Consider the following 112,745-nt stretch of genomic DNA (forward strand, 5'->3'; position numbering starts at 1 on the left):
ACGTCCAGATCAAGGCGGTCAGCAAGTGGACGGCGACGCAGCGCGTCCACAACCTGACCGTCGACGAGATCCACACGTACTACGTGCTGACGGGCGGCGCGTCGGTACTCGTTCACAACACCAACCCGTGCCGTCCTGACCAGGCATCCCTCCTCTTCCCCGGCCCGAACGCCACAGAGTCGGTGAACCTCTCGACCTTCGGCACCATGTCCACGAGAGAGCGGGAGATCGTCCAGCGCGTCGGAGAGCTGTACGGCTGTCATTCCTGTGGCGCCCGCAGCCCACGGCCGTCAGGAGCCTGGACCCTCGACCATCAGGAGGTCACCGCGCTTGTCGCGCAAGGGAGTCCGCAGATCGGACTGCCGCATTGCGAGACATGCCAGAACCGCCAGGGAAACCTCACGATGAGGCTGCTCACCGGGCGCAATCCTTCCGGGTGGCGGCAGGCCCCGTCGGGGCTGATCCTCCCCAGGAGATTTGTCGAGAGTCCGTAAGTCGACGAAAGTGACCGGTGCCGGCTCCGCATACCTGTGGAGCCGGCACCGTCACTGGAAGGTGATCTGAACCGTCGATATTCTCCACCTGAACGATTGCATTGAAGGGTTGCATGAAGAATTTCGGCCTCAGCTGGATCACCCCACTGGGTGGCCCGCTCATCGCCCTGCCCGAGTCCGCGATCGAGACCTGGCACGGTGCACTGGGGCCGGACGGCGACGATGATCCGCCGGAAGAAGATACCGACTACTGGAAGGTCTGCCGGCTACATGGCAGTGCGGCCGTCTTCGAGCACGCCGGTCATGATGCGCTGGCACTGACCGACGAGTCCGTCCCGGCGACCTACCTTCCGGACCGTTCCTTGTTTGTGCGGCGATTGGCTCAGGCAAGTGATCAGGAGATCTTGTCGGGGGTCGACAAGATCACGGGAACAGCCAGGTGGGAATTGATCGCCCCACTGACGGTGGCAGAGCCATTGGTGCTCTTCGATTCGGTCTATGCCGGCACCGAGGCTCCCGAGAGAATACGCCTGGATCTCCCCCCAGGACGTTATGAGGTGCGTGCCGCACACCATGAACCCGATGGCGACAGCCCTCTATGGGTCAGCCTGGTCGAGCTCTCTCCCGCATAGCTTGTCACGGGATCGAGCCAAAGCCGGTCACAAGAACATCTTGGCATGGCTCGCAGTGAACCCCAGCCATCCGAGCGTGGGCGCTTCCCATGGTCGCTGCATCTGACGACCGTCGTTGGTGAGAACCACGTGGAACCCCTCGGCCGCGGCTCGCGGATACAGGGTCTCATCGCGCGTGCCCGACCAGCCAGGAAGATCCAGCAGGTGGACGATGTCGTGGTCCAGTACGAAGCTCGTCAGGACCTGGTGCAGCGGGCGGGGGACGTTCTCATCCAGCAGCAGCCTCACGCTGCTCCCTGGGGGGCTCGTAACTGTCGACGTAGTCGGCGAAGTCGGCGGCGTCCAACGCCGCGGTGGCCGAAACGCTCGGGTAGTACTCCGCGATCCGCTCAGCCGGAACACCATCCCGCAACAGCGCCGCAATCTCGTCGTACGGCACGCGGGTCCCTTCGATCACCGGCATCCCACCGCGGACCGCCGGGTCGACCGTGACGTGCTCCCGGGGACGTAGTAGGTCTGGAATGTGCCGTCCATCGCGGTAGAACGGCCGCAACACCTCGACCATGTCATGGATGACGAGGTTGGCCTTGCGATGCACCAGATCGGTGGCCTGCCCCTGCTCGACCAAGTAGATCGTCGAACCATCGGTCACCAACTGGTAAGCCGACAGATGCTCTCGCTCCTGCAGGTCGTCGCGAAGCGTGTCCAACGCCCGGCGAATCTTCTGCAAGGACGCGTCATTGCGCAACTTCACACACGTGCGCAACGCCACCAGATCCCGAAACGAATACAGCACCGGACGCACCGGCGAGACCTCCGGCACCAGCACCGCGCCCCGGCCAGAACTGGCCTTACGCCAGTGCGCGAGCTGACGAAGCGTGGCACCCGACAACGCCGCCGCCAGCTTCGGACTGTAGGACACCCACTTCACCTCCCTCGCTCGACCCGGCTCCCTTCATCATCGCAAACATCCCCACGATTCACTCACCATTACCCCATCTTGATCGGAGAGTCGCCATGCCCGTCGCCGGTCACGTCCACAGCGCTGCGGCTGCCGGAATCCACAATCCGGACGTCAGCTCGGCGCCCACTGCCCCAAGCTGACCACCCCCGGCCACGGCAGCTGGTGCCTCACCCTCGACATTCCCGCCGCTCTCGACGGTGCCCGCCGCCGCGTCCGTAAGGGCGGCTTCACCAGCCGCCGCGCCGCTGTCCGAGCACTCGCCCAGCTACAGACGTCCGGCTCCGATCCTCACGCCAGCCTGCTGACCATTGCGCAATGGCTGCGCATCTGGATCGCCTCCAGGGTCTCCCTCCAGCCCGCCACGTTGCGAAACTCCGCCGTCGCGGGCTGGCCCGGCGGCTGGTCGGGCAGTTGATCGAGTTCGCCGGGGCGGACGGTGGCTACCAGGCGGTGTACCTGCATACCTATCCGCACTCGCCGGGCGCGCTGGCCCTGTGGGACTCCCTGGCCACGCGAGTGTGTGACGAACGGCGGGAGGTGCCGGGCGGCGGCTCAGGCGTCGTGCATTTCGAGGCACCCCCGAGATGACTCTGAAAACCATTTTCATATAGACTCTCGCCGCCCCATGCATAACAACCCCCAGGAATCGGACAAATGCGCTTCCCCCACCGTCAGTTGCTCGCCGGCCTGTTGCTCGCCCCCCTCCTGTCCGGCTGTTTCGCCTCCGATGGAGGGACGTCATCCCAGGGCGCGTCAAGTGACGGGGCGCGGCTCCGCGCCGTCCTGGCCTTCCCGCCCAGGCAGAACTACTCCCCCTACGGTGAAGACGCGTTCAGCCTGTCCCGGCTCGGCGTCGCCGAGGGACTGACCCGGCTGGACGCCAACGGCACGGCGGTGCCGGCTCTCGCCGAAGCCTGGAGCGCCGAGCGAGATGGCCGCAGCTGGCTGTTCACCCTTCGCCAGGCCAGGTTCCAGGACGGCACCGACGTGACCCCGGCCGCCGTCGCCGCCGCGCTGACCCATGCCACCCAGGCCGATCCCGCGCCCGCCGCACTGTCCGGCGTCAAGCTCACGGCACAACCGGTGGGCGACCGCCAGGTGCGGGTCACCACCGCCGAGCCCGACCCGGTGCTGCCGCTGCGGCTGTCCAACCCCAGCCTGGCGGTGTTCGCGCCCAAGGCGTACGGCAAGCCCGCAACGGTCGATCCCGTGGGGACCGGCACCGGCCCGTTCGTCCTGTCCAAGATCGCTGGCATGTCCTCGGCCACGCTCGAGCGCTTCGACGACTACTGGGGTGGGCGTGCTCACGCCTCCGGCATCGACGCGAGCTTCGTCGCCGACGGTACGGCCCGCGCCAACGCCCTGCGCACCGGCGCGGCCGATCTCGCCGAAGCCATCCCCGTCGCCCAGATCGCCTCGCTCGACGAGGGCGCCCTCCGGCGAACCGCCACCGCTCGCCTGACCAGCCTGCAGCTCAACACCAAAGCGGGGCCGTTCGCCGATCCAGCAGTACGGGCCGCGGCGCGAGCGGCGATCGACCCCTCGGTCCTGGCCAAGGACGTGTTCGAAGGTTACGCCGATCCCGCGCAAGGGCTGTTCGGGCCCGCCCTGAACTGGGCGGCCGGCAAGCGCGTCCAGCCGTCCGGCCGCGCCAAGGCCGCCGCGGTCTCCGGCACCGCCATCACGGTGGCCACCTACAACAACCGCCCTGAGCTTCCGGAAACGGCCCAGGTTCTGCAACAGCAGTTGGAGAAGGCGGGCTTCAAGGTGAAGCTGGAGGTCAGGGAGGTCTCCCGGCTGGAAGGTGACGCGCTGGAGGGCAAGTTCGACGCGTTCGTCGGCGCTCGCAACATGATGCTCAACACCGGCGATCCCGTCTCGGTGCTGGCCAATGACTACACCTGCGACGGCGGCTACAACCTGGCTCTGCTGTGCGACAAGAAGGTCGACCAGGCCGTCGCGGCGGCACAGGCTGCTTCCGATCCCGCGACCAGGCAGAACGCGGTGATGGCGGCGGAGGCGGCGATCCTGTCCACGGACGCGGTCGTACCGCTGGTCCACCAGCAGGCCGTCGTCGGCGCCGGCACGTCCGTGCGAGGCGTGCAACTCGACCCGTATGAGCGGTTGCTCGTCGGGGCCGGGACCCGGCGCTGATCGGCCCTCGTGACGTGATGCGGTTTCTCCGGCACGGTGCCGGCACGCGGCCGCGGCCGGCGCGCACCGGCAGGCTTGGGCAGTGGGCGCCTCTGCTCCGAGGCCCGGGGCTTGACCTCCTGTGGCGCATCGCCCTGGTCGCCGGGCTGCTGTCCTTCATCGGGCTGCTGCCGTGGCTGTCGCGCACCGATCCGGCGCTCACCGTACTCAAAGCCCGCTCTGCCGACCGCGACCCCGACCCCGAGGTGCTGGCGGCCATCCGCGACGAGCTCGGGCTCGACGCGGGCCCGCTGCACCTGCTCGGCCGGTGGCTCGGCGGCCTGCTGCGCGGGGACGCGGGCCGCTCGTGGATCTCCGGGACCGAGGTGCTGCCCTCGGTCCTCGACGCCCTGCGTGCCTCGACGCTGCTGATGGCCGGGGCGGTGGCGGTGGCCGTTCTGGTGGCCGGTTCGGTGTGTGCGCGCACGCTGTGGCTCGGCGCCAAGCGCCGGCCCATCGCCCGGCCGGCGGCCGGCGGCGCGGCGGCTGTGGTCGCGGCGCTGCCCGAGTTCCTGATCGCGTCCGTGCTCGCCACCGTCGTCGGCGTCCAGCTCGGCTGGTTGCCCGCCCTCGGCTGGTACGGCCCGCAGTGGATGGTGCTGCCCGCCCTCGCCCTGGGCCTGCCCGCCGGGGCGGTGCTCGGCCGGCTGCTGGACGATCTGCTGCCGGCGGCGTTCGACGAGCCATGGGCCCTGGCCGCCGCCGCCCGCGGCATCCCCGGCCGCTCCATCGCCCGGCAGGCGCTGCGCCGCTGCGTTCCCGCCCTGCTGCCGAACCTGGGGTTGTTCGTGGTGGGCCTCACCGGCGGTTCGGTCGCCGTGGAGCGGATCTTCGACATCCCCGGCGTCGGCCAGCTCACCCTGGAAGCCGCCATCGCCCAGGATCTGCCCGCGCTCCAGACCGGCACCCTCATCCTCGTCCTGCTCGCCGCCTGCGCCGGAGCTCCGGCCCGGTTAAGCGCCCGCCTGCTGCTGGGCACGGCGCTGCGCGACGGTGCGCTCCATTCTCTCCACCTACCCCGCCCGCCCAAGCCCCGGGCTCTGCCGCTGCTGTACGGCGGGGCTCTGCTCGGCGTCATCGCCCTGGGCATGCTGCGTGATCCGCTGGCTGTCGACACCGCCCTGCGCCTCCAGGCTCCCTCCTGGGCGCATCCGTTCGGCACCGACGCGCTCGGCCGTGACCTGATCGCCCGCGTCGGGCACGGCGCGCTCGCCACGCTGGCCGTCGCCGTCGCCGTCAGCGGCGCCGCCCTGGCGGCCGGTGTGCTGCTGGGGCTGCTGCCCCGGCTGTGCGCCCCGCTGGTGGACACCGTCAACGCGGTGCCGCCCATCCTGGCCGGGCTCCTCGTCACCGCGATCGCGGGCAGCGGCCCGTGGACACCCGCGCTCGCCGTGGCCGCGGTCGCCTGGTCCCCGCTGGCCACGCACACCTCTGCCCTCCTGCGACAGGAACGCGCCACGGTGCACGTGACCGCCACCCGCGCACTCGGCGCCGGAGCGTGGTACATCCTCAGAAACGAGCTTCTGCCCGCCATCCTGCCGCCCGTCACCCGTCACGCTCTGGTGAGGCTCCCCGGAATCGCGCTCGCCCTGGCGGCACTCGGCTTCCTCGGACTGGGCGCCCAGCCCCCATCGCCCGAATGGGGGCTGCTGCTGGCCGAGAACCAGCCCTACGCCGAACGCGCGCCCTGGGCGGTGCTGGCTCCGGCCGCCGTCCTCGCCCTGCTCGGGGTGTTCGCGGTGACCGCGGCAGGAGGGATACGCCCGCCATGGCCGCGCCGCGCTCGCGTTTCCCGGGCACGGCCCGCCCCCACCGCCACGCAGCGCCCACATCCGGGCGCACCGCCTGGCACGGCGGCGACGATCAGCGAGGAATCCGCATGAACGGCCTGCTCCGGAAAGCGCCTACCGGACAGACGTGGCGGAGCCTGCCACCGCTCCTTCGCCTGCTCATCTGCAGCCAACTCGCCTTCAACATCGGCTTCTACGCCGTGCTGCCGTTCCTGTCCGAACACCTCGGCACGAAGATCGGTCTGGCGGGCTGGCTCGTCGGACTGGTGCTCGGCCTGCGGACGTTCAGCCAGCAGGGCCTGTTCGCGGCCGGCGGCGCGCTGGCCGACCGCTACGGGGTCAGGCCCATGGTGGTGACAGGCTGCACGCTGCGGATCGCCGGCTTCGTCTGGCTCGGGTACGCCGAACAGCTCTGGACCGTCATCGGCGCGGTGCTGCTCATCGGCTTCGCCGCCGCGCTGTTCTCCCCAGCCGTGGAATCCGAAGTCGCCCGTCAGGCCGTCATGTGGGAGGAGGCGGGTGGCGGCCCCCGGACCGGCCTGCTGGCCATGTTCTCCGTGGCAGGCCAGGCCGGTGCGTTCGTCGGCCCGTTGCTGGGCGCGGTGCTGCTCTCGATGGACTTCCGTACCGCCTGCCTCGCCGGTGCGGCGGTGTTCGTCCTGATCCTGGTCGGCCACCTGCGGCTGCTCCCCCAGCGCATCCCCGGCCGACCTCCGACCCGGGGGCGCGGGGGTGTGCGCGCCATGCTGCGCAATCGCCGTTTCCTTGCCGTCTGCGGCGCCTACGGCGCCTACCTGCTGGCCTACAACCAGCTCTACCTGGCTGTCCCGCGGGAGACCGTGCGGGCGGCGGGCTCCCAGGAGGCGCTGGCGTGGCTGTTCGCCCTGTCGTCCTTACTGGTCATCATCGCCCAACTCCCGGTCACCCGCTGGGTGGCGAACCGGCTGGACCTGCGCCGGTCCATGGCCGTGGGACTGGTGCTCATCTCCGCGGGGTTCGCCGTCGTGGCCGTCTGCCGGCCGGCCGCATGGACGGGAGTGATGGGACTCGCGCCCGTGGCCGGTTTCGTCGTCCTGCTCACCGTCGGCCAGATGTTCGTCACCCCTGCCGCCCGTGCCTGGGTGCCGGACCTGGCTGACGAAGGCAGGCTCGGCCTCTACACGGGGACGATGTTCTCCGTCTCCGGTTTGACGGTCCTGGCCGGCAGCGCCGCCACCGGCGTCCTGCTGGATGCGCATCTGCCGCCTGCCGTACCGTGGCTGGTGCTCGCGGCGATCCCCGCAGCGGCGATCGCGCTGCTCCCCCGCCGCGCCGACCAGGTCAGGTGAGCTGCCCAGGAGGGCATGCGGGAGGCGGGCAGATCGCGTGCGCCATCAAGAACGCCCGGGAGATGGCCCTTCTGCCCTATTCCTCCCGTGAGGCCAGGTGATCTCGACCTCGAACCCTTCAGCAGCCGCCATCCGGTGTCCCTCTCCGGGGGCCGTCAGCAGCGCCTCAGCGTGGCCAACTCAGGCTCCGAGTCATCGATGGAGGTGGAGCCCTCGTGCGGCGGCCAGCGCGGGAGCATCGTTGACGCCGTTGCCGACGACCAGCATGAGAAGACCGCGGCGTCGATCGGTGTCGGCCACCGGGCATCCTGCCGCGCCACCGCGCCCGGCTTTCCATGCGCGGCAGGAGCCCGGTGGCCGGGTCAACTCAATCGACGGCGATCAAACCCCGCTGGTAGGCGCGGACGAGGCGCCGGGGCACGAGCAGCTGCCGCCCGTTCACGGTGATCGGGACGAGGTCGGGCACGGTCGCCTTCCACTGGCTGCGGCGGTGCCGGGTGTTGCTACGGGAGGTCTTACGCTTGGGTACAGCCACGGCTACCAGCTCGCCTTCGTGATGCCGGGCAGCTCGCCGCGGTGGGCCATCTCCCGGAAGCGCACCCGGGACAGTCCGAACTTGGTGAGGTGCCCGCGAGGACGGCCGTCGACGGAGTCGCGGTTGCGGACGCGGGTGGCGCTGGCGTCGCGCGGCTGGCGGGCCAGTGCCCGGACCGCTTCCGCCTGCTCCTGCGGTGTGCCGGTGCGGATGATCTCCTTCAGCTCGGCCCGCCGCGCGGCGTAGCGCTGGACCACGGCCTTGCGCCGCTCGTTCGCGGCGATCTTGCTCTTCTTGGCCATCAGACCTTCTCTCCTCTCGCACGGATGTGGGCGACGGCCCTGTCGATGCCGATCCGGTCGATGATCTTGATCGCCCGGGCGCTGAGCGTGAGCCGGACGAAGCGGCCCTCGCTCGGCAGCCAGTAGCGGCGCTGCTGGATGTTGGGGTTCCAGCGACGCCGGGTGCGCCGGTGGGAGTGGGAGACGTTGTTGCCGAAGACCGGCTTGACCCCGGTGAGCTGGCAGCGCGCGGACATCATGCCCTCCCGTAACGCTGGTTGAAGCGCTCGACGCGACCTGCGGTGTCCAGGACGCGGCTGCGCCCGGTGTAGAAGGGGTGGCCGGCCGAGGAGACGTCGACGTCCACCACCGGGTAGGTGTTGCCGTCGGTCCACTCGATCGTCTTGTCGCTCGTGATCGTGGAGCGTGTGAGGAACGCGAAGTCCGCGCCGGGGTCGCGGAAGACGACCGGGCGGTAGCCGGGGTGGATGCCCTTCTTCATCGTTCCTCCCGGAACGGCACGTGCCGGCGGATGGTCGGGTCGTACTTGCGCAGGGTGAGCCTGTCGGGGGTGTTCCGGCGGTTCTTCCTGGTCACGTACGTGTAGCCGGTGCCGGCCGTCGATCTGAGCTTGATCACGGGGCTCACCTCATTTCTGGCCAAAGCTGCTCCTTCTCACTTGCCGTGGTGTGCCATGATAGCGAAAATGGTTTTCATTCCTGAAACTGGAGGCTCCGTGCCCACCCCGGTCGTCCTCGTCGCGGGCCTGCACGCCACGGCTCGCACCGCCACCGTCGAACAGCTGCTCGCCGAGCATCCCGGCTCGCTCGCCATCCACCACGACCTGAGGCAGGTCACCCACGGGCGCGTCCGCCGCAGCGTCCGGGACAGGACGGACGTGCTCGACACGGCCGAGGTGCGGCTCGCGCACGGCTGCGCCACCTGCACCGTGCGCGAGGACCTTCTCCCCCAGCTCGTCCGGCATGCCGCCGGCGCATCGCTGCTGATCATCGACCTCTGGGACTCGATCGAGCCCCGCCCGGTGGCCGAGGCGCTGGCCCGTACCGAACAGCTCCGCCTGACCTGCGTGCACACGGCGTTGGACGCCGAGCACGTGCCGCTGGACATCTGCCGGGGCGACCGACTGGCCGGGACCGGCCAGGCCGCGACGGCCGGCGATCAACGCCACCTGGCCGAGGTGCTGGCCCGCCAGATCGAGTACGCCACCAGCCTGTCCCTGCACGGCGGCGACGCCGAAGACACCGAACTGTCGGCCGCCGTGCTCGGCCACCTGGCACCGCACACGCCGATCGTCACCATCCCCGACATCACCGGGCCTATGCTGGACGTCCACGAACTCGCCCAACGCGTCGACCCGGCCACCGCCCAGCTTCCGGCCGACAGGCAGACCGGCGAGGTCACCACGGTCGTCTGGCACCGCCTGCGCCCGCTCCACCCCGGCCGCCTGTTCGACGCCATGGACGAGCTCGTCACCACCACGGTCCGCTCCCGCGGCCGGTTCTGGCTGGCCAACCGGCACGAACGCATGCTGGCCTGGGACGCCGTAGCCGGAGTGGCTTCCGTGGATGACGCCGGCCCCTGGCTGGCGGCGCTGCCCGAGGCCGCCTGGGATCTGACCTCCCCGATCCGCCGGGCCGCCGCCCTGGACTGGAACCCGATCATCGGCGACCGCGTCCAGCACCTGGTCTTCACCGGGCCCGGCATCGACCGCGACCGCATCTGCGGCCTGCTCGACTCCTGCTTCATCGGCCGGGACGACAGCCTGCCGGGCGCCGCGGCATGGGCCGGTTACGTCGATCCGTTCAGCCCAGTACTGAACCTGGAGGAGAACGCATGAAGCCTCATACCCGTGATTCGGACCAGTACGAGCGCTCCGCCGAGTTCGTGGACGTGATGCTCGCCCCGGTCTGGACGGCACTGGACCCAGTGCTGACCGAGGCGCTGCGTGGAGCTCCCGGACCAGCGCTGAATTCGAGCCGCGCCTCCGGCGACAGATCCCCATGGTGATCAGCCAAGGTGTCCGTCTTCATGGCTGCCGCACCCCCAGGCCGCGCAAAGCCTCCCGGAGGGACTCCTCCGTGGTGCCGCGCCAGGCCACGAAACCATCGGGTCTCACCAGAACGGCCTCATCCACGGCGTCGAGGGCGTGGAAGCGCGGGTCGATACCCAGTGACGTGGCCGCCGCCCGCCATCGGGGGTCGCCCGGCCCGGCGAACAGGGTCCAGCGCGAGCCGACCAGGTCCAGCGTGGAGGTCCGGCCGGGTCCGGCGGAGTCCATCCACCGGTGCGGGAACCGGCGGCCGGGACGGATGACGTCGTCCAAGACGTCTGCCTCGGGGCTGTCATGCGGGGAGTAGCTGTAGAACATCATGCCGCGCAGGTAGTCGACGGCGAGCTTGTCATACAGGTCGTTCGGGTCACCCTCCGGCGACTGATAACCCTGGTGCATGGCACGGGAGAGAGCCAGGGACGCCTCGGCGGCGGCACGGCGTTCGGCCTCATAGGTGTCCAGGAGCGCGGGGGTGAATCGCCCCTGCGCCACGGCGGCGATCTTCCAGGCGAGGTTGTGGCCGTCCTGGATCCCGGTGTTCATGCCGAGCCCACCCGCCGAGCTCTGCACGTGGGCGGCGTCTCCGGCCAGGAAGACCCGGCCCTTACGGAAGGAAGAGGCCAGAGCGATGGCGGCCTCCCAGGCGTTGACGGCGTGCAGCTCGACCGGGATCGTCGCATCACCGATCGCGGCCCGCAGCAGCGCAATCGTCTCGGCCTCGGTCAGCTCGGCCAGGTGATCGGGTTTGCCGGGATAATCCATGATGTGCGAGGACCACTGATCCCGCCCATTCTTCGACATCAACGTGGCGTACACCTGCTCGTTGCGCACGAAGCACATGTGCGTGCCCCACTCCCGCAGGGCCGGCCCGAGATCGGCGCGGAAGAACGCGGTGTTGAGCCGCCCGATGACCTCACGGCCGGGCATGGTGATCCCCAGATGTCCGCGCACATCGCTGTTCGCCCCGTCTGCGCCGACGACGTAGCGGGCCCTGACCTCCCACTCCTCGCCCGTGGCGACGTCGACCACCCGCGCGCATACCTGATCGGCGTCGGGCACGAGGCCGACCAGCCGGGTGCCGAACCGCACGGCACCGCCGCGGCGGCGCAGTTCCTCAAGTGCCAGGCCTTGGACCTGGTCGTGGGTCATGACCAGGCGGGGATTCACCGGGCTACAGGTCTCGAGCCTCTCGGAGTACCGCGGTGGCAGCCCTCCTCGGTGAAGGGTGACACCAAGCCCCCGGTCCTTGAAGACCGTCCGCATCGGCGCGCCGCCCTCCCAGCCGACCTGCTCCGTTGCCGGCCCGAGGCCGACCGACCGGAAGACTTCCAGCGTGCGCAGGCTCGTGCTCGCCCGCGGCACCGCCGAGATCGTCTCCCGCTTCTCGATGACCAGCGGCCGGACGCCCCAGTGGGCCAGGAACAGCCCCGTCGACAGCCCGACCGGACCGCCGCCCACCACCAGCACCGGCACATTCTCCGTACGCATCGCCCGCTCCTTCGTCGATGTCCGGGTAACCGGCACCCACCCTGCACGCTCAAGTCGGCTTGAGCGCAACCTGGAACCATGACAGACGAGCGCTATTCGATCAGCCAGGTCGCCCGCTGCTTCGACGTGCCGGTATCGACGCTGCGTTACTACGACGAGCTGGGCCTCCTCCCCGCCGCCGAACGCCGCGGGAACGTGCGCTACTACGGCCACGCCGAACTCCGTCGGCTCGCGCTCATCCAGTGCCTGCATCACCGCGGCCTGGTCAGCCTGGCCGACACCGCGACCTTGATCGCCGAAAGCCCGGCAACGAATCAGCCCTCAGGCCGCGAGGTCCTGACCACCTCCATCGAGGCGATCAGGCGGCGAATCGATGACCTGCAGGCCGCCCAGCAACTCCTGGAACACCTGCTGACCTGCCCGAGGACAGACCCGGTCCGCGAATGCGCCCCGCTGCGCACCGAACTCGGCCAGGCCGTCGACCACGCGCTCGCCGCGCTCGATGCCCCGCCGGGGCACCAGCGGCCAGGCCCGAGGCAAGGCGGCCACCGCCGGCCGCCGGCATCGATGCGGCGGAACCGGAACGTACACCACGACCTTGAGCCACCGCCTGAAAGCAGCATGCCAGAATTCAAGATCACGCCTTGACAGGCTCGGTGGCGACTCGATGGACCGCTGGAAAGCCGTGGTCCCTGGGTGCCTGGAACTCCGCGAAACGCCCGGCGTGGCGACCAGAGATCCCGCGCTCCCGGCCGGAAGGCGGTCTGTTGAGCGATATCAACCGTTACTCTGCTACCGCGTACCAGCATGAGCTCGCGCCGGGGCAGGGAGGGCGATGACGCAGCCGAGCACGACGGATCTGCCAGGCCAGGAGAGCCACGCCCCCACGAAGGATTCCGGTGGGGTCCGGCTGCCGTGGGCGTTCATCGCCTTGGTGGCCTTGCTGGTGGTGGGCCGGTTCGTGCTGGCGCCGTACCTGACGGCTCCCGCGTTGCAGACGTGGGCGACGGTGTTCGTGGCGGTGTGCGTGCAGGCGCTGCCGTTCCTGGTGTTCGGGGTGGCGCTGTCGGCGGCCATCACCGCGTTCGTGCCCGCGTCGTTCTGGACCAGGGCGCTGCCACGGCGTACCTATGCGGCGGTGCCCGTCGCCGGGGTGGCCGGGGCGGTGCTGCCCGGCTGCGAGTGCGCGTCCGTGCCGGTGGCCTCAGGGCTGATGGCCCGTGGCGTGGCTCCACCCGCGGCGCTGGCCTTTCTGCTGGCATCGCCGGCGATCAACCCCGTGGTGCTGGTGGCCACCGCGGTGGCCTTCCCGAACGACCCTTCAATGGTGGTCGCGCGGTTCACCGCCTCGCTGGCGGTCGCGGTGCTGGCCGGGTGGATCTGGGCGCGATTCGGGCGCGGCGAGTGGCTCCGGGCTCCTCGCCGCACGGCCGAGGCCGGGCAGAGCAAGGTGAACGCCTTCCTGGACGCCATGCGCCACGACCTGCTGCACGCCGGCGGATTCCTGGTGGTCGGCGCCCTGGCCGCGGCGACCCTGAATGTGGTGATCCCGAGAGCGTGGCTGACCACAGTGGCGGGGGTACCGGTCGTATCCGTTCTGGTGCTGGCCCTGCTGGCGGTGCTGCTGTCGATCTGCTCGGAGGCCGACGCGTTCGTGGCGGCCTCGCTCACGGCGTTCTCCCCGACGGCCAAGCTGGCGTTCCTGGTGGTCGGGCCCATGGTGGACCTGAAGCTCATCGCGCTCCAGGCGGGCACCTTCGGACGGGCCTTCACCTGGCGTTTCGTGCCGCTCACGCTGGCCCTGGCGATCGGCGTCAGCTTCGTCGCAGGCTGGGCGCTGCTGTGAACCGCCAGGCGCAGGGGGCTCTCCTGGTGATCCTCGGCGCGGTGCTGCTGACCATCTCCGCCTTCTCCACGACGTACGTCAACTACGTCAAGCCCGGCTTCCGGCCGCTGCTCGTGGGAGCCGGTGCGGTGCTGGTGGGTCTGGGCCTGCTTTCCGTCGTCCAGGGCTGGCTGGGCAGGCCCGGCACCCACGGCCACGCTCCGCGGGTGGCGTGGTTGCTGGCCGCGCCCGTGTTCGCCATCGTGATGATCGCGCCTCCCGCACTCGGCTCGTTCGCGGCCAGGCTCGCCGACGGTGCGCCCGCGCCGTCCCGTACCGCGAGCTACGGGAAGCTCGGCCGCGGCGGGGTCACGAAACTGACGCTGGGCGAGTTCATCGGGCGGGCCTACGCACCGTCAGGCTCCTCGCTCACGGGCAGGAAGGTCAGGCTGACCGGCTTCGCCGTACCGTCCAAGACCGGCTGGTACGTCACCAGGATGCGCATCAACTGCTGCGCCGCCGACGCGATGGCCCTGGAGGTCGCCGTGCACGGCGTGCCCTCCCCCAAGGAGAACACCTGGGTGCAGGTCACCGGCACGTGGATCCCGTGGAAAGGGGGCGCTCCCGACGACTACCAACCGCCGACTCTGACCGCCACCGAAGTCACCGCCATCGCGCAACCAGCGGAACCTTACGAATAGGTCCCCATGAAGAGCCAGAGCCTGCCACTCCTCCTGCTCGGCAGAGCACTGTTGAAGATCTCCACCTTCTCCAAGGACTTCACCAACTACGTCAAGCCGGGTTTCCGGCCTCCTCCACTGATCGCGGCGGGCGCGGTGCCGAACGGCGCGTGCCGGAGCACCTGATCCGCTGGTCACCTTCAGTGGTCGTCCCAATGCCCTTCGTGCGGGGCGTGGCGGTGCCCATCGTGAACGTAATCGACATGATCGCCGTGCGGGACCGCCACGTGTCCGCAGCCGGGCCCGTGCTGGTGTTCATGGCCGTCGTGCGTGACGTGCGCCTTCGGCTCGCACTCGTCCACGTGGTCTCCATGGGTACGGTGCAGGCAACCGTCGTGAACATAGTCGACATGATCGCCGTGCGGGACGGCCACGTGTCCGCAGCCGGTTCCATGCTCGTGGGTGTGCGCGACGTGCTGGCGGTGTTCGGCAGTCACTGACATGTCCAGACTCCCTACCGGTTCGTCACCGGAGACCTCTTCATAGGGGTCTTCTGCCACATTTCAGATTACGCCCAAAATCGGATATCGGGTGGGTTCATACTCGGCCACCCGCCGGCGCGCCGACCCTGTCATCTCATCAGCGCGGGATCCCCACGACTACACGGCCCCGCGATGACCGCCACCACGGTGACCGGCGTCATACAACCAGCAGAGCCGTACGAATGAGGTCGGCTCGACCGCGATCGTGCTCGGCGCAGTAGGGTGCTGCCGGTGAAAGGGGTATCGCAAAGCCTGCTTCTCGCCCTGCTCGGCGGAGCGCTGCTGAAGATCTCCGCCTTTTCCGCGGACTTCGCCAACTACGTCAAGCCGGGGTTCCGGCCGCTGCTGGTCGCGGCAGGCGCCGTACTGGTCATCCTGGCAGCGGCCACTCTGGCGCAGGACCGCTCCAGGAACATCCGCGCAGCGCGCCAGTCGGAGCTCGCGCGCACCCGCAGTGCCGAGGAAGCGCACCTGGCACAGTTGATCGGACGAGAACCCGCCTACCCCGCGCAAGACCACGACTCGTCCGGTCACGAACACAAGGAAAGGAACTGGGTGGCATGGCTCCTGATGGCGCCGGCAGCCGCGATCTTTCTGATCGCTCCACCCGCCCTCGGCTCCTACGCCGTCCGGCAGGCCGAGCAGGTCTCCCATCTTCCTCCGCCCGCCGTCGTCGACGCGTTCACCACTCCGCTGAAGAGCGGTGGCGTGAACGTGCTGAGCATGGGGGAATTCGCCGGCAGAGCCTGGGACGACCCCCGATCACTGGCGGGCAGGACAGTCCGGCTGACCGGGTTCGTCGTGCCGTCGGCTCGGGAGAACGAGTGGTACCTCGCACGCATGCGGATCAACTGCTGTGCCGCCGACGCCCTGACGATGAAGGTCGCGGTGAAAGGGGCGCCTGCCCCCAAGACGGACACCTGGGTGCGAGTCACCGGAACCTGGATCCCGCCGAAGGAACGACGCGAGGACACGTATGTGCTCCCGGAGATGGCTGCTTCCCGCGTAGATCCGATGACTTCGCCCGCCGAGCCATACGAGTAGGCGAACGGGACGCAATGATCGTCCACCTGGTGGCCCACGCCGGCGATCCCGGCATCTGGCGCCAGATCTTCAACTACGGCGAACTGCGCGCGCTGATCTCCAACTCACTCATCGCCGGGGCGGTGCTCGGCGCGGTGGGCAGGCTCTTCAGCGTCGCGGCGGCATCCTGCCGGCGCTGGGCAGCAGCATCCCGATCAGTCCCTATGTCACCACCATCTCCTTCACCCTCTATCTGACCTGTCGCGCCATCGGCGCCCTGCGCATGCGCGCAGGATGGGGCGACAGGTCGGCCGCATCGGCGATGGCCTGACGCACACCGGAGGGCTCGGTGAGGTCACAGCATGCCTTCCTCCACTTCGGCGGCGGCTCGGGTGATCGACGCGACGGTGGGCGCGGCGAACAGCTCCCGGAGCGTGATGGTCACGCCCAGGCGCCCGCGGAGGGCCTCGATGAGCCGGGTGGCCCGCAGGCTGTCGCCGCCGAGCGCGAAGAAGCTCTGGTGGCGTCCGACCTCGTCAAGATCGAGCAGGTCCGCCCAGATCGCGGCCACCGCCTCCTCCAGCTCTCCTCGCGGCGGCTCGACGGGCACGGCCGGTGCGGAAAGCTTGGCGACGGCCGCCCTGTCCACCTTGCCGTTGGCGCTCAAAGGCAGCCGTGGCAGGGCGGCGAGCAGGTCGGGGCGCATGTGCTCCGGCAGGCGGGTCGCGGCGTGCGCCCGGACCGCGTCGAGGTCGATCGACTCCGGCACCACGGCGGCCACCAGGCGGCCGTCCGACACGGCGGCCACCGCTTGGGCGACACCGGGAGCGTCCTGGAGCGCGGCTTCGATCTCGCCCAGCTCGATGCGGTGTCCACGGATCTTCACCTGCTGGTCGGCTCGGCCCAGGAACTCCAGCGTGCCGTCAGGCCAGTAGCGGCCCAGGTCGCCGGTACGGTACCAGCGCTCGCCGCCGGCCACGACGAACTGGGCCGCGGTGAGGTCGGGCGCGCTCCGGTAGCCGCGGGCCACGCCCTCGCCGCCGATCCACAGCTCTCCCGTCACCCAGTCGGGGCAGTCTCTGCCCAGGTCGTCCACCACCCGGAAGCGCTGGTTGCGCAGCGGCCTGCCGTACGGGATCGAGCGCCAGGCGGGATCCACCTCCTCGACCTCGATGAGGTTGGACCAGATCGCGGCCTCGGTCGCGCCGCCGAGGGCGACGAAGCGGCAGCCCGGGCTGGCTGCTGAGAGGCGGCCTGGCAGGTCGAGGCCCACCCAGTCGCCGGACAGCAGGGCGAGCCGGAGCGAACGCGGCCGGCCCACGGTCAGCAGCATGTCGAGCAGCGCGGGGACCGTGTTCCAGATCGTCACCTGGTGCTTCTCGACCAGTTCCAGCCAGGCGTGGGCGTCCCGCCGGATGTCTTCGGTGATGGTGACGACGCTGCCGCCGGCGGAGAGGGGCCCGAAGATGTCGTACACGGACAGGTCGAAGTCCAGGGCGGACACCGCGAGCACTCGGTCACCGGGCCCGATCGCGAAACGTTCGTTGAGGTCGGCGACCGTGTTGAGTGCCGAGCGGTGAGTGATCTCGACGCCCTTCGGCTCGCCGGTGGAGCCGGAGGTGAAGATCACGTAGGCGAGGCCAGGCGTGGCCACCGGGGTGGCGTCCACGACCTCTATCGACAGATCGGGCAGGATCCGCAGGCGTGCCTCTGCCAGCCGCAGGATCCGCTCCCGGCGAGCCGGCGGCTGGTCGATCCCCACGGGCACGTAGGCGCAGCCCGCCTCCAGCACCCCGAGCACGGCCACGATCTGGTCGGGGCCCTTGGGCAGGGTGACCGTGACCGCCTCACCCGGTTGCGCGCCGCGCGACTGAAGCTCGGCCGCCAGCCGCCGTGCGCGCTCCGCCAGCTCGCCGTACGTGAGTGCGCCGCCTTCGCACGACCGTACGGCGACCAGATCCGGCTCGGCGCCGGCCCGGCGGAAGAACTCCTCGTGCAGCATCCGGCCGGGCACCGGCCCTTCGGTGGCGTTCACCGCCACCCTGACCTCCCGCTGGCCGGAGGGCAGCAGGTCGGGCACCGGCCGGGACCAGTCGCCCGCCAGCCACTCCAGCAGCGACAGGTGCGCCTCGAACATCGCGTCCAGGACGCCGGACGGGAACAGCTCGTCCACGGCGTCCCAGCTCACCTGGATCCCGCCATCGACCTCGGTGACCTGGTAGTCCAGCCACACCTGCGGGGTCTGTGACACGCCGTACACCTGCTTGCCGAGGAGGGTGCCGCCCCCTTGCGCGGCGATCCCCAGTGCGCTGGTGAACACCACCGGCATGGTCACCGAAGGATCCCCGGAGATGCGGGCCAGCTCACGCAGCATCCACACGGTCGAGACGTCCCGGTGATCGATGGCCTGCCAGAGCCGCCCCTGCACCCGGCGTACCCGATCCAGCCAGGTCTCGCCCGGCTCGGGCTCGTAGGGGACCAGGAGCAGCGAGGTGAAGTCGCCGAGCACCCGGTCGATGTGCGGGTGCGCCTCCCCGCGGTCGAACAGGGTGAGATTGAGCGTCACGTCGGGGCCGGCGCTCCACCGGCCGAGCACCTCGGCGTAGGCGGCCAGCAGGACCGCGGACGGGGTCAGCCCATGGTTTCTGGCACGCTCGATCACGGTGTCGGGGATCGTGGCGGCGCGCCTGCTGAAGCGCGGCCTGGTCACCTCGACCGGGTCCTTGGCCAAGGGGAGCCTGGGCGCCGGCGGCAGTGCGGGCAACCGCGCGCGCCAGTGCGAAACCGAGGCCTCGGCGGGCGGATCGGTGGCCAGGACGTAGTCGCGGAAGGACGCCTCCACCGGCGGAAGCTCCGCGTCCGGGTCATCGTAGAGCTCGCCGAGCTCGGCGTAGAAGGTGAGGATGCTCAGGGCGTCCAGGACGAGGTTGTCCACGCCGATGCCCAGCCGGGTCCGCCCGCTGTCGCCCTCCCGCTCCACGCCGATCGCGAACAGCGGCCACTTGCCCGGGTCGAACACCGTGTGCGACATGGTTTCACGGAGTCCGGCCACCTCGGCGACGGCGAACCACGGCACCTCGGGCAGGATGCGCTGCTCGCCGTGCTCGTCGAAGACCGCCCGGAGCATCTCGTGGCGCTGGACGAGCTTGTTGACCACGGTCTCGAGCCGGGCCAGGTCGAGATCGTCGACCTCGTACTCGCGGTAGAAGTGGCAGCCGACTCCACCCAGGGTGAAGTCCTCGTTTCTGCCCAGCCAGTAGGCCCGTTGCACCTCTGTCATCGGGAAGGGCTCGTGCCGGTTCGCCGGGTCGGCGACCATGACCTTGGTCTCACGGCGCTGGGCGACACTCAGGGTGGCGGCGAAGTCCGACAGCGCGGGGTTGGCGAACAGGACGCTGAGCGACACCCCGGACAGGCCGTCCGCGCGCAGCCGGCTGATCAGCCGGGTGGCGAGCAGGGAGTCGCCGCCGAGGGCGAAGAAGTCGTGCTCTCTGCCGATCTCGGGCACCTGGAGGATCTCGGCCCAGGCCGCGGCCACGCGCTCTTCGATCTCGCCGACCGGAGGGGTGAATCGCGGGGCCTCGATGGCGTGCTCGGCGAGAGTACGGCGGAGCGTCGCCCGGTCGATCTTGCCGTTCGGGGTGAGCGGAAGCGCGGGCAGCACGGCGATGAAGTCGGGAAGCATAGGGCCTGGGAGCCTGTCCGCGAGGAGCTCCCGCAGGCCCGCGACATCGGGCCGGCCGGTGACCGCGGCGGCGAGGCGGTGGTTCTCCGTGACCACCGCGACCCCCTGCGCGACGTCCGGGTGGGCGGTCAGCGCGGCCTCGATCTCGCCCAGTTCGATCCGGTGCCCCCGGAGCTTCACCTGATGGTCGGCACGGCCGAGAAACTCCAGCGTGCCGTCCGGCCAGTACCGCGCCCGGTCACCGGTGCGATACCAGCGAACTCCCTCGAACTCCACAAACCGGTCGGCGGTGCGCTCCGGATCGCCGCGGTAGCCACGGGCCACCCCGGCGCCGCCGATCCACAGCTCACCCGCTACCCAGTCGGGGCAGTCCCGCCCCAGCCCGTCCGCCACCCGGCAGACGACGTTGCGCAGCGGCGTGCCGTACGGAATGGAGGTCCAGTGCTCGGGCACGCTGTCCACTTCCTGGACGGTGGAGTGGATCGCGGTCTCGGTGGTGCCGCCGAGCGCGACGAACCGGCATCCGGGTGCGGCGGCGGAGAGGCGGCCGGGCAGGTCCAGGCCCACCCAGTCGCCGCCGAGCAACACCAGCCGGAGGGGCAGCGTCTCACTGGGCTCCGCGACGGTGAGCAGCATGTCGAGGAGTGCCGGCACGCAGTTGAGCACCGTGCCCCGATGGGTCCTGAGCAGCTCGGCCCAGGCGGTGGCGTCGCGACGGCCGCTGTCGGAGGCGCAGATGACCGCACCGCCCGCGGACAGCGGGCCGAAGAGGTCGTAGACGGACAGGTCGAACTCCAGCGCCGACAGAGCCAAGGCCCGGTCGTGGGGTCCGATGCCGAAGCGGTCGTTGAGGTCGTCGATGGTGTTCATGGCGGCCGAGTGCGTGATCTCGACTCCCTTCGGCTCGCCCGTGGAGCCGGAGGTGTACAGGACGTACGCCAGCTCGGCGCCGGCCACCGGTTCGGCGAGGGGCTCCGCGGTGACGTCCACCGAGTCGAGCACGTGCCGGACGCCTGCCGCCTCGAGGATGCGCCGGCGGCGAGCCGGGGGCTGGTCCACGCCGACGGGCAGGTACGCCGCGCCGGACGCGAGCACGCCCAGCACCGCGACGACCTGAGCCGGCCCCTTCGGTATCGAGATCGCGACGAGGTCCCCCGCACCCTGAGCTTCCAGATGCCCGGCGACCTGGAGAGCCCGCGAGGCCAGCTCTCCATAGGTCATCACACCGTCGCGACCCCAAAGGAGGGCCGGAGCGTCGGGCGTGGCCGCGGCGCGAGCGAAGAAGCCGTCGTGCAGGCGACGGCGCACGAAGGGGGCCGAAGTCGCGTTCACCTGGTGCCGCACCTGCGTCTGTTCTTCGGGCAGCAGCGCCGGCACGGGCTCCGACCAGGTGCCGCCATCGGCCAGCAGGCGGTCGATCAGCTCCCCGTAGGCGGCGAACATCGCCTCGGGCACGCCCGGCGTGAACGCGTCCTCCCTGACGTCCCAGTTGACCAGCAGCCCACCGTTGAGCTCCGTCACCTGGGCGTCCAGCCACACCTGCGGGCCCTGGGAGATGATCCACGACGGTTCGCCGAAGCTGCCGGTGACCTCGGGGGCGAACAGCTCGCCCAGACCGAGCGCGCTGGTGTACACCACCGGAGCGAGCACCTGTTCGCCGTGCAGCCGCGACAGGTCCCGCAGGACCTCGACGCCTGAGTAGCCGCTGTGCGCGACGTCTGTGTGGAAGCGCTCCTGCAGCCGCCGCACCCGCTCGGCGAAGGATCCGGGCGAGCCTCCGTCCCATTCAAGGAGCACCGAGGAGGTGAAGTCGCCCACCAGCGATTCGACCTCAGGATGCAGCGGCTCCCTGTCGAACAGCGGCAGGTTGAGCAGGAACCGCGGCTCGGCGCTCCACGCGGTCAGGGTCTCGGCGAAGACGGCGGCCAGGGCCATCGCCGTGGTCAGTCCGTGCCCGCGCGCCGCCTGCTCCAACCGGCGCACTGCCGAGGGCGGCACCCATCGGTGACGCCTGACGACGGTCGCGGCCTCGCCGTGCCCCGACGCCGGGAGCTGCGGGGCGCCCGGCAGGTCGGGCAGGCGCCGCTGCCAGTGCTCGCGATCGCCCTCCTGCCGCACGGCGGAGCGTTGTGCGAGGTAGCGCGGAAAGCTGTAGGTCAGCGGCGCCGGCGCCGCGCCGTGGTAGAGCCGGGCGAGGTCGGACAGCAGCACCCGCAGGCTCAGCGCGTCGGCCGCGACCATGTCCAGGTTGACGTGCATGCGGGTGCCGCCGTCGGGCAGCAGGGAGAGCTGGACGTCGAACACCTCGCCCGCGCCGATGTCCATGGCCCGGTGTGACAGGCGCCGCCGCAGCTCGTCCAGGTCCGCCCCTTGATGCACGGTGAGCCCCGGCCAGGGGCTGCGGTCGAGGATGCGCTGGGTCCCGTCGTCGAGGATCCGCACGCGCAGCATCCCGTGCCGTTCGATCAGCGCGTGTACGGCACGCTCCAGCCTGGCCGGATCGACCCCCTGGCCGTCGAACTCGTTGTAGAAGTGCGCGGCCACGCCGCCCAGCCGCTGTCCGGGCTGGCGCCCCGCCCAGTAGGCGTGCTGCATGAGAGCGAGCGGGAACGGCTCCGCCTCGTCGATCCTGCTGTCCGCTGACGCGAAGGCCGGTGTGGGGGCCGCCGGCCGTTGGGCGAGCAGGTCGCGCCAGGCGGCCAGGGTCGGCTCACCGACCAGGTCGGCGAAGCGGATCCGCGCCCCGGACCTCCGCCACTCGCCGGCCAGCCGCATCATCGTGATCGAGTCCATGCCGAGCTCGATGAGATTGTCGTGCTCACCCAGCTCGGGCACGTCCAGCAGGTCCGCGAGCATGCCTCGCAGATCGTTCATCGAGATTCCTTCCACCAGCTCACGGGCATCGTTCGGGGGCCGCGGAAGAACGTCTCGGTCTTCCATTCGAGGACTCCGGCCAGACGCAGTCCGGGCAGCCGGGTCACCAGCGCGCGCAACGCCTCCTGCAGCTCGATCCGGCCCAGTGGCGCGCCGATGCAGTGGTGCAGGCCGTACCCGAAGGCCAGGTGGGCGTGGTCCGCGCGGTCCAGGTCGAGGGTGTCGGCGTCGGCGAACCTGAGTTCGTCGCGGTTGGCCGACCCGATCGACACCAGCACCGGCTCGCCCGCGCGCACCAGGGCGTCGCCCACCTGTACGTCCTCAAGGGCGTAGTGGGCGAACATCGCGCTGGAGGCGAGCGGGACGAACCTCAGCAGCTCCTCCACGGCGGCGTCCACGAGATCGGGCTGCGCGTGCAGCCGTGCCCAGTCCTCCGGCCGGTCCAGGAGCGTGTAGGTGAAGTTCGGGATCTGCGAGGCGGTCGCCTCGTAGCCGGCGACGAGGACGGCGATGCAGAGCAGCATCAGCTCGTGCTCCGACAGCCTGTCGTCCACGTCGCGGGCCTCGATGAGCGCGGTCATGAGGTCGTCCGCGGGCTGGGCGCGGCGCAGCTCGATCAGCCCGCCGATGTACGCGGTGAGCTCCCCCATGGCGGGGGGCGCCCCGCTGGTCGACAGCAGCGAGTCGTTCCACACCCGGAACTTCGCGTGGTCCTCTTCCGGCACGCCGAGCAGCTCGCAGATGACCGAGACCGGGATCGGCAGAGCGAAGTCCCGTACCAGGTCAGCGGGTGGCCCGGCGGCGATCATGGCGTCGATCAGCCGGGCGGCGAGCGAGCGGACGTGGGGGCGCAGCCGTTCCACGCGGCGAGCGGTGAACGCCTTGGCGGCCAGAGATCGCACGCGGGTGAGCTCCGGCGGGTCCATGGTGACGATTCCGCCGGGGACGCGCGACAGGGCCCTCGGCGCGTCCCGCCGCACGGCCACGGCCCGGCTGAAGCGCCGCTCGCTCAGCACCAGGCGCGCGTCCGCGTACCTGGTGACCAGCCACGCGGGCTCGCCGAACGGCAGCCGCACCCTGGTCAGGCCGTGGGCAGTCCTGGCCGCGGCGTACTGGGCTGCCAGCTCCAGGCCGTCGAAGTCGTTGAACGGATAGGCGATCACGGCCGCACCTCCCGTGCCAGGGCGGCCCGGTCGACCTTGCCGAGGCTGGTACGCGGGAACCGCTCCACGATCCGCACCCGGTCGGGCAGCTTGAACGCGGCCACCCCGCGAGCGGTCAGGTGGGCCACCAGATCCCTGCGGGTGGGCGGTTCGCCGCGGGCGATCACGCAGGCGCAGCTGCGCTCGCCCATCGCCTCGTCGGGGATGCCGACGATGACGACGTCGTCCACCGCGGGGTGGCTCAGGAGGAGGTTCTCCACCTCCTCGACGGGGATCTTGTCGCCGCCTCGGTTGATCACGTCCTTGACCCTGCCGTCCACCACCAGATCCCCGCTGTCCAGGCGGCGCACGAGGTCGCCGCTGCGGTAGAAGCCGTCCTCGGTGAACGCGACCGCGTTGTGCTCGGGGGCGAGGTAGTAGCCGCGTATCGTGTACGGGCCGCGTACCTGGAGTTCGCCCGCTTCGCCCGGTGGCACCGGCTTGCCGTCGGGGCCGACGATCCGCACCTCGTCGTCGTCGGACAGCGGGCGGCCCTGCGTGTCGATCACGATCTCTGCCGCGTCGCCGGGGCGGGTGAAGTTCAGCAGGCCTTCTGCCATGCCGTACACCTGCTGAAGGGCGCAGCCGAGCTCCGGCCCGACACGGCGCGCCGCCTCGGCCTTGAGCCTGGCGCCGCCCGCCTGGAGCAGCCGCAGGCTGCTCAGATCCGCCCCGCCCTCGGCGGCGGCCTCCAGCCAGACCAGCACCAGCGGCGGGACCAGGGCCGTCAGCGTGACCTGCTCGCGCGCGATCAGCGGGAAGGCGACGTCGGGGTCGGCGGTGGTGGTCAGGACCACGGCGCCCCCGGCCCAGAGCGTGCCGAGGATGCCGGGGCAGGCCAGCGCGAAGTTGTGGGCCATCGGAAGGGCCGCCAGGTAGCGGGTCGTGAAGTCGAGACCACAGAGCTCGGCGCTGGCTCGCAGGTTGTAGTGGTAGTCGTCGTGGGTCCTCGGGATCAGCTTGGGCAGGCCGGTGGTGCCGCCTGACAGCAGCAGCACGGCCACGTCACCGGGATCCGGCGCGGCCGGCCGGCTCTCCTGATCGTGTTCGAGGTCGGCGAAGGCGGTGAACTCGCCCGGGTCGCCGACGACGAACACGTGCTCGACCTCCGGCACCGCGCGGGCCAGCGCGCGTTGGTCTTCGTGCACGACGTAGGCCACCGGCGTCGCGAGCTTGGCCAGGTGCACGATCTCGCTCTCGCGGTGCGGCGGGAGCGCCATCACGGGCGCGGCACCGATCCTGAACAGCGCGAACGCCAGGGCGACGAACTCGGCCACGTTCGGCAGGTGCACGAGCACCCGATCGCCCCGCCGGATCCCGCGCGCGCCGAGCCCGGCGGCCACCCGGTCCGCCCAGGCGTCCAGCTCCTTGTACGTCCAGCGCCGGTCTCCGTCGATCAGTGCCGTGCGCTCCGGCCAGGTGCCCGCGCCGTCGGTCAGGATCGTGCCGAGGGGCCGGCCCTTCCAGTAGCCGCGGGCACGGTAGCGCCGCGCGAACTCATCGGGCCACTCGGTGAATCCGTCCATCGTGGTCTCCTTCATCTGGTGCGAGCGGCGAACAGCATGTGGCCGAGCCGGGCCAGCGGGTGGCCGTCCTCGGGCAAGGTGGCGACCCGGTCCAGCCCGGCGCGGTCGAGCACGTCGTGCCACTGGGGCAGGGACAGGAAGGTCGTGCCGGTGCCGGCGCGGTCGTCTTTGGCGTCGGGCATCAGGAACCCCTGCGAGATCAGGACCCAGGACTCCTCGACGGTCGGCTCGGTGAGCACCAGCCAGCCGCCGGGAACGAGCAACTCGGCGAGCCGCCGCACCGAGGCGTCGGTGTCGCGGGCGGCGTTGAGCACTCCGCCGCCGAGTACGACGTCGAACGTCTCGGGCGCGAATCCCTGCGCGTCCGGTTCGAGATCGATGTCGAAGCGGCCGAAACGGACCCAAGGGTAGGGGCGCAGGCGCTCGACGGCCTGATCCACGAAATAGGCAGAAATATCGGTGTAGAGGTAGTCGACGTCCGTTTCCGCCAGGGCAGGCAGGATGCGCTCGGTCGTGGCGCCCGTCCCCGCGCCCACCTCCAGCACCCGCAGCGGCCGCCCCTCCCGCCATCTCGCGGCGATGCCTCCGGCGAGGGCGGCGACCGCGCGATGCTGGTACCTGCCGACGAGGTTCTCGCGGTACTGGGCCTCCGCCAGGTCCATCCGGCCTTCCGGGAACAGCAGTCCGACGGCCTGGCATTCGCCGCTGAGCAACTCGGGCAGCCGTTCGAAGCTCCTCCTCGCGTACTCGATGGTCCCCGCCGCACCCATCGTCGCCAGCCACGCCCTCTCGACCTCGCGCCAGGCCTGTTCGAGCGCGGCGTCGGCGTACTCGCCGGCAGCCGGTACGGCTCGCAGCCCGCCCGCTTCACCCAGCAGCAGCCCTTCCTGCGTGAGCACGGCGAGCCAGCGTCGAAGCAGCCGTCGATACCTGGGGATGACCCGCGTGCCGGACATGACCTCGTCCGCGGTGTGGCAGTCGCCGGACGTGGCGAACAGGCCACGGCGGCGCAGGGCGTTCAGCATGGACAGCAGGGCCGTGCGGCCGAGGCGGTCGAGCACGTCGAGGGCCGCATCGAGGTCGATGCCGCGCAGCTCCCGGTCGGCGGCGGTAGCGGTGTCGCCGACCAGCCGGCGCATCTCGTCCTGAGCCTTGGGGAAAGCGGTCTGGACCAGCTCGACGGTGAAGGTGTCCTGGACGGCTTCGGCCTCGTCGTCGGTGATGGGTCCCGGGTCGCACACGATCCTGGTCAGGGCGGACAAGTCGGTCAGGGCCGCCGCGGGCTGCGCCGGGAGTGCGCGGGCCAGGGCGACGGGCAGCACGGCCACGTCGGCCGCCGTCCGTTCGAGGAAGGCCAGCGCCCGGGCCGGGGTCCACGGGCCCTGGTCGTACACGACGGTCGCACCGGCGCTCCAGCTCGCCAGCACCGCGTCGCCGCCGAACCCGCGCAGGGGCGCGAGGACGGCGACCCGGCTCGGCACATCGCCGAAGGCGGCGAGGAGGGCGGACACATCGAAAGCGGACACATCGCGGTCCGTCAGCGCGTCCACCATCGCGAGAACGGCGGACGCCCCGCCCTCGGCCCGCTCGGCCAGGCGCAGGACGTCGGTGCCGGTCAGCACCTGCCCGCTGTACTCGAGAGCGGGACGGCCGGCGAGGCGGCCCAGCGCACCTCGAATCATCTCCATGCCGGATCCCTTCATCTGGCCACCGCGAGGAACAACCGCTGGCCTGCGGCGGCAAGCGGAGATCGGGGCTCTGGCAGGCTCAGACGCGGCTCGAACCCCGCGGCGGCCAGCGCAGCGTGCCAGGCGGGCTCGTCCAGGAAGGCGGGACCGGACAGCAGAAACTGCATCGAGGTGAGGACCGCCGGGCTCTCCCGCGTGGACTCGGTGAACACCAGCCGCCCGCCCGGTTCGAGCAGGCCCCGGATCCGGCTCAGCGTCCGGCCCACGTGCGTGGCGTTGTGCAGGACGTTGCCCGCCAGCACCACGTCGGCCGACCCCGGCTTGACGGTGAAGTCCTCGTTGAGATCGAGCAGCCCGCAGGTCACCAGGTCCCCGAAGCGTTCCGTGGCGGCCACCGTGAAGAGCCGTGATATGTCGGTGAACAGGTACTCGAAGGCCGTGCCGCGAAGAGCGCGCAGGACGGCGGCGGTGCACAGTCCTGAGCCGCCACCGAGCTCGATCACCCGCAGCGGCGCCGCCGCGCCCGCCGCCTGGCGCACCAGTTCCCCGGCGGCCGCGTTGAGATATCCGGTGAAGGCGTTGTCCTGGTACGCGGCCAGCGCCGCCAGCACATCACCGTCGGCGAACAGCAGTTCCTGCACGGAAACCTCATCACGCAGCAGTTGCGGCAGCCGGGCCAGCGCCGCCCGGTGGAAGCGCGCCATCCTCGGCGGAAATCCCAGCACCGCGTACGCCTCCTCGAAGCCCGCGGCGTCGTACCCGGGACCCGCCTCTGGTGCCTCGGCAAGCGCGGTCAACCAGCGGCCGATCAGCCAGGCGTGGCGCGGCGCGACACCGAGCCGGGCGACGATCTCCTCGCTCTCCGCGCTGCCCCGGAACCCGAGGAGGGCAGCCATCGCGCGCAGGCTGACCTCCTCCAGCCGTCGCAGCGCCACCGGCAACGCCTCCGGATCGCGGTCGGCGAGTGCCTCGATGCCTGCCGCGTGCGCGCGGTCCGCCTCCGCCGTCACAGCGCCCCCTCCTCTGCGAGAGCGGGGCCGTCGAGCGTGACCGGTTCCGCGACACCGGTGGCCGACAGGCGCTCGATGGTGGTCGCGGGGTCGAGCGCGTCGGCGGCGTAGTGGACGCCGGGCGGCGTCTCACCCCGGATGACGGCCCACGCCGCCAGGGCCGTGATCGCGCCGGTGAGCTCGCCGTTGCCGTGCCCCCGCAACACCACGGTGCGGGTGACCGGCGCGCCGCCCCTCAGGCCGTCGAGCTGCAGCAGGAGGATCACGTACGGCTCCCGCCCGGCGAGATCCAGCAGGCTGGCCCGGCACAGTGCCGCCACGGCCGCCGCCCGGTCCAGGGAGTGCACGCGGTCGAAGGCCGCGCGGATGTGGCTCCCGGACAGCACCGTGTACCACTCGCCCCTGTACAGCCTGAGCGCGTCGGCCAGCCGTGCGTTCTCCGTGCTGAGCGACGGGAGCAGCGTGATCTCGCCGGGGAAGAACGGCAGCGTCACGTCGGTCTGCCGGGTCAACGCTCCGGGGCGGCGGCCCTCTCGCCAGGCGGCGAGCGGCTCGCCGAGCCCGTCGGCGGCACCCTGCAGGTAGTCGTCGGCGGCCGTCACCGTGAAGCGGTCCAGCACACCGAGATGGGCCACCAGGCCGTGCACCTCGTCGAAGTCCCGCTGGGCCGCCCACCGGGGGAGCAGTCCGGTGAGCCCTGGCTGCAGACCGGCCGAGAGCACCGCGCCGCTCCCCGCCCACTCCCCCGGGTCGAGCAGCCCGTGCAGGACGTCGTCGCCCGCGGCGTCCACGTAGCGGGCGCCCGCGCGCAGAGCGGCCCTGGCCACGCGGTCCCCGACCAGGTGGGCGGGCCCCGCGCAGTTGACCACCATCCGGCAGCCCGCGGCGAACCGGTCGAGCGAGGCGTCATCCCGGAAGTCGACCGCCATGACGCCGTGACCGGCCGCCGTCCGCCCGCCCAGGCGCAGCGGGCCCGCGCCCAGCGTGGTGAGCGTCCTGACCGCGTGCCTGCCGACGTCGCCGGAGGCCCCCAGAACAGCGATCATGACACCAGCCGCCAGCCCTGGGAGCGGCGCCGTTCGGCCCAGAACCGGGTGTAGCGGCCCCCTGCCGCCAGGAGCTCCTCGTGCGTGCCCCGCTCCGCGATCCGCCCGCCGTCGAGCACGAGGATCTCGTCGGCGGCCACCACGGTGGGCAACTGGTGCGCGATGACCAGCAGCGTCGCCCGGTCCATCAGGCTCCGCAGCGCGTTGCGCACATACCGCTCGTTCTCCGGGTCCAGAGCCGCGGTGGCCTCGTCGAGCAGCACGATCGGCGCGTCCTTGAGCAGCGCCCTGGCCACCGAGACGCGCTGCCGCTCGCCGCCCGACAGTGACGCGCCGCCTTCGCCGACCCTGGTCCGCCGGCCCTCGGGGAGCCGGGCCACGATCTCGTCCACTCCCGCCAGCCGCGCCGCCTCGCGTACCTCCGCGTCGGTGGCCGCGGGCCGCCCGACCCGGATATTGCCCTCCAGAGTGTCGTCGAACAGGTACACGTCCTGCATGACCACCGACAGCTGCGCCATGAGCTCTTCCGTGGTCAGCTCCCGCACGTCGACGCCGCCCACGGCCACCGAGCCCGCGTTCACGTCGAAGAAGCGCATGATGAGCCGGGTGATCGTGGTCTTGCCCGACCCCGACGCGCCGACGATCGCGGTCATCGTACGCGGCCGTACGCGGAAGGAGACGTCGTGGAGCACCGGCCGGCCGGGCGCGTAGCCGAAGCTCACGCCGGACAGCTCGATCTCGCCGCGCCGGGTGACCGGCCGCGATCGGGACGGCTCGGCCAGCGGTCGCTCGTCGAAGATGGCGGCGAGCCGGTGCAGGTCGTTCGCGGCCATGCGCAGCATTCCTGACTGCCCGGCCAGCTCCGCCAGCGGTCCGGCGAACCGGGCCGCCAGCGCCAGCAGCGCCACGAGCGTCACGGGCTCGACGGCCCCGTCCAGCGCGAGCAGCACGCCGAGCGCGATCAGCGCGGCGAAGGCCAGCTGTACGGCGAGGCCGCTGGCCAGCAGGCGTGGCGCGCTCTGCCAGAGCATCCTGCCCCAGGCCCGCTTCTGGGTTTCGACGGCCTCGTCCAGCGGCTGGTACCCCTGGCTCGCGCGGCCGAAGGCCCGCAGCACCTGCTGGTTGGCGGCGAACTCCACCACGCGGTCGCTGGCGACCGTTCCGGCGGCATCGGTCAGCTGCTCGCCGCGGCCCACCCATGTGGCCGCCCAGCGGTGGACCAGATAGAGCAGCGGGCCGCACAGCAGCGTGGCCAGGCCCAGCCGCCAGTCGAAGAAGACCATCGCGACCGCGACGGTGGCGGGCGTCAGGATCCCACTAACCACCGGCGTCAGCATGTGCGCGGTCACCTGGGTGACCATCATCGTGCCGCCCGTGGCGCTGCGTGAGAGCCGGCCCACCCTCTCTGAGGAGAACCAGCCCAGCGGCAAGGAGGCGACGTGGTCGCCGAGCCGGTGGTGCAGGCTGGTGAGCGTGATGATGGCGAGCGCGAACCCCTTCATGGTCTGCACGTAGTGCGCCACGCAGGTGGCCGCCACCACGGCCAGCGTCGCCGCGACCCAGGCCACGGCCGTGCCGGTGGTGCCGGCCAGCATCGCCTCCAGCGCCGGGACGAGGAAGGCCATCGCGACGCCCTGGAGCACGGAGTAGGCGGCCAGCCAGGCCAGGTACACCTGGACCGAGCGCCGGTGCTCCGGCCCGAGGATCGTCATCAGGTCCCGGATCATCGTGCGCCCTCCTCAGCGTTGGAGTAGGCGTGCCACATGCGGGCGTAACGGCCGCCCGCGGCGACCAGCTCGTCATGGGTGCCGCGCTCGGCCACCATGCCGCCGTCGAGCAGCACGATCTGGTCGGCCCCGGTGATGCTGGCCAGCCGGTGGGCGATCACCAGCACCGTGCGGCCTCGGGCGACCGCCGACAGCGCGTCCTGGATCTCCGACTCCGACTCCGGGTCGGCGTAGGCGGTGGCCTCGTCCAGCACCAGCACGGGCGTGCCGGCCAGCAGGGCGCGGGCGATCGAGACGCGCTGGGCCTCGCCGCCCGAGAAGACCGCGTCGTCGCCGACCACCGAGTCGTAGCCGCGGGGCAGCTGGAGGATCCGCTCGTGGATCCGGGCCGCGGTGGCCGCGGCGATCATCTCCTCGTCGGTCGCGTCGGGCCGGCCGAGCCGCAGGTTGTCGGCGACGGTGCCACGCAGCAGCCGCACGTCCTGAAGGACGAAGCCGACCTTGCGGTACAGCACGTCCGGCGCGATCCGTCGCACGTCCACCCCGCCGAGGCGGACCGCTCCGGAGGTGACGTCGTAGAAGCGGGGAACCAGCTTGGCGAGCGTCGACTTGCCCGCGCCCGAGGCGCCGACGAGCGCGGTGACCGTGCCGGGGCGGCACTCCAGGCTCACGCCGGTCAGGGCGTTCGCCGGCGAGCCGTCGTAGCTGAACGAGACCTGGTCGAACTCGACGTGATGCCCTTGGGGTTCCTCCGGGTTCTCGGCGATCGGCAGGGTCGGGGTGCGCAGCAGCGCCGCGATCCGCGCGGCGGCGGCACCGGCCTTGCGCTGCGCCGTCACCGCCTGGTTGAGGGTCAGCAGGGTGGACGGGATGATCATGGCGACCAGCACCTCGGCCAGCGCTTCCATCGGGGTCACCCAGCCCTGCGCGGTGAACCAGATCCCGCCGGTCAGACTCACCAGGGCGACGACCGGGGCCGCGAGGGCCATCGAGGTGAGGGCTTCCAGGCGCAGGATGGGCCGCACCCAGCCCGCGTACAGCTCGCCGTACTCGCCGACCGCCCGGCTGTAGCTCTGGTGCGCGCGGTTGGCCTGCCCGAAAGCCTTCACCACGGCGATGCCGTGGACGAACTCCACGATCGCCGCGCTGACCCGGGTGAAACCGGCGTCCAGCTGGATCATCTTGTCGCCGAAGCCGCGCATCATCTTCGCGTACGCGACCAGGTAGACCGGCAGCGTCACCAGGGCCAGCAGGGCCAACCGCCAGTCGAGCCAGAGCAGGTAGGCCACCCCGCCGAGCGGGAGGACGATCGCACCGGTCAGCTCGACGTCGTGGTGCGCGGTCAGGTGATGGATGTCCTCGATGTCGTCCTGGGCCGCCTTGCGGACCATGCCGGAGGTCGTCTCGGAGTACCACCCGAGCGGCACCTTGCCCAGGTGCTCGACGATGCGGCGGCGAAGCAGCGCCTGGAGCCGGGCGTCGGCCACATGGGTCAGACAGAGCGCCAGGCCGTTGCAGGCCCAGCCGACCACGAGAGCCGCGGCGACCACGACCGCCACCTCCGCCACCTCCCCGCCCTCGACGGGGCCGGGACTGAGCAGGATCCGGCCGAGCTCGGCGATGCCCGCGAACGGGACGAGCGTGCTCAGCGCGCCCACGGCGGCCACCAGCACGCCCGACCTGGTCCACCAGCGCACCGGGCTACGCAGCTCGCGCAAGGAGTCCGCCTGCCCGCGCTGCTCGCTCCTGCTCTCCGCGGCCTCCGGCGGGTGCTCCGGCGCCGTCGCGTCCGCGCTGTCGGCGGTCACCGTCATGGGCGCGTTCTCCTCTCGATCAGTGGTGCTGCCAGGTGTCCGGCCACCCCGTCGAGCTGTGGCGGCTCGATGACGCTGAAGTGGTTGCCGGGAACGTCGATCACGGTGAACTCGCCGAGGCAGACCTCCTGCCAGAACGGCGCCGCGAGATGGCCGACGCCCGCCGTGATGCCGAACGACTGCTGCTCGGCGGCGCGCAGGAAGGTGATGTCACCGGCATAGGGCTCCGGGTCGAACCGCGCGGCCCGCATGCTGTGGCGGCAGACCCGGAACAGCGCGGGAACCAGCTCGGGCCCGACCGGAACCCCGGCCTGGCCTGCCGCCGCGGCGGCGTAGGCGGCCAGCCGCTCCTCCTGGGAGCGTTCGCCCTGCCTGCGCGCGGCGGCGGCCACCGCCTCCAGCCCGGGGTCGCCGGTGAGCGCGGCCATCGCGCCGGCCGGGACCTTGCGGTCGTGGCGGGTCATCAGCAGGTCGATCGCCCGGTAGACGTCCGCGCTGTCGACGTCCTCGCCGAAGACGGTGGCGACCGGGTCCAGGTTGAGGTTGGGGACGAAGATCGACTCGAAGGCCAGCTCCTCGTCGGTTTCGATGAACATCGGGATGCTGTCCACCAGAGTCAGGTCCTCGACGGTGGCGCCGCGTTCCAGCAGCCGCCTGGCCACCTCGGTGGCGAGCAGGCCGCCCAGGCAGTAGCCGATGAGCTGGAACCGGGTGTGCCCTTCGCCGAGCAGCCGCTGGGTGTAGTCGTCGGCGACCCGGCTGATGAGCTCCTTCGGCTCGATCGCGCAGTACTCCTCCGCGTCGGCGACGGCCACCCCCACCACGGGTCCGAGGTTCTGCTCCGCCAGCGCCCTGCCGAGCGACTGGAAGTAGTCCATCGTCCCGAGGGCAGCATGGAAGAGCACGCGGAGCGGCCCGCGACCACCGCCGCCGAACGGCACCAGCAGCGAGTTACCGGAGCTCGCGCGCCGGGTGACCTGCTCACCGAACGGGGCGGAGTCTCGCGGGCCGCCCCGGAGCGCGGCGGCCAGAGCGGCCACGGTCGGCTCGTTGAGCAGCTGCCGCAGGAGCGTGTCGTAGGCGAAGCCCGCAGCCTCGGGGACCTCCTCCCGCAGCCGCCCCGCCATCCGCGCCATGATGAGGGAGTCGGCACCGTGGTCGTAGAAACTGTCGAGCCGTCCGATGCCCGCAAGCCCGAGCGCCGCGGCCCACAGCCCGCACAACCGGCCTTCCAGGTCGTCGGGTGGGGAGGCGTCGCCGCCCTCCTGATCGCCGGCCGTGGCGGCGGGCCGCCATCCGGACAGGACCCGCCGATCCACCTTGCCGTTGCCGGTGAGCGGAAGCTCGTCCACCACCTGCAGGTGCGCGGGCACCATGTGCGGCGGCAGCCGCTCGGCCAGGAAGGCCGCGAGGTCCGGTACGGTCACCGGCCGCCGGTCCGTCTTGACCCGGGCGGCGAGCACGCTCATGCCCTGCGCGTGCTGCGGATGCCCGGCCTCGGGCAGGCACAGCTCGACCTGCCCCCCGACCGCCTCGATCAGGTCCAGCCATCGCCGACGGGGCAGCAGCGGGCTGCCGCCGTCCGGCCGTTCGCGCATCATGAAGCCCTGGGTGAGCAGGATGTGCGGATGGTCCGCCGTCGGTTCGGTGAACACCAGCCGGCCGCCGGGGGCGAGCAGTTCGACGGCGGCGGCCATCGCGGCCGCGGGGTCCTCGGTGCTGTTCAGCACTCCGGCGCAGAGCACCACGTCGAACGAGTTCGGCGCCAGGCCCTGCGCCCGGAAATCCTGGTCGAGATCGAAGAGCCCGAACCGCACCCCGGGATGCCCGCCGAGCTCCTCGCGGGCCTCAGGCAGGAAGAACGGCGTGAGATCGGTGAAGGAGTAGTCGACGTCGAACCCGGCGAGCATCGGTAGCACGGCCGCGCTGGTCGCCCCGGTGCCGGCGCCCACCTCGAGCACTCTCAGCGGGCCCTCGTGCCCGGCCGCGACGCGGTTCAGCAGCGCGGCCGCGGCGTGGTTGAGGTAGCGGGCGATGGCGTTGTCGCGGTAGACCGCTCGGGCCTGGTCCGTCCTGCCTTCGGGGAACAGCAGCTCGAACGGGTTCTGCTCGCCGTCCAGCAAGGCGTCCAGCCGCTCGACATGGGCCAGGTGGTACCGCACGAACTCGGGGGTGCACAACCCGGTGGCCTGCTGCTCCACTCGCTGCCACGCCTGCCGTACCGTCGCCGCGTCCACCTCGGCGGTCCTGGTGTAGCGGCCTCCGTCGGACACCAGCCAGCCCGTGGCCTCCAGCAGCGCGAGCCAGCGGCGGACCAGCCAGCGGTGCCGCTCGTGCACCCGCGCGATCCGCAGCACCTCGTCGGCGGTGTGCGCGTCCTGCCGCGTGCCGAAGGCGCCGCGCTCCACCAGCGCGTTGAGCATGGCCAGGTGGGCGGCCTCGTGCAGGGCTCGCACGTGCTCGGTCACCTGTGCGGCGGTGATCCCGGACACCTGCGCGTCGGCGAAACGGCGCACGGCCCGCTCGCCCCACTCGCCCTCCTCTCCCCTTGGCACGACCGCGCGGCGGGCCGGCTCGGCGAATCCGAGCAGCGCGCGTTCGCCGTCCACCACGGCCGCGGCGGCGCCCACCGCCGGGTGAGCGAGGAGGGCGGCCTCGATCTCGCCCAGCTCGATGCGGTGGCCGCGGATCTTGACCTGGTCGTCCTCGCGGCCGAGGAACTCGATCTCGCCTCCGGGCAGGTAGCGGCCCAGGTCGCCGGTGCGGTACAGCCGCCGGCCGTCCTCGGGATGCGGGAAGAAGCGCGCGGCGGTCAGTTCCTCGTCACCGAGGTAGCCGGTGGCCAGACCCGCTCCGGTGATGTAGAGCTCGCCGGTGACCCACACCGGGCAGTCGCGCATCGAGCCGTCCAGCACGCGGAATCCCTGGTTGGCCAGCGGCCTGCCGTACGGGATGCTCACCCACTCCGGGTCGACCCGTTCGATCGGGTGGTAGATGGACCAGATCGCGGCCTCGGTCGCGCCGCCCAGGCTCACCAGCGACAGCCCGCGGGTGTGCGCGGCGACCTGCGCGGGCAGCGTGGTCGGGATCCAGTCGCCGGACAGCAGCGCCAGCCGGAGCGAAGGAATGGGGACCGGCTCGGTGTCCAGGTAGTTCGTGAGCATCTGCAGCTGGGCGGGCACCGAGTTCCAGACCGTCACCTCGTGCTCGGCGACCAGGCGGGCCCAGTGCGACGGGTCGCCCGGCCGGGCCGCGTCCGGCAGCACGAGCGTGGCGCCGATCGCGAGCGGGCCGAAGATGTCATAGACGGACAGGTCGAAGCCGAGCTGCGCGAGCCCGAGCACTCGGTCGCCGGCGGTGATGGCGAAGCGGTGGTTGACGTCCTCGACGGTGTTCAGCGCGGCGCGATGGGTGATCACCACACCCTTGGGGTCGCCGGTCGAGCCCGAGGTGTAGATCACGTACGCGGGCGCGTCGGGATCGCCGGGCCCGGCCTCGGGAAACGCATCCAGCGGGACCAGCCGGTCGACGTCGATCACCACGCGCCCGGGATCATGGGTGGCGTCCAGCCATGACTGGGTGAGCACCAGGCGTACCCCGTTGAGGAGCTTCTCCCTGCGCAGGGGCGGTTGTGTGGTGTCGACCGGCAGGTAGACACCCCCGGCGAGCAGCGTCCCGAGGACCGCCTGCACCTGCTCGGAACCCTTGTCCATGACGATCGCGACCCGCTCGCCCGCGGCGCAGCCCGCCGCCCGCAGGGCCTCCGCGACGGCGCCGGCCCGCCGTACGAGCTCCCCGTACGTCAGCGTCCCCGCGGGTCCGGTGACCGCCGTCGCGCCTGGGGTGCGAGCCGCCTGTGCGAAGACCTCGGCGTGCAGCAGCGAGTCGGGAAGAGGCGCGGCCGTGGCGTTGGTGCGCTCGCGCTCCTCCACCTGCCAGGCGGGCAGCGGGACCGGGTCGCTGCTCTGCCAGGCCTTGTCCCCGTCGGCCAGCCTGCCCAGAAGCGACTCCATCGCCGCGAACATGTCCTCGACCAGGCCGTCAGGGAAGATCCCCTGGCGGACGTCCCAGTTGACCTCCAGCCAGCCCGCGCCGTCCGTCACCTGGCAGTCGATGAACACCTGGGGCGTCTGCGTGATGCCGACGCCGGTGCGTCGGGGGCCGAGCCCGATCCCGCTGGTGAACACCACCGGCATGAGCGCGGCCTCGCGGCCCCTGCGGCGCGCGAGCTCCCTGACGACCTCGACCCCGGAGTACAGCCGGTGATCGAGGTCGTCGAACAGCTGTCCGGCCAGGCTCCGGGCTCGCTCGGCGAACGGAACGCCTGTGCCGTCCTCGACGGCCAGCAGGCTCACGGAGGTGAAGTCGCCCACCAGCCGGTCCACCTGCGGGTGCAGGGGCGTCCGGTTGAGCAGGGTGAGGTTGAGGCTGAAACGGGGACGGCGGGCCCATCTCCGCAGCACGGCGGCGTAGGCGGCGAGCACCGCCGTGGAGGGGGTGACCTCATGTCGTTGTGCCCGCTCGCGCAGGCTCTCCCACCGCGTCGCGTCGAGCCGGGTGTGGTGGCGGCGGAATCGGGCCCGGCCTTCCTGCCGGACGCGCATGGGGAGATCGGGGGCGGCGGGCAGGTCGTCGACGCGTGCCTGCCAGTACTCGCGGTCGCGGTGATACCTGGGGGTCTCCCGCAGCCGGCGCTCCGCCAGGAGGTAGTCGCGAAAGGTGAGCTCCAGCGGCGGGAGCGCGGCCGCCGGGTCGGCGAGCAGCGTGTCGAGCTCGTCCAGGAGCACGCCCGCGCTGGCCCAGTCGGCGATCAGCGAGTCCATCGAGATGTGCAGGACGTCGGCGGTCACGCGCAGCTCGAACAGCGGCCAGGTGGTCGTCTCGTGGACGCGGTGCCCGAGCTCCTCACGCACCGACTCCACGTCGGCGCCCTCCGGCACCCGATAGCGCGGCACCTCCGGCAGCACGCGCTGGTAGCCGTCCGGCGAGACGACCGCGCGCAGCATGTCGTGCCGCGCGATCAGCGTGTTCCACGCCTGCTCCAGCCGGGCCCGGTCGAGCCCGGGATAGGTGATCTCCAGGTAGCCGTGGCAGGCCACGCCGCCGTGGCCGAAGGAGTCCTGCCTGCCGAGCAGGTAGGCGGTCTGCACGTCGGTGAGCGGGAACGGCTCCGCGCCGGCCGCAGGGTCGTGGGTGATGGTGACGGCGCCGCCGGAGAGCAGCTCCACGATCTCGGCCTTGTGCTCGCGCAGGGCCGCCCGGCGCTCCTCGGTCAGCACTCCACGAGGTGCCCGGAAGCGGATATTTCCGGACTCCTCCCAGAGATCGACCCCCAAAGTCCTCAACTCGGCGACGATTTCTATGGCACGTTCAGGGGCAGTCATACCAGAAGCTCCTCGGCTGGGTTCGATGAGCCGAACAGGCGCGTGACGAGCCGTTCCGGCTCCGCGTCCGCGGGCAGCAGGTCTGAGGTCGGGCCCGTGGTCAGTACCCGGCCCTTGGCCAGGACCAGCAGGCTGTCCGACGCGGTCGCGGCGACCGCGGGGTCGTGGACGATCAGGACGACGGCGAGCCCGAGCCGCGCCCGCAGGTCGCCGAGCAGGTCGAGGACGCCCGCCTGCGTCTCGGCGTCGAGCGCGGAGGTGACCTCGTCGCAGATCAGCACCTCGGGCTCGGCGGCGAGCGCCCTGGCGAGGGCCACCCGCTGCCGCTGGCCGCCGGACAGCTCGCCGGGGAGCCGCGTGGCCAGGGACGGCTCCAGGCGCACCGCCTCGAGGAGGCGGCTCACCTCCGCGTCCTGGGCGGCCCGCGCGGTGATGCCCCGCAACAGCCGCAGGGGGCGTACCAGCGCGGTCCTGACGTCCTGGCGGGGATGCAGCGCTTCCGCCGGGTTCTGCGCGACCAGGCCGATCGCGGCGCGCTGCGCCCTGGTGCGGGCGCGGACGTCGCGAGCGAGCGGGACGCCGTGCAGCGCCACGGTGCCATCGCCCGGCCGGTGCAGCCCGGCGAGGCAGCGCGCGAGGGTACTCTTGCCCACCCCTGACACCCCGAGCACGGCCAGGCACTCCCCGCGGCGAACCGTCAGATCCACCTCGGACAGGACCGTCCGCGAGCCGTGCCCGGCGGTGACCGCCCGCGCCTCCAGCACCGCCGCGCGCCCGGTCCAGGAATCACCGTCAGGCTCGGCCGGACTCTCCACGGGCGGCCGCGCCCGAGCCGCCCCCGCGCCCTCTCGTACGGCCGGGTCCTGCCCGGCAGGACGGTCGTCCACGATCCTGCCGTCGTCGACCACCACGATGCGGTCCACCTGAGAACGTACGGAGCCCAGGTCGTGACTGATCCAGAGCAGGGCGACCCCCTCCTCGCGCAAGCGCCGGATCTCCGCCAGCATCTCCGCCTTGGCCAGCAGGTCCAGGGCCGTGGTCGGCTCGTCCAGCACCAGCAGGCGAGGGGATCGGGCCAGCGCGGCGGCCACCACGACACGTTGCTGCTGTCCACCGGACAGCTGGTGCGGGTACCGGCGCGCGAACTCCGGATCACCCGGCAGCGCGACCCGTTCCAGCAGCCGCCGGACGGTGGCGACCCGCTCCCGGCGAGGGACGCGCCGTCCGGTCGCCGTGAGCAGGGCCGAGGCCACCGTCGCGTACGGGTTCAGCGCCGCACCCGGGTCCTGACCCACGTAGCCGATCGTGCCGCCGCGAACGCCGGGCGGCGGGTGCGGGAACATCTCCCGCCCGTCCACCGACACCCGTCCGCCCGCGTGCCGGATCCCCGGGCGCAGATGCCCCAGCACGGCCAGTGCCATCGTCGTCTTGCCCGATCCCGACGGGCCGACGACCGCGACCGCCTCGCCCTCGCCGAGCGTAAGATCGACCGCGTCCACGACGGTGCGCTCGCCCGCGCACAGCCGCAGCCCAGCCAGTTCCACCAGCGGGCTCATGTCAACATCCCCCTGGATTTGCGGCTCATGGCATCCGCGGCGAGGTTGGCGGCGACCGCGATGGCCGCGATCCCGAGCACCGGCACCAGCAGCGCCCAGGGCTGCAGCGTGGCGCCGGGAAGCGCCTCCACGATCAGCAGGCCCCAGTCCGAACTGGATGCGCTCAGCCCGAGGAATCCTGCCGCGGCTACCAGATAGACCGCGGTGACGAAGCGGATGCCCAGATCGGCCAGGAGCGTCCCGGCCACCAGAGGAAGCACCTCACGGCCGAGCAGCCAGCCCCAGCCCTCGCCACGGGCGATGGCGGCCTCGAGATGGGCCCGCCCGACCACCTGCTCCGCTGCGGCCCGCGCGACCCGGGCCGACAGCGGCGCGCTGGACAGCACGACCGCCAGGACCAGTCCGGCCCGGTTCGGCAGGGCGGTGAGGACGAGCAGCAGCACCAGGATCGGCGGCACGGCGGCCAACGCGTCGAGGGGCCGCATGATCACGGCCTGTCGCCGGCGCCCGCCGAGCGCCGTGAACAGCCCGGCGAGCGCGCCCAGCCCTGCTCCGGCGAGTGCGGAGATCAGGCTGGTCAGCAGCAGCGGGCGACCGCCGTGCAACATCCGCGAGAGCACGTCCCTGCCGAGCTGGTCGGTCCCCAGCGGCCCGCCGGCTCCCGGCGGTGAGTACGGCGGGCCCACCGGCGCGGTCGCCGAGTGCGGCGCCACTTCGGGGCCCACGAGGATCACCAACAGCACCACGCCCGTGAGCGCCCAACCCACCGACCTCATGTCCCCACCGCCGTCCGCAGGCGCGGCGTCAGCAGCACCACACCCAGATCGGCCAGGGCCAGAGCGCCCAGCATCGCCGCGCCCAGTATCAGCACCAGCGCCTGCACCACCGGCAGGTCTCCCGACTGCACCGAGGCCACCAGCAGCTCCCCGATCCCCGGATAGCCGAAGACCTTCTCCACCAGCACGGCTCCGCCGGCGAAGGCGACCGCGGTGACCAGCCACACCTGCACGGCCACCGGCAGGACCGCCGGGATCACCGCCCGCCGCAACACCGTCGCGCCCGAGGCCCCGCTCAGCCGGAGGAACTCGACATGCGCTCCGGTCAGGGTCGCCGCAGCCGACGCCCTGATCAACCGGACCGCATAGCCAAGACCCACGAGCAGCAGGCTGAGCACGGGCAGCACCAGCACCTGAGGATGGGCCAGCGGGCTCGCGCCCACGGGGAGCAGCGACACCGCCGGTAGTACGCGCAAAGTGACCGCGAACACGAGCACCAGCGCGCCCGCCACCACGAACTCGGGCAGCGACACCAGCAAGAGAGCGCCCGCCGACACCGCCACGTCGGCCGCCTTCCCGCGGCGCCCAGCGGCCCACAACCCGAGGACCAGCGACAGCGGCGCGAGCAGCGCGGAGGCAAGGCCGGCCAGCAGCGCGGAGTTGCCGACCCGGTCCGACATCATCTCAGCCACCGGCCGTCCCGAGGCCGACACTCCGAGGTCCCCGCGGGCCAGCCCGGCGACCCACTCGGCGTAGCGGATGAGCACCGGCCGGTCGAGCCCCAGGTGGTGGCGGAGCTCGGCGATCCGCTCGGCGGAGGCGATGGGCCCGAGCCTGCCGCTGACCGGATCGCCGGGCAGCACGTCCACGCCGACGTAGACGAGGAACGACAGCAAGGCCAGCAGGCCGAGGCTGGTCAGAAGCCGACGCGCGAGGTTCACGCCAGCCCTGCCTTGCCCAGGTAGGGGTATTTCGGCTGGTCCCTGACCTCGATGCCGCCGACGTTGGTCCTGGCCAGGCTCAGTACGTCGGCCTGGCCCCATACGATCGTGTTGCCCTGCTCCGCCATGATGTCCTGCAGCTTGGTCCACGCCTGGGCCCGCTGCGCCTCGTCGGTGGCGCCGATGCCCATGCCGAGCGCGGCCTTGAACTCCTTGCCCGGCATGGCGAGCGCAGGGATCGCGCTGAGCCTGGCGTACATGACGGCCGGCGGCACCGGGCCCGAGGTGAACGCCACGCCGTTGGCCTCGGCCAGCGCCTTGGGCTCGTAGAACTCCGCCGGGCTGACGATCTGCGGGCGCATGTCGAGCCCGATCTCCTTCAGCTGCTCCGCCAGCACCTGGGTGGAGGCGTTGTAGCCGATCTCCCACTCGGCGGAGCGAATCGTGATCCGCGCCCCCTCCGCCCCTGCTTCGCGCAGCAGCCGCCGCGCCTGGTCCAGGTCGCGGGCGGGAGCAGCGCGGTCGCTGAAGTACTTCGCCCCGGCGCACAGCAGGTCGTTGCCCGGTGCGCCGTAGCCGAGCAGGACGGCCGCCACCAGTGCCTGCCGGTCGACGGCGAGCCGCACGGCCTTGCGTACCCTGGGGTCGTCGAACGGCTTGCGCGACGTGTTGAGCACGAACCCGAAGGCGGTACGCGCTGTCTCCCCGGCGGTTCTGACCTCCAGCCCCGCGGGCACGCCGGTCTTGGCCGTGGTGAACGGGATGTCCCCGGCGTAGTCGGCCTGCCCGGTGGCCACGGCGTTCACCTTGGCCTGCGGGTCGGCCAGACCGATCAGCACGAGCTCGTCCATCGGGGCGGCGCCGCTCCAGTGCCCGTCGAACCGGGCCAGCCGGGCCTCGCGCCCGGGCTCGAACGCGGTCACCCGGTAAGGGCCGGTGCCGATCGCCTTGCCCGCCGTGAACGCGGTGGCTCCGTTCTTCACCATCTTGCCGGGGAACGCCGCCAGGAACAGGGCCGGGTCGCCGACCGGCTGGAGCGTGGGGACCTCCAGGGTGCGCGCGTCCCGCACCCGGACGGCTTTGACGTCCAGGTATGCCGACAGCTGGCTGGGGAAGGCTCGGTCGGGCGAGCTCATGTACCGCAGGCTGTAGGCCACGTCGTCGGCGGTGAACGGGGAGCCGTCGTGCCAGCGCACGTCGGGGCGGAGCCGTACCACGAACGAGCGGGCGTCGGCGGCGGACTCGGCGGCGGTCGCCAGCGCGGGCACCACCTCTCCCGCGCGCAGGATGAACAGCGAGTCGTAGATGACGTCGTTGCGGATGTAGTCGATCGGGGCGCCGCCGCCGAACGGGTCCAGGCTCTCCGCGGCCCCGCCCCCGGTGAAGACCGCGCGCAGCGTTCCGCCCCGTCGGGGCGTCGCCGTGCCGGCGTCACGAACGGGAGCCGCAGTGGAGCCGGCAGTGCCGCAAGCGCCGAGCAGCAGCGACGCGCCGAGCGCCGTGCCCGCCGTCCTGAGCAGGTCGCGGCGATTGATCGGCATCAGATCCTCCGAGAGGCAGGTCGTAGGAGCGCGCCATGCAGGAGCGCGGGGTTCAGGTCGCCGGTCAGCCCGGACAGCTCGATCGCGGTGATCCGGGTGAGGTCGGCGGTCGTGGCGGTGAAGACGGGGTCGCCGCCGGCGATCAGGTCGAACGCCGGCCGGTCCGCCGGGCTGACATCCATGAGGACGCCGCTCAGCCCGATGGCGCCGTTGGGGTGGGCGACCTCTGCCGGGTGTTGCGGCGGGTCGTACGGCGTGACGAGGAACGGGAGCCGGTCGTTGCGCGGATAGGTGAACTGGAAGCGCGTCTGGGCGCCGTTGGGGCGGGTGCGCGTCCACTTGACCGCCCTGCCGGTCGCGATCCCGGCCTGCCGCAGGCGGTGCGAGGGCACGGCCAGGTCGTGCTCGTCGGTGACGACCGCCACGTCGCACAAGCCTTCGGGAGCCCGCGCCCAGCGAGCCATCCGGGTGCCCGAACCGCGGCCGAATGCCAGGTCGATCGGCCATCTGAGCAGCTCTGCCTTCGGCGGCGTGGTGAGGAGCTCGATGATCGGCCCCTTGGCGAACCAGATGTGCGCGTGCCGGGCCTTGGCCTCAGCGGAGGCGTAGTCGACGACGAAGCCGAGCTCGCGGAAGTCCTTGACCGCCTCGTGCAGGTCGCTCACCTTGAGCAGGACGTGACTGCAGTTCAAACCTCTCCTACCTTCGTGGTCAGCTCCTCGATCGGGATGGCTTGGGGTTCCGGCGGATCGATCAGCTCGGGCAGGCCGATCCGCGAGGTGAGGTCGCGCCAGGCCAGGGACACTCCGAGCGCCCACTGCCCGCTTCTCGCGCGGCGGGCGGGGTCGGCGATGTCGCGGCGGAGGCTGTGCAGGCTTCGCGCGACCGCGTCCGGCCAGAGGGTGGCGAACACGTCGCGGTGCGTGCCTGGCGGGTCGCCCAGCATGACGGTGCTGGGCATCGCCGAGCCCGTCATGATCAACCGGCCGGTCCGGTCACGCGGGGCGTGCAGGCGAGGGCTCCACAACACCGGGCCGTGAGTGTCGGCGAGCGCGAGCACGCCCGCCTCGCCGCCGGTGGTGATCCGGTGCAGCAGGTGGGAGTGGTTGTCCGGGTCGTCGGGATGCACCTGGTTCTGCACGCGCAGGGTGACCGGGAGCCCACCGATCTCGGCGTGCAAACTCTGGAACGGGCCGGAGCCCTTGGCGACGTCGCCGAACCGCCACGGCCGCAACGTGCCGGCCAGCCGACCCAGGATGTCGAGCAGCGGATAGGCGACCTGGCTGTTGCAGGCGGCGTCGGCGAACTCCAGCCGCAACGCCCGCGCGGCGGCCAGGAACTGCCGGACGGGCCGCAGCCTCGGATACAGCGTGTTCACGGCGTACGCCGCGCCGCCCGCCCGGGCCGCCCGCAGGCAGTCCGCGATCTCCTCGGCGTGCACGGGATGCTCCTGCAACACGTGGATGCCGCGGCGCAGGAAGTCCTGGGCCAGCATCGACCCCGGGCCGCCGAGCGCTCCCGAGCTCACGACCACGCAGGCGAGGTGCACGTCGCCGGGCACCTCGTCCACGGAGGTGAAGAGCGGGACATCGTGGCGCGCCGCGCACTCGCGCGAGAAGTCGCCGCCCCGCGCGAGGATCCCGGCCAGGGAGAAGGCCGGGTCGGACAGTACGGCGTCCAGGTAGATCCGGCCGAAGGCGGTCCCCGCCACCACCACGCGCAGCCGATCGTCGTGTCCATTGGTTCGCTCGCTCACGACGCCGCCACCCGGGCGCGTGAGACCAGGAAGCGGGAGACGCTCCGCAGCTTCTCGACGGTCTCCTCAAGCTCGCGGTCAGGATGCGACTGGGCGACGATCCCGGCGCCCGCCTGCAACCAGGTGCGGCCACCCCGGCGGAACACGCTGCGCAGCACCAGCGCCGCGTCGATCGTGCCGTCGGCGTCGACCGTGAGGACGGCGCCGCCGTAGAGGCCACGGTCACCCGATTCGGCGCGGCGGATCACCGCACAGGCCGCGTCCTTGGGGATGCCCGAGGCCGTCACGGCGGGGAACAGCTCCGCCAGCGCGTCCCATCCGGAGCGTCCATCGGTCAGCCGGCCGCCCACCTCGGAGGCCAGGTGCTGCACGCTGCCGCGCTCCTTCACGGACATGAACTCGGCCACCCGCACCGTGCTCGGCAGGCACACCCGCTCCAGCTCGGCCATGGCCAGCCGGACCGAGATGGCGTGCTCGTAGACCTCCTTGGCGTCGTGGTACAGCTCGTTTCGGCGCGCCAGGTCATCGGCCGGGTCGCCGCCCAGGGCCCGCGTCCCCGCCAGCGGCTGCGTGGTGACCGCGCCGTCCGCGTCGATGCGCGCGACCACCTCGGGGCTGAACCCCGCGGCCTCCCAGCCGCCCAGCCGCAGGAGAAAGGATCGCGCCGGATCGTTGCCCCGTCGCCCCGCCACGTACGTGGCGGGAAAGTCGATCTCCTCCGCCAGCGGGACCACCCGCGAAAGGATGACCTTGTCCAGCCCCCCGGCCGCGATGTCGGCGACGGCCGAGGCGACGGCGGCCCGGTAGGCGTCGCCACCGCGAATGTCCACCGAAACCCTGTCCTCGGCCACGGGGGCACGGCCGGCGGCGACGGCCCCGGTCAGGCGATCGTGAAGAGCGTCCAGCTCGGCCTCGTCGCCGGCGCGCAGCAGCGCTGTGCCGTGCTCGATGCGGATCTCGCGTCGTGGCACGGCGAGATAGGCGAGCGGTGTGCGCTCCTGGGACGGCTCCAGCCCGTGGAGCGCGTGGCTGAGCTCGAAGCTGGCCCATCCGTAGGCCCGCCAGCGAGCCCCCGCGAGACTCCGGAGCGCCTGACCCGCGGCCTGCAGCGGCGACCCGCGCAGCTCGCGCCGCTCGCCATCGACGGCCAGCCTCGCCCCTGACCCGTGAACGGTCACGGTGGCGAGCTCTCCCTCGGCCCAGCAGAGCCTGCCCTGGCCCTCGTACACCACGTACGGCTCCGGCGATCCGGCCGCCAGCGCCGCGACCGTGGCCAGCGCGTCGGCTTCGACGGGAACCCGGCGCTCGGCCCAGCTCACCATGCCGTTCCCTCCAGGATCGCGAGCACGGCATCCTCCTCTTTCAGCAGGTAGAAGTGGCCGCCGGGCAGCAGGCGCAAGGAGAACGCCGCGGTGGTGTGCGCCGCCCACTGGCGGGCCTGCTCCGCGTTCACCTCGGTGTCCCCGGTGCCGATCACTGCGGTCAGCGGGCAGCTCGGCTCCGGGCCCGGGCGGCGCCGGTAGGTCTCGGCGAGCCGGAAGTCGGCGCGGATCGCCGGCAGGTAGACCGATCGTGCCTCCGGCTGCCGGAGCAAGGTGCTGTCGGTGCCGCCGAGCCGTACGAGCTCGTCGACCATCTCCGCGTCGGGCCACCGGTGCACGTCTCCTCCCGGCGGGTCGGACGGCGCGCGGCGTCCCGACACCACCAGATGGGCCGGACGCACGCCATACGCGGCCTCAAGCGTCCTGGCCACCTCGTAGGCGACGATCGCGCCCAGGCTGTGCCCGAACAGCACGAGCGGTCGGTCGTCCAGCGGGGCCAGCGCGGCGGCTATCGCGTCGGAGAGCTCGCCCAGATCGGCCGTGCACGGCTCGGTGATGCGGTCCTCCCTGCCCGGGTACTGGACGGCGAGCACCTCGAGACCGGCGGGGGCATTCGCCGCCCACGAGAGGTAGAAACCGGCGGTTCCGCCGGCGTGCGGGAGGCAGACGACGCGCGCCCGGGACACCACCTTTCGGGTTCGGCACCGCAACCACAGATCAGTCACGCGACTCCTCAGGCTGGATCTTTCGGGTGGATCGCACCCAAGATAATGAAAACCGTTGTCGTTGTCGATATGTTGAAATAGAGGGAATCGAGATGTATGCGTGGCCATACTTAGGTTAGGCTTACCTAAGTGTCAATCCCCTATCTGCCACAGGCGTCCAGGAAGGACCGGATCTGTGCGTAAGGCCATGACTCCACTGCTGGTCGCCGTCGTCGTGCTGTTCTCGGCGCAGCAATTGCTGACCCCGGTTCTGGCGCCGCTGTCGCGCGAGCTCAGCTTGACCGAAACCCAGCTCGGGCTGGTCATCACCACCGCCGCCGCAGCCCTGACCATCGCCAGCCCACTGTGGGGCGGCGCCCTGCGGGTCATCGGATTACGCGCCGTCCTGCTCGCCGGGCTCGGACTGGCCACCATCGGACTGGCCGGGTTCGCCGCGGTCGCGGCGGTCGGGCTGGAAGGTGAGATGTCCCCGGCGACCACCTTCACGCTGATGCTCGTCACTCGGAGCCTGATCTTCGGCGCCGGCATCGCGGCCCTGCCCGTCGCCGCGCTCGCCGTCGCGGGCACCGCCACGACCAGCGAGGCCGACCGCACGCGTGCCACCGGTCTGGTGGGTGCCGCGCAGGGCGTCTCGTTGGTGCTGGGGCCGGCCGGGGGTGGCGCGCTCGCCGTCGCCTCGCTGCTGCTCCCGCTCTACCTGGCTCCGGTGCTCGCCGCCCTGCTCTTGCTCTGGGTGCTGGTGACCGTACGACCGGAGCCGGCAGAGCGGGCCGAGCGCCCGCGCGGCGGCTCGGTGCGGCTGTGGGACGCGCGCCTGTGGCCGTTGTTCGCCACCGGGTTCTTCCTCTACCTGTCGCTCGGCCTGGTTCAGGTGATCGTCGGATTCCTCGTCGCGGATCGGCTGCACCTGGACTCGCAGGCCACGGCGGGTGCCGTCGGCATCGCCCTGTTCACCGCCGGACTGGTGCTCGTCGGCGTGCAGGGTGTCGTGGTACCGGCCCTCGGCTGGCCCGCGCTACGACTCCTGCGCACCGGCACGCCCATAGCCGGGGCTGCCTTCGTGCTCCTCACCTTCGCCCAGAACCTCTTGCTGATCGCCGTGGCCTTCGCCGTGCTCGCGTTCGGGCTCGGGCTGGCTATCCCCGGCTTCACCGCCGCACCCACGCTGCTCGTCGGGCCCGAGCGGCAGGGCGCGATCTCCGGGCTGGTCAACGCCACGGTAGGGGCCACGTTCATCGTCGGCCCGCTTCTGGGCACCGCCCTCTACGAGATCAAGCCCGAGATCCCGATCCTCACCTCACTCGCCGCCTGCGTTGTCGCGCTGGCACTGGTGTGGCTGTCCCCCGCCGCCCGCCACGTCGAAGCACCCGCGACCGAGCCCCTGTAGCCAGGTGCGCCCGGTCTTGCGAACGCGGCCGTAACGGAGCGCCCCGGTTCCGGGCCGCTCCTGCCGCACCGGCGCTCCGAGCAGCTTGATCAACCCTTTGTCTGAAGGAAAGCGCATCTCGGCCCGGAATGCCCACCACACCTTCCGGTTTGGCGTTCTATTGATCGTCTTACGGATCGGACCTGACGAACGGGCCCAAGCCGGGTTCCTGAACGCCCGGCCACGTGCCGGAACCGTGGCGAAGAGCATCCGGCGAGCGACCACGGAAGCACCTCAACGTGGCCGGAGCCCCTCGAAAAGCGAGAAACCCCAGCTCAGCATGCCGAGCTAGGGTTTCTGTGCGGTGCGCCGCCAGGGACTCGAACCCCGGACCCGCTGATTAAGAGTCAGCTGCTCTGACCAACTGAGCTAGCGGCGCTTGCAGAGAGGAATATACAGGTGATCCGCATCCTGGTCGAATCGGTAACAGGCGGGCCTGCCGGACCATCGGGCTAGAATAAAGTTCGGCCCCGGGCTCCGGCAGACAGGATCACCGATGTTCGACTCTCCCGCCGATGTGACGGAACGGCTCGCCGCCGTGGACTACCTCTCCGACGACGCCATCGCCACCTCGGTGTTCCTTGCCGCGGCGCTGGGCAAGCCGCTGCTGGTCGAAGGCCCCGCGGGCGTGGGGAAGACGCAGCTGGCCAAGGCCGTGGCGATGGCGACCGGGGCCGAGCTGATCAGGCTGCAGTGTTACGAGGGGCTCGACGAGGCCAGGGCCCTGTACGAGTGGAACTACAAGAAACAGCTGCTCAGGATCCAGGCCACCAGCGCGGACGACGACATCTTCTCCGAGGAGTTCCTGCTGGAGCGGCCGCTGCTGAAGGCGATCAGGGCCGCCGGCCCCACCGTGCTGCTCATCGACGAGACCGACAAGGCCGACGTCGAGGTCGAGGGGCTGCTGCTGGAGCTGCTGTCCGACTTCCAGATCACGATCCCCGAGCTGGGCACGATCGCCGCCACGCGCCGCCCGTACGTGGTGCTGACCTCCAACGCCACCCGCGAGCTGTCGGAGGCGCTCAAGCGGCGCTGCCTCTACCTGCACCTCGAATACCCCACGCCCGAGCGGGAGCGGGACATCGTGCTCAGCCAGGTGCCGGGCATCCGGGCCGACCTGGCCGAGCGGCTGGCCAGGACGGTGGCCACGCTGCGGGCGCTGGAGCTGAAGAAGGCGCCGTCGGTGGCCGAGACCGTCGACTGGGCCAACACGCTGCTGGCGCTCGGGCGCGACGACCTCGACGAGGCCACCGTGGCGGGCACGCTGGGCGTGGTGCTCAAGCACGCCTCCGACCAGGCGCGGGCGGTCAAGGAGCTGGGGCTGCCGGATGTCGCTGATCGATAGGCATGTCGGGTTCGTGCGGGCGCTGCGCGAGGCCGGGATCCCGGTGTCGGTGGCCGAGGGGCTGGACGCCGCGCACGCGCTGCGGGTGATCGAGCTGAGCGAGCGGGAGTCGCTGCGGGCCGCCTACGCGGCGACGCTGGTCAAGAAGCCCGCCTACCGGCCGGGGTTCGACGTGCTGTTCGACCTGTGGTTCCCGACCTCGACGTCCGGCATGCGCGCCGAACGCGCCGAGCGGCCGATCGACCTGGAGACGGCCCCGGTCGACGAACTGCGCGACCACCTCGCCCGGCTCCTGACCGGCGGCACCGACCAGGAGCTGCGCGAGTTCGCCCAGGCCATGGTGGGGCGCTTCGGCCACCAGCCGGCCGCGACCCCCGGGCGGCAGAGCTGGTTCTCCTACAGCGTCATGCGCGCCCTCTCCCCCGAGACGCTGATGGCCCGCATCCTCCAGAACGTCCTCCAGGGCCAGGAGCGCGGCGGCCTGGCCGAGAAGAACGTCCGCAGGACGGTCTACGACAACACCCGGCGCTTCGAGGAGGCCGTGGCCACCGACGTGCGCCGCCGCATCGCCGAGGACTCGGGGATCGAGCGCATCGCCCGCTCCGCCGTACGCCCTCCGCTCGACCAGATCGACTTCCTCCGCATCACCAAGGCGGATCTGGCCAGGCTGCGCCGCGAGGTCTACCCGCTGGCCAGGCGTCTGGCCACGCGCCTGACGATCAAGCAGCGCAAGGGCCGGCGCGGCCGCCTCGACTTCCGCAGGACCGTGCGGGCCTCGCTGCAGAGCGGTGGCGTGCCGCTGACCACGCACTTCAGGCCGCCGCGGCCGCACAAGCCCGAGCTGGTCATCCTGTGCGACACCAGCGACTCGGTCTCGTCGTTCGCCCACTTCACACTGCTGCTCACGTACGCGCTGAGGGAGCAGTTCACCAAGGTGCGGGCGTTCGGGTTCGTGGACACGGTGGACGAGATCACCAGGTTCTTCGTGCCGGGTGCCGACGTGGTCGAAGCCGTGACCAGGCTGACGAGCGAGGCCGACATGGTGCGCTTCGGGCGTACCAACTACGGGCACTCGCTGGAGCGCTTCGCCGAGCGCTACGGGGACGCCGTCGGGTCCAAGACCTCGCTGCTGATCCTGGGCGACGCCCGCTCCAACTACCAGCCGCCCGCCCTCGACGTGCTCAGATCGCTCGTGGGCCGGTCGCGGCACGCGTACTGGCTCAACCCCGAGCCCACGGCGCAGTGGGACACGGGAGACTCGATCGCGAGCGAGTACGGCACGGTCGTCCCCATGCACGAGTGCCGCAACGTCGCCCAGCTCACCGCCTTCATCGAGACGCTGGCCTGAAGCCTCAGGCGCGGTGCAGCTCCCTGGCCGCGGTGCGGGTCAGCAGCTCGATCTGCTCGGCGTTGAGGACGACCTGCTCGGCCGACTTGATCAGCTTGGCCACCAGCTGCGGCTTGAGCAGCGTCAGCCCTTCGGCGACCACGACGCCGCCCTTGGGCAGCAGCCCGCAGTGGACGGCGAGCAACGGCGTGATCGTCACCGGGATGCGCGTCTCGCGGCTCAGCAGCTCGGCGAATGCCTCGGAGGCCTCCACCAGCGGCTTGGCCGTCTTGGTGCCGTACTTCTCGCCGAAGAACAGCCGGCCGGCGTAGCAGGCGATCTCGGTGTCGGGGCTCCAGGACTCGTTGTCGATGAGCCACACGCCGCCCGGGCCGATCACCAGGTGGTCGATCGACGCCTGGCCGCGGATGGCGCGGCCGTCGAGCACGCTGTAGCCGCGGCGGCCGAGGGACCTGCGCAGCAGCTTCCCGGTGATCGTCTCGCCCTTCCGCGCGCCGCGCCAGACGGCCGTCGCGTGGAAGGAACGCCAGTCGAGCAGCCAGTCACCCGCCGCCACGATCCCGGCCAGGAGCAGGCCGACCAGCGGAGCGGCGCCGCCCAGGTCGAGCCTGAGGGCCAGCGCGACCCCGATCACGAACCCCACGGCGGCCTTGACGTACCGGGACTTGCGCCGGTTGGCGGCGTCCTCACGCCAGAACTTCTCGTACCACCACTGCGGAGAAGACCCTGTGTACTTCTCGTCCGGCTGCACGTAGATAGAGCCACCAGGCACGGCAATCTCCCCCAAACTAGATGTGATTTGCAGGATCTGCCACGCCGAAGATCCCTCGCCAGTCAAGGGATACCCGCTCCCCAACCAAGGCGAGCCTAAGGTGACGCAATTAGTACCCGCAAGACCAGCAAATGACCTCGACCGACCAGTCGGTATGCTAAAGCAGGTGACAAAGGGGGACATGTGAAAGAGGAACCGGTCAGACAGCGACTGCTCGCCGAGGCGACCCGCCTGTTCGCCGAGCGCGGCTTCGAAGGCACCTCCGTCCAGGAGATCGTCGTGGCGGCCGGCGTCACCAAAGGCGCCATGTATCACTACTTCGACTCCAAGGACGACCTGCTGCACGAGATCTACGCCCGGGTCCTGCGCATGCAGATGGAGCGGCTGACGCGGATCGCCGCCGGCCCCGGCGACGTGCGGCGGCGCCTCTACCGGGCCGCGGCCGACGTCGTGGAGACCACGGCCGCGAACCTCGACGACTCCAAGATCTTCTTCAGGTCGATGCATCTGCTCGCCCCGGAGACGCAGAAGAGCGTGCGTGCCGAGCGCCGCCGCTACCACGAGCGCTTCCGCGACCTCGTGGCCGAGGGCCAGCGCGAGGGCGTCTTCAGCGACCGGGTCCCGGCGGAGCTGGTCGTCGACTACTTCTTCGGCTCGGTGCACCACCTGGGCTCGTGGTTCCACGTGGAGGGGCCGCTGACCGGCGCCCAGGTGGGCAGACACTTCGCCGACCTGCTGCTCACCTCACTCGGGGCCGGGCACGTCGACGAGTGAGGCCAGCGCCGCGCGGTGGTCGCCGGGCGTGCCCAGCGCGATCTCCGAGGCCTTGGCGCGCTTGAGATAGAGATGTACGGGGTGCTCCCACGTCATCCCGATCCCTCCGTGGAGCTGCAGGGCCTCTTCGGCCGCGTGCACGGCCACGTCCGCGTTCCACGACTGGGCCACGGCCACGGCGACCCCCGAGCCGTCGGTCGCGGCGCTCCTGGCGGCGGCCCTGGCCCGTACGACGTCCAGCCACAGATCGGCCAGCCGGTGCTTGATCGACTGGAAGGAGCCGATCGGCCGGGCGAACTGGTGGCGCTCCCTGACGTAGGCGAGCGTCGTGTCGAGGCACCATTCGGCCACCCCCAGCTGCTCGGACGCCAGCAGCCCCGCCCCGAACCGCAGCACCTCGGCCAGGTCGCACTCCCCCACGTCCCCGGCCTCGACCCCGTCGAACGTGACGGTCGCGACGGGCCTGGTCCGGTCGAGCGACGGCACGACCTCGACGACCGCGCCCTCTTCCACGGCGTGCAGCCTGCCGCCGACGGGCACCAGCAGCACGTCGGCCACGTCGGCCCCGGCCACCCCGGCGACCGTCCCGGTCAGCCGCCCGTCCTCGATCCGCACAGCCGCGCCCGGCCGGTACGGGGAGGCCGCGAACGGTACGACGAGGGCGGCGGTCTTCCTGCCCTCTGCCAGCTCCGCCAGCAGGGCGCCACCGTTCCCTGGGCCGGTCGGCAGCAGCGCGCGGGTGGCCAGCACCGAGCTGGTGAAGAACGGCACCGGCGCCACTCCCCTGCCCAGCTCCTCCAGGACGACGGCCGCCGCGCTGGCCGACGCCCCGGCTCCGCCGTACTGCTCGGGGATGAGCAGCCCCGCCACCCCGATCTCGCCCGCCAGCGTCTTCCACAGGTCCAGGTCGTAGGGCTCGGACTCGATCCGCTTGAGCACGGCGGCGGGCGGGCAGCGGTCGGCGAGCAGCCCGCGCACCGCGGCCCGCAGCTCCTCCTCGACCTCCGAGTACAGCAAGGTGGTCGTCATCGCGGCAGGTCCTTCCAGGGCACGTCCTTGTCGACGCGGGGCTCTGAGGGCAGGCCGAGCACCCGTTCGGAGATGATGTTGCGCAGGATCTCGGACGTGCCGCCCTCGATCGAGTTGCCCTTGGCCCGCAGGTAGCGGTAGCCGGGGCCGCGGCCGTAGAAGTCGACGTCCTCGGAGCGGCGGAAGGTCCAGTCGTCGTAGCCCAGGTCGCGCCCGAACTCCACCTCGAAGCCCGACAACGCCTGGTTGAGCTTGGCGAACGACAGCTTCATGCCGGACCCCTCCGGCCCCGGCTGGCCGGCGGCGAGCTGCTCGCGCAGGCGCACCCCGGACAGGCGGGTGACCTCCGACTCCACCCAGAGCGACAGCAGCCGCTGGTGCAGCTCGTGGCTGCGCAGCTCGGGGTGGGCGCGCCAGGAGTCGACCACGACGCCGACCATGCCGCCGCCTTGCCGTACGGGGGCGCCGCCGATGGCGACGCGCTCGTTCATCAGCGTGGTCTGCGCGACCCGCCAGCCGTCGCCGACCTCGCCGAGCCGCAGGTCGTCGGGGAGCCGCACGCCGGTCAGGAACACCTCGTTGAACTCGGCCTCACCGGTGATCTGCCGCAGCGGCCGCACCTCGACGCCCGGCGCGTGCATGTCGCAGATGAAGTACGTCATGCCGCGGTGCTTCGGCACGTCCGGGTCGGTACGGGTGACGAGGATGGCCCACCTGGAGTGATGGGCGCCGGACGTCCAGACCTTCTGGCCATCGATGACCCATTCGTCCCCGTCCTTGACGGCGCGGGTCGCGAGTGTGGCCAGGTCGGATCCGGCACCGGGCTCGCTGAAGAGCTGGCACCAGATCTCCTCGCCGGTCCACAGCGGCCGGAGGAAGCGGCGTTTCTGCTCCTCCGTCCCGAACGCCAGGATCGTCGGCGCCGCCATCCCCAGACCGATGCCCTGGACACCGGCGTTGAGCTGCGGCGTACCGGCCAGCTCCCGCTCCACGACCAGCTGCAGCTCCCGCGACACGCCCAGCCCGCCGAGCCCTTCGGGGAACCACACCCAGGCCAGCCCCGCGTCGAACCGCGCCCGCAGGAACTCCAGCCGGTCCCCCTCCGGGTCGTGCTCCGAGAGGAACGCCGCGACCCGCTCCTTGATCTCCGCCTCGTTCACATGTACCTCTTCAGCTCGCGATAGGCCAGGGACCGCTTGTGCACCTCGTCGGGGCCGTCCGCGAGGCGCAGCGACCGGGCGCCCGCCCAGAGCCCCGCCAGCGGGAAGTCCTGCGAGACGCCGCCCGCGCCGTGCACCTGGACGGCCTTGTCCAGGATCCACTCCACGGCGATCGGGGTGGAGATCTTGATGGCCTGGATCTCGGTGTGCGCGCCCTGGTTGCCCACCGTGTCCATGAGCCAGGCGGTCTTGAGCACGAGCAGGCGCAACTGCTCGATCCTGATCCGGGACTCGGCGATCCAGTCCTGGACCACGCCCTGCTGGGCGACGGGCTTGCCGAACGTCGTCCTGGCCAGCGCCCGCCTGCACATGAGCTCGACGGCGCGCTCGGCCATGCCGATCAGGCGCATGCAGTGGTGGATGCGGCCGGGGCCGAGCCGGGCCTGGGCGATGGCGAAGCCGCCGCCCTCCTCGCCGATCAGGTTCTCGACGGGCACGCGTACGTCCTCGAACACGACCTCGGCGTGGCCGCCGTGGTCGGCGTCGGTGTAGCCGAAGACGTGCATGCCGCGCTTGATGTGCAGCCCGGGGGTGTCGCGGGGCACCAGGATCATGCTCTGCTGGCGGTGCTTGGGAGCGTCCGGGTTCGTCTTGCCCATGACGATGAAGATCTTGCAGTTGGGGTTCATCGCGCCGGAGATGAACCACTTGCGGCCGTTGATGACGTACTCGCCGCCGTCGCGTGTGATGGAGGTGGCGATGTTCGTGGCGTCCGAGGAGGCCACGTCGGGCTCGGTCATCGCGAACGCGGAGCGGATCTCCCCGTCGAGCAGCGGCTGCAGCCACTCCTTGCGCTGCCACTCGCTGCCGAACATGGCCAGGACCTCCATGTTCCCCGTGTCGGGGGCGGCGCAGTTGGTGGCCGTCGGGGCGAGGGTGGGACTCCGGCCCATGATCTCCGCCAGCGGCGCGTACTGGAGGTTCGTCAGCCCGGCGCCGTGCTCGCCCGGGAGGAACAGATTCCACAGGCCGCGCTTCCTGGCCTCGTCCTTCAGGTCCTCCATGAGCGGCGGCGGGCTCCAGCCGCTGGTGGCGGCCTGCTCCTCGAAGGCGGGCTCGGCGGGATAGACGCATTCCTCCATGAAGTGGAGCAGTCGTTCGCGCAGGTCCTCGGTGACACTGTCAAAGGCGAAGTCCATGCCAGCGAGCGTACCGACCGGCCGGTATGCGTGTCGACAGGTGGTTCCCCACAAAGAGGTGCAGGTGGCCATAATCAGGACTTCACGGGCACCCCTAGAGTTACCTGCCATGACCGCGAAGCTGCCCGCCCCCGTGGTGCTCGAGAACGGCGTCGTCCGGCTCGAACCGCTCACCCTCGACCACGTTCCCGACCTGTTCGCCGCCTCCGGCGGTGACGAGGAGGTCTGGCGCTGGCTGCCCGCGCCCGCGCCGCGTTCCGAGGAGGAGCTGGGGAAGGTCGCCCTCGGCCTGATGTCCGACGACCACCACGTCCCCTTCGCCGTGGTGCTCAAGGAGAGCGGCCGGGCCGTGGGCTGGACCACGTACGGCGACGTGCCGGGCTTCGACGAGAGCATCGAGATCGGCTGGACGTGGTACGGCCGGTCGGTGTGGCGCACGGCCGTGAACACCGCCTGCAAGCTCCTGCTCATCGACCACGCCTTCGAGTTCGGCTACAACCGCGTCCTGCTCAAGACCGACCACCTCAACCTCCGGTCGCAGAACGCCATCAAGCGCATCGGCGGGGTGCACGAGGGCACGCTGCGACGGCACCGCAAGCGGGCCGACGGCACCTGGCGCGACACGGTCTATTTCGGCATCCTCGAAGAGGAGTGGCCGCAGCACCGGGCCCGCTTGGACCGTTAAGGGGTGTATGACTGATCGGCTGGGGAGCTACTGGCTCGGCGCCCGGCTCGACGGCGGCGGACACGTCATCGTCCGCGAGGCCTACGACGAGTCGGGCATGCGCCATGCGCTGGGAGTGCCCTGCCTGCCGGACGCCGAGGCCCGCGCCAGGCTCGCCACCGCCGCCTCGGCCGCCGGGCGCGTGCGGTCATTGTCGGTCGCCAGGCTTACGGAGGCACGCCTGGACGGCTCGCCGCCCTACCTGGTCAGCGAGTACGTCCCCGGCCCGACGCTGCGGCAGGTCGTGGACCGGCACGGCCCGTACACGGGCGACGCCCTCTACCGCCTGGCCACGGCCGTCGCCACGGCGCTGGCGGCGGCCCACGAGGCGGGCGCGATCCACGGCTCCCTCACCCCCGGCAAGGTCATCCTGGGCGCCGAGGGCCCCCGCCTGGTCGGCCTCGGCTGGAGCCCCTGCCACCCACCACCCCCAGCCCTCCGGGACCCCACCCCGGACACACACCTCCACGAACCCGCCCCGAACACCCGCACACCGAACGCAGCCCCTCACACTCCCACCCCGGACACCACCCCCACGCCGGACAGGGACCCTCGGGACCCCACCCCGCACGCCCACATAGCGGCCCCAGACCTCCACGAACCAACCCCGAACGCCATTGGACGGCCAAGTGCGGCGGAACCTTGGGGACCGGCCCGGGATGTGCACGCCTGGGGACGACTGCTGATCTTCGCCGCCTACGGATCGGACGAGCGATTAGGCCACGGCGAGCGGCTGGACCGCCCGTTACGCGGGCTGGTGGCCGCCGCCCTGCAGCGAGATCCCGAACGCCGCCCGAGCGCCCGCCAGCTCCTGCTCTCCCTCCTCGACGCCCCGCAGTCCCAGCAGGGCCGCCTGCTACCCCCCGAGCCCGTCTCCGACCCGCCGCTGGGCGCCCGCGCCGAAGCCGTGTACGCGCAGCTCAGCCCGGCCGAACAGGACCTGGTGCCGGACGTCTTCCTCCGCCTGGTGGGCCTGGACTCCGACGGCTCCGACACCATCGTCACCACCTCCAGGGCCGACCTGGTCGCCGGCCGTGCCTCCGACGAGGTGACCTCGATCGACGGAGTGCTGGAGGCGTACGGAAAAGAGGGCCTCCTCACCCACCACGCACCACCAGAACCACGCGAAGAGGAGCCGCGGACGCCGCCTGATGGCCCCCCGACCCGGGACGACTCGCTGGCGATCACGTACATGGCACTCCTACGAGCTTGGCCACGGCTGCACGAGTGGCTGGACAGCGAGCGCGACGGACTCGCCGTACACAGGGAGCTGGCACGGGCGACACGGCGATGGGAGGCGGGCGGGCGGCGGGAAGCCGCGCTGTTCCGAGGGGAACCGCTGGACAGAGCGCTGGCATGGGCGGCCAGCGGCCGAAGGCGGGTGACGCTGAGCGCGGGAGAGCAGGCTTTCCTCGACTCTGGGCTTGCAAGGGTACGCAAGAGATCACGCAGACGCTGGACGGTCATGGCGGGGCTGCTGTCGGTGGTGGTGCTGCTCTCCCTGTGGCAGCGGGGCGCGGCCGACGGACGTCTGGACCAGGCGATGGCGAAGGTGGCGGCATCAAGGGCGGAGGCGCTGCGGCCGACGGACCCGGTGACGGCACGCAAGCTGAGCCTCGCCGCGTGGCACCTGGCCCCGATCCCCGAGGCGCGGCGGGCGTTGACGTCGGCGGACTCGGCGGTGGACGTGTTCGCCGACCCGTACGCGGGCCCACGCTCCCTCCACGCCATCAGCGACGACGGCTCCCGCCTCGCCGCGCTCAACGAGGGAACCCTGCGGGTGTACGACATCCCCTCCCGCCGCCGGCTCGCCCAAACGGCCGGCCCGGCCCAGAGCGTACGCGCCATGGCCTGGTCCCCCGACGGCCACACGCTGGCCCTCGTGGGCGTCGACCGCTCCTACCTCTGGGACACCACCTCCGGCGACGGCATCGGACCTCCCTTCGGCCGCGGTCTCGGCGCACCCGGAGAACAATCGGCATGGTTCAGCCCGGGCGGCGGCCTGCTGTTCGCGGCGGCCAGGCTGTCGGGCGAGCGCTGGGCGTGGGACTTGAGGGCCCGACGGGCCACGTTCGTGGGCGAGTACGCGGTAGTGGGCCCCGGGGATCGGGTGGCACTGGTCTTCGCCGGCAAACGCTCAGAAATCCGCCACCGCACCACCAAGCCACCCCACGAGCCATCCCGCCCACCGACCCCAGACCCGCCGCCCACGCCAGCCCCCGAACGACCGGGCATGCCAAACCCCCAGCCGCCACACCCACTGAGCCCGGAACCAACACAGACGCCAAACCCGGAACGACCGCGCACACCAGCCCTCCAGCCGCCACGCCCACCGGGCCCGGAACCAACACAGACGCCAAACCCCGAACCGTCGCACGCACGGGACGGGGATCAGGCCATGCGCGCACTGCATCCGGAGCAGGCCCAGGCCCTCACCCCATCCCAGGAGTCCGCATCCTCAGCGCTGCGGCGACCGCCACCGATACCGCGGCAAACGCCCTCACCCGCACCGTGGCTGGACCGGATGCCGTGGGAGTACACAACGTTCGCCCCCGACGGCGAGCGAGTGGCGATCGCCGAGGAGCGCGGCATCCAGATCTACGACCTCGACGGAGTACCCACACGGTCCACCCGGCTGCGCCCCTCGCCGGGCCACCTGCGCTTCAGCCCGGACGGACAGTTGCTCGTCAGCACGGACAGCGACCGGGTACGGGTCTGGCGGGTCCATGACGGCAACGGCACGCTGGTGGCCGACCGGGCAGTGCCCCCAACCGGCGTCGACCGGGCGGTCCAGGCCGCGTTCACCGGCGACGGACGAAGCCTGCGAGTCCTGGCAGGACGCGGAACCGTGCTGACCATCGAACTGGAACACGGGCCCGCACCTCGGGATCACGCAGCGTACATCTGCTCCCACTACGGCGCCCTCTCCCCGCAGGAGTGGTCCCAGCACCTGCCCGAACTACCGCACCGCAACACCTGCTGACCACACCTGCTGACCACCCAGGCCACCCACCGCCACCCATCGAGAGCCCAACCACCACTGCCCATCGCAACCCAGTCACCGCCGGCCACCGACATCCCAGCCGCCGCCGGCCACCGAAATCCCAGCCACCGACAACCGTCGAGATTCCACCCACCGCCCACGCCTCGCCCCCGGGAGACGGCAGAGCAGCTGGAGAGTCGTCAGCGAAGCATGCCGGCAAGGAGGTCGCGCATGGCCTCGATGAGCTCGTCCAAGCTGGGTGTGGCACCCGCGCCCGCGATGGCGTCGAACATCAGGCCCTCTCCGAACGCCACCAACTGGCGCGCATGCCGCACCGGGTCCCGTGAGCCCAGAGCGGTCAACAGGGCGACAGCCGGGTCACGGAAGCCGCGGCCGGCCTCGTCGTAGATCTTGCGCAGCTCCGGCCGCCGAGTCGCCTCCAGTGCCAGCTCATACCGGGCCAACGTGCGCCGCCGATCCGTCAGCTGGGTGTGCAGCGCCTCCGCCATGACACCCGGCAGGTCCGACAGTTCGAACGAGTCGCTCTTGTACGCCAGGGCCAAAGCCCGCATCTCCAGCTCCGTCAGCCTGGACAGCGTCAACTCCAGCAGGGCAGCGCGGGTGCGAGCCAGGTTGGACGTGGAGCCGGGCGGCAGCCCGGCGGCCTCGTCGACGGCCCGGTGGGTGAGGCCGCGCATGCCCCGTTCGGCCAGCAAGGTGATCGCCGTGTCCGCGACGATCTCTGAGCGCTTCACGGAACCCGATACTACAGCGGTAGTACCCGACCAACTACAGGCGTAGTATGGTGAAACTACAGGCGTAGTGTCGACGATGGAGCATGAGATGCCGGTAGCTGTGGTGATCGGTGGCGGTATCGGTGGGTTGACCAGCGGGATCGCGTTACGCCGCCGAGGATGGGACGTGACCGTACTGGAGCGGGCCGCGAAGATCGACCCCGTCGGCTCGGGGCTGGCCATCGCGGCCAACGCCCTCAAGGCTCTCGACACGCTCGACCTCGGCGATCCCATCCGCAAGCTCTCCAGGCTGCAGGGACAAGCAGGAATACGGAGATGGGACGGGCGCTGGCTCGTGCACACCACGACGGAAGCCGCGGACGCCCGTTACGGGGATTCGGCGGTGGTCATGCTGCGGGCGACGTTGATGGACGTGCTCGTGGATGCGCTGGGGGCCGACCGGTTGCGGCTGGGCACCACGGTCACCGGGGTGGATGCCGAAGGCGGCGTGGTGCGTACGGATGACGGCGATCTCGCGGCCGACCTGATCGTGGCCGCCGACGGCATCCGTTCGAAGACCCGGCAGGCGCTCTTCCCCGAGCACCCCGGTCCGACGTACTCAGGGGTGACGGCCTGGCGCGGCCTCATCCCGCGGGGAGCTCTCACGATCTCGGGCTCGGAGAGCTGGGGCAGGGGGCGTGTGTTCGGCATCACCCCGATGGCCGACGACCTCGTGTACGTGTACGCGACCGACGTACTGCCTGCGGGGACCGTGCTCGGGGACGAGCTGGAGGAACTGCGGCGGAGGTTCGGGGACTGGCACGAGCCGATTCCCACCCTGCTGCGGGCGGCCGATCCCGCGAAGATCATCCGTAACGACATCCACCACCTCCGCACGCCGCTGCCCGCGTACCACAGGGGGAAGGTGGCACTGGTGGGCGACGCCGCGCACGCGATGACCCCGAACCTCGGCCAGGGGGCCTGCCAAGCAATCGAAGACGCAGTCACCCTCGCCCACGTCGCCGGCAACAGCGCCAGCAGCATCAGCAGTGGCAGTGGCAGTCGCAGTCACGGTGGCAGCGTTAACGGCACTGGCAGCGGCACCGACACAGGCACCGATGGCAGCAACGGCGGCCGCGACGGCAACGGCACCGACGGCGGCATCGGCGGGGGCAACAGTACCCGCAGCAGCAGCGGGATCGACCTTGCCGCCTACACCGCCGCCCGCCTGGAGCGCACGACGGACGTAGTACGTCGGTCGATGTCCATCTGCAAGGTGACCCAGCTCCGCAATCCGACGGCCGTATGGGTGCGGGACCTCGGGATGTCACTGGCGGCCAAGCTGAGCCCGGACCTGATGCTGCGGTCCATGGACGATCTCCTGGGCTGGCAACCGCCGACGGCATCTGGGGACGGAGAACACGGCCCAACCCCTCACGCGTAACGCTCGACTTGAGGAATGGCACCTCGCTGCGACGCAGGGCCAAGCGCACAGCCATTGGCAAGGGGTGCGGATCAGCTCGCCTCAAGGGTCGCCGTCCCAGGGCCGTTATCTCCGGCGAATTTCAGGCCCTGATATAGGGAGTTACAACGGGTAACGCGTGATGTCCACGGTGAGGAGATCCGCGAGGAAGGCCGCTTGCCGCGGATTGTCCCAGTCGCCGACCTCGCCCCCGTTGACGGCCGTCCACACTCCCCACTCCAGCAGCATGTACGTGAGAGCGGTCGGCCACAGTTCCCGCTCTCGCACCGTCAACTGCACATGCCCAAGGTAGGCATCGCGGAAGGCGGCCCATTCCAACTCGTCGAACAGCCTCGCCGGACGACCTGGCAGGTCGTTGTGGAACAGCAGCACGGCCAGGGCCAGGTCGAGCAGCCTCGGCGCCCGTTCCCCGTTGTCGGGGTCGACCAGTACGGGTCCGGCCTGGCTGTACACGAGGTTGACGGCCTTGAAGTCCATGGTCACATCGGCCACTGGCAGGTCGGCGTCGCAGATGGCCGGGAGCGTGGTCGCCATGAACGACCGCAGCAGCGGCTCGAACCGACCGAGCACCTCTCCTCGCAGGTCCGGCCTGTAGGCGTTGAGTACCTTGTCAAGGCTCGTCACGTCGTCCGCGACCGACTCCTCGTCGTGATCAGGCCACTCGAAGCAGGGCAGACCGGTTGAGCCTTCGGCGTCACCGGCTACATGCAGGCGCCCCAGCAGGTCGCCGGCGGCGCGTATGTCCACGGGAGAGCCGTCGTAGGTGCGCCCATCGATCCACGGATAGGCGACCCAGTCGTACCCGCCGATCTGACGTGGCCCGGCCAGCGGCGTCACCACTGGCACCCCCACGCCCTCAAGGTGTCGTACCCATCTGCCCATGGCCTCGGGCGAGTGGGTGCGTTTGACGGCGACGGCCGCTCCGCCGATCACACCGCGGAATACAGGTGCGTAGAGATATATCGACTCCTGCGGCTCGATCCCGAACTGTCGGAACACCTCGGAGTAGTCGTTCGCCACAAGCTTCGACCTTAGCGTGGACATAAGCATTTATCCGACGAATTTTGGAGCACCACACTGGTCCGCGCAGGTCGCCGTGGCTGGAAGGCGGGGACGAACTGCCTGGCCCAGCGATCACCGTGACTGAGGGCGAGGCAACCTGGCCAACCCGGAGGCCGCCATAGCTGGAAGGCGGGAGCGAACTGCTTGGTGCGGAGATCGCCGTGACTGAGGGCGGGGCGACCTGGCCAACCCGGAGATCGCTGTAGCTGGAGGGCAGGAGCGAGTTGGGCGGCCTGGGGGGTGTTGTGGCCTTGGAGGTCAGTTGGCCTTGGAGGTTGCGGAGACGGGCCGCGGGGTCGGGTTCGGCTGCGTCGGGGTGGGGCGGGAGTGGTCGGGGGCGAGGCGGCCCAGGGTGATCGTGCCGCCGATGGTGAGTGCGCTGGCCAGGATTGCGGGGATCGCGGTGGAGGGGCTGGTCGGCAGGGGTTCGCCGAGGAGGATCACGCCGGCGAGGACCGAGGTGATGGGGTCGATGACCTGTACGCCGGCGTACGCGATGCCGAAGTAGCCGACCGCGTACGAGCGCTGCAACAGCACCACCGCGCAGACCAGCAGCACCGGTACGGCGAGCGTGAACCAGTGCACCAGCCGGCCCCAGTCCCCCTGCATGCCGCCCCCGACGACCCGGACGAACGTCGACACGCTCGCCGTCACCACGCCCGCGCCCACGGACAGCAGCAACGCCCTGCTCGGCCCGTGCACGCGCGTCGCGATCAGCTGTGTCACCAGGACGATCAGGCCGACCACGGCCAGGAACACGAGTGCGGCGCCGTCACCCAGTCTGGGTGTCACGTTGTGCGACGGCACCAGGAGCATGAGCCAGAGCAGGCCCACGGCCACCGCGATCGAGCCGAAGATCTCCGCTCGGTACGGCTTGCGCCCGTACATGAACGCGGCCAGCGGCACGGCGAACACCAGCGTGGCGACGCTGATCGGCTGGACGGCCACTAACGGGGCGAAGCTCAGCGCCACGGCGTGCAGGCAGGCGCCTGTGAAGCCGATGACGCCGCCGATCCACCAGCGAGGACGCTTGACCAGTTTGAGCGAGGCGCCCTCGGCTACTGCCTCGTACTGTTGCAGGGCCGCGCCGAGCGCATATCCAAGCGCTCCTGCCAGGGCAATTATCAGGCCGAGCCAGGTCATCGGCGCCTGCGCAGGGGCATGGATCCTTCCAAGAGCATTGCTCTAGCTTATGAGGGAACCCAAGCTGGCGAATCATACTTTTGGTGGATCGTTCGGGCAGAGATTGTCCTGGCCTGGACATGTATGTAACGCGTTGTTGCACGTTTGTGGCCTCTGCCGACCGGGCCCGGAACCGGCCGGGGATGGCCAGGACCGGTCGGGAAGGTCAGGGATGGTCAAGGTGGTCAGGAATCGTTGACGTGGTCAGGAACGGCCGGGTCACGAGGGGGCGCGGTCACGAGCGGTCGGGGCAGACGCAGAACAGGTGGCCGGCTGGGTCCTGGAGGACGAGCCAGCCGATGCCGTCCTCCGTGACCCCCGGCTGGAACTCCGGCTTCGTTGCTCCCAGCGCGATGTACTCCTCCGCCGCCTTCTCCACGTCCGCCACCCGGAAGTCCAGGTGGAACTGCTTGTCCGGGCTCGGCCAGGTCACCGGCTTGCGGTCGGGGATCCGGCCGAAGTAGATGCTGGTCGTGCCGTTCCCCACGGCCGCGTACTCGTCCTCCGCGTACTGGATCTCCCAGCCGGTGATCTCGTGGTAGAACTCGGCAAGCTTCTTGGGCTCCGCGCAGTCGAGGGTGACCGCCAGGAGCTTCGCCTTCATCGTCATGAATCCAGCGTTCCAGCCGTACCTGTCATCTTCTGTCAGGTACGGCGAGCGGAATCTGACTAGCCGCGCCGGGTGGCGGCCGTGACGCGCTTGAGGATGCGGTCCCACTCCGTGCCGAACGGGTTGTCCTGCACCAGGTACGTCCAGGTGGCCGTCGGCCGCTTCAGGTCCGGCTCGGGTGCCTCGAAGGACTCCAGCGAGCGCCGTTCCACCTCCGTCAGCAGCGACTTGTACTCCGCCACCGCCTCCCGGTGGAACTCGTCGACGGGGCTCATCCGGCCCAGTGCCCGCAGGTGGATGCCCTCGCGGAGGTCCGTCAGGAACGCCAGGTGCTCGGTCCAGCAGCGGTCGATGGCGTGCAGGACGATCTGGCGGGCGGTCTCGTCCCTGGTGTCCTCGGGCAGGGCCTCCCAGCGTTCGGGGTCGGCGGTGGACAGGGCCTTGGAGGCGGAGTCGCCGTGCAGGACCTTGTCGCGCCACTCCAGGATGAGCTCGCGCTGGTGCTCCAGAAGGCGGGTGTAACGCCACGTGTTGCGGTGGATCTCCAGGTTGACGCCCTCGGCGACGCGCTGGGCGTGGCCGACGAGGTACGCGCCGCGCCGGTGGCGGACGATGCCGTCCGCGTCGGCGGCGGGCGGTCGCTCGTCCGAGACGAACTGCGTGATCAGGTCGTCCTGCGTGCTGACGAAGAAGACCGAGCCGCCCGGGTCGCCCTGGCGGCCGGCGCGCCCGCGGAGCTGGTCGTCGAGGCGGCTGCTGGCATGGCGGCCGGAGCCGATCACGTACAGGCCGCCCAGCTCGGCGACGCCGTCCCCGAGGCGGATGTCGGTGCCGCGCCCGGCCATCTGGGTGGAGACGGTGATGGCGTCGCGCTCCCCCGCCCTGGCGATGATCGCGGCCTCTTCCGCGTCGTTCTTGGCGTTGAGCACGACCGGCTCCATGTCGCGGCGCTGGAGGAGCTTGGCGAGGTTCTCCGACTCGGCGACGTCGAGCGTGCCGATGAGGATCGGCCGGCCGGTGGCGTGGATCTCCTGGATCTCCTCCACCAGGGCGGCGTCCTTGTCGGGGACGGTCGGGTAGATGCGGTCGGGTTCGTCCTCGCGCACGCAGGGGCGGTTGGGCGGGATGACCGCGACCTTGAGGCCATAGAACTCGCCGAGCTGCTCGCTGACCGCCACTGCCGTGCCCGTCATGCCGCAGATCTCCGGGTAGCGGCGGATCAGACCCTGAACGGTGATCGAGTCGAGGATCTCGCCCTTCTCGCTCGGCGGCAGCGCCTCCTTGGCCTCGACGGCCGCCTGCAGGCCGTCCGGCCAGCGCTGGAGCAGCGCCACCCGACCGCGCGAGGGGTTGATCAGCTGGACCTTGCCGTCGCGCACGATGTAGTCGACGTCGCGGGCGAGCAGCGAGTGGGCGTGCAGGGCCAGGTTGAGCTCGATGAGCGTGCCGGGCTCGTGCTCGTCGTAGAGCTCGACGCCGAGGAGGTTCTCGACGCTGTCGGCGCCCTTGGGGGTGAGGTAGACGTTGCGGGCCTGCTCGTCGATCTCGTAGTGGTAGCCGCGTACGAGCTGCCGGACCAGCGCCGCCATCTCCGGCACCGCGTTGCCGGGGTCGGTGGACCCGGCCATCACGAGCGGCACGCGGGCCTCGTCGACCAGCACGGAGTCGGCCTCGTCGATCAGGGCGACCTCGGGCGCGGGCACGATGATCTCGCCGGCGTCCGTGCGGAGCCGGTCGCGCAGCACGTCGAACCCGATCTCGCTGACGGGCCCGTACGTGACGTCCTTCGCGTACGCCTCGCGCCGCTCCTCCGGCGTGGAGTTCTGGCCGATCCAGCCCACGGTGACGCCGAGCGCCTCGTAGAACGGCCCCATCCACTCTGCGTCACGCCTGGCCAGATAGTCGTTGACCGAGATCACGTGAACATGCTTGCCCTGCAACGCGTAACCCGCCGCCGCCATGGCGCCGGACAACGTCTTGCCCTCGCCGGTGGCCATCTCGGCGACCTTCCCGTCGAGGAGGGCAAGCGTGCCGAGCAACTGCACGTCGTACGGCCGCAGGCCCAGCGTCCTGTCGGCGGCCTCGCGCGCGACGGCACAGAACTCGGCCAGATCGTCCATCTTCGGCTCGGGCAGCTCGTCGAGCTTGCCCAGCCGCTCGGCGCGGTCTTCCGCTGCCTTGACAATCTTCTGATAGGGCGTCAGGGGCACCCCACCCGGACGGTCCAGGAGGTTCCTGAGAATTCCCTTTATTGAGGCCACAGTTCCTCCAACGCACGCTTCGCCGACACCGTTCCCTCTTGCAAGGGAGGGGAGCGGAGCGACGTTACGGCCAGCGCCGCCGTACCGGACATTAGCTCATCCGGGGCGCTCTGCCGCCACATCGCTCCTGCCCGAGTCACCCGGATTCAGCCCGTACGGCGAGGACTGTGACGGCGGCCATCAGCAACGCGCACCCCGACCAGGCAAGAGGTGTGAGCTGCTCCCCGAACAGCGCCACACCGAGCAGCGCCGCACCCACCGCCTCGCCGAGCGAGATGATCGACACCGTGGTGGCGCGCAGCGCGGTCAGGGCGCGGAAGAACAGGCCGTACGCGAGCGCGGTCGGCACCGCGCCCAGATAGAGCAGCAGCGCCACGGATGGCAGGCTCACGTTCGGCACCACGCCTTCCACCAGCGCGAACGGCGCCAGGCACACCGCCCCGACCACGAACCCGCCGATCGCCACGCCCTGCGGGTCGTCGTCCCCGTTCCTCCGGGACAGGATCGTGACCCCGGCGTACCCGGCGGCCGAGACCAGGGCGAGGCCGATGCCTGCGGTGGAGGACGTCTGGGACCGCAGTGCGGTCTCGCCGGTGAGGAGGACGAGCCCGGCCAGGGCGGTGACGAGGGCGGCGAGCGCGACGCGGCCCAGTGGCTCGCGGAGGAGGAAACGGCTGCCCAGGGCGGTGAAGACGGGGGTGGCGCCCATGGTCACCACGGTCGCGATCGCCACGCCGGAGTGGGCGATCGCGGCGAAGTACGCGGTCTGGTAGACGGCCATTCCGGCGCCGATGAGCAGGACCCGCCCGTTGAGCACGGCGGGCCTGCGGGTGAGGACGAGGAGGAAGGCGGCGCCGAGAAGGTAGCGCCACAGGGAGACGCCGACGGGGCCGAGGCCGCCGGACTCGAAGAGCAGCGAACCGGCGGCGCCGCCCGTGCCCCAGGCGGTCGCGGCCACGGACACGTAGAAGGTGCCCCGCCGGGCGGAGACATGGGTCATGACAGGAGTGCTCCGGATGGAGTGGTTGGAATGGGCCCGGTGTGCGGGCAGCAACCACCCCCGGATCGGTCAGACCCGGAATCTCAGGGAATGCCGCCCGCTAGAGGGCGGGAGGCGGGGAGCAGATCAAACGTCGATGCACCCGACCACCTTAGCGCGCACGCGACCCACCGCACTTTCGGCCACTGTCCTTTTGAGGGGGACCGCCGCACTTCGGCCGATGTCCCTTGAGGGGACGGCCGTAAAGGGAACGGCCGTCCCAGGCGGGCGGAGACTGGATCGGGCAGGGGGCGGCAGGCCAGGCGGGGGCGGGACAGGAGGGTGGGAGCGGAGGTGGGGGCTAGGGTTTGCGGGCTACGCCGCCCAGCAGGAGTTGCTCCCAGGTGGCCAGCGGGCCGGGGACGCGCTCGTCCGGGTGCCATTCAGGGAAGTGCACCACCCCAGGCTCCACCAGCACGAGCCCGTCGAAGTACGCGGCGATCACGTCCCGGTCGCGGAAGTACCCGGTGCCCATGGTGACGTGGAGCATGGCCTCCAGGGCCTGGGCCTGGGGGTTGGCCGAGGACATCATGTTGGAGGCGGCGAGGTAGCTGCCGCTCGGCAGCGCCGACATGTACCGCCGGACCAGCTCGTGCGGGTCGTCCTGGTCCGGCAGCAGGTGCAGCACGCCGATGATCAGGATCGCCGTGGGCTGGGCCGGGTCGATCAGGCGGCGCAGCGACGGGTGGCCGAGCACGCCGTCCACGTCGCGGACGTCGGCGGTGATGGCGTCGGCGTACGGGTTGCCGTTCAGGATGGCGCGGGCGTGCGGCTCGACCATGGGGTCGTTGTCGACGTACACCACCCTGGCCCTGGGGTCGGCGAAGTGGGCCACCTCGTGCGTGTTCTCCACCGTGGGCAGCCCGGAGCCCAGGTCGATGATCTGCCTGATCCCGGCCTCGCGGATCAGGAAGTCCACGACCCTGCCGATGAAGGCGCGGTTGCACCAGACGAGGTCCACCACCTCGGGCACGGTGTCCCTCAGCTTGCGGGCCACCGAACGGTCGGCGGCGAAGTTCTCCATGCCGCCGAGCAACGCGTCGTGTACGCGGGCCACGCTGGGCTGTGACGGGTCGACTCCGGGAGGAGCCCACTCGTACTCTCCGCTGTGACCCAAACCCGCCGCCCCCTTTGCCCGCTTTGACCTGGATCGTAGTCGCACTTGGCGGCTTAACGGGAAGAACGCGTCAGATTACCGGACGCCCCGCGACGAACACTCCCAGTGACGGGGCCACCGGCCGGCCGGACAGCAGGCGCTTGAACCTGGGCGCCAGCGGCCGCTCCACGAACCTGTGCACCAGGTACGCGGCCCCGCACATGACCACGACGATCGCGACCAGCAGCACGTACTTGTTCACCGCGTCCCCCAGCCGGTTGAAGGCGATGAACCCGATGTGCGCGTGCAGCAGGTAGAGCGGGTACGTGAGCGCGCCGGCCGTCACCAGCCACGGCCTGGCAAGCACGCGGGTGGCGCGCAACGCCACGAGCGTCATGACCAGGAAGACGAGCACGACCACGGCGATGATCACCGTGTGTGAGTAGGACACCGCGTACCGCGAGCCGACGGCGTCGGCGTACCCGATGGCCCGGTAGACCGCGTTGCCCAGGCAGATCGGCACCAGCAGCGCGATCTGGAGGTTCAGCCCGAACTTGTAGAGCATGAACAGGGCCATCCCGGCGATGAAGTAGTGGGAGAACTCCGACTGCACGACCAGGTCGGCGAACCCGGGCAGCAGCCCCGTCTCCACCGCGAACGTCAGCCCCAGCCAGCCCCACAGCCCCGCCATGACCCTGCCGCGCGTCATCCCGATCCAGGTGAACGCCAGGATGAGGAAGTAGAACCGCATCTCGGCCCAGAGCGTCCAGTAGACGACGTCCACGTTCGCGATGTCCGGCACCGCCTGGAACATCGTCAGGTTCGCCAGCACCTGCGGCAGCGTCACCTGGAACAGCCCCTGCCCCAGCGTCACGGTGACCAGGGCGGTGACCGCGATGCCCACCCAGTACGCGGGGTAGAGCCGCACGGCCCGCGACACCAGGAACGAGCGCGGGCTCCTGCCCCACGCGCTCATCAGCACCACGAACCCGCTGATCAGGAAGAAGAGGTCCACGCCCAGGTAGCCGTACTTGGACCAGGAGCTCTCGGCGGCGAAGGCCACCGGGCTCGTGCCGCCGGCCCAGCCGGAGAACGTGTAGTGGAAGAGCACGACGCAGAGCGCCGCCAGCAGCCGGAGGCCGTCGATCTCGTAAAGCCGGTCTGAGCTGGTTCGCATGGGTCCCGCCCCCTCCTGTCATGGAGAGGGTGCGCCCGGCCGCTTGCCGCCCGCCTGCAGGCAAGCGCTTTGCAAGACGTTCAACCGGCCGTGCCCGGGTAGCTGAAGGCGCCGCGACAGGAGGGCCGCACCCTCGCCGGGGTGCGGCCCTCCGCCGGTCTTACGGCCACTTCGGGTCGCCCTTCGGCTCGATCGGGCCCTGCAGCACGTCCAGCCGCTCCAGGAGCGTGATGAACGTCATCGCGTACGGCGAGTCCTGGAGCACGGCGGCCACCCGCGGCCAGTCGACCTGCTCGCGCAGCGCGCGCACCTGGGCCAGCAGCGCCCCGTAGTCGCAGGCGTGCTCCGACAGCGGCAGCAGCCACGAGATGACCAGGTCGGTGGCCTCCAGCACGGGCACGATCACCGCGGACGCCTTCAGCGGCTCGGCCCGGTCCAGCAGCGCGTCGGTGATCGGCTGGTCGGACACCCGGTAGATCAGGTCCACCAGCCGCCCCTCGTCGTACGCCTTGACCAGCCAGTCCTCCGGCGGCTTGGCCGTCTGGAAGCCGAGCCCGCGCAGGGCCTCCAGCGCGGTCGGCACGTCGTGCTCCGCGAGCATGAAGTCCACGTCGTGCAACGACGGAGCGGCGCCTCTCGCGTACGCTGCGCACCCGCCGGCCAGCGCGAACTTGACCCCGGCGTCCTTCAGCCCCGAACTGGCACGCTTGAGCGTGTCCAGGATGGCGTCGGTGACAGCGTGGCCGTGGCTCGTCATGTTTTCGGGCTACCCAAACAAACGTCAACTAGGCGTTGAATATCGGGGTCACTTGCCCATCGACAATGGAAAAAACATGTTATGCGAACCCCCCTGAGGGCAGAGGGATGCCCATGGCTACTTTGCTCTGGATCATCGCGGTAATACTCGTCATCTCCGGGATCTACGTGATCCTGGCCAGGCGCGACCTCCTCTGGGGAATCGTGCTCATCGTCCTCGGCTTCCTCGTCGGGCCTGGCGGAGTAAGCATCTTCAACGTGTAGGTCCGGCGCTCCCGAGGGCATGAGGAGCGTGTGAACAAATATCCGCCGTTGAGCCGCTTGCCTCCTGGCCGCGAAGGTCCTCTAGCCAGGACTCCGCCGGCCAGGACGCCGTCGGCCAGGACGCCGCTAGAACCCGGTGTCGCAGTCAAGGCAGTAGACGGCATAGGCCCGGCCCAGCACCGGCAGCGCCACGTTACGAACCCGGATGCCGCCCGGCGTCATGCCCTTCTCGCTGCCCTTGTGCGCGTGGCCGTGCAGGATCAGGTCGGCGCCCGCCGTGTCGACCGCCTCCGCCAGCAGGTAGCTGCCCAGGAACGGGTAGATCTCGTGCGGCTCGCCCTCCAGGGTCTCCTTGATCGGGGAGTAGTGCGACAGCACGACGCGCTTCTCGGCCACGATCTCCTTCAGCGCGACCTTCCAGGACTCGGCGATGTAGCGGGTGTGGGCGACGAAGTTCTTGATCTCGCGCTCGCCGAACTCGCTGGCGCACTTGCCCGCGAACCCGCCGCCGAAGCCCTTCCCGCCCACCACGCCGAGCTTCCGGTCGCCGCACTGGATGACGGCCCCGTCGTCGTCCAGCACGACGACGCCGGCGTCGCGTAGCTCGCCGGCGATCTCGTACTGCAGGTCGGAGTGGTAGTCGTGGTTGCCGAGCACCGCGACGACGGGGATCGGCAGGCCGCGCAGCTCGTCGGCCACGACCCGCCCCTCCTCCAGCGTGCCGTGCCTGGTCAGGTCCCCGGCCACCAGGAGCACGTCCGCGCGTTCCTCTATGCCCCCCAGTTTCTTGCGGTACTGGCCTCTGTCGTCCTGCCCCAGGTGGATGTCTCCGACGGCCGCGATACGCAGGTCAGTCAAGACGCTCATCCTCCCCCGGCTCGTTCGCCTCCACGACCTTGATCTCGTTGTGCAGGTGGAGCTCGGGCGCGGCCTCGTGCGCCACCTGGCCGAGCCGCTCACGCTGTCCGGTCCCGCTGACCTCGCCGCGCAGGAACAGCTGGTCACCTCGGATGTCGACGCGGATTCCGAGCTCGTGCGTGCGTCCGTCCTCGGCCAGCGCCTGCTGGACGCGGGCCGCGACGTACTGCGGAGCTTCCATCACTCGCCTCCTTCTTCTGTCGCCGCATGCCCCGGGATGAACACCTCAAACGGCATAAATAACGTCAATAACCTCTAGGCCGTACCAGGCTTTATCCGGACGTTAGGGGACAAAAAGAACGGGCAGGTGTGCCACATGTCTGATTACAGGGACATGCCGGACGACGGAAAGTGGCACGAGGAGCGGGACGTCAAGGGCCACCCCATGGTGCCCGCGACGCCGCGCGACGTGGCGCACATCAGGGTGGGGTCGTTCTTGCTGGTGTTCCTGTTCGCGTTCGCGGTGCTCGGGATCATCGTCGGGGCGCCCGTCATGACGGGCCTCGCGGTCCTGCTGGCCGTGGCGACGGTGGTGGACATCGCGCTGGCCGTTCGGCGCCAGAAGAGGCGACAGGACGGAGAGGCAGGCTGATTGCGACATGGCACCACTCCGAGGGCGTGTGGTGGTGGTGACGGGTGCTAGCGGCGGACCTCCGGCGCAACCCTCACGCGATGATCGTGATCCCGCCGGGCCCGCGGCCTGCTCGTGGGCATGCCGGAGCTGAGCCGACCGGATGAGCCGGCCGGATGAGCCGGGCCGTCCCCCCGACTTAAGCGGCCCTGAAGGGGTAGGCGCCGGGGAACCGTTTCCCGAGGAGGTCATGATGCCTGAGCGCGATCTTCAGTACCTGGCCGAGCTGGCCGCGCAACTACGGGTCGACTCCGTGCGGGCGGCGGCGGAGGCCGGGTCCGGCCATCCGACCTCGTCGATGTCGGCGGCCGATCTGATGGCCGTGCTCTTCGCGTGCCACCTGCGCTACGACTTCGAGAACCCGGACGACCCCGCCAACGACCACTTGATCTTCTCCAAGGGGCACGCGTCCCCTCTGCTCTATGCGCTCTTCAAGGCGGCGGGGGTCGTCGACGACAAGGAGCTCCTGACGTTCCGCCGGCGGGGCAGCCGTTTGGAGGGGCATCCGACGCCGCGGCTGCCCTGGGTGGACGTGGCCACCGGGTCCCTCGGGCAGGGTCTGCCGGTCGGGGTCGGGGTGGCCATGGCCGGGCGGCTGGAGCGGCTGCCGTACCGGGTGTGGGTGCTCTGCGGGGACAGCGAGCTGGCCGAGGGGTCCATCTGGGAGGCGGCCGAGCACGCGGGCTGCGAGGGGCTGGCCAACCTGACCGCCATCGTGGACGTGAACCGCCTCGGCCAGCGCGGGCCCACCCGGCACGGATGGGACACGGGGGCCTACGCGCGCAGGTTCGGGGCGTTCGGCTGGCACACGATCGAGATCGACGGGCACGATCCCGGGCAGATCGACTACGCGCTCGCCGACGCCCGCAACACGCGCAGGCGGCCGACCGTGATCCTGGCCAAGACGCGCAAGGGCGAGGGGGCCATGGAGGTCGAGAACCGCGAGGGGACCCACGGCAAGCCGCTCAAGGACCCGGGCAAGGCCGTCGAGGAGCTGGGCGGGCAGCGGGACCTGCGCGTCGAGGTGCACAAGCCCGAGGCCGCGGCGGCGCCGCACCGGTTCGAGAGCAGGCCGATGAGCCTGCCGGCGTACAGGGTGGGCGACAGGGTGGCCACGCGGACGGCGTTCGGGGAGGCGCTGGTGGCGCTCGGCGCGGCGCGCGGGAACGTCGTGACGCTGGACGGCGAGGTGGCGGACTCGACCAGGACGGAGGCGTTCGGGAAGGAGTTCCCCGAGCGCTTCTTCGAGATGTACATCGCCGAGCAGCAGCTCGTGGCCGCCGCCGTCGGCCTGCAGGTGCGCGGGTGGAAGCCGTACGCGGCCACGTTCGCGGCGTTCCTGACCAGGGCGTACGACTTCATCAGGATGGCCGGGGTGAGCGGGGCGTCGATCCGGCTCGTGGGGTCGCACGCGGGCGTGTCGATCGGCGAGGACGGGCCCTCCCAGATGGGCCTGGAGGACCTGGCGATACTGCGGGCGGTCTACGGCAGCACCGTGCTCTACCCGTGCGACGCCAACCAGGCCGCGGTGCTGACCGCCGAGATGGCGGACGTCGAAGGCGTCTCCTACCTGCGTACCACGCGCGGGGAGACCCCGGTCGTCTACCCGCCGGGCGAGCGGTTCCCCGTGGGCGGGTCGCGGGTGCTGCGGCAATCGCCCGACGACCGGGCCACGATCGTGGCCGCGGGCGTGACCGTGCACGAGGCGCTCGCGGCGGCGGACGAACTGCGGGACGCCGGGATCCCGGTGGGGGTGATCGACCTGTACTCGGTCAAGCCCGTCGACGCGGCCGCGCTGGTCGAGGCGGCCACCACCACGGGCAACCTCATCACGGTGGAGGACCACCGGCTGGAGGGCGGGCTCGGCGACGCGGTGACGGACGCGGTCAGCGAGCTGGGGCCGCGGGTGGTGAAGCTGGCCGTGACGGGCCTGCCCGGGTCCGCGACGCCCGAGGAGCAACTGGCCGACGCCGGCATCGACCGCCACGCCATCGCCGAAGCGGTCAAGCGGCTCCTGTGACGAATACGCCGACATGAGTGCATAAGTGAGGGCCGACGGGCGAGATGCCCCCGGCCCTCTTGGCGCCGCCCCCTCTGAGCGGGACGCCTCCCGTCAGCGGGCCTTCGTCGTCAGCCTCCTGTTGGCCCTCCTGATCGCGTTCACCAGTTCCTGCTTGGTCATCTTGGACCGGCCGCGCACGTCGAGCTTGGCGGCCATCTTCTGCAGGTACTCCTTGGTGGCGTTGAGGTTGACGCCCTCGGCCGTCTTGGCCGTGCGGGTCATCGCGGCCTTCGCGGTCCGGGTCACGGCTTTGGTGGTCCGGGTCGTCACCCCGGCCTTGCCACCGGTCCGGGTCGCGGCCTTGGTGGTCCGGGTCGTCACCCCGGCCTTGCCACCGGTCCGGGTCGTGGCCTTGGTGGTCCGGGTCGTCCCGGCCCGGCCAGCGGTCCGGTTCATCGTCGCCTTGTCGGTGGGGCCCTTTTTCGGCTCCCAGTGGTCGCCGACCTTCTCGAAGGACCGCTTCATCGCGGCGAACGCGGTCATGTGGGCGCGCCGGCCCTCGCCGTACTCCCGCACGGCGTTGTCGTGCGCCCTGAGCCACGTGTTCTGTGCCTTCTTCGGCGAACGTTTGATGGTCGACGGCAGCTCTTCAACAGCTGGCATGTCGATTCACCTCCTACAGCGGTGGTTCGTCGTAGCGGCGGCGCTCCTCGTAGACGATGGTCCTGCGGGCTTCAGGCTCCTCGTGGACCTCGTGACGGTGAACCGGCTCGTCGGTCGGACCGACCGCCCTACGGGTGACGTTGATCCTGTAGATGCCGAACAGGAGTCCGACGAGGCCGCCGAGCATGAGGATGACCCCCACCACGTTGATGTCGATACCGGCGAGGTCGAACTCGACGGCCCAGGTGAGGATCGCGCCGAGCATGATGAGGATGATGCTTCCGGCGATGGTCATCAGATTTACCTCCTTGACACGAAGGAACCTCTATCCACATGTCGAAAAACAAACCAGTCGTGCTGATCGGGCTGATGGGCTCGGGCAAGACGAGCGCCGGTCGGTTGATCGCGGAGGCGCTCGGGCTGCCGTTCAGCGACAGTGACGCGTTCCTCAAGCAGCGGTACGGCGGCACCGCCGCGCAGCTCGCCGAGCGCGACGGCGCCGACGCCCTGCACCGGTACGAGGCCGACCACGTGCTGCACCAGCTGGCCGGCGAGCCGGTGGTGGTCGCGGCGGCGGCCAGCACGGTCGAGTTCCCCGAGGTGCGCGAGGCGCTGGGCAGAGCGTTCGTGGTGTGGGTGGACGCCTCCGACGAGGTGCTGGCCCGGCGGGTGAAGTCGAGCAGCCATCGCCCCGACTTCGGCCCCGCCGCCATGCGGGCCCGCCGCGAGCCGTTCTTCCGCGAGGTCGCGGACCTGAGGTGCGACGTCGGCGACCTGACGCCCGAGCAGGTGCGGGACGCGACGTTGCGGGAAATGGGTTTGCCCGAGGACGATCGGCACTGATAGCCAGGGGGGATGTTCGCCGAGAAGCCCACCCTGACGGGTGACCGCGTGACCCTGTGCCCGGTCGGCCCCGAGCACGTCGACGGCCTCTTCGAGCTGGTCTCCGATCCCGAGGTGGGCCGCCTGACCGGCTCGCACGGCGAGATCGACCTCGAAGCCGCCCGCCAGTGGTACGCCACCAGGAAGGACCACGCCGACCGGCTCGACCTGGCCATCATGGCGTCCGGCGAATACGTCGGCGAGATCGTGCTCAACGAGCTCGACCCGCACAACCTCGCCTGCAACCTCCGCATAGCGCTCATCGGCGAGCGCGCCTTCGGCAAGGGGTACGGCTCCGAGGCCATCGAGCTGGTCCTCGACCACGCCTTCGCCACGACGCCGCTGCACCGGATCCGGCTGGGCGTCTACGCCTTCAACGAGCGGGCGCGGCACGTGTACAAGAAGGTCGGCTTCGTCGAGGAGGGCGTGGAACGCGACGCCCTGCTGTGGGACGGCGAATGGCACGACGCGGTGCTCATGTCGGTGCTTCGTCACGAATGGCCGACAAGATCCGGAAGCCTGGCATAATGATCATGACGCATGGGTCCCCCGAGGCGCGCGGGGGACCTGTGGCGTCTTTGGGACAACCATTGGGCGGTGCCGTGCATCTAAGCATCAGTGACGATGCGCTTGGTGCCCGGTGACCCCGAGAGGCTTGGCGGCTTCTGGCCGGCGGCCAGACTCGGCGCGGGCGGGCGCGGCGTGGTTTACGACGCGTACGACGACGAGGGCCGCCGCTTCGCGGTGACGGTGCCGCGTGGCGAGGTCGGGCGCCGGTTCGAGCGGGTCACCTGCCCCCATCTGGCGGAGGTGGTCGCCGTCGGCGACGACGAGGGCGTGCCGTACGTGGTGAGCGAATACGTGGACGGACCTGACCTGCGACGTGCGGTCGAGCTGCACGGCCCCTACACGGGCGACGAGCTGGTCGCGCTGGCCGGGGCGCTGGCGAGCGCGCTGAGCGCGCTGCACGAGGCGGGGCTGACGCACCGGGGGCTCAATCCGGAGAGCGTGCTGCTGGCCGCCGACGGCCCCAAGGTGATCGAGCTGGGCGTGCCCGCCGGCGGCACGTACACGTACATGGCTCCCGAGGTCCTGACCGGGCGTGATTCGGGAGCGGCGGCCGACGTGTTCGCGTGGGGCGCGGTGGTGCTGTTCGCCGCCACCGGGGACGATCCGTTCAGCGGGCAGAGCCTGGGCGGGGTCATGCACCGGCTGCTGACCGTCGACCCCGACCTCGGCGCGCTGCCGGAGCCGCTGCGCGAGCTGGTCGGGCGCGCCCTGGCCAAGAACCCCGCCGACCGGCCCGCCGCGCGGGAGCTGCGCGTCGAGAGCCCGGCCGAGGTGCGGCCGCCCGCGGGGCATGCGGGGCCGCGGTCGCTGGGCGAGGTGGCCGAGGAGGCGTACCTGGCGCTCACGCCGCGGCAGCAGGCCGAGGTGCCGGGGCTGCTGCTGCGCCTGCTCGACGGCGACAGCCCGCACGACGAGGGCGACGTGCTCGGCCCGCTCATGGAGGCGGGTCTCCTGGTCCGGCGCAGCGTACGCGTGCCGCCGACCGAGACGCCGGTGGGCAAGCTCGTGGCGGTCAGCGACCAGCGGGTGGCCCCGGCCAGCGCGGCCCTCTACCGGGCCTGGCCCCGGCTGCGCGCCTGGGTCGAGGACGAGCGGGAGAGCATGCAGGCGCACCGGGAGATCCGCGACGCCGCCAGGCACTGGTCCGAGCACCGGCGCGGCAGGAGCCACCTCTTCCGCGGCCCGGCGCTCGACACGGCGCTCGCCTGGGCCGCGACCAAGCGCCGCCATCTGCGCCTCAACCAGCTCGAACGCGACTTCGTCAACGACAGCGTGGCCCTGTCCAAGCAGCGCAGGAGGCTGTTCACCCCCGCGCTGGCGGCGATGGCCGCCGTGCTGGCCATCGCCGTGACGCTCTCCGTGGTGTCCGTGCACGGGCAGAACCAGCTGCGCGGGCAGCTCGTCGAGGCCAACGCGCGGGCCGTGGCCGCCAGGGCGGAGGCGCTGCGGTCGGCGGACCCGCGTACCGCGATGCGGCTGAGCGTGGCCGCCTGGAAGCTGTCGCCGGTGTTCGAGGCGCGGGCGGCGCTGCAGGCCTCGCTGGTGCAGCCGGAGCTGGGGGTGTTCACCGACCCCGCCGCCGACCTGCGGGCGCGCTACCTGCTGCGCGGCGACGAGCTGGTCAAATGGGGCACCGGTACGGTCTCCGTCTGGGACCTGGGCCGCGGCCGGCGGCTCGGCTCGTACGCGCTGCCGGCGGGGAGCGTGCTGAGCGACGACGGGAAGTACGCGGAGGGGGCCGACGGCCGGCCGTTCGAGGTGGCCACGGGGCGCGCGCCCTTAGAGCCGGTCACCTACGCGATCGGCCAGGGCAACAGGACCAGGGTCTACCGGGGCGGGCGGCTGCTGTTCGACGTCGCCGACCGCCAGGTGGCGCTCTCCGCCGACGGGACCAAGGGCGCCTTCTCCAGCCTGAGCGGGCGGGTCGAGCTGTGGGAGCTGGCCGGGCGGACCAGGACCGGCGTGGTCACGGTCCGGCCGCCCACCGGCGCGGACGCGGCGGCGCCCGCCCTGGCGTTCAGCCCCGACGGGGCCACGCTGGCCATCGCCGGGCGCGACGGGGTCACGCTCGTGGCGGCCAGGACCCCGAGCCCCGTCACCCCGAAGCAGGCGGCCACGCCGAACCCCACGGCGTCCGGATCGCCCGAGATGTTCCGGGCGAACGACGGCATGACCCGCGAATCGGTGCGTGGCGTCGAGGTGGTCGGAGCCGACAGCCTGGGGCACACCTCGGCCGACCCGCCCGCTTTCAGCCCCGACGGGCGCCTGCTCGCCCTGCCGGGCGACGGCGAGGTCCGGGTCTGGAACGTCGCCGAACGCCGCCTCGCGGGCGCCTACCCGCTCAGGAACCCCGAGCGCGGCCTGGTCTTCTCCGCCGACGGCCACTTGCTGCGCTACCTGAGCGGCACCGGCTCCGTCGTCTCGCTCGACGTCGCGGGGCTGCCCGTGCCGTCCGATGCCCCTTCCGCCGCCTTCTCCGGCAACGGGCGGGTCGCCGCCAAGGAGGTCGGCGACTCCATCGAGCTCACCGACACCGTGGAGCGCAAGCGGCTCGGCCGCATCGCCGCCGCCGGCGACCTGGCCTTCGACGCCGACGGCCGGCTGCTCGCCGTCGCGGGCGACCCGGTCACCGTGTGGGAGGTGACGACCAGCAGGCGGGTCGCCGCCATCGACGCGGGCGGCGACGTGCTCGCCGTGGCGCTCTCCCCGGCCGGCGACACGCTGGCCACCGCGCGCGGCAGGACCCTGGAGACCTGGGACGTGCGCAAGGGGAAGCGCATCAAGGCGTACGAGGGCGCGGGCGACCTGGCGATGGCCTTCAGCCCCGACGGCTCGACGCTGGCCGCCGGCGCCAAGCTCGTCGACCTGCGCACCGGCGCGATCACCCCGCTCGACCTCGACCGGTCCGCCGATCCCGGCGAGGACCCGCCCGCGCCGACCGCGCTCGCCTTCTCCCCCGACGGCCGCACGCTGGCGTTCGGGCTGGAGGGCGGGCACGTGCTCCTCTGGGACGTACGCAAGCGGAAGCCGCGGGGCACCATCCAGACGGGGACGGCCCCGGTGGACGAGCTGCGCTTCTCCCCCGGCGGCGACCTGCTGGCCATCGACGCCGCCCGCACCTCGCTCTGGGACGCCGGCACGATGCGGGAGGTCGGCCAGGCCGGCTCGTGGGCCGCCGGACCGGCCTTCACCCAGGACGGCAAGCGGCTGCGCGGCGTCGGGCTCGACGGCACCGTACGCGAGAGCCCGGTCGATCCCACGCTGGCGGCGCAAGAGGTGTGCACCAGGGCGGGCGGGTCGCTGAGCAGGGCGGAGTGGAGCCGGTTGATCCCGGAAAGCGGATACCAGAAGGTCTGCTGACGCTCAGTCGCTCGGGTAGGTCCTGACCACCTTGCCCTGGAGGTTGGCGACCAGGTAGCCCGAGCGGTAGTCGTCGGACGCGTAGACGAGCAGCACCTGGCGCGGGTTGGCGAACGCGTAGTCGGGGTCCACGATCAGGTACCGCGTCGTCGGCTTGGGGACGCCGAGGCCCTTGTTCGCCTTCCTCAACAGGGCGGGGAGGGCCTCCCAGTTGTACTTCTGCAGGTCCACGACGGGGGTGCTCACCTTGCCGCCGGCGCTCGAGCGGGTGATCTCGCCGTCGCGGTAGTAGTACGTGTCGTAGAGCTCCTTGTCCTTCCTGAGGGGTGCCTCGATCGAGGCGTACGTGGGGTACACGGTCATCCTGACGACCTTGGTGCCGCCGAGCTCGGACTTGATCTTGGCGATCAGCGCCCGCATTCCCGAAGCGGTGTGCAGGTTGCCCGGCGTGGCGGGCGTACTGGCTCTCGGGGACTCGGAATCCTCGGGATCGGCGACCTCCCGCGAGGTGGACGGCGTCGTCGGGTCGTCCCTCGTGGTGCGCTTGGCCTGGGAGGGGACCAGCTGCCACACCAGCACGCCCGCCACCGTGACCGCGACGACCGACGCCACGACGCCCACGATGCGGCCGCCGCCGCTACGACGGCGGCGCGAGTTCACGGTGGTCGCCTTGGGGATCGGCGCCGGGCCCCACGGGGGCTGCTGCGGCGCGTGCCCGTACCCGGGCGGCATGGTGTGCCCGGACGCCGGCGGGCCTGTGTGACCGGCCACAGGGGGCCCCGTGTGACCGGCCATGGGCGGCACCGTGTGGGCGCCGTGCGGCCCGGACGGCGCCGTGCCCATCGCGGGGCCCATCGCGGGGCCCATCGCGGGGCCCATCGCGGGGCCCATCGCGGGGCCCATCGCGGGGCCCATCGCGGGGCCCATCGCGGGGCCCATCGCCGGGCCAGGACCCATGACAGGACCCATCGGGGCGGGGCCCGGCATGACCGGGCCGGGCGCGGCGGGCATCGGGGGCGGCGCCGCGCCGGGGTCGGCCGCCGCGGCGAGCATGCGGTCGAGGCTTTCGGCGTCGGGGCGGGCCGCCGGGTCGCGTCTGAGCAGCGCGCTCAGCACGGGGCCGAGCGCGCCGGCGCGCTCCGGCGGCGGCACCTCCTGGTTGAGCACGGCGGCCAGGGTCGCCAGCGTGGTGCTCCTGCGCAGCGGGTGCCGCCCCTCCACCGCCACGTACAGCATCATGCCGAGCGACCAGAAGTCGGAGGCCGGGTCGCCCTCGACGCCGTTGATGCGCTCGGGCGCCATGTACTCGGGCGAGCCGATGAACGACCCGGTGGCCGTCAGGCTCGTGGACTCGCGTACCGCCGCGATGCCGAAGTCGGTGAGCACCGAGCGGCCGTCCTCGCGTAACAGGACGTTGGCGGGCTTGACGTCGCGGTGCTGGATGCCGACGGCGTGCGCGGCCCGCAGCGCGGACAGGACCTCCCGGCCCAGGCGCGCCACCTCGTGCGGCGGCATCGGCCCGCGCTGGATGCGGTCCTGGAGCGAGCCGCCCGTGACCAGCTCCATGACGATCCAGGGGTAGCCCTGCTCGCCGGGGTCGACGATGTGGTGGATGGTGGCCACGTGCGGGTGGTTCAGCCGGGCCAGGGCGCGGGCCTCGCGCAGCACCCTGGCACGCAGCTCGTAAGCGCCCGCCGGGTCCTGCTCCTGCTCATCCAGGGAGGGCTCGCGCGTGCGTACCTCCTTGAGCGCGACCTCGCGGTGCAGGGCCACGTCCCAGGCTCGCCACACCAGGCCCATGCCCCCGCCACCGAGCCGCTCCGTGAGCTCGAAGCGGCCGTCGATCACGCGTCTGTGCATGCAGAGCAGCGTAGGGCCGACCCGGTGCCCGCGCCATCGGACCCCGGCAGTACGGGCATTATGCGCTTATCGCCAGCGACTCCGCTTCGACGCCGTACCGGAACGGCAGGCCCTGGGCGTACCTGGTCAGCTCGTCGAGCGCCTGGTGGGCGAGGCGGGAAAGCTCGCCGCCGAGCGACCCGGCGATGTGCGGGGTGAGCAGGACGTTCGGGAGGTCGAAGAGGGGCGAGTCGGCGGGCAGCGGGTCGGGCTCGGTCACGTCGATCACCGCGTACAGCCGCCCGCCGGCCAGTTCGGCGACGAGCGCGTCCTGGTCGACGAGCGCGCCCCTGGCGGTGTTGATCAGCGTGGCGCCGTCGCGCATGCGGGCCAGGCGGGCCGCGTCGATGAGGTGCCGGGTCTCCGGGAGCGAAGGCGCGTGCAGGCTGACCACGTCGCACCGCTCGATCAGCTCGTCCAGCCCGACGTGCGGCACGCCCAGGTCCTCCGTCAGGTACGGGTCCGCGACGAGCACGTCGAGCTCGAACGGCCGCAGCAGCTCGATCACCCGGCGGCCGATCCTGGAGGCCCCGACGATGCCGACCGTGCGCCGGTAGTTGCCGAACCCGGGGAAGCGGCCTTCCGCGTCGATCCGCGTCCGCTGCTCGCGGTAGAGCCCGGCGATGTCGAGCACGCGCTTGTTGGCGAACAGGATCGAGGCCAGCGTGAACTCGGCCACCGGCTCGGCGTTGGCCGCCGCCGCGGACGACACGAGGAGGCCGCGCTCCCAGCACGCCTCGGTGACGTGGTGCTTCACGGTGCCGGCGGCGTGCACGATCGCGCGCAACCTGGGCGCCCTGGCCAGCACGTCCGCGGTGACGGGCGGGCACCACCAGCTCGTGTAGAGCACCTCGGCGCCGGCCAGCGCCTCGGCCACGGCCGGGTCGGCGAAGTCCTCGGCCACCAGGCCGGGATCGACGTCGGCGATGCCGGCCAGCCGGTCGCGCACCTCGCCGGTGACGAGCCGGGCCGCCACCGGTCGCCCCATGGCCAGCAGCGTCTTCGGCCGTGATTCGCTCATATCGCTCCCCCCGCAATCAATACGATCGAATCGATCATAACGAAGGGGGTCCGGACGACTCGCGGGGCCTGAGCTCGGGCAGCAGCGCCAGATGGCGGCCGACCGGGGCGGCGCCCGCGCCGAGCCGGGCGACCAGCAGGTCCACCGCGCAGCGCCCGACCTCCTCCTTCGGCGGCGCCACGGCGGTGAGCGAGGGCGAGCAGAACGCGGCCACCTCGTCGTCGTAGGCGACCAGCGACACCTCGCCCGGGATGTCCACGCCGGCCGCGCCCAGGTACCTGACCAGCGTGAGCGCGTCCTCGTCGTTGTGCACGAGCAGGCCCGTCACGCCCCGCTCGCGCACCAGGCGCAGCACGCCCGCCACGAGCTCGTCCGTGCGGTCCCGGTCGATGACGATCTCCGCGGGGGCGTCCAGGCCCAGCGCCGAGGCGCCCGCCAGCAGGCCCGCCCTGATCCCGGGCGTGGTCGGGCTGGGGCAGGCGACGAGCGCGACCCCGCGGTGGCCCAGCCCGGCCAGGTGGCGCACGGCGAGGTAGGCGCCGTGGGCGTGGTCGGAGGCGACCGCGTCGAGCGTGGCGGCCGGGCCCGCCGGCTCGGCCCGGCGCTCCACCAGCACGGCCGGGACGCGCAGCCCGGCCAGCCACTCCGCGTGGGAGTCGTCGGGCTGCCTGCTCGGGGTGAGCAGCAGGCCGTCGATGCCGTCCTTGACGAGCTGGCGCACCTGGGCGCGGTCCTCGGCGTCCTCGTAGCGGGAGATGCCGAGCACGAGCCGCGCCCCGGCCCTGGCCGCCTGCTCCTGGGCGCCCTTGATCACGGCCGGGTAGTAGTAGTGCGCGGTCGGTACGAGCATGCCGATGGTCAGCCCGGCGGCTCGCGGGGCGGGAGCCTCGGCGGGCAGCGTGACGCCGCCGTGCACCCTGGTGAGCAGGCCCTGGGCGGCCAGGTGCTCGACGTCCCTGCGCAGCGTGACGGCGGAGACCCCCAGCGCCTCGGCCAGGTCGGCCACCCGGGCCGAGCCGCGGTCGCGGACCTGGCGGAGGATGAGCCTGTGACGCTGCTCGACGGACATGATTCCGATCCTATGCCTTTCGAAATGATCGTTTTGATTTCGTTCGATCAGCGTGCCATTGCGGCCGGTAACAGACCGCAATAACCCCTACCTTTGGACCATGGATCCGCTCATCAGCCGCAGAGCGCTCAACCGGGCCACGCTCGACCGGCAGCACCTGCTGCGCCGCACCGGCAGCACCGTGATCGAGGTCGTCGAGCGCCTCGGCGGGCTTCAGGCGCAGACCCCGCACACCTGGTACACCGGCCTGTGGAACCGCGTCGAGGACTTCGAACCCGCCGACGCCGCCGATCTGCTGCTCTCGCGCGAGCTCGTCCGCATCGCGCTGCAGCGCGGGACGATCCACCTCGTCACCGCCCGCGACTGCCTGGCCATCCGGCCGCTGCTGCAGCCCGCCATCGGGCGCATGACCAGGTCGACGTTCGGCAAAAGGCTGGAGGGAGTCGATCTGGACGAGCTGACGGCGGCCGGGCGGGAGCTGCTGGAGGAGCGGCCCATGACGTTCGCCGAGCTGGGAGCGAAACTGGCCGAGCGGTGGCCGTCGAACGATCCGCACGCGCTCGGCCAGGGCGTGCGGTGGCTGGTGCCGCTCGTGCAGGTGCCGCCCCGGGGCCTGTGGGGCAGGAGCGGGCCCGTCGCGCACACGAGCGCCGAGTCCTGGCTGGGCTTCGAGGCGCCGCCGATGACCCCGGCCGAGCTGGTGCTGCGCTACCTCGCGGCCTTCGGGCCCGCGTCGGTGATGGACGTGCAGACGTGGTCGGGGCTGACCCGGCTGGGCGAGGTGGTGGAGTCGCTCGACCTGGTCCGCTTCAGGGACGAGTCCGGCCTGATCATGTACGACCTCCCCGACGCCGCGCGGCCCGGCGAGGACACCCCGGCGCCGGTACGGCTGATGTACGACTTCGACAACCTGTTCCTGTCGCACGCCGACCGCTCCCGCGTCATCGACGACACGGGACGGGCCGCCATCCAGGGCTTCGTGGGCACGAACGTGGTGCCACGCGTCATCCTGGTGGACGGCTTCACCGCCGGGGACTGGACGGTCGCCCGCGCCAAGGGCACCTCCACGCTCACCGTCCACCAGTGGACGCAGATCGCGGTGCTGGACGAGGTCGAGGCGGAGGCGCGGAGGCTGCTGGAGTTCCTGGCCCCGGGCGACGAACACGAAATCTCGATCTCCGACAAGCCGTCCAAGCCCGGACACTAGGCTGCAGCCATGCACAAACCGGTGATCGACCTTGTGACTTTCGGCGAGACCATGGCGTTGTTCGCCGCCCGCCGTACCGGGCCGCTGCGCTTCGCCCGCGATTTCGACCTGGGCCTGGGCGGCGCCGAGTCCAACGTCGCCATCGGCGTGGCCCGGCTGGGGCACGGCGTGACCTGGGTCGGCAGGGTCGGCGCCGACGAGTTCGGCGACCTCATCCGCGCCACGCTCGCGGGCGAGGGCGTGGACGTGCGGGCCATCCCCGATCCCGGCGCGCCGACCGGGTTGATGATCAAGGGCAGGCGCACCGCCGACCTCATCGACGTGCGTTACTACCGCAAGGGCAGCGCCGGTTCACGATTGAGCGCCGCCGACCTCGACGCCGGGCTCATCAGGTCGGCCAGGGTGCTGCACGTCTCCGCGATCACGCCCGCGCTCTCGGAGTCCGCGCGCGAGGCCGTACGGCACGCCATCGCCGAGGCCCGGGCCGCCGGGGTGCTCGTCTCCCTGGACGTCAACTTCCGCAAGGCGCTCTGGACGCCCGAGGAGGCCGGGGCGTGGCTGCGCGAGACGGTCGGGAACGTGGACGTGCTGTTCGCGACCGAGGCCGAGGGCCGGCTGATCGCCGACGTGGAAGGCCCCGAAGAGCTGGCCAAGGCGCTGGCGGCGCTCGGTCCGCGGCACGTGCTGGTCAAGTTCGGCGCGAGGGGCGCGATGGAGCTGTCGGAGGGCGTCGTGTGGCGGGCGGAGCCGTACCGGGTGACGGAAGTGGACTCCGTGGGAGCCGGGGACGCCTTCGCGGCCGGGTGGCTGGCGGACTGGCTGGCCGGGGCGGAGCCCGCGGAGCGGCTCAGCACGGCCTGCGCGGCGGGGGCGTTCGCGGTGACCTCGCAAGGCGACTGGGAGAGCCTGCCGCGCCGGGCGGACCTGAGCCTGCTGCGGCGGCCCGCCGACGGCGTGGACAGATGACCGGCGACAGGCCCGAACAGGCACCCTGACCTTTACCTTTGGGCTCATACGAGAGACCCTCGAAGGTAGGGAGGTGGTCCTCCATGGAGTACAAACAGTGGAACATACAGATCTGGATCAGTGAGGACGACGAGGACGCCGTGACCACGGCCACGGCGGTGCTGTTCACCGCGGACGGCAAGCGGCACGAGAGCGTGGCGCACGCCCGACGCAACCCCGGCGACCGGCCGGTCCCGGGGATCGGGGACGAGCTGGCCGCCGGGCGGGCCCTGTCGGTGCTGGCCTCGAAGTTGATCGAGGACGGCGCTGACGACGTGGCCCAGCTGGCCGGAACGGCATAGCTCAGAGCAGTCCGGCGGCAGCCAGGAGCTTGCCGATCCGGCCGACCTCGTCGTCGTTGAGCGGAATCTGCGGGAGCGCGGTGATCGGGCAGTCGATGACGCCGCGTAGGTGGAGTGCGGCCTTGAAGGCCCCGAGGCCTGACGAGCTGCCACCCATGCGTGAACCGCCTACACGGACTATCTCGAACAGCCTGACCAGGCGCTCCTGCTCCGCTCTGGCCGCCTGCCAGTCGCCCCGGGACGCGCACCGGTAGAGCTCGACGTATCCCTGCGGGTCCACGTTGCCCAGGCCGGGCACCACGCCGTCCGCGCCCATCCACAGCGCCGAGTCCACGGTCACCTCGGACCCGGTGAGCACGCTGAAGGGCGCCTCGCGGCCCAGGATGACCTGCCGCAGACCGCCGTCGTCACCGCTGGAGTCCTTCACTCCGGCCAGCGCTCCCTCGGCGGCCAGCCCGAGCAGCAGTTCGGCGCTCAGTTTCGTGTGCACGGAAACCGGCAGGTCATACGCGTAGACCGGCAGACCGCCCCGCGCGGCGATGGTCCGGAAATGGGTGCGGATCTCGTCCGGATGGGTACGCGTGTAGAACGGCGCGGTCGCCACCAGCCCCGACGCCCCGGCCCCGGCCGCGACCCGCACGTGTTCGAGCACGCGCGGCGTCGTCATGTCGATCACCCCGGCCAGCACCGGCACCTGCCCGCCCACGTGGCCGACCACGGTGTCCAGCACCACCCGCCGCTGCGCGTCCGTCAGGTACGCCACCTCCGACGACGACCCCAGCACGAACAGCGCGTCCACACCCCCTTCCAGCAGGTGGTCGACCAGCCGGACCAGCGAGGCGGCGTCCACCTCATAGTCAGGGGTCAAAGGGGTGCAAACCGGGGGGATGACACCGGTCAAAGTCATACACGCTCCTGGATCAGCTCTACGTCGGTCGCTCCCGCCGCCACCGGGTGGTGGCAGTGGAAGAGGTGGTCGCCTTCGGTCTGCGCCGCGGGCCAGTCCTCGGCACAGAGGTGATCTGCCCGCCAGCAGCGGGTGCGGAACGGGCAGCCGCTCGGCGGCTTGGTGGCGGAGGGCACCACGCCCACGAGCGGGATCGGGTTGATGGGCGAGATCAGACCCGGGGTCGCGGAGAACAGGGCCCGCGTGTACGGGTGGCGGGCGCCCATCGGCACGGCCTTCGCGGGCGCCTGCTCGACGATCCTGCCGAGGTACATGGTGACCACGCGGTCACTCATCCTGCGTACCGTCTGGATGTCGTGCGAGACGAACACCAGCGCGAGCCCGAGCCGCTCCTTCAGGTCGAGCAACAGGTTGAGGATCTGGGCACGGACCGACACGTCGAGCGCGCTGGTGGGCTCGTCGGCCACGACCAGCTCGGGTTCGAGCGCGAGCGCCCTGGCCACGGCCACGCGCTGGCGCTGCCCGCCGGACAGCTGGCTGGGCAGCGCGTCGGCGGCGCTGGCGGGCAGGCCCACCAGGTCGAGCAGCTCGCGTACGCGGGCGTCGCGCTCGGCGGGGGTGCCGCGGCGGTGCACGTTGAGCGGGTCGCGCAGCACCTGCCTGACGGGCAGGCGGCGGTTGAGCGCCGTGGACGGGTCCTGGAAGATCATCCCGACGCTCGAACCGATCAGCGCGCGCCGCTCGGCCTCCTTCAGCGCCCACAGGTCCTTGCCGCGGAAGCTCACGGTGCCCTGGGTGGGCCGTTGCAGGCCGACCAGCACCCTGGCCAGCGTGGACTTGCCGCAGCCCGACTCGCCCACGACCCCGACCGTCTCGCCGGGGCTCACCCCGAGGTCGGCCGCGGTCAGCGCGTGGACGCGGTCCCGCGAGAACAGGCCGCCCGAGCGGGCCTTGTGCACGACGTGCACGTTCTTCAGCTCAAGCACGCTGCTCACTCCCTACGAGCGCCGGATGATGGCAGGCCACCGCGTGCGTGGTGTCCCCCGTCAGCACCGGAGCCTCGGTACGGCACACGTCCGTGGCCATGGGGCACCGGTCGGCGAACCGGCAGCCGGGCGGGAAGTCGGCCGGGGCGGGCACCACGCCGGGGATCTGCGTGAGCCGTTCGGCGCCCGACTCCAGCGACAGCACCGAGCCCAGCAGGCCGCGGGCGTAGTGGTGGGCGGGCGCTCCGACCAGGGTCGCCGTGGCGCCGGTCTCGACGATCTGGCCGCCGTACATGACGACCACGCGGTCGGTGACGTCGGCGACCAGCGCGAGGTCGTGCGAGACGAGGATCAGCGCGAACCCCAGCTCCTCGCGCAGCTTCAGCAGCAGCTCGATGACCTGCGCCTGGACGGTGACGTCGAGCGCGGTGGTGGGCTCGTCGGCGACGATCAGCTTCGGGTCGCGCGACAGCGCCATCGCGATCAGCACCCGCTGCCGCTGCCCGCCCGACAGCTCGTGGGGATAGGCGGACAGGGTGCGGCGGGCGTCGAGGCCGACCAGTTCGAGCAGCTCGGCGGGGGTGCGCCGGCCGCCCCTGCGGGTGAGCTGCTTGAGCTGGGCCTTGATCGTCATGGCCGGGTTCAGGGACGAGAGGGCGTCCTGGTAGATCATCGCCATCTCGTGGCCGAGCAGGCGGCGGCGGGCGCGGCGCGACTCCGAGAGCAGCTCGCGCTGGTCGAAGCGGACGTGCCCGCTGACGCGGGCCTCGCGTGGTTGCAGGCCCATGATGGTCAGCGCGGTCAGCGACTTGCCGCAGCCCGACTCGCCGACCAGGCCGAGCACCTCGCCCGGGTGCACCTCGAAGCCGATGCCGTCCACGATGTCCACACCGTCCGCGAACCCGATCCGCAGCCGTTCCACCGTGAGGATCGGCGGCCCCTGCGGGAGCGGGCGGGCGCGCTCGGCCAGCCTGCGGGCGGCCTCGGCCAGCCCCGGCAGCTCGACGACCTCGCCGGACCCGGGCCTGGCCCGCTCGAACGCGTCGTCCTTCTTCGGGACGATTTTGCGGGCGGCGGGCGCGGCCCAGGCGTCGGAGATGCCTTCCGAGAGGATGTTGAGCGCGAGCACGGTCAGCAGGATCAGCAGGCCGGGGAAGACCGTGGCCCACCAGCCGCCGAGCAGCACCAGGTTCTTGCCGTCGGCGATGACGCTGCCCCAGGAGGGGTTCGGCGGGCGGACGCCGGCGCCGATGAACGACAGCGACGCCTCGAACACGATCGCGTCGGCCACCATGACCGTGCAGAAGACGAGCACCGGCGCCGCGCAGTTGATCGCGACGTGCTTGACGACGATGTACGGCGTGCGCGCCCCGATGATCCGCTCGGCCGCCACGTAGTCCTCGCCGTACTGGGCGATCACGTTGGCCCGCACGACCCTGGCCACGGACGGCATGTACAGGAAGGCCATGGCCATGACCAGCACCGGGATGCTGCCGCCGAACACCGCCACCAGCACGGCCGCCAGCGCGATGCCGGGGAAGGCCATGATGATGTCGAGCAGGCGCATGATGGTCTCGTCCACGGCCCTGCGCGAGGTGGCCGCGGTCGCGCCGACGATCGCCCCGGCCACCAGGGCGAGCCCGGTCGCGCCGAGGCCGATGATCAGCGACCAGCGGGCCCCGTACAGGAGTCTGGACAGGATGTCGCGGTTGGCGCTGTCGAGGCCCATCCAGTGCGCGGCCGACGGGCCGCCACCCGTGGCCTCCTGGACGTACGGCGAGTGCGGCGCGAGCCACGGCGCCAGCAGCGCGCCCAGCACGACCACGGCGACGATGCCGACCGCGACCCACGACAGGGGCTTGAGGCGGCGCAGGCCGGCGCCCGGCCGGGAGAGCCGCTCCGTCAGTCCACGTCTCATGCGGCGCTCCTGAGGCGGGGGTTGACCAGCAGGTAGAGGATGTCCACGACCAGGTTGACGACCATGAAGCCGACCGCGATGGTCAGCACCACGCCCTGGACGACGGCCGGGTCGCCGTTGAGCACGGCGCTGATCATGAGCTGGCCCATGCCGGGCAGGCCGTAGATGGTCTCGATGACCACGGTGCCGCCGATCAGGTAGCCGATGCGCAGGCCGAGCACGGTCAGCGGGGTGATCAGGGCGTTGCGCAGCACGTTCCTGCCGACGACCACGATCGGCGGCAGGCCGCTGCCGACCGCGGTACGCACGTAGTCGCGGTCCAGCTCCTCCACCATCGAGGTGCGGATGATGCGGGTGAGCTGGGCGGCGATCGGCAGCGACAGCGACAGGGCGGGCAGCGTCATCGACTGCAGCCACCCGGCCGTGGAGTCGGCCGGGTTGATGTAGCCGCCTGTCGGGAACAGGCCCTGGCCGACGGCCAGGTACTGGATCATCAGCAGTGCCAGCCAGAACGACGGCGCCGCCACCCCGATCAGCGACACCACGCGGATCATCTGGTCGGGCCAGCGGTCGCGGAACAGCGCCGCGGTGACGCCGAACACCAGCGACAGCACCACCGCGACGGCCAGGCCCAGGAAGGTGAGCTGCAGCGTCAGCGGCAGCGCGGTCGTGATGGAGTCCACCACCGGCTGCTTGGTGAGCACGCTGGTGCCCATGTCGCCCTGGGCCAGGTCCGCGACGAACCGGACATAGCGCAGGGGCAGCGGGTCCAGCAGGCCGTTCTCGAGCTGGAACTGGTGGATCTGCTCGGGGGTCGGGTTCGCGCCCTGGAAGTACGCGTACTCCGGCTTGCTGTTGGAGAAGCGCATCACGACGAAGACGAACGCGACCACGCCGAGCAGCAGCGGGATCAGCATGAGGAGCCGCCGCAGCAGCATCCTGGCGACGAGCGTCATGTCCTCTTGGCCTGCAGCAGGTTGATGCCCGGGTAGGGCTGGGCACGGATGCCGGACAGCTTCTTCGGGTCCCAGGCGGTCATCAGCTCGTTGTGCACGACCGGATAGAGGATCGCCTGCTCGGCCACGAAGTCCAGATATTTGTGGATCAGCTCGGTCCGCTTGGCCTTGTCGGTCTCCTTGCTGGCCTCGTCCATCATCGCGAACAGCTTCTTGGCGTCCGCGCTGCCGTCCCAGTGGCTGTACTTCATCCACAGGCCGCCGGGCACGTAGTTGTAGTGCAGGATGAGGTCGGCGTCCATGCCGAACTGGTTGGGGTTCGAGGCGGCGGCGACCGCCTGGTAGTCCTGGAACTGGTCCATCTTGGCGAACAGCGCGGCCGTGTCCTGCGGCTCCAGCGTCGTCTTGATCCCGATGGCCTCCCAGGAGGCGGCGATCGTGGGCAGGCAGTCCGCGATCCAGCTCACGTTCACGGCCATGAGGTTGATCGTGAGGTCCTTCACGCCAGCCTCGGCCAGCAGCGCCTTGGCCTTGTCCGGGTCGTAGTCGTAGACGACCGAGGCCCGCTTGTAGTCGGGGTTGCCCTCGTTGAGGAAGGAGCTGGAGGCCGTGCCGTGGCCCTTGAGCGCCACGTCGATCATCTTCTGCTTGTCGATCGCGTAGTGCAGGGCCTGGCGGACGCGTACGTCGTCGAACGGTTTGGCGCCCGTGTTGAACATCAGGAACATGTGGTTCATGCCCTTGCCGCCCTCGACCGTCAGGCCCTGCTGCTTGAGCTGGTCGACGTTGGCGTACGGGATGTTGTCGGCGATCTGCGCCTCGGCCGAGCCGCCGGAGATCTTGGCCACGCGGGCGGCGGCGTCCACGATCGTCAGCCAGTTCATCTTCTTGGCCGTGGCCGGGCGCGGGCCGTTGTAGCCGTCGAACGCCTCGAAGGTGGTGTTGGACTTGGGGTTGTGGGCGGTCTGCTTGTAAGGCCCCGAGCCCATCGTCATGCCGCTCTTGGCCTTGTCCCACGCGCCCGCCTGGCTGAACACGTGCTTGGGCAGGATCTTGGCGATGGTCAGCCTGGGTGCCGCGTCGGGGAAGGGGAACTTGAAGACCAGCTCGACGTTCTTGTCGTCGACCTTCTTCACCTCCTGGAGCCAGGACTTGAAGAAGTTGCCGGCCAGGACGTTTTCCGGGCCCAGGATCCGCTCGAAGGTGAACACCACGTCGTCGGCGGTGACCGGCCGGCCGTCGTGCCACTTGGCGCCGTCCCTGAGCGTGAACTTCCAGGAGGTCGCGTTCAGGTCGGCGGGCAGGGCGGTGGCCAGGGCCGGGTACGGCTCGCGCGTGATCGGGTCGGTGTCGAGCAGCCCCTCGTAGATGTGGTTGATCCCCGCCATCGCGAACGCCGACGCCGTCTGCGTCGGGTCCCAGCTCTGGTCGTTTCCGTATCCGATGACTGCGGTGATCAGGTCCTTGTTGGATCCGGCGCCGACCGATCCGGTCGAGGCCGGGCCGCCGGAACATGCGGAAAGTGTCGCCGCGACGAACGCCGCCGCACCCGTCGCCCCGCTGTAACGCAGGAAGTCGCGGCGGCTGAACTCAGAGCTCACGGATGCCTCCTGAGGGGTAGAACGTGGGACATCCCATGTCCTATCTTTACCGTAACGTGGACGCTAGATGCTGCCCCACCTTGAGGTCAACAGAAGATTTCCGGAATGTTACCTACGACGAAAGGGATTTTCATGACGGCTGTTCCACGTCCGGCGCGGCCCAGCCGTGCCGTCGAGGCCCAGGAGGGCGTCAAGGACCTGATCGTCCGGCGTGGGCTGGTGGCCGGAGATCCCCTGCCGACCGAGTCGGAGCTCATGGAGGAGCTGCGGGTCAGCCGCAACTCCGTCAGGGAGGCGCTCAAGGCCCTGCAGGCGGTCGGCATCGTGGACATCCGCCACGGCTTCGGCATGTTCGTGGGCCGGATGTCGCTGGCGGGGCTGGTGGACGAGCTCACCTTCCACAGCCGCATCACCCTCCAGAACGGCAAGAACCACCTGGCCAACCTGGTCGAGATCCGCGAGATCCTGGAGAGCGGCCTCGTGGAGCGCCTCATCGAGCTGGGGCCCGAGGTCGACCTGACGCCGGTCGCCGACGTCATCGCCAGGATGGAGGCCGAGGCGCCGGCCGGGCCGGTCTCCCCCGAGACCGACCGCCTCTTCCACGACCTCCTCTACCGCCCGCTCGGCAACCCGCTGGTGAGCCAGCTCCTGGGGGCGTTCTGGGACGTCTACTACCAGCTGCGCGACGAATTGGGCGCGCCCGACGAGCCGCCGGGCGACGTGGTCAGGCGCCATCGCGACATCTACACGGCCGTGCTGGCCGGCGACCGGGCCGCGGCCGTGGCCGCCGTACACGCCCATTTCGAGGGCGTACGCAACCGGGTGGCCAGGATCGGCCGCTAGTACGCGCTGAGCCGCTCCACGCGGGGATGCCAGCGCGTGCGCCACTCCCCGTACCATCGGGCGAACCAGGGGTGGGCCCCGGCCAGCGGCATGATGTACGCGACGGTCTCCAGGTAGTAGCGCCGCTGGAACCGCCACGGCATCCGCTGCAGCTCCTGCACGTTGCTCACCCGGTCGGCCAGCTTCACGAACACCGCGCGCAGCGGCGCCCGCACGAGCGAGCCCAGGTAGTCGGCCTTCGCGACCCCGCGGGGCCTGGTCGCCCACCGCACGAGCTCGGCCACGTCAGGGCCGAACCTGCGCGCGACCTCCGCCTCGGTGCACGGCGTGTCCTCCAGCACGTCGTGCAGCACGATCGCCACGAGCACGTCCCTGTCGGTCAGCTCGGCGCCGACCACGGCCACCTCCAGCGCCTCGAGCAGATGCTCCAGGTACGGGCGCCCGGTGGGCCGCTGCTGCACCCCGTGCTGCGTGCGGGCGAACGCCACCGCGTCGCGCAGGGACTCCGTGGTCCCAGGCGGAAGCGCCTCGCTCAGGGGGCCCTCCGCCTGCGCCCAGGACGACCAGCTCGTGAAGATCTCCATCCCGCTCCTCTCGACCCCGCGTGTCCTAGGCTGAGAATATGGCCGAGATCGCCGTCGCCGACGGCTCGTGGACGTTCAACGGCGAGTTTCTGCGCATCGTCCCCGGAAGCGACAAGGGCGTGCACGAGCTGCGCAGGACGCTGGGTGAGGTCGTGGTGCCGCTGGAGGCGATCGCGAGCATGGCGTTCGAGCCGTCGCGCAAGGGCGGCCACGTGCGAATGCGGCTGCGGAGGGGGGCCGACCCGCTCTCCGACGCGGTGGCGGGGCTGCTCGGGCCGCCCGCCGACCCGTACCGGCTGGCCGTCCCCAAGAGCCGCGCGGGCGCGGCCGAATACTTCGCCGACGAGGTCCGCGACACCCTGCTCGTCTACCAGATGCCCACCGTTGCCTGCGAGGACTACCTCCTGGCCGGGCCCGCCGTGCCCGTCTCGGCCACGGCGGGCGACGGCACCGCGCTCTTCGACGGGGAGCGGGTGCGGCTGGAGTGGACCGGGTTCGCGAGCGCGGAGAAGGACAAGGCGGGGCCGCAGGAGTTCCCGCTGTCGGACGTGACCGGGGTGGAGTGGAAGCCGCAGTCCGGCATGGGGTACGGCACGCTGCGCTTCCGCGTGAAGGACGAGGGGCCCGCGCAGCCGCCGCAGAAGGACCTCCACTGCGTGTCGTGGGGCATCCAGCGCTTCGGCGGCACGACGGCCCTGGTCGCCGCGGCCGTGCTGGCCCGGCTGCCGCGCGAGGCCGAGCTGCCGCGCGAGGCCGAGCTGCCGCGCGAGGCCGAGCTGCCGCCTCCTCCGCCGCCGCCCGTCTCCGACGACGTGCACGACGCGGTCCTGCGCCGCCTGAGGGAGCTCGGGGAGCTGCATCAGTCCGGGGTGCTGACCGACGAGGAGTTCGCGGCGGCCAAGCAGGCCATGATCCGCCGCCTCCAGGAGCCGTGACCCCCGCCCGGTCAGAGCCGGGGGTGGTGGAAAATGTGGCGAGATGCCCGTGATCGGAGGATGAGCGTGACCCACGACGAAGAGGGACTCCTGCGCCGTGCCATCGAGCTGGCCGCGGAGGCCCGGGCCGGCGGCAACCCGCCGTTCGGCTCGCTGCTGGCCGGCCCGGACGGGTCGATCCTGGTCGAGGAGCGCAACAGCACGCTCACCGACCGCGACATCACCGCGCACCCGGAGCTGAAGCTGGCCCGGTGGGCCGCCCGCGAGCTCGACCCCGCCGCAGCGGCCACGACCACGATGTACACCAGCTGCCAGCCCTGCGGTATGTGCGCGGGCGCGATCGCCCGTTCGGGCCTGGGGCGGGTCGTCTACGCGCTGTCCGGCGAGCAGCTCGACGGCCTCAAGCCCCCGGGCAGCGCCTTCGTTGACGCCCCCGCCGAGGGTCCGGCCCTGTACGACGAGGCACGCGTACCCGTCGAGGGCTACTACGTCTGACCCCGTCCCGCGCCCGGTCTCCAGGGGGAGCCGGGCGCCCCGCCGGTGCGCGCTGTCAGAGGCCACGCAGGCGGGCCACCCCGTCGCGGCGGGCCTGGTCGGCCACCGCCGCGGCGACCGCGGGCACCACCCGCGGGTCGAACGGCTCCGGGATGATCCGCTCCACCGACAGCTCCTCCTCGATCACGGTGGACAGGGCGTGCGCCGCGGCCAGCTTCATGTTCTCGGTGATCTCCACGGCCCGCGCCGACAGGGCGCCCTTGAACACGCCGGGGAAGGCGAGCACGTTGTTGATCTGGTTGGGGAAGTCGCTGCGCCCGGTGGCCACGACGGCGGCGTGCTCCCGCGCGATCTCCGGGTGGATCTCCGGCTCGGGGTTGGACAGGGCGAACACGATCGCGTCCGGCGCCATCGACGCGACGGCCCGCTCGCTGACCGTGGCGCCCGACAGGCCGACGAAGACGTCCGCCCCCGCCATGGCCTCCTCGGTCGTGCCGGTGTGACCCGACCGGTTCGTGCAGGTGGCGATCAGCGCCTTGTACGTGTTGAGGTCCTTGCGGCCCTGGTGGATCACGCCCCTGCTGTCGGACACGACGACCTCGGCGATGCCGGCCCTGACCAGGGTGCCGGCGACCGCGAGCCCGGAGGCGCCCGCGCCGGCCACGACGGCCCGCAGGTCCCACAGCCGCCGGCCGGTCAGCCTCGCCGCGTTGCGCAGCGCGGCCAGCACCACGATCGCCGTGCCGTGCTGGTCGTCGTGGAAGACCGGGATGTCCAGCCTCTTCTTGAGCCGGCGCTCCACCTCGAAGCAGCGCGGGGCGCTGATGTCCTCGAGATTGATGCCGCCGAAGGACGGAGCCAGGCGCACGATCGTGTCCACCAGGTCGTCGACGTCCGTGCAGTCCAAGCAGATGGGCACCGAGTCCACGCCCCCGAACTGCTTGAACAGCAGCGACTTGCCCTCCATGACCGGCATGGCCGCGGCCGGGCCGATGTCGCCGAGCCCGAGCACGGCGGTGCCGTCGGTCACCACGGCGACCACGTTGGACCGCCAGGTGTAGTCGTCGGCCAACTCCGGCCGCTCGGCAATGGCCGTGCACACGCGGGCCACCCCCGGCGTGTACGCGAGCGACAGGTCGCCGGCGTCGCGCACCGGCACCGACGGGCGCGTCTCCAGCTTGCCGCCCGCGTGCAGGCGGAAGGCGGGGTCCTGGTCGAGCAGCGTGGCGAGGCCGATGGCCGGCGCGGTGATCTCGCTCGTCATCCGGAGCTCCTAGAACCGCAGCAGCCGGCCGGACGGGGTGCGCATGTCCGGCTCCTCATTTCGCACCGTGATCCGTGTGGCCTTTCTCAGCCGTATGCGTTTCATAACGTCCGGGCCTTTCCCTTGGATGTGATTAACAGCACATCCCGAGTGTCACACGGACGGCTATTCCCGGTTACCCCATGACCCCCCTATCTCGGGGCCGTCCCCTGGTGGGGATACGCGGCGGTAGGGGTTGTCCGGCGCCGGAGCGGGCCGGTCCGCCGCGAACTCCTAGATCTCGGCGCATGACCGTTTAAGGGTTCGCTAGGGGTGGGAAAGCCGCGATTCAATATGCGCGGTCGGGTTTATCCCATCGACGGGCCGACCCCCTAAGCATCCGCGACCGCGGCGTGACCGTGGTGCTGGTCACCCACTTCATGGACGAGGCCCGAAGACGCACCTGCCGCACATCTTCGCCAAGCTCGACGTGAACGACCGCGCGGCCGCCGTCGCCGCCTACGAGGCGGGCCTGCTGGGGCCGGGCGCCGGCGGCTGAGCCCGGTGCGCTCAAAAAAAGCCCAGGCCACCTGGGTGACCTGGGCTTTCGCTGTGCGCCGCCAGGGACTCGAACCCCGGACCCGCTGATTAAGAGTCAGCTGCTCTGACCAACTGAGCTAGCGGCGCAACAGGTGTAACTGTATCAGCCGCTGAACCCTGCCCGCACATCATCCGAGCCGCCCCGCCAACCTCCCGTACGCTCCCAGCACCAGCTCCCAGAACCCCTTGACGTCGAGCGACGTGGCCACGAGCGCGTTCGCGTCCTGCTCGCTCACCTTGAAGTCCGTCACGGTCATCCCCCGCGTGTACAGCCCGGCGGTCTCGACGTTCACCACGGCGGGGACGCAGGTGAAGAGGGAGGGGTCGAGCACGTACGCCACCGCGCACGCGTCATGGATGGCAGGCCCGCCCTCGGCCGTCACCACCCCGTAGAACTGCGCGGCGGGCACCAGCAGCTCGGCCAGCTTGCCGAGGGGCCGCATCCGGTCCAGGACGTCCGAGGTCACCACGGCGGACAAGGTCACGTCCAGCCCCAGCATCCGCACCGTCCACCCGGCGCCGAAGACGATGGCGGCCGCCTCCGGGTCGGCCAGCATGTTGAACTCGGCCGCCGGGTTGGAGTTGCCGCGCGTGAACGAGCCGCCCATGATCACCAGTTCGCGGGCCCACTCCACGACGCGCGGCTCGCGGCGTACGGCGAGGGCGATGTTCGTCAGCGGGCCCACGGCCACCAGCGTGATCTCGCCGGGGGCGGCCCTCAGGGTGTCCACGATGAAGTCCACCGCGTGGCCGTCGGAGGGCCCCCGTTGCGGCGCGGGGAGCACCGCGCCGCCCAGGCCCGTGGTGCCGTGCACGCGGGTGGCGCGCACGGCCTCGCCCAGCAGGGCGCCGGCGCTGCCCGGCGTCACGGGGACATCCCCCATGTCCAGGAACTCCCGCAGCGCGAGGGCGTTCGCGGTGGTCAAGGAGAGATCTACGTTGCCACCCACGGTGGTCACGCCCACCACGTCCAGGGAAGGAGATCCGGCCGCCAGGGCCAGGGCGAGCGCGTCGTCGATGCCGGGGTCGCAGTCAATGAGCACTTTGTTCACGTATGGGGAGCTTACGCATAGATCGGGCCGGGCAGTTCCCCCAAAGCTGCCCGGCCCGATCGTTGGCGGTCCAGGCCGGCGATTCCCCCAAAACGCCGGCGGTCCCGCACTGGCGAACCGCGGTCCCCCTCCGCGTCCGCTTCGGTGAAGGTCTATTGGCCTCTTGACCTGCTACAACGTTACCGAGACGAATGCAACGGTCGCGTCATAACGGGGTCGAATATCTGTTTAATCCAACTACGGAAGCTCCAACCGAACCTCCGTACCTTCTTGCAACGACCTGCTCACCGTGCAGTACTTCTCGTGCACCCGCTCCGCGACCGCCCTGAACACCTCGCCGGCCTCCTCCGAGGGCAGCTCGACGTCATACGTGACGGTGACCGGGCCGAGCTTGCTCGGCTCGACCTTCTCCGCCTGCACCGTCATGGCCAGGCGGACCAGCCGGTGGCCCCGCTTGGCGGTCAGCGGCTCGACCGTCACGATGTTGCATCCGCCTATCGCCGCCAGCAGCAACTCCACCGGGGTGAAGACCCCGTCCTCGTCCCCGCCACCCATCCGCACCTCGGCGCCGCGGGCGTTCGTGGCCCGGAATCCACCGTCGTCAGTCCGTTCGACACGCACGTTAGCCATGTTTCAGACCCTACTCAGAAACCTTTAATGTTCGTTCAGGATCGTGAGAGGCATGGCTAGCGAGGCGAATGCGAACCACGGTCCCGTCCTGTTCTGGTGCGGCGTCGCGGTTGCCGAGTTCGGGGCGATCCAGCCGGGCTTCGGTTATCCGTGGCGGCCCACCGCCTACGCCGCCGCGGCGCTGCTCGTCGCGCTCGGCGTGCTCACCGTCAAGGCCGCCGACTACCTCCGCACCGAGGAGGCCAGGCAGCGCCTGCGGCTCGGCAGCTATCTCGCCGGCGCGCTACTGGTGGCCCACCAGTTCAGCTCCACGGCGTACGTCACCGAGCTCAGCCGCGCGGGCTCGCTCATCCTGTACGGGATGGCCGCCGTCATGGCGGTCTGGAGCCACCAGGTCGTCCACACGACCAGGCCGACCCTGCTGATCGCCACCGGCCTCGACGCGGCCGCCCTGCGCGAGCGGCTGACCGGGGCGCCCGACATCGTGGCCGTCTACCGGACCGAGCGGGCCACCGCCGAACTGCGCGATCTGGAGGCCCGATACGGGCTCATCCTCATCGAGGGCGCCGAACACGACCCGCGGGCCAAGGAGCGCCTGAGCGCCTCCGGCCTGAGCCGCCAGATTCCCGACATCGCCGAGCGCGACGTGGTGGTGGCCGGTCCGCGGCAGTTCAAGAGGTACGTGGGCGGCGCATTGTCACGCCTCGCTGTCCCAAGATCACAGATTTATTTCAAATCACGGCAAAAGGTTTAGCTTCACATTACGCGCCATCTGCAACGGTGGGCTGCGGACAAGGAGGCAAGGTGACGACTTTCCCCGGAAGCGCCCGTGTCGAGATGGTCATGGGCATGCCGGTCAGTGTGGACATCCGCACCGCTCTCCCGGCACGCGAGCTGACGCCCCTGCTGGATGACGCGTTCTCCTGGCTGAGGTGGGTGGAAGACACCTTCAGCCCGGTAAAAGAGGACAGCCAGATCGGCCGGCTCAACCGCGGCCAGACGATCAAGCAGATCCCCGAGCTCATCGAGGTCCTCCACCGCTGCGACGAGATCAGCCAGGCCACCGACGGCTACTTCGAGGCCCGCATCAACGGCGTCATCGACCCGTCCGGTTACATCAAGGGCTGGGCGCTCGAACGGCTCTCCCGCGCCCTGGTCAACGCGGGCGCGGGCGATCACCGCATCAGCGCGGGTGAGGACATCAGGGTGCGCGGCTCGGCCGCCCCCGGCAAGCGCTGGCGCGTCGGCATCCGCGATCCGCGCAAGGGCCTGGCCCGCAAGGTCGTCTTCGCCCACGATCTCGGCATCGCCACCTCCGGCGGCGCGCCCATCGTCAACCCGCACACGGGGGCCGTGGAGGAGGGGCTCGGCTCGGTCACCGTGATCGGCCCCGACCTGGGCATGGCCGACGCGTACGCCACCGCCGCCTATGCCATGGGCCCCATGCTGGCCAGGCGCTTCGCGGCCGACCTGGCGGCGGGGCCGTACCAGACGATGATCATCACCCGGGACGGGCAGGAGGTCAGCACGCCCGGCTTCGCCGAATACAGCGGCGCCGAGGCCCGCCTGGCGGGCTGAGCGGGCCGCGCCCGCCTGGTCACGGAGGGTGGCCCGCACCGGCACTGCGAAGCCACCCCCCGGCGCCCCGGCCCCGGGCCGCCCCGGGCAGCCCCGAACAGCACGGTCAGGCGTCGGGATGTTTGCGCAAATAATCTATGTAGATCGGGCGCAGCGCCTCGCCCAGCTGGCCCTCGCCGGAGGCGATGGCATCGCTGAGCAGCGCGGAGACTCTGCTCAGGTCGTTGGCGGCCTCGGTGCCGTGACCGCTGGCGGCCTCGGCGGCCGGGATCACCTTCAGCAGGTCCCAGAGGAACCCCAGATCCCCGTGGCGTACGGCATAGCGCACCGCCCGATCGTGCAACTCGTCGGCCGGCAACGACTCGAGCCCGTTCGCGTCCATCTCGATCCCTCCCCCTGGACGCCTCTTCCCGAGTTGGGCCGACCATAACCGGCGACTACTCCCGGTAACCGTTGGGAATCGTAGTGGCCGGGCCACTATCGGAGTGCCGATCTCAGGTGGGAGGATCAAGCAGCGTGAGATTCATCATCAGAACCATCGCCGCGGCGGCGGCCCTGTGGGTGGCCATCCAACTCGTCCCCGGCATCGGGGTCAGCACCTCCACGAACTCCGCCAAATACTGGGGCGTCCTGCTGATCGTGGCGTTGATCTTCGGCATCGTGAACGCGATCGTCAAGCCCATCGTCAAGGCCCTCGGGTGCGCGATCATCGTCCTGACGCTGGGCCTGTTCCTCCTCGTGATCAACGCGGCCATGCTGCTGCTGACGAGCTGGATCTCGAGCCAGCTCGACATCCCCTTCCACGTCGACAACTTCTACCCGGCCGCCTTCTGGGGCGCGATCATCATCAGCGTGGTGAGCTGGCTGCTGGGCCTGTTCATTCCCGACGGCGACTGAGCCGCCGGTGGAGCTCGACGGCGCCGGCCTGACCTGCGCGCAGGTCCACGAGGCCGCGTACGACGGGGCCCGGGTCACGATCGCATCCCTGGATCGGGCCCGGGCCGCGTGGTCCACCGCTCAGGAACTCACGGGTCCCGTGTACGGGCGGAGCACCGGCGTGGGGGCCAACAGAGGCGTCATCCTCGACAAACCCGGCCTCGACCTGCTGCGCAGCCACGTGTGCGGGGCCGGCCCGCTGATCCCGCTGGCCCGCGCCCGGGGCATGCTCGTGGTCCGGCTCAACCAGCTCCTCGCCGGCGGCTCCGGCATCGACCCGGCCGTCCTGCCGGTGCTGGCCGAGGCGATCAACGGCGGGTTCACCCCACCGATCCAGACGTACGGCGCCATCGGCACCGGCGACCTGTCCGCCCTGGCCACCACGGCCCTGTGCCTGCTGGGCGAGCTCCCCTGGCACCCCGAGTCCCCCGCCGCCCCCGCTCCCCACTTCCCCTTCGCCCCTGAGGACGCGCTGCCGTTCATCAGCTCGGGAGCCGCCACGCTGGCCGACGCCGCCATCGCCTGCCACCGCCTCCGTCTCCTCCTGGAGGCCGTCGTCGACGTGGCCGCGATGTCGTTCACCGCCGTGGGCGCCTCGGCCGAGCCGCTGGCCGCCGCCGTACAGGAGGCCCGTCCCCACCCCGGCCAGGCCGCCGTGGCCGCCCGCCTGCGCGGCCTGCTCACCCAGGAGCTGGCGACCCGCGTGCAGGACCCGTACGGCTACCGGGCCTTCGCCCAGGTCCACGGGACCGTCGTGGACGCCCTCGACCGGGCCACGGCCGCCATCGAGATCGACCTCAACGCCGCCGCCGAGAACCCCCTCATCTCCGGCTCCCTGGCCTGGCACAACGGCAACTTCCACTCGGTCCCGGTGGCGCTGGCGCTCGACGCGCTGCGCGCCGCGCTCGTGCAGACGGCCCAGCTCAGCACCGCCCGCCTGGCCACCCTCATGGACCCCGCCTACACCGGCCGCCACCCTTTCCTCGCCGACCGCCCGGGGGCGTCGGGGGCGCTGATCCTGGAGTACGTGGCTCAGGACGCCCTGGCCGAACTCCGCCACCTCGCGACGCCGGTGACGACGGGGGTGGCGGTGATCTCCCTGGGCACGGAGGACCACGCGGGCTTCGCCACCCAGGCCGCCCGCCACGCGCTGCGCTGCCTGGAGCCCCTGGAAATCGTCCTGGCCTGCGAGCGCACCGCCGCCCTGCGCGCCCTCAACACCCCCACCCCCGACCGCCCCCTCACCGACGACCTCACCGCCTCCCGACACGCCCTCGCCCCCCACCCGCCCCTCTGACCCTCGCAACCGGGGTCACGAGGTCGCACCCCGGGAACGCGCCCGAAGCGAGGCCGGGGGTGCGTCAGGGCACCCGGGCCACCGACCCCCGTTCGCGGAGGGTGGGTGCCTGGACGACGCGCCGGCGCCGGGTCCCCCCGTCCGTCGCGGCCGAGATGAGGCGGACCGCGGCCTTGACGATCCCGTCGATGTCCCAATCGACGGTCGTGAGGCCCGGCGTGAGCAGCCCGGACATCGGGTGGTCGTCATACCCCATGACCGACACGTCCTCGGGAACGGACAGCCCCAGCTCCTGAGCCGCCGCGTAAACCCCGTAGGCGATCGAGTCCGCGAAGCAGAACACCGCGCTCGGCCCCTGACCGGCCAGCAGCTCCCGCGCCGCGGCCGTGGCCCCCGCCAGCCCGTGCGGGGCGGTGGCGACCTCGATGTCCAGCCCCAGCCGGTCGGCCTCGGCGGTGACGTGCACGTCGGCGGGCCGGTCGGGCGTGCTGGCCCGGGTCGGGGTGAGGACGGCGACGCGCCGGTGGCCCAGCGCGCGCAGGTGCTCCAGCGCCAGCGTCACGCCGAGCCGGTTGTCGAAGACGACCTCCCCGGCCGTGCCCGCGATCGAGTCGCCGATCGCGACCACCGGCAGCGACTCGCACAGCTCGGGCCAGAACGCCGCCGCCGGATCGATGGGCTGGACGATGAGGCCGTCGACGCGCTGGTCGCGCAGCCGCTGGGCGAAGGCCCGCTCGCGGGCGGGATCGCCCACCGCGTCTAGGATCAGGGCATAGCGATCTTTCTCCCGCAGCCCCCGGCTGATGCCGACCGCCAGGGACTGCTGCCACAGGTCCTCCAGCGAGCCGCACAGCAGGCCGATCATGCCGGTGCGCCCGCTGGCCAGGGCCCTGGCGATGGGGTCGGCCTCGTAGCCCAACTCGGCCGCCGCAGCGCGTACGCGCTCCATGGTCTCCTCGGAAACCTGCAGGCCACGCAGCGCATACGAGACGGCAGCCGGTGACAGGCCAGTGGCCTGAGCCACCTCCCGGATCGTGGCTCTCTTGCGAGGCATTAAGCCAGCCTATTCGCTAGGAGCGACAGAACCGATTTCGCGTCAGGGGATTGTCGGCTTTGCCCTCCATAGTGAGCATCCCCCGGCAGACCGCTGCCTCACCAGGAAGGCCGGGCTGGTCAGCGTTCCCGGGTCCGGCGACAGCCGCCCGAGCCGTTGACAAACGGCCTTGTGAAGCGGTTCACTGAACCGTATCACTGAAACGCTTCACCGCCCGGTGTCGCAAGGTGGCGCAGGTTACCTGTAATGTTAGTAGGAAATAGGGGAAGGAGGAGTCGTGAGCATCGACGTCCATCAGCATGTCTGGACGCGCCCGCTCGTCGACGCCCTGCGCGCCCGCTCGGCCCCTCCCCGTGTCGACGGCTGGACGTTGCTCCTCGACGGCGAGCCCCCGTTCGAGATCGACCCCCATGACCTCGAACACCGCGACACCACCGGCCTGGAGCTGGCGCTGGTGTCGCCGTCGAGCCCGCTGGGCATCGAGTTCCTGCCGCCCGAGGAGTCCTGGCCGGTCGTCGACGCCTACCACGACGGCGCGCTCGCGCTGGGCGAGCCGTTCGGGGCCTGGGCGTCCACCTGCCTCAGCCGGCCCGACCCCGAGCGCCTGGCCCGGGACCTCGACCGAGGCTTCGCCGGGCTGCAGCTCCCCGCGACGGCCGTGCCCGACGACGGCCTGCTCGAGGTGCTGACCGACAGGGACCTGCCGCTGTTCGTCCACCCGGGCCCGGCCGCGAAGACCCCGGGCACGCCGCCCTGGTGGCCGGCCGTGGTGTCGTACGTGCAGCAGTTGCACGCCGCCTGGCACTACTTCCACGCCGTCGTCCGGCCCAGGCACCCCGAGCTGCGGGTCTGCTTCGCGGCGCTCGCGGGGCTGGCCCCGCTGCACTCGGAGCGCCTGATCGCCAGGGGCGGCGGCACCCGCGGCCTGGTCGATCCGGGCTTCTTCGTGGAGACCTCCTCCTACGGCCCGCGGGCGATCGACGCGATCGTCCGCGAGCTGGGCATCGACGTCGTCGTCAACGGCTCGGACGCCCCTTACGCCACCGCATCCGACCCCGGACTCGGCGCAGCCGCCGGCCACGCCATCCGGGTCGCCAACCCCCGTCGACTACTGGCGAGGGAGCGCCGTTGCCTGGACTGAGGAGCGCCGGGAGCGCAGCGACCAGAGCGACGAGGGAAGGCAACGGCTCCCCAGCGACCGAGCCCGCCTTCACGGAGTGAAGGCCATAAGCAGCAGAAGGGAGACTCGTACGTGAGCACGAAGCAGATCCAGGACGGGGGCACCTGTGCCCAACTGCCCGAACGCACGCTCGACCGGCGCGAACTGCGCGACCTGGTGAACGAACTGGCCGCACACCCCGAGGAGTGGCGGGACCAGGTTGAGTTCCCCGAGGACGGCGGCAGGCATTACGCCTCGCTCTACCGCGACGCGTACGTGGACGTCTGGCTGCTCTGCTGGCGTCCCGAGGACGACACCGGCTGGCACGACCACGACATCTCCTCCGGCGCCGTCCACGTGGTGCAGGGCGCGCTGGCGGAGTGCAACCCGCGCATCGGCGGCGAGCACCTGGAGACCGTGGTCTCGGAAGGGCAGTCGTTCTCGTTCGGGCCCGACCACATCCACCGGCTCAACGGCGCGGTGGACGAGAGCGTCTCCATCCACGCCTACTCGCCGCCGCTGTGGCGGCTCGGCCAGTACTCCATCGACGACACCGGCGTCATGCGCCGCGTCTCGGTCAGCTACGCCGACGAGCTCAGGCCGCTGGACGACGTCGTGGTGGCCTGAGCACGCAGCAGCTTCCGCAGGGCTCGACGTCGGGCAACGTGATCCACAGACAGCAGGTCCTGCGGAAGTAGCCGTCGCCGGCGGGCTCGATCAGCCCGTCGACCGGCGGGCCGATCTCCTTCAGCAGCCGCAGGTAGTCGCCCGGCACGATCGACGTCAGCGGGTGGGCGAGCGCCTCCGCGGTCGATCCCCACAGCGTCCGCTCGCCTACCTTGGCAACCGAACCGATGGCCGTCACCAGCGGCTGCTGCGACTCGGCGAGCGCCTCGCGGATCGCGGCGGCGTCGGCGGACCAGCTCACCCGCGTGGCCGCGATCGTCACCCCGGCCTCCGACACCTTGAAGTACGTGTCCGCCGGCCGCATGATCGGCACCCGCCCGTCCAGCGCCCAGCCGAGCGCCATGGGCATCGTGTGCCAGTAGCCGTAGGTCTTCCAGAACAGCGCGGCGCCGACGTGGCGTGGCGCGTTCCAGCGCGCCGCCGTCTCGTCGATCAGCCCGAGCAGCCGCGCGTACGGCTCCCGCAGCAGCTCGGCGACCGGCGTCCAGCTCTCGTCCGGCTCGATGACCAGGTTTGGCTCGACGCCCAGCACCCCGCCACGCGCGTCGGCGACCCGCTGGAGCGTCTCGGTCAGCACCCTGAATCCCCCTAAAGGTTAGCCTTACCTAAGGTAGCAGGCCGTCCAGCGAACCACCCAGCCGTGATCTGCACCATGAGCACCCCCAGCCCCGCCAGCAGCGGCACCGTCCAGCCGCCGGAGACCTCCCTGAGGAGCCCGAACAGCATCGGTCCCAGCGCCGCGATCACGTACCCGACGGACTGGGCCACGGCCGAGAGCGCGGTCACGGTGGCCGGATCGGCGGGCCGCAGCGCGATGATCAGCAGCGCCAGCGCGAGCGAGGCCCCCTGGCCGATCCCCAGCACGATCATCCACACCCAGGGCGCGGCCATGGGGGCCAGCAGCATGCCGAGGTAGCCGAACACGGTCAGCACCCCGGCGCCGACCACGTACGGCACCTGCGAGACCCGCCGGCCGGCCAGCACGGGGATCGCCAGCGAGGTGAGGACCTGGACCAGGTTCGTCAGGCTGAGCAGGTATCCGGCCTGGTCCGCGGGGAGCCCGGCCTCCAGGAAGATCGTCGGCAGCCAGGCCAGCATGACGTAGAAGGTGAGCGACTGCAGGCCCATGAGGGCGGTCACGGCCCAGGTCACGGGGCTCCTGAGCACCACGCCGAACGGCCTGGGCCCGTTCTGCGCCCCGCTCTGCTTGCGCAGCGCCTGGGGCAGCCAGAACAGCGCGGCCAGCAGGGCGGGCACGGCGAGCAGCGCCGAGACGCCGCGCCAGTCGTACCCGGTGGCGTGCTCGATGGGGATGACCAGCCCCGAGGCGAGGGTGGCGCCGGCCACCACCGAGGCGACGTAGACGCCGGTCAGCAGGTTGACCCGGGTGGGGAAGTGCTCCTTGACGACGGCGGGCATGGAGACGTTCATGACGGCGATGGCCGTGGCGGCGAGGGCCGAGCCGAGGTAGAGCACGGGCGCGCCGTCGAGGCCGCGCAGCGTCAGGCCCGCCGCGATCACCAGCAGGCCGGCCAGCAGCGTGCGGTCGAGCCCGAGGCGCCGCGCGAGCAGCGGCGTGACCGGCCCGAACACGCCGAGGCAGACCACCATGACCGTGGTGACCGCGCCGCCGCCGGCGGGCGACAGGCCCACGTCCTTCATGATCTCGTCGAGGAGCGGGGAGACACCGGCGATGGCGGGGCGCAGGTTGAGCGCGGCCAGCACGACCCCGATCACCAGCACGGCAGATCTCAACGACATAGAGGACCACTCTCGCATAACGCTTGACAACGTTGTCTACCTGGTCCGGGTGAGGAATGATCCTGGCGTGAGACCGACGATGAAAGACGTCGCCTCGGCGGCGGGCGTGGCGCTCAAGACCGTCTCGCGGGTCGTGAACGGCGAGCCCGGCGTCCACCCGGCCACGGCCGAGCGGGTGCGCGCGGCCATCGAGCGGCTGGGCTACAGCCGCAACGAGAGCGCGGCGGTGCTGCGCAGGGGCAGGACCGCCACGATCGGGCTGGTCATCGAGGACGTGGCCGACCCCTTCTACTCAGGTCTGAGCAGGGCCGTCGAGGACGTCGTCATCGAGCACGGCTGCCTGCTGCTGAGCGGGTCGTCGAGCGAGGAGCCGCTCAGGGAGCGCGAGCTGGTCGAGACGTTCTGCGCGCGCCGGGTGGACGGGCTGATCGTGGTGCCCGCCGGCGAGGACCACACGTACCTGCGGCCCGAGCTGGAGGCCGGCACGCCGGTGGTGTTCGCCGACCGGCCGCCGGGCGCGGGGATCGACGTGGACACGGTGCTCGCCGACAACCTGGGCGGCGCCGGGGAGGCGGTCCGCCACCTCATGGGCCACGGCCACCGCAGGATCGCCTTCCTGGGGGACGCCTCGTGGATCTTCACCGCGGCCGAGCGGCTCAACGGCTACCGGCAGGCGCTCGGAGGGCTGTTCGACGAGCGGCTGGTGTCGATGCGGCCACCCTCGCCGGAGACCGTACGCGCGGACCTGGCCCGCATGTTCGCCCTGGACGATCCGCCGTCCGCGCTGTTCACCGGCAACGGCCGCTACACCGTGACGGCGTTGCGGGCGCTGGCGGGGCGCCGGGTGGCGCTGGTGGGGTTCGACGACTTCGAGCTGGCCGACCTGCTGTCGCCAGGAGTGAGCGTGGTGGCGCAGGACCCGGCGTGGATGGGGCGAGTGGCGGCCGAGCTGCTCTTCCGCCGTCTGCGCGGCGACACGGGCCCGCCGGAGCACATCGAGCTGCCGGTACGGCTCATCGCCCGCGGCTCCGGCGAGCTGCCCCCAGTGGGCTGACCGGTCAGACGACCCGCTCGTCCACGCCCACGGCGCCCACGCCGCTGGTGAAGATGCCGCCGCAGTATCCCTGCGACTCCCCCGACGCGCCGGGCGGGAGCGTCACCCACTCGCCCACGACGTCCGGCGCCCGGCCGCAGACCACCACGGCCCGGAACTTCCAGGTCTGGCCCGTGGGGTTGGTGCAGGACGCGATGCCGAGGTCGTTGTCCTGCGCGTGCACGTACGTGTCGCAGCGCAGGACCGTGGCCGCCGCCACGGCGGGCGGCGCCATGTTCCCGGCCATCAGACCGACGGCCACCGCGACGACGAACATCCCTTTGGACATTGCCCCTCCCCCACCGAATCACTACCTTGCGCAGTCGATCGTAAGCGCAGCGTAGCGACCGTGCCTAGAGTTCGCCAATGGCGGCTAGCCTTTCCAGCAGAGGACGCGGCGCTGGCCCCCCGGGACATCACCGCCTATAGTCGTTTGCGCATCGGTTCAGCAAAAATGTTCACAGGAGCGCGCGCATGAATGCCGCCGACGTCGCACCCGAGACGCAGGCCAGGTTCCCGCTTGAGCTGATGTACGCGGCCGCCCAGCAGTACTACATCGAGGAGGCCACCCAGGGCGACATCGCCCAGCGGCTCGGCGTCTCCAGGGCGACCGTGAGCCGGCTGCTCACCGAGGCCCGCAAGCAGGGCATCGTCGAGATCAAGGTGCACCGGCCGGCCACGCTCGCGGACGGCCCGCTGGCCGCCGAGGTGGCGCAGGCGCTCGACCTGCAGCGCGTCTACCTGGTGCCCAAGGTCAGCGGCCCGGCCCTGGGCCCGTGGCTGGCGCCGGCCGTGACCCGCGCGCTGGCGGCGGTCGGGCTGGAGTCCGGCGACGTCGTGCTCGTCTCGTCCGGCACCACGGTCTACGAGTGCGCCCGCGAAGGGCTCGGCCAGTATCCGGGGGTCACGATCGCGCCCGCGGTGGGCGGTCAGGAGGAGCCGCAGCCCTGGTTCCAGACCAACGAGACCACCCGCATCCTGGCCGAACGCGTCGGCGGCGTGCCCGCCTACCTCTACGCGCCCGCGCTGCCCGGCCCCGAGCTGTTCTACTCGCTGCAGCACGAGCCGTCCGTGCGCCGGGTCATGGACCTGTGGGCGCACGCCAAGTGCGCCATCGTCGGCGTCGGCTCGGCCCCGCTGATGCGGCAGATGACGCCCGCCCTCATGCCGCGCGACGCCGACAGCCTGCGCCAGGCCGTGGGCGACGTGTGCATGCGCGTCTACGACCGCGACGGCGAGCCCGTCACGTACCCGGGCAGCGAGCGCCTGGTCGCCACCGAGCCGGAGGAGCTGCGCCGCATCCCCGCCACGATCGCGGTCGCGGTGGGCGCCGAGAAGGTCCTGTCCATCGTCGCGGGGGCCAAGGGCGGCTACTTCAACCAGCTCGTCACGGACGTCCCGACGGCAGAGGGCCTGGTGGCCGCCGCACACCAGCTCTGAACATTTTTGCTGGACAAAGTTTCAGAGCGCGCGCTACCGTGAGCCGCACCACAGGATGTGCCTGGTTGTGCGGGGCATTGTCCTGTTTCGGGGGCTTTGCGTCAGGAATCCCGGTAGCAAGTGAGGAACAAACCCGTGAACAGAGCTAAGATGCGGACCTCCGCGTTCGCCGCAGTGGCAGTGCTCGCAGGCTCGGTGCTGGCCGCGTGCGGCTCCGACTCCGGCTCGACCGGCGGGAACACCAGCGGTGGCGGCGCCGTCCAGAACGCCAAGGTCGCCTTCCTCATGCCCGACCTCGCCTCCACCCGGTACGAGCTGGCGGACAGGCCGCTGTTCGAGGCCAAGATGAAGCAGCTCTGCCCGACCTGCGAGGTCATCTACCAGAACGCCGACTCCGACGCCGCCAAGCAGCAGCAACAGGCCAACTCCGCGCTCGCCCAGGGCGTCAAGGCCATCGTGATCGACCCCGTCGACTCCGCCGCGGCGGCCACCATCGTCAAGTCGGCCCAGTCGCAGCAGGTGCCGGTCATCGCCTACGACCGGCCGATCCCGGCCACGCCCGCCGACTACTACATCTCGTTCGACAACGAGAAGATCGGCGCCATGATCGCCCAGTCCCTGGTCGACCACCTGAAGAAGGAGAACGCCAAGGGCGGGATCCTCCAGGTCAACGGCTCGCCCACGGACGCGGCCGCCGGGCTGATCAAGAAGGGCATCCACAGCGCGGTCGACCCGAGCGGGTTCAAGCTGCTGGCCGAGTACGACACCCCCGACTGGCAGCCGGAGAAGGCGCAAACCTGGGTCAGCGGCCAGATCACGCAGTTCAAGGACCAGATCGCCGGCGTGGTCGCGGCCAACGACGGCACCGGCGGCGGCTCGATCGCCGCGTTCAAGGCCGCGGGCGTGAAGGTGCCGCCGATCACCGGCAACGACGCCGAACTGGCCGCCGCCCAGCGCATCATCTCGGGCGACCAGTACAACACGATCTCGAAGCCGATCAAGATCGTGGCCGAGGCCTCCGCGAACGTGGCGTGGGAGTTCATGCAGGGCAAGAAGCCCGCCGGCAAGACCACGCTCTACAACACCCCGTCGGAGCTGTTCGTGCCCACGGTGGTGACCACGGAGAACATCAAGGAAGTGCTGTTCGACAGCGGCATCATGAAGGCCGCCGAGGCCTGCGCCGGCGAGTACGCCAAGGGTTGCGCCGAGCTCGGAATCAAGTGATGAACGTCCTCTCCCTGCGCGGGATCAGCAAGACCTTCGGCGCGGTGGCGGCGCTGACCGACATCGAGCTCGACGTCGCCGCCGGCCAGGTCGTCGCCGTCGTCGGGGACAACGGCGCGGGCAAGTCGACGCTGGTCAAGATCCTCTCGGGCGTGCACCCGCCGGACGGCGGCACGATCACGTTCGAGGGGAACGAGGTCGAGATCCCCACCCCGGCCGCCGCGCACAAGCTCGGCATCGCCACGGTCTTCCAGGACCTGGCGCTCTGCGAGAACCTCAACGTGATCCAGAACCTGTTCCTCGGCCAGGAGATCCGCCCGCTGCGCCTCAACGACGTGGCCATGGAGACCCGCTCGTGGGAGCTGCTCCGCCAGCTCTCCGCCAAGATCCCGAGCGTACGGGTGCCGGTCGCGGCGCTGTCGGGTGGCCAGCGGCAGACGGTGGCCATCGCCAGATCGCTGCTCGGCGACCCGAAGGTCATCATCCTCGACGAGCCCACCGCCGCGCTGGGCGTGGCGCAGACGGCGGAAGTGCTCAACCTGGTCGAGCGGCTGCGCGAGAACGGCCTGGGCGTCGTCATGATCAGCCACAACATGGCCGACGTGAAGGCCGTCGCCGACACCGTCGCCGTGCTGCGGCTCGGCCGCAACAACGGCGTGTTCGACGTGGACCAGGTCTCCACCGAGGACATCATCGCCGCCATCACCGGCGCCACCGACAACGTGGTGTCCAGGCGGGCGCGGAAGGGAGCCAAGTCTTGAGCACAGTGACGACGGACCGCCAGGACGAGCGGCTGCAGAACCGCGACGGCGTGCGCGGCGCGCTCGCCGACGTGGTCGAGCGGGCCCGCGGCGGCGACCTGGGCGTCATCCCCGTCGTGGTCGGGCTCGTGGTCATCTGGACGGTCCTGCAGATCCTGAACCCGATCTTCCTGTCCAGCGCGAACCTGGTGAACCTCACCCTGGAGTCCGCCGCCGTCGGCATCATCTCGCTCGGCATCGTCTGCGTCCTGCTGGTGGGCCAGATCGACCTGTCGGTCGGCTCGGTCAGCGGGCTGTCGGGTGCCGTGCTCGCGGTGCTGTTCGTGGGTCAGGGGCTGCCGGTCTGGCTGGCCATCGCCGCCGCGGTGATCATGGGAGCGGTCATCGGCTGGGTGTACGGGCAGCTGTTCAACCGGTTCGGCGTGCCGAGCTTCGTGATCACGCTGGCCGGCCTGCTCGCCTTCCTCGGGCTCCAGCTGTACGTGCTGGGCACCAAGGGGTCGATCAACCTGCCCTTCGACTCTGGCCTGGTGAACTTCGCGCAGCTCGACTTCGCGCCGGCCTGGCTGTCGTACACGTTCGCGGTCATCGCGGCCGTCTGGCTGTTCGTCACCGGATACCTGCACGCGCAGG

The 112,745-nt window shown here is 71.2% G+C and carries 104 protein-coding genes and 2 tRNA genes (2 of these 106 running past the window's edge); 45 read left to right on the forward strand and 61 right to left on the reverse strand.

Annotation, left to right across the window (positions count from 1 at the left end):
• Positions 1–494: the 3' portion of a SpvB/TcaC N-terminal domain-containing protein gene (locus ACIBQ1_RS28550; RefSeq protein WP_397282275.1), read on the forward strand. It extends 8,614 nt beyond the left edge of the window; 494 of the gene's 9,108 nt are visible here — the last part of the coding sequence; the start codon falls outside the window, past its left edge; its stop codon occupies positions 492–494.
• A 113-nt stretch (positions 495–607) separates the two neighbouring features.
• A complete protein-coding gene (locus ACIBQ1_RS28555; RefSeq protein ID WP_397282277.1) occupies positions 608–1,126 on the forward strand; it encodes an Imm21 family immunity protein in 519 nt (172 codons plus the stop codon).
• A 27-nt stretch (positions 1,127–1,153) separates the two neighbouring features.
• Here ACIBQ1_RS28555 and ACIBQ1_RS28560 read toward each other — a convergent pair whose 3' ends face one another.
• Positions 1,154–1,414 carry a DUF5615 family PIN-like protein gene (locus ACIBQ1_RS28560; protein WP_397282279.1) on the reverse strand — a complete coding sequence of 87 codons (261 nt, stop codon included), beginning with the start codon at positions 1,412–1,414 and terminating at the stop codon, positions 1,154–1,156.
• The gene (locus ACIBQ1_RS28565; RefSeq protein ID WP_397282282.1) at positions 1,395–2,048 is read right to left on the reverse strand and encodes a DUF433 domain-containing protein; all 654 of its coding nucleotides are present in this window, start codon (positions 2,046–2,048) and stop codon (positions 1,395–1,397) included. Before ACIBQ1_RS28565 ends, ACIBQ1_RS28560 begins: the two co-directional genes overlap by 20 nt.
• Positions 2,049–2,405: 357 nt before the next feature.
• Between ACIBQ1_RS28565 and ACIBQ1_RS28570 the strand changes: the two genes are divergently transcribed.
• The 4 genes from ACIBQ1_RS28570 (at position 2,406) to ACIBQ1_RS28585 (ending at position 7,401) form a co-directional block, all read left to right on the forward strand.
• Positions 2,406–2,678, forward strand: a complete 273-nt coding sequence (locus ACIBQ1_RS28570) for a GNAT family N-acetyltransferase (RefSeq protein ID WP_397282285.1) — start codon at positions 2,406–2,408, stop codon at positions 2,676–2,678.
• Between the two features lie 66 nt (positions 2,679–2,744).
• The gene (locus tag ACIBQ1_RS28575) at positions 2,745–4,244 is read left to right on the forward strand and encodes an ABC transporter substrate-binding protein (RefSeq protein ID WP_397282286.1); all 1,500 of its coding nucleotides are present in this window, start codon (positions 2,745–2,747) and stop codon (positions 4,242–4,244) included.
• A gap of 17 nt (positions 4,245–4,261) precedes the next feature.
• A complete protein-coding gene (locus ACIBQ1_RS28580; RefSeq protein ID WP_397282459.1) occupies positions 4,262–6,166 on the forward strand; it encodes an ABC transporter permease subunit in 1,905 nt (634 codons plus the stop codon).
• Positions 6,163–7,401 carry an MDR family MFS transporter gene (locus ACIBQ1_RS28585; protein ID WP_397282288.1) on the forward strand — a complete coding sequence of 413 codons (1,239 nt, stop codon included), beginning with the start codon at positions 6,163–6,165 and terminating at the stop codon, positions 7,399–7,401. The genes ACIBQ1_RS28580 and ACIBQ1_RS28585 overlap by 4 nt, the downstream gene beginning before the upstream one ends.
• Before the next feature lie 367 nt (positions 7,402–7,768).
• Here the strand turns inward: ACIBQ1_RS28585 and rpmF are convergent, their stop codons facing one another.
• Genes rpmF through rpmG form a run of 5 tightly spaced genes read right to left on the reverse strand, consistent with a single transcriptional unit; the run spans position 7,769 to position 8,880 of the window.
• Complete coding sequence (gene rpmF, locus ACIBQ1_RS28590) at positions 7,769–7,936, reverse strand: 50S ribosomal protein L32 (protein WP_397282290.1); 168 nt, start codon at positions 7,934–7,936, stop codon at positions 7,769–7,771.
• Positions 7,937–7,938: 2 nt separating this feature from the next.
• On the reverse strand, positions 7,939–8,238 hold the full coding sequence (gene rpsN / locus ACIBQ1_RS28595; RefSeq protein WP_397282291.1) for a 30S ribosomal protein S14: 300 nt from the start codon (positions 8,236–8,238) through the stop codon (positions 7,939–7,941).
• The gene (gene rpmB, locus ACIBQ1_RS28600; RefSeq protein ID WP_397282461.1) at positions 8,238–8,474 is read right to left on the reverse strand and encodes a 50S ribosomal protein L28; all 237 of its coding nucleotides are present in this window, start codon (positions 8,472–8,474) and stop codon (positions 8,238–8,240) included. Before rpmB ends, rpsN begins: the two co-directional genes overlap by 1 nt.
• Positions 8,474–8,719 carry a type B 50S ribosomal protein L31 gene (locus tag ACIBQ1_RS28605; RefSeq protein ID WP_397282293.1) on the reverse strand — a complete coding sequence of 82 codons (246 nt, stop codon included), beginning with the start codon at positions 8,717–8,719 and terminating at the stop codon, positions 8,474–8,476. The genes rpmB and ACIBQ1_RS28605 overlap by 1 nt, the downstream gene beginning before the upstream one ends.
• A complete protein-coding gene (gene rpmG, locus ACIBQ1_RS28610; RefSeq protein WP_397282295.1) occupies positions 8,716–8,880 on the reverse strand; it encodes a 50S ribosomal protein L33 in 165 nt (54 codons plus the stop codon). The genes ACIBQ1_RS28605 and rpmG overlap by 4 nt, the downstream gene beginning before the upstream one ends.
• Before the next feature lie 73 nt (positions 8,881–8,953).
• Between rpmG and ACIBQ1_RS28615 the strand changes: the two genes are divergently transcribed.
• Together ACIBQ1_RS28615 and ACIBQ1_RS28620 are read left to right on the forward strand one after the other, a co-directional pair.
• The gene (locus ACIBQ1_RS28615) at positions 8,954–10,075 is read left to right on the forward strand and encodes a GTP-binding protein (protein ID WP_397282297.1); all 1,122 of its coding nucleotides are present in this window, start codon (positions 8,954–8,956) and stop codon (positions 10,073–10,075) included.
• Complete coding sequence (locus ACIBQ1_RS28620) at positions 10,072–10,245, forward strand: hypothetical protein (protein WP_397282299.1); 174 nt, start codon at positions 10,072–10,074, stop codon at positions 10,243–10,245. The genes ACIBQ1_RS28615 and ACIBQ1_RS28620 overlap by 4 nt, the downstream gene beginning before the upstream one ends.
• A 19-nt stretch (positions 10,246–10,264) precedes the next feature.
• Here ACIBQ1_RS28620 and ACIBQ1_RS28625 read toward each other — a convergent pair whose 3' ends face one another.
• The gene (locus tag ACIBQ1_RS28625; RefSeq protein ID WP_397282301.1) at positions 10,265–11,776 is read right to left on the reverse strand and encodes an FAD-dependent monooxygenase; all 1,512 of its coding nucleotides are present in this window, start codon (positions 11,774–11,776) and stop codon (positions 10,265–10,267) included.
• 78 nt (positions 11,777–11,854) lie between these two features.
• Between ACIBQ1_RS28625 and ACIBQ1_RS28630 the strand changes: the two genes are divergently transcribed.
• The 7 genes from ACIBQ1_RS28630 to ACIBQ1_RS28660 all read left to right on the forward strand — a co-directional run bounded on the left by ACIBQ1_RS28630 (position 11,855) and on the right by ACIBQ1_RS28660 (position 16,103).
• Positions 11,855–12,424 carry a MerR family transcriptional regulator gene (locus ACIBQ1_RS28630; RefSeq protein ID WP_397282302.1) on the forward strand — a complete coding sequence of 190 codons (570 nt, stop codon included), beginning with the start codon at positions 11,855–11,857 and terminating at the stop codon, positions 12,422–12,424.
• Positions 12,425–12,611: 187 nt separating this feature from the next.
• A complete protein-coding gene (locus ACIBQ1_RS28635) occupies positions 12,612–13,622 on the forward strand; it encodes a permease (protein WP_397282304.1) in 1,011 nt (336 codons plus the stop codon).
• A complete protein-coding gene (locus ACIBQ1_RS28640) occupies positions 13,619–14,302 on the forward strand; it encodes a TIGR03943 family putative permease subunit (RefSeq protein WP_397282305.1) in 684 nt (227 codons plus the stop codon). Before ACIBQ1_RS28635 ends, ACIBQ1_RS28640 begins: the two co-directional genes overlap by 4 nt.
• A gap of 6 nt (positions 14,303–14,308) precedes the next feature.
• Positions 14,309–14,467, forward strand: coding sequence for a hypothetical protein (locus tag ACIBQ1_RS28645; protein ID WP_397282307.1), 159 nt, complete (start codon positions 14,309–14,311; stop codon positions 14,465–14,467).
• Between the two features lie 62 nt (positions 14,468–14,529).
• Positions 14,530–14,781: a hypothetical protein gene (locus tag ACIBQ1_RS28650; protein ID WP_397282308.1), complete on the forward strand. Its 252-nt coding sequence runs from the start codon at positions 14,530–14,532 to the stop codon at positions 14,779–14,781.
• Positions 14,782–15,045: 264 nt separating this feature from the next.
• Entirely contained in the window at positions 15,046–15,867 is an 822-nt protein-coding gene (locus tag ACIBQ1_RS28655) for a TIGR03943 family putative permease subunit (protein WP_397282309.1), read from the forward strand.
• A gap of 14 nt (positions 15,868–15,881) precedes the next feature.
• The gene (locus tag ACIBQ1_RS28660) at positions 15,882–16,103 is read left to right on the forward strand and encodes a hypothetical protein (RefSeq protein WP_397282310.1); all 222 of its coding nucleotides are present in this window, start codon (positions 15,882–15,884) and stop codon (positions 16,101–16,103) included.
• A gap of 98 nt (positions 16,104–16,201) precedes the next feature.
• Here ACIBQ1_RS28660 and ACIBQ1_RS28665 read toward each other — a convergent pair whose 3' ends face one another.
• Genes ACIBQ1_RS28665 through ACIBQ1_RS28745 form a run of 17 tightly spaced genes read right to left on the reverse strand, consistent with a single transcriptional unit; the run spans position 16,202 to position 46,380 of the window.
• Positions 16,202–22,405 (reverse strand): amino acid adenylation domain-containing protein, encoded by a 6,204-nt coding sequence (locus ACIBQ1_RS28665; protein WP_397282311.1) that lies wholly within the window; start codon positions 22,403–22,405, stop codon positions 16,202–16,204.
• Positions 22,402–23,568 (reverse strand): cytochrome P450, encoded by a 1,167-nt coding sequence (locus tag ACIBQ1_RS28670; protein WP_397282312.1) that lies wholly within the window; start codon positions 23,566–23,568, stop codon positions 22,402–22,404. Before ACIBQ1_RS28670 ends, ACIBQ1_RS28665 begins: the two co-directional genes overlap by 4 nt.
• The gene (locus ACIBQ1_RS28675; protein WP_397282314.1) at positions 23,565–25,133 is read right to left on the reverse strand and encodes a (2,3-dihydroxybenzoyl)adenylate synthase; all 1,569 of its coding nucleotides are present in this window, start codon (positions 25,131–25,133) and stop codon (positions 23,565–23,567) included. Before ACIBQ1_RS28675 ends, ACIBQ1_RS28670 begins: the two co-directional genes overlap by 4 nt.
• An 11-nt stretch (positions 25,134–25,144) precedes the next feature.
• Positions 25,145–26,821 (reverse strand): class I SAM-dependent methyltransferase, encoded by a 1,677-nt coding sequence (locus ACIBQ1_RS28680; RefSeq protein ID WP_397282315.1) that lies wholly within the window; start codon positions 26,819–26,821, stop codon positions 25,145–25,147.
• 11 nt (positions 26,822–26,832) lie between these two features.
• Complete coding sequence (locus ACIBQ1_RS28685; protein ID WP_397282317.1) at positions 26,833–27,831, reverse strand: class I SAM-dependent methyltransferase; 999 nt, start codon at positions 27,829–27,831, stop codon at positions 26,833–26,835.
• On the reverse strand, positions 27,828–28,877 hold the full coding sequence (locus tag ACIBQ1_RS28690; RefSeq protein WP_397282318.1) for a hypothetical protein: 1,050 nt from the start codon (positions 28,875–28,877) through the stop codon (positions 27,828–27,830). Before ACIBQ1_RS28690 ends, ACIBQ1_RS28685 begins: the two co-directional genes overlap by 4 nt.
• Positions 28,874–30,604, reverse strand: a complete 1,731-nt coding sequence (locus tag ACIBQ1_RS28695; RefSeq protein ID WP_397282319.1) for an ABC transporter ATP-binding protein — start codon at positions 30,602–30,604, stop codon at positions 28,874–28,876. Before ACIBQ1_RS28695 ends, ACIBQ1_RS28690 begins: the two co-directional genes overlap by 4 nt.
• A complete protein-coding gene (locus tag ACIBQ1_RS28700; protein ID WP_397282321.1) occupies positions 30,601–32,418 on the reverse strand; it encodes an ABC transporter ATP-binding protein in 1,818 nt (605 codons plus the stop codon). Before ACIBQ1_RS28700 ends, ACIBQ1_RS28695 begins: the two co-directional genes overlap by 4 nt.
• Positions 32,415–37,802 carry an amino acid adenylation domain-containing protein gene (locus ACIBQ1_RS28705; protein ID WP_397282322.1) on the reverse strand — a complete coding sequence of 1,796 codons (5,388 nt, stop codon included), beginning with the start codon at positions 37,800–37,802 and terminating at the stop codon, positions 32,415–32,417. The genes ACIBQ1_RS28700 and ACIBQ1_RS28705 overlap by 4 nt, the downstream gene beginning before the upstream one ends.
• Positions 37,799–39,358 carry an ABC transporter ATP-binding protein gene (locus ACIBQ1_RS28710; RefSeq protein WP_397282324.1) on the reverse strand — a complete coding sequence of 520 codons (1,560 nt, stop codon included), beginning with the start codon at positions 39,356–39,358 and terminating at the stop codon, positions 37,799–37,801. The genes ACIBQ1_RS28705 and ACIBQ1_RS28710 overlap by 4 nt, the downstream gene beginning before the upstream one ends.
• Positions 39,355–40,134 (reverse strand): ABC transporter permease, encoded by a 780-nt coding sequence (locus ACIBQ1_RS28715; RefSeq protein ID WP_397282325.1) that lies wholly within the window; start codon positions 40,132–40,134, stop codon positions 39,355–39,357. The genes ACIBQ1_RS28710 and ACIBQ1_RS28715 overlap by 4 nt, the downstream gene beginning before the upstream one ends.
• Complete coding sequence (locus ACIBQ1_RS28720) at positions 40,131–41,075, reverse strand: ABC transporter permease (protein ID WP_397282327.1); 945 nt, start codon at positions 41,073–41,075, stop codon at positions 40,131–40,133. Before ACIBQ1_RS28720 ends, ACIBQ1_RS28715 begins: the two co-directional genes overlap by 4 nt.
• Positions 41,072–42,616, reverse strand: a complete 1,545-nt coding sequence (locus ACIBQ1_RS28725; protein ID WP_397282329.1) for an ABC transporter substrate-binding protein — start codon at positions 42,614–42,616, stop codon at positions 41,072–41,074. Before ACIBQ1_RS28725 ends, ACIBQ1_RS28720 begins: the two co-directional genes overlap by 4 nt.
• Positions 42,616–43,308 carry a VOC family protein gene (locus ACIBQ1_RS28730; protein WP_397282331.1) on the reverse strand — a complete coding sequence of 231 codons (693 nt, stop codon included), beginning with the start codon at positions 43,306–43,308 and terminating at the stop codon, positions 42,616–42,618. Before ACIBQ1_RS28730 ends, ACIBQ1_RS28725 begins: the two co-directional genes overlap by 1 nt.
• Positions 43,305–44,372: a Gfo/Idh/MocA family oxidoreductase gene (locus ACIBQ1_RS28735; RefSeq protein ID WP_397282332.1), complete on the reverse strand. Its 1,068-nt coding sequence runs from the start codon at positions 44,370–44,372 to the stop codon at positions 43,305–43,307. The genes ACIBQ1_RS28730 and ACIBQ1_RS28735 overlap by 4 nt, the downstream gene beginning before the upstream one ends.
• Positions 44,369–45,694, reverse strand: a complete 1,326-nt coding sequence (locus tag ACIBQ1_RS28740; protein WP_397282335.1) for a salicylate synthase — start codon at positions 45,692–45,694, stop codon at positions 44,369–44,371. The genes ACIBQ1_RS28735 and ACIBQ1_RS28740 overlap by 4 nt, the downstream gene beginning before the upstream one ends.
• A complete protein-coding gene (locus ACIBQ1_RS28745) occupies positions 45,688–46,380 on the reverse strand; it encodes a thioesterase II family protein (protein WP_397282337.1) in 693 nt (230 codons plus the stop codon). Before ACIBQ1_RS28745 ends, ACIBQ1_RS28740 begins: the two co-directional genes overlap by 7 nt.
• A gap of 214 nt (positions 46,381–46,594) precedes the next feature.
• Here ACIBQ1_RS28745 and ACIBQ1_RS28750 point away from each other — a divergent pair, with 214 nt between their 5' ends.
• Positions 46,595–47,806 (forward strand): MFS transporter, encoded by a 1,212-nt coding sequence (locus ACIBQ1_RS28750; RefSeq protein WP_397282339.1) that lies wholly within the window; start codon positions 46,595–46,597, stop codon positions 47,804–47,806.
• A gap of 344 nt (positions 47,807–48,150) precedes the next feature.
• On the opposite strand, the gene ACIBQ1_RS28755 is transcribed toward ACIBQ1_RS28750, so the two are convergent.
• A tRNA-Lys gene (locus tag ACIBQ1_RS28755) sits at positions 48,151–48,224 on the reverse strand.
• A 117-nt stretch (positions 48,225–48,341) separates the two neighbouring features.
• Here ACIBQ1_RS28755 and ACIBQ1_RS28760 point away from each other — a divergent pair.
• The gene (locus ACIBQ1_RS28760; protein ID WP_397282340.1) at positions 48,342–49,190 is read left to right on the forward strand and encodes an AAA family ATPase; all 849 of its coding nucleotides are present in this window, start codon (positions 48,342–48,344) and stop codon (positions 49,188–49,190) included.
• Positions 49,174–50,538: a VWA domain-containing protein gene (locus tag ACIBQ1_RS28765; protein WP_397282341.1), complete on the forward strand. Its 1,365-nt coding sequence runs from the start codon at positions 49,174–49,176 to the stop codon at positions 50,536–50,538. The genes ACIBQ1_RS28760 and ACIBQ1_RS28765 overlap by 17 nt, the downstream gene beginning before the upstream one ends.
• A gap of 4 nt (positions 50,539–50,542) precedes the next feature.
• On the opposite strand, the gene ACIBQ1_RS28770 is transcribed toward ACIBQ1_RS28765, so the two are convergent.
• A complete protein-coding gene (locus ACIBQ1_RS28770; RefSeq protein ID WP_397282343.1) occupies positions 50,543–51,310 on the reverse strand; it encodes a nuclease-related domain-containing protein in 768 nt (255 codons plus the stop codon).
• A gap of 183 nt (positions 51,311–51,493) precedes the next feature.
• On the opposite strand from ACIBQ1_RS28770, the gene ACIBQ1_RS28775 reads away from it, so the two are divergent.
• The gene (locus ACIBQ1_RS28775) at positions 51,494–52,084 is read left to right on the forward strand and encodes a TetR/AcrR family transcriptional regulator (protein WP_397282345.1); all 591 of its coding nucleotides are present in this window, start codon (positions 51,494–51,496) and stop codon (positions 52,082–52,084) included.
• Here ACIBQ1_RS28775 and ACIBQ1_RS28780 read toward each other — a convergent pair.
• From ACIBQ1_RS28780 to ACIBQ1_RS28790, 3 genes are read right to left on the reverse strand one after another with little or no spacing between them, the layout of a single operon-like run.
• On the reverse strand, positions 52,055–53,113 hold the full coding sequence (locus ACIBQ1_RS28780; RefSeq protein ID WP_397282346.1) for an acyl-CoA dehydrogenase family protein: 1,059 nt from the start codon (positions 53,111–53,113) through the stop codon (positions 52,055–52,057). The genes ACIBQ1_RS28775 and ACIBQ1_RS28780 overlap by 30 nt on opposite strands.
• Entirely contained in the window at positions 53,110–54,273 is a 1,164-nt protein-coding gene (locus ACIBQ1_RS28785) for an acyl-CoA dehydrogenase family protein (protein ID WP_397282348.1), read from the reverse strand. The genes ACIBQ1_RS28780 and ACIBQ1_RS28785 overlap by 4 nt, the downstream gene beginning before the upstream one ends.
• A complete protein-coding gene (locus tag ACIBQ1_RS28790; protein WP_397282349.1) occupies positions 54,270–55,472 on the reverse strand; it encodes an acyl-CoA dehydrogenase family protein in 1,203 nt (400 codons plus the stop codon). Before ACIBQ1_RS28790 ends, ACIBQ1_RS28785 begins: the two co-directional genes overlap by 4 nt.
• Before the next feature lie 109 nt (positions 55,473–55,581).
• On the opposite strand from ACIBQ1_RS28790, the gene ACIBQ1_RS28795 reads away from it, so the two are divergent.
• Positions 55,582–56,157, forward strand: a complete 576-nt coding sequence (locus ACIBQ1_RS28795; RefSeq protein WP_397282351.1) for a GNAT family N-acetyltransferase — start codon at positions 55,582–55,584, stop codon at positions 56,155–56,157.
• Between the two features lie 7 nt (positions 56,158–56,164).
• Positions 56,165–59,179 carry a hypothetical protein gene (locus ACIBQ1_RS28800; RefSeq protein ID WP_397282353.1) on the forward strand — a complete coding sequence of 1,005 codons (3,015 nt, stop codon included), beginning with the start codon at positions 56,165–56,167 and terminating at the stop codon, positions 59,177–59,179.
• Between the two features lie 200 nt (positions 59,180–59,379).
• On the opposite strand, the gene ACIBQ1_RS28805 is transcribed toward ACIBQ1_RS28800, so the two are convergent.
• Positions 59,380–59,934, reverse strand: coding sequence for a TetR/AcrR family transcriptional regulator (locus ACIBQ1_RS28805; RefSeq protein WP_397282355.1), 555 nt, complete (start codon positions 59,932–59,934; stop codon positions 59,380–59,382).
• A gap of 88 nt (positions 59,935–60,022) precedes the next feature.
• Here ACIBQ1_RS28805 and ACIBQ1_RS28810 point away from each other — a divergent pair, with 88 nt between their 5' ends.
• Positions 60,023–61,357: an FAD-dependent monooxygenase gene (locus ACIBQ1_RS28810; RefSeq protein WP_397282357.1), complete on the forward strand. Its 1,335-nt coding sequence runs from the start codon at positions 60,023–60,025 to the stop codon at positions 61,355–61,357.
• Positions 61,358–61,498: 141 nt separating this feature from the next.
• On the opposite strand, the gene ACIBQ1_RS28815 is transcribed toward ACIBQ1_RS28810, so the two are convergent.
• The 8 genes from ACIBQ1_RS28815 to ACIBQ1_RS28850 all read right to left on the reverse strand — a co-directional run bounded on the left by ACIBQ1_RS28815 (position 61,499) and on the right by ACIBQ1_RS28850 (position 70,580).
• On the reverse strand, positions 61,499–62,416 hold the full coding sequence (locus ACIBQ1_RS28815; protein WP_397282359.1) for a phosphotransferase: 918 nt from the start codon (positions 62,414–62,416) through the stop codon (positions 61,499–61,501).
• 300 nt (positions 62,417–62,716) lie between these two features.
• Complete coding sequence (locus ACIBQ1_RS28820; RefSeq protein WP_397282360.1) at positions 62,717–63,601, reverse strand: DMT family transporter; 885 nt, start codon at positions 63,599–63,601, stop codon at positions 62,717–62,719.
• Positions 63,602–63,875: 274 nt separating this feature from the next.
• Positions 63,876–64,250, reverse strand: coding sequence for a VOC family protein (locus ACIBQ1_RS28825; protein ID WP_397282362.1), 375 nt, complete (start codon positions 64,248–64,250; stop codon positions 63,876–63,878).
• 59 nt (positions 64,251–64,309) lie between these two features.
• Complete coding sequence (gene secA2, locus ACIBQ1_RS28830; RefSeq protein WP_397282364.1) at positions 64,310–66,460, reverse strand: accessory Sec system translocase SecA2; 2,151 nt, start codon at positions 66,458–66,460, stop codon at positions 64,310–64,312.
• 187 nt (positions 66,461–66,647) lie between these two features.
• Positions 66,648–67,511 carry a DMT family transporter gene (locus tag ACIBQ1_RS28835; RefSeq protein WP_397282366.1) on the reverse strand — a complete coding sequence of 288 codons (864 nt, stop codon included), beginning with the start codon at positions 67,509–67,511 and terminating at the stop codon, positions 66,648–66,650.
• A 340-nt stretch (positions 67,512–67,851) separates the two neighbouring features.
• On the reverse strand, positions 67,852–68,712 hold the full coding sequence (locus ACIBQ1_RS28840) for an SAM-dependent methyltransferase (protein ID WP_397282368.1): 861 nt from the start codon (positions 68,710–68,712) through the stop codon (positions 67,852–67,854).
• 25 nt (positions 68,713–68,737) lie between these two features.
• Positions 68,738–69,823, reverse strand: a complete 1,086-nt coding sequence (locus tag ACIBQ1_RS28845; RefSeq protein WP_397282369.1) for an acyltransferase family protein — start codon at positions 69,821–69,823, stop codon at positions 68,738–68,740.
• Between the two features lie 160 nt (positions 69,824–69,983).
• A complete protein-coding gene (locus tag ACIBQ1_RS28850; RefSeq protein WP_397282371.1) occupies positions 69,984–70,580 on the reverse strand; it encodes a nucleotidyltransferase in 597 nt (198 codons plus the stop codon).
• Between the two features lie 113 nt (positions 70,581–70,693).
• Between ACIBQ1_RS28850 and ACIBQ1_RS28855 the strand changes: the two genes are divergently transcribed.
• Positions 70,694–70,843 carry a GPGG-motif small membrane protein gene (locus tag ACIBQ1_RS28855; RefSeq protein ID WP_165959640.1) on the forward strand — a complete coding sequence of 50 codons (150 nt, stop codon included), beginning with the start codon at positions 70,694–70,696 and terminating at the stop codon, positions 70,841–70,843.
• A gap of 126 nt (positions 70,844–70,969) precedes the next feature.
• Here the strand turns inward: ACIBQ1_RS28855 and ACIBQ1_RS28860 are convergent, their stop codons facing one another.
• A complete protein-coding gene (locus ACIBQ1_RS28860; protein WP_397282372.1) occupies positions 70,970–71,701 on the reverse strand; it encodes a metallophosphoesterase in 732 nt (243 codons plus the stop codon).
• Positions 71,694–71,942: a BON domain-containing protein gene (locus ACIBQ1_RS28865; RefSeq protein ID WP_355380120.1), complete on the reverse strand. Its 249-nt coding sequence runs from the start codon at positions 71,940–71,942 to the stop codon at positions 71,694–71,696. The genes ACIBQ1_RS28860 and ACIBQ1_RS28865 overlap by 8 nt, the downstream gene beginning before the upstream one ends.
• Positions 71,943–72,077: 135 nt before the next feature.
• Between ACIBQ1_RS28865 and ACIBQ1_RS28870 the strand changes: the two genes are divergently transcribed.
• Positions 72,078–72,353, forward strand: a complete 276-nt coding sequence (locus ACIBQ1_RS28870) for a hypothetical protein (protein ID WP_397282374.1) — start codon at positions 72,078–72,080, stop codon at positions 72,351–72,353.
• A 229-nt stretch (positions 72,354–72,582) separates the two neighbouring features.
• Complete coding sequence (locus ACIBQ1_RS28875) at positions 72,583–74,412, forward strand: transketolase (RefSeq protein WP_397282376.1); 1,830 nt, start codon at positions 72,583–72,585, stop codon at positions 74,410–74,412.
• A gap of 93 nt (positions 74,413–74,505) precedes the next feature.
• On the opposite strand, the gene ACIBQ1_RS28880 is transcribed toward ACIBQ1_RS28875, so the two are convergent.
• Positions 74,506–75,057, reverse strand: a complete 552-nt coding sequence (locus tag ACIBQ1_RS28880; protein ID WP_397282378.1) for a ChaB family protein — start codon at positions 75,055–75,057, stop codon at positions 74,506–74,508.
• A gap of 13 nt (positions 75,058–75,070) precedes the next feature.
• Positions 75,071–75,352, reverse strand: coding sequence for a DUF6458 family protein (locus ACIBQ1_RS28885; protein WP_397282380.1), 282 nt, complete (start codon positions 75,350–75,352; stop codon positions 75,071–75,073).
• 38 nt (positions 75,353–75,390) lie between these two features.
• Here ACIBQ1_RS28885 and ACIBQ1_RS28890 point away from each other — a divergent pair, with 38 nt between their 5' ends.
• From ACIBQ1_RS28890 to ACIBQ1_RS28900, 3 genes are all read left to right on the forward strand, one after another.
• Complete coding sequence (locus tag ACIBQ1_RS28890; protein ID WP_397282383.1) at positions 75,391–75,900, forward strand: shikimate kinase; 510 nt, start codon at positions 75,391–75,393, stop codon at positions 75,898–75,900.
• A 12-nt stretch (positions 75,901–75,912) separates the two neighbouring features.
• On the forward strand, positions 75,913–76,467 hold the full coding sequence (locus ACIBQ1_RS28895; protein WP_397282384.1) for a GNAT family N-acetyltransferase: 555 nt from the start codon (positions 75,913–75,915) through the stop codon (positions 76,465–76,467).
• Positions 76,468–76,563: 96 nt separating this feature from the next.
• Positions 76,564–79,869, forward strand: coding sequence for a protein kinase (locus ACIBQ1_RS28900; protein WP_397282463.1), 3,306 nt, complete (start codon positions 76,564–76,566; stop codon positions 79,867–79,869).
• Positions 79,870–79,872: 3 nt separating this feature from the next.
• Here ACIBQ1_RS28900 and ACIBQ1_RS28905 read toward each other — a convergent pair whose 3' ends face one another.
• From ACIBQ1_RS28905 to ACIBQ1_RS28915, 3 genes are read right to left on the reverse strand one after another with little or no spacing between them, the layout of a single operon-like run.
• Positions 79,873–81,729, reverse strand: coding sequence for a protein kinase (locus ACIBQ1_RS28905; RefSeq protein WP_397282386.1), 1,857 nt, complete (start codon positions 81,727–81,729; stop codon positions 79,873–79,875).
• Positions 81,730–81,787: 58 nt separating this feature from the next.
• Positions 81,788–82,789 carry a hydroxyacid dehydrogenase gene (locus tag ACIBQ1_RS28910; protein ID WP_397282388.1) on the reverse strand — a complete coding sequence of 334 codons (1,002 nt, stop codon included), beginning with the start codon at positions 82,787–82,789 and terminating at the stop codon, positions 81,788–81,790.
• Positions 82,790–82,823: 34 nt separating this feature from the next.
• The gene (locus ACIBQ1_RS28915; protein WP_397282390.1) at positions 82,824–83,858 is read right to left on the reverse strand and encodes a substrate-binding domain-containing protein; all 1,035 of its coding nucleotides are present in this window, start codon (positions 83,856–83,858) and stop codon (positions 82,824–82,826) included.
• A 100-nt stretch (positions 83,859–83,958) separates the two neighbouring features.
• Between ACIBQ1_RS28915 and ACIBQ1_RS28920 the strand changes: the two genes are divergently transcribed.
• The 3 genes from ACIBQ1_RS28920 to ACIBQ1_RS28930 all read left to right on the forward strand — a co-directional run bounded on the left by ACIBQ1_RS28920 (position 83,959) and on the right by ACIBQ1_RS28930 (position 86,372).
• Positions 83,959–85,065, forward strand: coding sequence for a winged helix DNA-binding domain-containing protein (locus ACIBQ1_RS28920; RefSeq protein WP_397282392.1), 1,107 nt, complete (start codon positions 83,959–83,961; stop codon positions 85,063–85,065).
• A 9-nt stretch (positions 85,066–85,074) separates the two neighbouring features.
• Entirely contained in the window at positions 85,075–86,031 is a 957-nt protein-coding gene (locus tag ACIBQ1_RS28925) for a sugar kinase (RefSeq protein ID WP_397282394.1), read from the forward strand.
• A gap of 83 nt (positions 86,032–86,114) precedes the next feature.
• Complete coding sequence (locus ACIBQ1_RS28930; protein WP_355380098.1) at positions 86,115–86,372, forward strand: dsRBD fold-containing protein; 258 nt, start codon at positions 86,115–86,117, stop codon at positions 86,370–86,372.
• Between the two features lies 1 nt (position 86,373).
• Here ACIBQ1_RS28930 and ACIBQ1_RS28935 read toward each other — a convergent pair whose 3' ends face one another.
• From ACIBQ1_RS28935 to ACIBQ1_RS28955, 5 genes are read right to left on the reverse strand one after another with little or no spacing between them, the layout of a single operon-like run.
• On the reverse strand, positions 86,374–87,279 hold the full coding sequence (locus ACIBQ1_RS28935) for a dihydrodipicolinate synthase family protein (RefSeq protein WP_397282397.1): 906 nt from the start codon (positions 87,277–87,279) through the stop codon (positions 86,374–86,376).
• Positions 87,276–88,265 (reverse strand): oligopeptide/dipeptide ABC transporter ATP-binding protein, encoded by a 990-nt coding sequence (locus ACIBQ1_RS28940; RefSeq protein WP_397282399.1) that lies wholly within the window; start codon positions 88,263–88,265, stop codon positions 87,276–87,278. Before ACIBQ1_RS28940 ends, ACIBQ1_RS28935 begins: the two co-directional genes overlap by 4 nt.
• Positions 88,258–90,183: a dipeptide/oligopeptide/nickel ABC transporter permease/ATP-binding protein gene (locus ACIBQ1_RS28945; protein ID WP_397282401.1), complete on the reverse strand. Its 1,926-nt coding sequence runs from the start codon at positions 90,181–90,183 to the stop codon at positions 88,258–88,260. The genes ACIBQ1_RS28940 and ACIBQ1_RS28945 overlap by 8 nt, the downstream gene beginning before the upstream one ends.
• Positions 90,180–91,139, reverse strand: a complete 960-nt coding sequence (locus tag ACIBQ1_RS28950) for an ABC transporter permease (protein WP_397282403.1) — start codon at positions 91,137–91,139, stop codon at positions 90,180–90,182. The genes ACIBQ1_RS28945 and ACIBQ1_RS28950 overlap by 4 nt, the downstream gene beginning before the upstream one ends.
• Positions 91,136–92,740, reverse strand: coding sequence for an ABC transporter substrate-binding protein (locus ACIBQ1_RS28955; RefSeq protein ID WP_397282405.1), 1,605 nt, complete (start codon positions 92,738–92,740; stop codon positions 91,136–91,138). The genes ACIBQ1_RS28950 and ACIBQ1_RS28955 overlap by 4 nt, the downstream gene beginning before the upstream one ends.
• 132 nt (positions 92,741–92,872) lie before the next feature.
• On the opposite strand from ACIBQ1_RS28955, the gene ACIBQ1_RS28960 reads away from it, so the two are divergent.
• Complete coding sequence (locus ACIBQ1_RS28960) at positions 92,873–93,583, forward strand: FadR/GntR family transcriptional regulator (RefSeq protein WP_397282407.1); 711 nt, start codon at positions 92,873–92,875, stop codon at positions 93,581–93,583.
• Here ACIBQ1_RS28960 and ACIBQ1_RS28965 read toward each other — a convergent pair.
• On the reverse strand, positions 93,580–94,167 hold the full coding sequence (locus ACIBQ1_RS28965; RefSeq protein ID WP_397282408.1) for an HD domain-containing protein: 588 nt from the start codon (positions 94,165–94,167) through the stop codon (positions 93,580–93,582). The two genes, ACIBQ1_RS28960 and ACIBQ1_RS28965, sit on opposite strands and share 4 nt — an antisense overlap.
• 38 nt (positions 94,168–94,205) lie before the next feature.
• Here ACIBQ1_RS28965 and ACIBQ1_RS28970 point away from each other — a divergent pair, with 38 nt between their 5' ends.
• On the forward strand, positions 94,206–95,102 hold the full coding sequence (locus ACIBQ1_RS28970; RefSeq protein ID WP_397282410.1) for a DUF4429 domain-containing protein: 897 nt from the start codon (positions 94,206–94,208) through the stop codon (positions 95,100–95,102).
• 60 nt (positions 95,103–95,162) lie between these two features.
• The gene (locus ACIBQ1_RS28975; protein WP_397282412.1) at positions 95,163–95,597 is read left to right on the forward strand and encodes a nucleoside deaminase; all 435 of its coding nucleotides are present in this window, start codon (positions 95,163–95,165) and stop codon (positions 95,595–95,597) included.
• A gap of 55 nt (positions 95,598–95,652) precedes the next feature.
• Here ACIBQ1_RS28975 and ACIBQ1_RS28980 read toward each other — a convergent pair whose 3' ends face one another.
• From ACIBQ1_RS28980 to ACIBQ1_RS28995, 4 genes are all read right to left on the reverse strand, one after another.
• Positions 95,653–96,861 (reverse strand): NADP-dependent malic enzyme, encoded by a 1,209-nt coding sequence (locus tag ACIBQ1_RS28980; protein ID WP_397282414.1) that lies wholly within the window; start codon positions 96,859–96,861, stop codon positions 95,653–95,655.
• 592 nt (positions 96,862–97,453) lie between these two features.
• Positions 97,454–97,527: transfer RNA gene (locus ACIBQ1_RS28985), tRNA-Lys, on the reverse strand.
• A gap of 41 nt (positions 97,528–97,568) precedes the next feature.
• On the reverse strand, positions 97,569–98,492 hold the full coding sequence (locus ACIBQ1_RS28990) for a nucleoside hydrolase (protein ID WP_397282415.1): 924 nt from the start codon (positions 98,490–98,492) through the stop codon (positions 97,569–97,571).
• 237 nt (positions 98,493–98,729) lie between these two features.
• Positions 98,730–99,122 carry an OsmC family protein gene (locus ACIBQ1_RS28995; RefSeq protein WP_355380065.1) on the reverse strand — a complete coding sequence of 131 codons (393 nt, stop codon included), beginning with the start codon at positions 99,120–99,122 and terminating at the stop codon, positions 98,730–98,732.
• A 52-nt stretch (positions 99,123–99,174) separates the two neighbouring features.
• Here ACIBQ1_RS28995 and ACIBQ1_RS29000 point away from each other — a divergent pair, with 52 nt between their 5' ends.
• Positions 99,175–99,876 (forward strand): hypothetical protein, encoded by a 702-nt coding sequence (locus ACIBQ1_RS29000; RefSeq protein ID WP_397282417.1) that lies wholly within the window; start codon positions 99,175–99,177, stop codon positions 99,874–99,876.
• A gap of 50 nt (positions 99,877–99,926) precedes the next feature.
• Entirely contained in the window at positions 99,927–100,700 is a 774-nt protein-coding gene (locus ACIBQ1_RS29005) for an FAD:protein FMN transferase (protein ID WP_397282419.1), read from the forward strand.
• A 106-nt stretch (positions 100,701–100,806) separates the two neighbouring features.
• On the opposite strand, the gene ACIBQ1_RS29010 is transcribed toward ACIBQ1_RS29005, so the two are convergent.
• Entirely contained in the window at positions 100,807–101,082 is a 276-nt protein-coding gene (locus tag ACIBQ1_RS29010; RefSeq protein ID WP_366317918.1) for a hypothetical protein, read from the reverse strand.
• 134 nt (positions 101,083–101,216) lie between these two features.
• Here ACIBQ1_RS29010 and ACIBQ1_RS29015 point away from each other — a divergent pair, with 134 nt between their 5' ends.
• Together ACIBQ1_RS29015 and ACIBQ1_RS29020 are read left to right on the forward strand one after the other, a co-directional pair.
• A complete protein-coding gene (locus ACIBQ1_RS29015; RefSeq protein ID WP_397282420.1) occupies positions 101,217–101,597 on the forward strand; it encodes a phage holin family protein in 381 nt (126 codons plus the stop codon).
• Positions 101,598–101,604: 7 nt separating this feature from the next.
• Positions 101,605–102,933 carry an aromatic amino acid lyase gene (locus ACIBQ1_RS29020; protein ID WP_397282422.1) on the forward strand — a complete coding sequence of 443 codons (1,329 nt, stop codon included), beginning with the start codon at positions 101,605–101,607 and terminating at the stop codon, positions 102,931–102,933.
• A gap of 64 nt (positions 102,934–102,997) precedes the next feature.
• On the opposite strand, the gene ACIBQ1_RS29025 is transcribed toward ACIBQ1_RS29020, so the two are convergent.
• Positions 102,998–103,957: a LacI family DNA-binding transcriptional regulator gene (locus ACIBQ1_RS29025; RefSeq protein WP_397282423.1), complete on the reverse strand. Its 960-nt coding sequence runs from the start codon at positions 103,955–103,957 to the stop codon at positions 102,998–103,000.
• A 307-nt stretch (positions 103,958–104,264) separates the two neighbouring features.
• Between ACIBQ1_RS29025 and ACIBQ1_RS29030 the strand changes: the two genes are divergently transcribed.
• Together ACIBQ1_RS29030 and ACIBQ1_RS29035 are read left to right on the forward strand one after the other, a co-directional pair.
• Entirely contained in the window at positions 104,265–105,128 is an 864-nt protein-coding gene (locus tag ACIBQ1_RS29030; RefSeq protein ID WP_397282425.1) for an amidohydrolase family protein, read from the forward strand.
• Positions 105,129–105,239: 111 nt separating this feature from the next.
• Positions 105,240–105,773: a cysteine dioxygenase gene (locus tag ACIBQ1_RS29035; RefSeq protein ID WP_397282427.1), complete on the forward strand. Its 534-nt coding sequence runs from the start codon at positions 105,240–105,242 to the stop codon at positions 105,771–105,773.
• Here the strand turns inward: ACIBQ1_RS29035 and ACIBQ1_RS29040 are convergent.
• Positions 105,742–106,410 (reverse strand): hypothetical protein, encoded by a 669-nt coding sequence (locus ACIBQ1_RS29040; RefSeq protein WP_397282429.1) that lies wholly within the window; start codon positions 106,408–106,410, stop codon positions 105,742–105,744. The genes ACIBQ1_RS29035 and ACIBQ1_RS29040 overlap by 32 nt on opposite strands.
• Before the next feature lie 11 nt (positions 106,411–106,421).
• The gene (locus ACIBQ1_RS29045) at positions 106,422–107,594 is read right to left on the reverse strand and encodes a CynX/NimT family MFS transporter (protein ID WP_397282430.1); all 1,173 of its coding nucleotides are present in this window, start codon (positions 107,592–107,594) and stop codon (positions 106,422–106,424) included.
• Positions 107,595–107,661: 67 nt separating this feature from the next.
• Between ACIBQ1_RS29045 and ACIBQ1_RS29050 the strand changes: the two genes are divergently transcribed.
• Positions 107,662–108,648 (forward strand): LacI family DNA-binding transcriptional regulator, encoded by a 987-nt coding sequence (locus ACIBQ1_RS29050; RefSeq protein WP_397282432.1) that lies wholly within the window; start codon positions 107,662–107,664, stop codon positions 108,646–108,648.
• 4 nt (positions 108,649–108,652) lie between these two features.
• Here the strand turns inward: ACIBQ1_RS29050 and ACIBQ1_RS29055 are convergent, their stop codons facing one another.
• On the reverse strand, positions 108,653–108,976 hold the full coding sequence (locus tag ACIBQ1_RS29055) for a hypothetical protein (protein WP_397282434.1): 324 nt from the start codon (positions 108,974–108,976) through the stop codon (positions 108,653–108,655).
• A gap of 185 nt (positions 108,977–109,161) precedes the next feature.
• Between ACIBQ1_RS29055 and ACIBQ1_RS29060 the strand changes: the two genes are divergently transcribed.
• The 4 genes from ACIBQ1_RS29060 to ACIBQ1_RS29075 form a co-directional block, all read left to right on the forward strand.
• Complete coding sequence (locus tag ACIBQ1_RS29060) at positions 109,162–110,127, forward strand: sugar-binding transcriptional regulator (protein ID WP_397282436.1); 966 nt, start codon at positions 109,162–109,164, stop codon at positions 110,125–110,127.
• A gap of 135 nt (positions 110,128–110,262) precedes the next feature.
• Positions 110,263–111,351, forward strand: coding sequence for a sugar ABC transporter substrate-binding protein (locus ACIBQ1_RS29065; protein ID WP_397282437.1), 1,089 nt, complete (start codon positions 110,263–110,265; stop codon positions 111,349–111,351).
• Positions 111,351–112,112: an ATP-binding cassette domain-containing protein gene (locus tag ACIBQ1_RS29070; RefSeq protein ID WP_397282439.1), complete on the forward strand. Its 762-nt coding sequence runs from the start codon at positions 111,351–111,353 to the stop codon at positions 112,110–112,112. Before ACIBQ1_RS29065 ends, ACIBQ1_RS29070 begins: the two co-directional genes overlap by 1 nt.
• A gap of 5 nt (positions 112,113–112,117) precedes the next feature.
• A protein-coding gene (locus ACIBQ1_RS29075; RefSeq protein ID WP_397282464.1) for a sugar ABC transporter permease crosses the window boundary here: on the forward strand, positions 112,118–112,745 show its 5' portion. Its footprint extends 596 nt past the window's final position; only the first 628 of its 1,224 coding nucleotides appear in the window; it begins with the start codon at positions 112,118–112,120; the stop codon falls past the right edge of the window.

It is taken from the genome of Nonomuraea sp. NPDC050153, assembly GCF_044460125.1.
Lineage (GTDB): Bacteria > Actinomycetota > Actinomycetes > Streptosporangiales > Streptosporangiaceae > Nonomuraea.

Excerpts from the sequence above, each read along its gene's own strand:
- ACIBQ1_RS28555 (WP_397282277.1), top strand. The coding sequence starts at position 608 with ATGAAGAATTTCGGCCTCAGCTGGATCACCCCACTGGGTGGCCCGCTC.
- ACIBQ1_RS28570 (WP_397282285.1), top strand. The coding sequence starts at position 2,406 with ATGGCTGCGCATCTGGATCGCCTCCAGGGTCTCCCTCCAGCCCGCCAC.
- ACIBQ1_RS28575 (WP_397282286.1), top strand. The coding sequence starts at position 2,745 with ATGCGCTTCCCCCACCGTCAGTTGCTCGCCGGCCTGTTGCTCGCCCCC.
- ACIBQ1_RS28580 (WP_397282459.1), top strand. The coding sequence starts at position 4,262 with ATGCGGTTTCTCCGGCACGGTGCCGGCACGCGGCCGCGGCCGGCGCGC.
- ACIBQ1_RS28585 (WP_397282288.1), top strand. The coding sequence starts at position 6,163 with ATGAACGGCCTGCTCCGGAAAGCGCCTACCGGACAGACGTGGCGGAGC.
- rpsN (WP_397282291.1), bottom strand. The coding sequence starts at position 8,238 with ATGGCCAAGAAGAGCAAGATCGCCGCGAACGAGCGGCGCAAGGCCGTG.
- rpmB (WP_397282461.1), bottom strand. The coding sequence starts at position 8,474 with ATGTCCGCGCGCTGCCAGCTCACCGGGGTCAAGCCGGTCTTCGGCAAC.
- ACIBQ1_RS28605 (WP_397282293.1), bottom strand. The coding sequence starts at position 8,719 with ATGAAGAAGGGCATCCACCCCGGCTACCGCCCGGTCGTCTTCCGCGAC.
- ACIBQ1_RS28620 (WP_397282299.1), top strand. The coding sequence starts at position 10,072 with ATGAAGCCTCATACCCGTGATTCGGACCAGTACGAGCGCTCCGCCGAG.
- ACIBQ1_RS28625 (WP_397282301.1), bottom strand. The coding sequence starts at position 11,776 with ATGCGTACGGAGAATGTGCCGGTGCTGGTGGTGGGCGGCGGTCCGGTC.
- ACIBQ1_RS28630 (WP_397282302.1), top strand. The coding sequence starts at position 11,855 with ATGACAGACGAGCGCTATTCGATCAGCCAGGTCGCCCGCTGCTTCGAC.
- ACIBQ1_RS28635 (WP_397282304.1), top strand. The coding sequence starts at position 12,612 with ATGACGCAGCCGAGCACGACGGATCTGCCAGGCCAGGAGAGCCACGCC.
- ACIBQ1_RS28645 (WP_397282307.1), top strand. The coding sequence starts at position 14,309 with ATGAAGAGCCAGAGCCTGCCACTCCTCCTGCTCGGCAGAGCACTGTTG.
- ACIBQ1_RS28660 (WP_397282310.1), top strand. The coding sequence starts at position 15,882 with ATGATCGTCCACCTGGTGGCCCACGCCGGCGATCCCGGCATCTGGCGC.
- ACIBQ1_RS28665 (WP_397282311.1), bottom strand. The coding sequence starts at position 22,405 with ATGAACGATCTGCGAGGCATGCTCGCGGACCTGCTGGACGTGCCCGAG.
- ACIBQ1_RS28675 (WP_397282314.1), bottom strand. The coding sequence starts at position 25,133 with ATGGACGGATTCACCGAGTGGCCCGATGAGTTCGCGCGGCGCTACCGT.
- ACIBQ1_RS28680 (WP_397282315.1), bottom strand. The coding sequence starts at position 26,821 with ATGGAGATGATTCGAGGTGCGCTGGGCCGCCTCGCCGGCCGTCCCGCT.
- ACIBQ1_RS28690 (WP_397282318.1), bottom strand. The coding sequence starts at position 28,877 with ATGATCGCTGTTCTGGGGGCCTCCGGCGACGTCGGCAGGCACGCGGTC.
- ACIBQ1_RS28695 (WP_397282319.1), bottom strand. The coding sequence starts at position 30,604 with ATGATCCGGGACCTGATGACGATCCTCGGGCCGGAGCACCGGCGCTCG.
- ACIBQ1_RS28700 (WP_397282321.1), bottom strand. The coding sequence starts at position 32,418 with ATGACGGTGACCGCCGACAGCGCGGACGCGACGGCGCCGGAGCACCCG.
- ACIBQ1_RS28705 (WP_397282322.1), bottom strand. The coding sequence starts at position 37,802 with ATGACTGCCCCTGAACGTGCCATAGAAATCGTCGCCGAGTTGAGGACT.
- ACIBQ1_RS28710 (WP_397282324.1), bottom strand. The coding sequence starts at position 39,358 with ATGAGCCCGCTGGTGGAACTGGCTGGGCTGCGGCTGTGCGCGGGCGAG.
- ACIBQ1_RS28715 (WP_397282325.1), bottom strand. The coding sequence starts at position 40,134 with ATGAGGTCGGTGGGTTGGGCGCTCACGGGCGTGGTGCTGTTGGTGATC.
- ACIBQ1_RS28725 (WP_397282329.1), bottom strand. The coding sequence starts at position 42,616 with ATGCCGATCAATCGCCGCGACCTGCTCAGGACGGCGGGCACGGCGCTC.
- ACIBQ1_RS28740 (WP_397282335.1), bottom strand. The coding sequence starts at position 45,694 with ATGGTGAGCTGGGCCGAGCGCCGGGTTCCCGTCGAAGCCGACGCGCTG.
- ACIBQ1_RS28760 (WP_397282340.1), top strand. The coding sequence starts at position 48,342 with ATGTTCGACTCTCCCGCCGATGTGACGGAACGGCTCGCCGCCGTGGAC.
- ACIBQ1_RS28765 (WP_397282341.1), top strand. The coding sequence starts at position 49,174 with ATGTCGCTGATCGATAGGCATGTCGGGTTCGTGCGGGCGCTGCGCGAG.
- ACIBQ1_RS28780 (WP_397282346.1), bottom strand. The coding sequence starts at position 53,113 with ATGACGACCACCTTGCTGTACTCGGAGGTCGAGGAGGAGCTGCGGGCC.
- ACIBQ1_RS28790 (WP_397282349.1), bottom strand. The coding sequence starts at position 55,472 with ATGGACTTCGCCTTTGACAGTGTCACCGAGGACCTGCGCGAACGACTG.
- ACIBQ1_RS28795 (WP_397282351.1), top strand. The coding sequence starts at position 55,582 with ATGACCGCGAAGCTGCCCGCCCCCGTGGTGCTCGAGAACGGCGTCGTC.
- ACIBQ1_RS28800 (WP_397282353.1), top strand. The coding sequence starts at position 56,165 with ATGACTGATCGGCTGGGGAGCTACTGGCTCGGCGCCCGGCTCGACGGC.
- ACIBQ1_RS28810 (WP_397282357.1), top strand. The coding sequence starts at position 60,023 with ATGCCGGTAGCTGTGGTGATCGGTGGCGGTATCGGTGGGTTGACCAGC.
- ACIBQ1_RS28820 (WP_397282360.1), bottom strand. The coding sequence starts at position 63,601 with ATGACCTGGCTCGGCCTGATAATTGCCCTGGCAGGAGCGCTTGGATAT.
- ACIBQ1_RS28825 (WP_397282362.1), bottom strand. The coding sequence starts at position 64,250 with ATGACGATGAAGGCGAAGCTCCTGGCGGTCACCCTCGACTGCGCGGAG.
- ACIBQ1_RS28835 (WP_397282366.1), bottom strand. The coding sequence starts at position 67,511 with ATGACCCATGTCTCCGCCCGGCGGGGCACCTTCTACGTGTCCGTGGCC.
- ACIBQ1_RS28845 (WP_397282369.1), bottom strand. The coding sequence starts at position 69,823 with ATGCGAACCAGCTCAGACCGGCTTTACGAGATCGACGGCCTCCGGCTG.
- ACIBQ1_RS28850 (WP_397282371.1), bottom strand. The coding sequence starts at position 70,580 with ATGACGAGCCACGGCCACGCTGTCACCGACGCCATCCTGGACACGCTC.
- ACIBQ1_RS28855 (WP_165959640.1), top strand. The coding sequence starts at position 70,694 with ATGGCTACTTTGCTCTGGATCATCGCGGTAATACTCGTCATCTCCGGG.
- ACIBQ1_RS28865 (WP_355380120.1), bottom strand. The coding sequence starts at position 71,942 with ATGGAAGCTCCGCAGTACGTCGCGGCCCGCGTCCAGCAGGCGCTGGCC.
- ACIBQ1_RS28870 (WP_397282374.1), top strand. The coding sequence starts at position 72,078 with ATGTCTGATTACAGGGACATGCCGGACGACGGAAAGTGGCACGAGGAG.
- ACIBQ1_RS28875 (WP_397282376.1), top strand. The coding sequence starts at position 72,583 with ATGATGCCTGAGCGCGATCTTCAGTACCTGGCCGAGCTGGCCGCGCAA.
- ACIBQ1_RS28880 (WP_397282378.1), bottom strand. The coding sequence starts at position 75,057 with ATGCCAGCTGTTGAAGAGCTGCCGTCGACCATCAAACGTTCGCCGAAG.
- ACIBQ1_RS28885 (WP_397282380.1), bottom strand. The coding sequence starts at position 75,352 with ATGACCATCGCCGGAAGCATCATCCTCATCATGCTCGGCGCGATCCTC.
- ACIBQ1_RS28890 (WP_397282383.1), top strand. The coding sequence starts at position 75,391 with ATGTCGAAAAACAAACCAGTCGTGCTGATCGGGCTGATGGGCTCGGGC.
- ACIBQ1_RS28895 (WP_397282384.1), top strand. The coding sequence starts at position 75,913 with ATGTTCGCCGAGAAGCCCACCCTGACGGGTGACCGCGTGACCCTGTGC.
- ACIBQ1_RS28900 (WP_397282463.1), top strand. The coding sequence starts at position 76,564 with ATGCGCTTGGTGCCCGGTGACCCCGAGAGGCTTGGCGGCTTCTGGCCG.
- ACIBQ1_RS28905 (WP_397282386.1), bottom strand. The coding sequence starts at position 81,729 with ATGCACAGACGCGTGATCGACGGCCGCTTCGAGCTCACGGAGCGGCTC.
- ACIBQ1_RS28910 (WP_397282388.1), bottom strand. The coding sequence starts at position 82,789 with ATGAGCGAATCACGGCCGAAGACGCTGCTGGCCATGGGGCGACCGGTG.
- ACIBQ1_RS28915 (WP_397282390.1), bottom strand. The coding sequence starts at position 83,858 with ATGTCCGTCGAGCAGCGTCACAGGCTCATCCTCCGCCAGGTCCGCGAC.
- ACIBQ1_RS28920 (WP_397282392.1), top strand. The coding sequence starts at position 83,959 with ATGGATCCGCTCATCAGCCGCAGAGCGCTCAACCGGGCCACGCTCGAC.
- ACIBQ1_RS28925 (WP_397282394.1), top strand. The coding sequence starts at position 85,075 with ATGCACAAACCGGTGATCGACCTTGTGACTTTCGGCGAGACCATGGCG.
- ACIBQ1_RS28930 (WP_355380098.1), top strand. The coding sequence starts at position 86,115 with ATGGAGTACAAACAGTGGAACATACAGATCTGGATCAGTGAGGACGAC.
- ACIBQ1_RS28935 (WP_397282397.1), bottom strand. The coding sequence starts at position 87,279 with ATGACTTTGACCGGTGTCATCCCCCCGGTTTGCACCCCTTTGACCCCT.
- ACIBQ1_RS28945 (WP_397282401.1), bottom strand. The coding sequence starts at position 90,183 with ATGAGACGTGGACTGACGGAGCGGCTCTCCCGGCCGGGCGCCGGCCTG.
- ACIBQ1_RS28950 (WP_397282403.1), bottom strand. The coding sequence starts at position 91,139 with ATGACGCTCGTCGCCAGGATGCTGCTGCGGCGGCTCCTCATGCTGATC.
- ACIBQ1_RS28960 (WP_397282407.1), top strand. The coding sequence starts at position 92,873 with ATGACGGCTGTTCCACGTCCGGCGCGGCCCAGCCGTGCCGTCGAGGCC.
- ACIBQ1_RS28965 (WP_397282408.1), bottom strand. The coding sequence starts at position 94,167 with ATGGAGATCTTCACGAGCTGGTCGTCCTGGGCGCAGGCGGAGGGCCCC.
- ACIBQ1_RS28970 (WP_397282410.1), top strand. The coding sequence starts at position 94,206 with ATGGCCGAGATCGCCGTCGCCGACGGCTCGTGGACGTTCAACGGCGAG.
- ACIBQ1_RS28975 (WP_397282412.1), top strand. The coding sequence starts at position 95,163 with ATGAGCGTGACCCACGACGAAGAGGGACTCCTGCGCCGTGCCATCGAG.
- ACIBQ1_RS28980 (WP_397282414.1), bottom strand. The coding sequence starts at position 96,861 with ATGACGAGCGAGATCACCGCGCCGGCCATCGGCCTCGCCACGCTGCTC.
- ACIBQ1_RS28995 (WP_355380065.1), bottom strand. The coding sequence starts at position 99,122 with ATGGCTAACGTGCGTGTCGAACGGACTGACGACGGTGGATTCCGGGCC.
- ACIBQ1_RS29000 (WP_397282417.1), top strand. The coding sequence starts at position 99,175 with ATGGCTAGCGAGGCGAATGCGAACCACGGTCCCGTCCTGTTCTGGTGC.
- ACIBQ1_RS29010 (WP_366317918.1), bottom strand. The coding sequence starts at position 101,082 with ATGGACGCGAACGGGCTCGAGTCGTTGCCGGCCGACGAGTTGCACGAT.
- ACIBQ1_RS29045 (WP_397282430.1), bottom strand. The coding sequence starts at position 107,594 with ATGTCGTTGAGATCTGCCGTGCTGGTGATCGGGGTCGTGCTGGCCGCG.
- ACIBQ1_RS29055 (WP_397282434.1), bottom strand. The coding sequence starts at position 108,976 with ATGTCCAAAGGGATGTTCGTCGTCGCGGTGGCCGTCGGTCTGATGGCC.
- ACIBQ1_RS29060 (WP_397282436.1), top strand. The coding sequence starts at position 109,162 with ATGAATGCCGCCGACGTCGCACCCGAGACGCAGGCCAGGTTCCCGCTT.
- ACIBQ1_RS29070 (WP_397282439.1), top strand. The coding sequence starts at position 111,351 with ATGAACGTCCTCTCCCTGCGCGGGATCAGCAAGACCTTCGGCGCGGTG.